Consider the following 115,343-nt stretch of genomic DNA (forward strand, 5'->3'; position numbering starts at 1 on the left):
TGTTTGCAAGATAGATGGTGAGAAGTCTCAAAATACCTATCAAAATTATCAGTTTCCTCCTTTCCAGGTAGTATTCGAAAAATGCCTCCCCCATTATTGTTAATTACTACAATTCGAAAATCAGGTCTGACATATTGGTTCCACAATCCATTACTATCGTAAAAAAAACTAAGGTCTCCCGTAATTAGAACAGTTGGGGCTTTATCATAAAAAGCAGCACCTACCGCCGTCGAGGTACTACCATCGATACCACTTGTTCCTCTATTGCAAAAAATACGGTTCGAAAAATGCATATCAAAAAGTTGAGTGTACCTAACTGTAGAACTATTAGATAGTTGTATCTGATATTCAAACGGAATACTCTCAATCAAAAACTTAAACGCCTTTAAATCAGAAAAAGCGATTTGTTCAAAATATATATATCTTTTCCTTTTATAAGCTTCCTTCTTTTCGTTCCAAAAATGGAAGTACTTACTTTCTATCGGTGTTGTACCCTTTATGAACTGATCAAAGAAATTGTTGACATTTGTTTTAAAATGATGAGACAAGCAGAAAAAGGTATTAAAAGCTTTTATTTCATCAATATGCCAATGGTGTAAAGGTTTATGTTCCCTTAAAAATGCTTTGATTTTTTTTGAAACGACCAGGCCTCCAAATGTTAGAAGAATATCTGGCTTCAATTGCTCAAATAACAATTCTCTTTTTTCTGATTTTTCAATAGGTGCTAAAATACTATCAATGCTTTGGAAAAAATGGGGGTGATGTATATTGGATGTCGTCTCGGTCAAAACTATTACCGAAGAATCAGAAGCCAGAATATCTAAATACATCTGTTCTACTGTATTCGGAGGGTTCACCCCGACAAGCACCATCTTTCTTTCGGAGGAATTCCATTCTTCTAAAAACCCTTCTATGTTTTCTACAGTTAGCGGACTTTCTTCTTTAACCTCAACGGTCAATGCAGTTGTAGTTTCATTTGTCAAGGTATCGTACAAAGGCTCTTCGAAAGGTACATTCACATGAACGGGAAGTTTCACTTGAAGCGCAATATTCAAAGCCTTGTTCAGTTCAGAATCATTATAGGTTTTTACCTCATCTTGTTTCTCATAAATGGATGCGGTACCTAGCCAGTCTGGCATATATTTCTGCACCCGGTTGACCGAATGGCTTACATCTTGTTTTAAATTTGCCGAGTGACCGATATGCCTATGAAAAACATCGTCTTGACGTATGGTTTGCCCATCGCCCACATCTATTTTATAAACTGGGCGGTCTGCAGATATGACCACTAATGGTATACCACTATAAAAGGCTTCCGCGACCGCCGGGTAGTAGTTTAACAGAGCACTACCAGAGGTACAGACCACAGCAACGGGTTCGTTTAGCTGTTGGGCAATACCTAAAGCAAAAAAACCTGCACTACGCTCATCAACGATACTAAAACATGAAAAGTAGGGGTCTTCGGTAAAACCAATGGTCAAAGGTGCATTTCTTGAACCAGGCGAAATAACAATATTCTTTATTTTTTTGGCCTTACAGTGTTGAAGCACCAATTGGGCAGAGGGTATGCTTGAATGTTTCATTAAGCACAAAAATACAACGCCTACATTTCTTGACCCAACACTAGCCGTTACAAAATGTTAAGCATGGTCTTACTTTTAGAAACGGTCTCATCCCACTCATTTTCTGGGTCGGATTCTTTTGTAATTCCGCCACCTACATAAATAAGAACCTCGTTACCCAGTAATTTTAGACATCTAAGATTTACAAATAGGGTCGATTGTTTAGAGATGCTTCGGTAAACTTGATTTTCTTGATTGGCCCTTCGCGAGTTTCTTTTTCTCTCTACCTTAAAATTCAGCTCGCCCAAATACCCGGTATAGAACTCCCTTGCATAGTTCTCGTTTGCCAAAATAAAATCTTCAGAACTTTTTCTGGGAAGCCCGCAAACAGCCGGAGTTGGGTGGAGAGCCTTTAAAACATTGTTCAACCCATCATCATTCAAATTTGCCGATATTTTGGTACGCAAGTGAAGAAGATTTCCTGCTCGAATCGATTCGGTTTCACCTAAAGTCAAATTTGATACTTTACCCTCCAACGCATCGACGATATAATCGGTAACAAATTTCTGTTCTTTTAATTCTTTTTTTTCCCATTTGATATTTTCATTTTCTCGAAATTTTTGGGTTCCGGCCAGCGAAATGGTCGTCATCTTTTTGTTTTCTACCCGCAGTAAAATTTCAGGGGTAGCTCCCATCCAAAGTCCTACCTTTGGGTGATACCATAAATAACAAAAGGCGTTTTCATATTTTCCCAATAGTTTTTTGAACAAATTTAAAGGCTTCGATTCCATAGGTACTCGCAGGCATCTTGATAAGACCACTTTGTCAAAATTTCCTCGTTCAATTTCAGCGAGTCCTTTTTCGACCAATCTAAGATGAAATTCCTTTTTTTCATCAACATTGATAAGTGGTAAAGTGTGCTTTGAATCATAATCTTCGGTGTCGAAAGTTTCTAGTTCAAAAAATTGGTCGGGCCTAAGAAGTAAAGTGGGTTTTTCTTGATCGAAGGGCGCAAATACAAAACCGGTTTCGGTAAAATCTTTAACCGACACCAGATTATCTTCATCTTGAAAAAGAGCTTTCAAGTTTGCTTCTTTGGGTTTGCGATAAACTACAAGAGGAAGCTCATTTGAAAATTGTTCCTCAATATTTTCAAAAAAATCTGTTTGAATCATTTTTGCTTCTGCAATGCTATAGTGGTCAATTTGCAAATGGAAACCAGTTCATCATTTGAGTTCGTGATTTTTATATCCCAAACCTGAGTAGTACGGCCTTTATGCAAAAGAGTAGCCTTGGCAAATACATCGCCATCACGCACACTCTTCACATGATTCGCGGATATTTCTATACCACGAATGGCAAATTTTTGGGCATCAAGAAAAATATAAGAGGCCATACTACCGACACTTTCGGCCAAAGCCACCATGGCCCCACCATGAAGAACACCATCAGGTTGATGTACCTTAGAGTTCACTGGCATTTTTGCAACTAAAAAGTCGGCTCCTACATCGGTATACTCGATTTCCAAAGTTTCCATAAGTGTGTTTTCCGACGACTTGTTACAAACTTTCAGTATTTTTTCTTTGTAGCCCTCCATAAATTATATTTTTGGTAAAATTAAACAATAGCCCATCACTAACCCCCTACTTGATCAGAGATTTTAATATGAACACAACAGAGAAAACTGTAAGTTATGTCAGTACCAATTCTTATTCTACCCTGAACAAGCTAGGCAACAAGACTAAAAATGTTTGGGTCGTTCTACATGGTATCGGTTATCTAAGTCGTTATTTTTTAAAATATTTTGATGATTTACAAAAAGACGAAAACTATATAATTGCTCCACAGGCACCGTCTAAATATTATCTCAACAGTAAATACCGCCACGTCGGGGCGAGCTGGCTAACCAAAGAAGATACAGCAAGAGAAACTAAAAATGTAATTGCGTATCTAGATAGTGTACTACACCAAGAACACATACCTGAAAACTGTAACCTTATTATCTTCGGATTTTCTCAAGGGGTGTCGATCGCATCACGTTGGGTGGCACAAAAAAAGCTTAAATGCAAACAATTGGTTTTATACGCCGGTGGCCTACCAAATGAATTGAGAAAATGCGATTTTGAATTTTTACAGAAGAATAATACGAAGGTAACTCTATTGGTAGGCGATAAAGATGAATTTATCAATGTCGATCGACTCAAGGCCGAAGAGGAAAAAATGAACGAATTATTCGGTGATTCTGTGGAACAGATTATTTTTGAGGGAAAGCATGAAGTAAAAAAAGAACTGATCAATAAGCTTGTAGAATGATAAAAACCTTCACCTTAGAAAACAGCTTCGTTAAGCTCTCTCCACTCACCTTAGAAAATTTTAAAGAGCTTTCTTCCATTGCCTCTCAAGAGAAGTTGGTTCAATATTCTCCTTCAGATATTGAATCGGCCGATTCTTTAAAAAATTATGTGGAAATTGCTCTCGAGCAGCAAACGAATAAAACTAGCATTCCCTTTATCATTTATGACAAGACCAAACAAAGTTTTGCCGGAACTACGAGATACATGAATATTGATTGGCGAAATAAAGTATTGCATATCGGATCAACTTGGATCGGAAGGGAATTTCACGGGAGCGGACTAAATTCGAATATCAAATTTTTGATGTTGAACCATGCATTTGATGTGATGGACTTTGAAAAAGTTGAATTTCGCATCGACGAGCGCAACCTGCGGTCCAGAAAGGCAGTTGAAAAGTTGGGTGGTGTTTTAGAAGGAATTCTTAGAAAAAACGTGTATCTGCTTGATGGCTTCAAAAGAAACACATGTTGTTACGGAATTCTGAAGGAAGAATGGCACCTGACCAAACAAAAAAACTTTCAAAATTATTGAATGAAAAAATCAGTTGCACAGGTCAGTTTACTCGTGAACAATTACGATGAAGCCATTGAGTTTTATACACAAAAACTAGGTTTTAAATTACTCGAAGATACCGAAATTGGTGAAGGTAAAAGGTGGGTTACTGTTGGTTCTGAAGACAAATATGTCTGCAATTTGTTACTTGCCAAGGCAGTTAATCAGGTTCAGCAAAACGCGGTGGGCAATCAGAGTGGCGGTCGCGTATTTCTATTTCTCTATACCGATCGTTTTTGGGAAGATTTCGAAACGATGAAAAGTAAAGGTGTTGAGTTTAATGAAGAACCTCGAGAAGAGCCTTATGGTACCGTTGTGGTCTTTAAAGATTTGTACGGTAACCTTTGGGATATGATTCAACCCAACTAAAACTTTCTGTTGGGATTAAAGGCGGATATATCCATTGACGTTTTCTTTTCATCGATAACTTCAGAAACCAATTTGCCTGTGGCGGGCCCTAAACTCCAGCCCATCATTGCATGACCCGTTGCAAAAGTCAGGTTCTTAAATTTTGATGATTTCCCGATATATGGAAGTCCATCAGGAGAAACAGGTCGTAATCCGGTTTTTGCACTTTCTTTTTCTTCTTGTGTAATCTCTAAATCGGGGTAAAATCTTTTGGCCCCTGCCGCAATTGCTTCCACCCTTTCTTTTCTTATAAAAGCATTATTGCCTGAAAACTCCATAGTACCCGCAAATCTGGTAAAACCGACCATAGGGGTAACGGCCATTTTTGATTCCATCAATATGGCGGGCATATTTATGCCCGTATTCCTTTTTACGTTGATACGATATCCTTTTCCTCCCTGTAACGAAAGTTTCAAATCTAATTGTTTTGCTATTCTACCGCTCCAAGACCCTGCGGCAAGAACAAGCTCGTCTGTTAGATATGAGCCCTTAGAAGTAATAATTTTTTTCACCATCGCATTATTCGTCTCAATATTCAATACTTCTTCATTGATTTTCACCACTACCCCTACGTCTTTTAAGTACTGAAGCATTTTCGGCATAATTTGAGTAGGTGTAGTATGCCAGTCACATTCATAATGAATGGCACCCTCTGCGTTAATTTTGACATTAGGTTCAATACGTTCTAGCTGCTTTTTATCGAGTTCGGAAACCTCAAGCCCCAAATCGTTCGCTTTTCTGGCAACCGCTTTTTCATGGTCATAAGCATTCTTTGTTTTGTATAGCATCAATAGGCCTTTACGCTCCAATTGAAAACTGCCCAAATCGTTAGAAGCTTTAATTTCGGAGAATAATTCTCTGCTCAGCAGATTAATATCCATTATAACCGGTATCGCTTTATCTACCTTGGCATGGGTCGATGATTTATGAAAGTGCCACGCCCACTTGAAAAATTCAGTATCCCAACGGGGTTTCATATAAAACGGACTGGCAGAATTAAACATCATTTTTATGCCCTTGGCAATCATACCGGGCGAAGCCAATGGTACTATATGACTGGGAGTTATATAACCGGCATTAACGAAAGAAGCTCCTGAGGTAATATCCGATTTATCGATTACCGTGACCTGATGTCCTTCTTTTTGTAAATAATAAGCTGAACTCAGTCCGATAATACCACCCCCAATAATTACAATATTCTTGCTCAATATTCTCTATTTTAAATCACTTGAAATCCATAAGCGTACGGGTCGTCATCATCGATGGTGATGGTATTATAACCATATATTTTTGCCCAGCCCTGAATACTTGGGCTTATGGCAATCTGACCACCAATACTCGTTTCTTTCTCTATTTTGCCCACAAATTGAGACCCTATATAACTTTCATGAATAAATTCTTCACCGAGTTTCAATTTACCTTTGGCGTGCCATTGGGCCATTCTAGCAGACGTGCCGGTGCCACAGGGCGATCGATCAATAGCTTTATCACCATAAAACACTGCATTTCTGGCAGTGGCCAAAGGTGATATCGTAGTACCTGTCCATAAAACATGACTAACTCCTTTTATGGTTTTATCTTCCGGATGTACGAATCGCTCAACATATTTTTGGTTGATTTTTTCTCGGATTTCCTGACTGAACTGAATGAGTTTACTGGCCGAAAAATCTTGAACACCTGTAAAATTAGTTTGGGGATCAATAATCGCGTAAAAATTTCCTCCGTAGGAAACATCAAAGACCAACTCACCCAGAGAAGAGCTATTGATCGTGAGTTCAGTAGCCGCCAGATATGATTTTACATTGGTCAGTTTTACCCACTCTACTTTCTCATTAGACATATTATACTCGATTTCTACCAAGCCTGCCGGAGCTTCCATACGAATTTTACCAGGGGTTTTCGGTATAATCAGTCCTTCTTCAACACCAATGGTTATAGACCCTATCGTACCATGACCGCACATAGGTAAACAACCACTGGTCTCGATAAAAAGAATGGCGAAATCGTTCTTAGGATCACTGGGTGGATAAAATATACTACCACTCATCATATCGTGCCCCCGCGGCTCAAACATTAAGCCTTTACGGATCCAATCGAATTCTTTAATAAAATGCTGCCTTTTTTCACTCATACTTAAGCCAATGAGTTCTGGGCCTCCCTTAGCAATTACCCTAACAGGGTTGCCACAGGTATGGGCATCAATGCAGGTGAAAATAGATTTAGCCATTCAAAATGTTTGCTTAAAGAGGCTAACCCACCTTCGAATCGGTATGTTCGCCGTCAAGTATTCTCATTAAACCTAACGGATTATCATCTTTCAACGCATCTGGCAAATATTCTTGCGGCCAATTTTGATACGATACAGGTCTTAACCACCTTTTAATAGACGAAGTGCCTACCGAAGTAAAGCGACTATCTGTACTTGCGGGAAACGGACCACCGTGGTGCATAGAAGGGCATACCTCTACACCTGTAGGTACCCCGTTGAATATAATTCGCCCTACCCTGCTCTGTAATGCATCTATAGTTTGTGAAAAAGATTCAAATTCAGAAGCTTCACCCAAAACTGTACCTGTCAATTGCCCTTCAAGGCGATTGATCACAGCGGTAAGTTCGTTTGCATCATCACATCTAACGACAACAGAAAAAGGGCCAAATACTTCTTCATGAAGTTTTGGGTTCTTCATAAAATCGGCTCCCGCTACCGTGAGTACTTTCTGCTTTCCGTAATTCGGTGCACTATCGGCTTCATAATCGGCAACAACATCTATACCGCCCTGATGAGATAGTTCTTCCTTGCCCTTTTCATAATTACTATGAATATTCGGGTGAAGCATGCATGACGGATCAAGCTTTAAGATTTCACTACCCAACGTTTTTATAAATTGATCTAAAGATTCACTTTTTATACCTAAAATAAGTCCTGGGTTGGTGCAGAATTGACCAGCTCCCAAGGTTATAGAACCTGCATATTTTGTAGCCCAGTCGGTGCCGTTTTCAGATAAAGCTGACGGAAGGGCGACTACTGGGTTGATACTACCCATTTCGGCAAAAACTGGAATAGGCTCTTCACGCTCTGCCGCTAATTTGTAGAGTGCCGTTCCACCTTTTATGCTACCTGTAAAACCAACCCCTTTAATAGCCGGGTGCAGCACCAATTGTTTACCTACTTCTATTCCACTACTGTTCAAATTGGAAAAAACTCCTTCTGGCATACCTGTTCGTTCCGCAGCCTTCACAATAGCGGAAGAAATAAGCTCACCAGTAGCCGCATGCATGGGGTGACTTTTAACAATTACCGGGCAACCTGCCGCCAGGGCACTTGCTGTATCACCGCCGGCAGTGGAAAATGCCAAAGGAAAATTACTCGATCCAAAAACGCCAATCGGGCCAATCGGCAAAAGCATTTTTCGTAAATCAACTTTTGGCAACGGTTCTCTATCAGGTTGTGCGGTATCTATGGTGGCTTCAACCCATGAACCTTCTTTTAAAAGAGTAGCAAAAGCTCGCAGCTGCCCCATTGTTCTTCCTCGTTCCCCTTTGGCCCTACCTTCGGGCAAACCGGATTCTCTGGTATAGGCTTCAATCAGCTCATTACCCAAGGCTTCGATTTCTTCAGCAATAGCAACCAAAAATTCTGCCTTTCGCGCACCAGAATAATTTTTGTACTCAAGAAAAGCTTCTTGAGCTTTTAACGCCGCGGTTTCAATTTCATCTTTTGTAGCTTCATGAAATTGCCAGTCTGTGGCTGTATTCTGTTTTGGATCAAAAGTGGTATATGTCTCTTTTCCTAGAGCCGATAAATCACTTCCTATATAGTTTTTTCCTGTAATCATTTTAAGAGAATTTGAGGTTTATAACTGACTGTTGAAATCTACCATATTTGAAGATAGAAGTCAAGCATTTAAGAGAAGATTATAATCTATGGAAATAATCTAATACATAGCCTTTTTCTCTAAGCCAAGCGGTAAATTAAATTATGCCAAAGCTTTTTTGGTCAGTGTGGTCAAATTCTTATAATCGGGTAATTTCGGTCTAGTGCTAAGTCCCTTTTCGATTACTTGTAAGACTCGCTCCCTTTCGCCCCCCTGTAAGGGCAATCGAGGTTTTCTAACATTTTCTGTACCTATACCGGTCGCTACTTCTGCCAGTTTAATATTTTGAACCAATTGCGGACTAATATCCAATTCTAGCAATGGTAAAAACCATCTGTATATTTCAGTTGCTTCTTTTACGTAACCAGCTTTCGCCAATTCGTAAATCGCTACTGTCTCAGCAGGAAAAGCACATACCAGACCAGCTACCCATCCATCGGCACCGATCAACAAACTTTCTAAAGCCAATGGGTCTACCCCGGTGAGTATCTTCAAGCCATCGCCGAATTCGTTTCGCAACCTACCAATATTGATAATATCACGGGTTGATTCTTTTACCGCACCAATGTTTTTCATCTCTATTAGCTCTTTAAACATATCGACGGTCACCTCGATCTTATAATCAACGGGGTTATTATAAATCATAATGGGCAAATCGGTGCTCTTCGCGATATCTTTAAAATAGGTTATCGTTTCAAAATCGGTAGACTTGTATCTCATAGGAGGCAGCACCATGAGCCCATCAGCACCACTATCTTCAGCCTCTTTCGCCGCGTCGATCGCTTCTTTGGTAGCCTGCTCGGCAATTGTCATTATTACCGGAATTCTACCCCTGGCAATCTTAACAGTTTCTTCTATCAAAAGTATCTTCTCACTGCGGGTTAATGTACTTGCTTCACCCAATGACCCTCCTAAAACAATACCATGAACCCCAGCATCGATTTGGGCCTCGATATTCTTGGTAAACATTTTTAAATCTATCGAGTCGTTATCTGTAAATTTTGTAGTGACAGCTGGCATAACGCCTTTCCATTCAAATTTCATAGAGATTTATTTAATTTTCACTTCTACAAAAATAGATGTAAGTGCAAAAAATAAATTTGTCGATTTTAGCTATTATCGATACTATATTAACCAATATAGTTCCATCAAGTTAGCTTTATGAGAATATAAACAAATTAGGCCGTCTGAATAAATAACACTATTTAGTTTTCTTGAACACCAAATTTGTAAACGCAATTAGAAGTATAGGTTTGCCCTGGGTCTAATCGTGTACTCGGAAAATTAGGTTGGTTCGGTGAATCTGGGTAATGTTGGGTCTCTAAACAGAAAGCCCCTCTGAAAACATACGGTTTACCACTTTTGCCAATGTCGGCTCCGGTCAAAAAGTTGCCGCCATAAAATTGTATACCTGGCTCGTCTGTATATACCTCCATCGTGCGACCACTTTTGGGTTCAATCACCCTTGCTGCCATCACTAGGCCTTCTTCGTTTTTGGGACTCTCATTTAATACAAAGTTGTGATCATAGCCACTCGCATACTTTAACTGTTCGTTCTCAACTTCTAAATCTTCCCCTATTAATTTTGGTTCGGTAAAATCGAACGGCGTACCAGCTACATTTTTAATCTCACCCGTAGGTATTAATCCATTATTCACAGGTGTAAAGCTATCGGCGTTCAACATTAAGATATGGTCGTTGACCGTACCTTCGCCTTCTCCCTTTAAATTAAAAAATGAATGGTGGGTAAGGTTTATGTAGGTAGGCTTATCGGTATTTGCCGTATAGTTAATCTTTAACTCATTGCTATCGGTAAGCGTATAGGTTACTTTTACTTCCAGTTTTCCTGGGTACCCCTCTTCCATATCTGGTGATGTTCTACTGAAAACTATTTCATTATCATTAACCGCATCTACACCCCAAACTACACTTTCAAAACCTTTAATCCCTCCGTGTAAATGGTTTTCATTATTATTTATGGCCAAATCATAGGAATTACCATCGATTTCAAATTCCCCTTTAGCTATTCGATTGCCATACCTTCCGATAGTTGCCCCGTAAAAATTCTTTTTCGCCATATAATTCTTTAAATCGGGAAAACCCAATACCACATCTTCAAAATTGCCATTCTTATCCGGTACGTGCAGAGATATAAGCCGCTGACCATAATTGGTAATCGTCACCTCTATTCCGTTTTTATTCTTTAAGGTGTACAACTTAACCGAATCACCGTCGATTACAGTTTCAAAATTTTTAACATTCAAATGGTCAGAAAGTATGCTTTCTTCAGTTTGAGTTGGGGTTTCTTTCATTTTTTCTTTCTTATTCTGTTTACAATTCGTTAAACAAATACCTACTGCGCAAAAAAATATTGCAATTTTTAAAAATCTCATAAGTTAAAGTATGTTGGGTCGATTTTTGCTTTAGCGGTCAAGATACCAAAAAACGTAAACATCGCACAACATAATTGGTTTTCTTGCAAAGAGTATATTCTATTTGTTTTCGTTATTTTTGAAAAATTTTGACGACACCATTATTAGGTATTTACCGCGTGGTATATTTTTTTGTTTTGCAGCCCTAAATGGTTGCATACCGCTTTGCAAATTGTAAAAAATAAACAATGAAGAAATTGATAATGATGACCATGGGTATGGTTATGGCATGTAATTCTTCTCAGAAAACTATTTCTGAGACAAGTGAAGTTACTTACACCCCTAAAAGTCCCAAGGTTTATGCTGAAACTATAACAGAGGAAGAACTTAAAGAGCATCTTTATATTTATGCTTCTGATGATTTTGAAGGACGTGAAACTGGTAAACCTGGACAAAAGAAAGCAGTCGAATATCTAAGGGAAAAATATAAAACCATGGATATTCCCGCCGCGAAGAAAGATGGTGATTACTTTCAAAATGTACCTTTAGAAGTAAGCCAACTGCCAAAAGGATCATTGACGGTCAATGGAAAAGAGTACCCTTTAGGAACTGATTTTTTAACTTTTTCTAGGGCTCAAGGATCTTATGACCATATAGTTTATGCCGGTTACGGTATCGAATCGGGTAATTATTCTGATTATAATAATCTCGACGTTGAGGGCAAAATCGTGCTGATCAAAGCCGGAGAACCTGTTGACGACAATGGAAACTATAAAATCTCTGGTAGCAGTAAAAAATCAGTTTGGAGCAACATGTCAGAATCAATGGGTAAACGCATGGAACTTGCTACCAGTAAAGGTGCTAAAGGAATGCTGTATTTTGATCAAGCAAATTTTCCACGTTTTAAGAGCAGGTTCGATTGGATGAAGAGCAATGATAGTGGTAGAATGGAGCTTTCAAATGACTCTACAGGTGGTTTTTTCACTTTCTGGATCAATTCAAAACTTGCCAATGCCATATTGCCCAATATAGCTACACAAAAAAAGGGTAAGACATTGACGGTACCTTTGAAAATAGATGTACAAAGCCAAAATAACGGAGTGGTTTCAGAAAATGTAGTGGCCGTAATCGAAGGTTCTGAAAAACCCGAAGAATATGTTGTTATTTCTTCGCACTTAGATCACATTGGTGTATCACCTGATGGTGAAATTAATAATGGTGCCGATGATGATGGGTCTGGTTCAGTAGCACTTTTAGAGATTGCACAAGCCTTCAAGCAGGCAGCCGAAGATGGCCAAGGACCCAAAAGATCTATCGTTTTTTTACATGTTACGGGTGAAGAAAAGGGGTTATTGGGATCAAGGTATTACACTGATATCGAACCAATTTTTCCGCTCAAGCAAACCGTTGCCAATTTAAATATTGATATGATCGGTAGAATTGACCCTAAACGAACCGGTGAGCGAAATTACATTTACCTAATCGGTTCTGATAAATTGAGTACCGACTTGCACGAACTATCTGAAGAGGTCAATACTAAGTTTACCAATATTGAATTAGATTATACTTTCAATGATGAAAATGACCCCAATCGTTTCTACTACCGAAGCGATCACTATAATTTCGCTAAAAATAATATTCCCATTATATTTTACTTTAATGGTACCCATGATGATTATCACAGACCCGGAGATACCCCTGATAAAATAAATTACGACCTACTTGAGAATCGTACCCGACTAATTTTTCATACAGCCTGGGAAGTCGCAAATAGAGAACAACGTGTGATAGTCGATAAAATTTTAGAATAAGCTACTAAAACACAATCAAAAAGCCCCGATTCACTTGAATCGGGGCTTTTTATTTAGACGCAATTACTGTATCATACGGTAAATAAAAAAGTCCTCCCATTTTGGAAGGACTTTCTATCTTTAAGGGTGGAAGACCGGTTTCGAACCGGCGACCTCTTGAACCACAATCAAGCGCTCTAACCAGCTGAGCTACAACCACCATTTCAGAACTTGCGAAAATCAATTTAGCTGCTCGTTAAGAATTACTTTAAAGTACCAAAACAAGCCCTCTATTCACAAGCGGTGGCAAAGGTAATTTTTTTTACACAATCTGTCAAAATAAAACTGTCGTTATTTTAATATCAAATTGTGCATTTTTCATTTTTAAAGACTGAATGTGTTTATGAGCTAAATTTCAAAGAATACCTAAATCATCGACGAAATACACACATCGACCGACAAAACACACAATTTCAAGCGTTTCACAACAATTTTTTAGAAGTACAGGGGTAAGCGATATACATTAGTGATGAAATATGGCCCAATTTATGTATCGCCGAAAACTTTATTTTTTCAATTTAGTACTTATTTCTGAGATACGTCACGTTATCTTGGGAGCTATGCTCCTATTCACGTTTTCAGCATTTTCACAGCAAAACAATAGAGCTGATATTGAAAATAAGATTAAGAAATTAAAAGATAAGCCCGATTTTACTCTCAAAGATTCAGTCTATATCAATTTAATAAATGATTTAGGTAGCGAACAACGTTTTTATAAAGCCGATAGTCTTTTGCTGTTATCTAAACTTGCCTTAAATCTTAGCAAGTCAATTAACTATCAAAAGGGCAAGAGCATATCTTCAATAGGTATTGCTAATTTCTATTCTGATAAGGGAAATCATAGTGAAGCTATAAAATTCTATCAAGAAGCTCTTGATATAAGTAAGTCTGCAAACAACCCTAGATTAGCATTAAGAGCTAAAAATGATCTAGCCGGTGAGTTTTCGTATAAGGGTGACTATGCCAAGGCCTTAACCCACTACTTAGAAGGAATCGATATGGCCAATGCATCTGAGGCCAACCTTATGCTATCGATAATGAACGAAAACGTTGCAAATCTGTATGCAGTTCAAAAAGACTATGAACAAGCTTTAGAATTCTATAAGAAAGTCAAAAAAATAAACGACGAAATAGGTGATGAAATCATTTCAGCCGAAAGCATGAGCAATGTTGCTTCGATCTATGCGGATATGGGTAAGTTAGATTACGCCATGTTCAATGTGAACAGAAGTATTACAGTTTTCGAGAAACATAAAATTATGGATTGGCTCGCCTACGCCTACGAAATTAAAGGGAAAACTTATCTCAAAGAGAATAAAAACAAATGGGCTCTATATTGGTACAATCAAAGTGAAATGCTTCACAAGAAATTGCAAGACCAAAGAGGGAAAATAGACCTATTCAACGGTATGGCGGAAGCTCATTTCGGTTTAGGCTATTTCGCTCTTGCTGAAAAATATGCATTACAGGCACTTGAAATTTCAGACCGTATAAAATTTAAAGAAGGACAACAAAAATGTGCCGTGACCTTATATAAAGTCAGCAAATACAATAAAGACTATGAATCTGCCCTAAAATATCACGAGATATACCAATCAATAACCGACACGCTGTCGAGAACAGAAAATCAAACTAGTCTGAACATGCTAAAAAATAAATTAGAGCATGATAGGCAAAAAATGGCGCTAATCGATGAAAACAAAAAACAACTAGCAACGCAGAGAAACTATATTCATGCGGCTTTGGCCATATTATTGATTTTTATTGCAGTCACCTTTTTAATGAGGCGCAGTGAAAGTATTCAAAAAAGGCTAAATAAAGAATTACATCAAAAAACCGAAGATCTAGAGAAAAGAGAAGTTGAACTAAGAGAAATCAATAGAACAAAAGACCGTTTATTCTCTATTATCGGCCATGACCTGAGGGGTCCTATCGGTGCTTTTCAAAGTCTGCTTAAAATGTTTAAGGAGGGTGAAATTGGGCAGAGCGAATTCATGGAGTTCATTCCGAAATTCAGGCATGACATCGACCATATTTCCTTCACTCTCAACAACTTGTTATCTTGGGGTCAAACTCAAATGAACGGTGCCGTAACTAAGCCCAGTGTAGTGGCATTAGACAGTATTGTAAATGACAATATTCATTTATTGTCTGAAACAGCCGAGAATAAAGGAATTCGTCTTATAAGTCATCTAACTATGAACACCATGGCTTGGTCAGATGAAAACCAAATCGATATTGTTGTTCGCAACCTTATAAGCAACGCCCTTAAGTTTACACCCGAGAATGGTATGGTAACCATTTCGTCACTTGAAAAAAACGATCACTGGCAAATTTCGATTCGTGATACAGGTATAGGTATGGATCAAGAGACAATAAATAAGCTTTTTGCAAAAAACTCAAATGTGACCACCTACGGTACCAATAATGAAAAAGGTACGGGTCTAGGGCTGCCCCTCTGCAAAGAAATGATTGAAAAGAACGAGGGCAAAATATGGGTGAACAGTTTAAAACGAAAAGGCAGTACCTTCCATTTTACCTTGCCTAAATCGAAAGCCAAATCTAAAAAAAGGTACAAAAAAACTGCTTAAATTAAATCGCCCAATGACCGAACCGCAACGTGTCTTTCGGTAGTAAAGCCCTCTGCGAATTCTGTATTGATTAACCTGCCCAAGTCTCTAGCCCTATAATTTACACTATCAATAAAATTCTTACTGCTTATCGGAGTTTCCGGTTCTTCACTATTGGGATCATGAAATTGGGATGTATAGGCCATAATAGCTTTCATTTTTGTTTTCATAAAGCCGGAAACATCGACCACGAAATCAGGATCGATATTTTTCCATTGAATATAGTGATATACCCATTTTGGTCGCCAAGGTTCTTGAAACACATCTTCTTCCTTAAATTTGGTCTCAATCTTGACCAATCCACTTAAAAAAGAAGCATCGCTGACTAAGTTGCTACCTCTACCGTGATCAATATGCCTATCTTCTATCGAATTACAGAGCACAATTTCGGGCCTATATTTTCGAATCATTTTAATGACCTCTATCTGGTGATTTTGGTCGTTCTTGAAAAACCCATCGGCAAACCCCAAATTTTCACGAACTGATACTCCGAGTACTTCTGCCGAAGCCGCAGCCTCTCTAGACCGAATTTCGGCAGAACCCCTAGTGCCCAACTCTCCTTTGGTCAAATCGACAATTCCTACTTTTTTACCGTTGGCAATTTCTTTTGCAATGGTTGCGCCTGCCCCAAGTTCTACATCATCAGGGTGGGCACCGAAAGCCAAAATATCTAATTTCATTCTTTTATTTTCTAGACTACAAATTACAGACGAACCTTAGGTCTGCTATAATTGAAGTTTATACTTTATTTCTATTTTGTTGAGACCATTGCACTCGACCTTACTTTCTGTAATGCTTGCTCGATATCGGCAATCAAATCTTCGGATTCTTCTATTCCTACGGAAAAACGGATCAATCCATCACGAATACCTTGACGCTCTCGCTCATCTGCACTCATTAGGGCATGTGATGTCAAAGTGGGCGATAACATAGTACTTTCCACGCCCGCCAAACTCATTGAGGGTTTTATCAATTGTAGTGCTTTCTGAAATTGTGAAGCATTTAAATTTTTAGTTAGTTCGAAGGATAACATACCACCAAAACCATTCATTTGTGCCTTGGCAAGTTCATGTTCAGCATGACTGGTTAGACCTGGGTAGTATACCGCGGCGATATCGCTATGAGCTTCTAAATACTCTGCCATTTTTTGTGCGTTGTCATTCTGCGCTTTCACACGAATACCCATTGTTTTCATGCTGCGTTCTAACAACCAAACTGTATAATCACTGAGACTGCCACCAAAATTTTTTGCCAAGGCAAAAATTCTTGAGATATGCTCTTCTGATGATGCCACCGCGCCTGCTAGAATATCTGAATGGCCTCCCATGTATTTGGTAGCACTGTGAATCACCACATCGATACCAAAATCAATGGGGTTTTGATTGACCGGACTCGCAAACGTATTATCGATCATAGAAACTAGACCATGTTCTTTACTTAGCTTACCTATGGCATCTAAATCGGTAATCGTCAGCAATGGGTTTGAAGGCGTCTCTATATAGATTACCTTGGTATTCTTTTGAATTTTGGCCTGAAAATTTTCAACCGCCCACCCATCGGTAAAAGAGTACTCTATTCCGTATTTATGAAATTCTTCTGTAATCAAATTATAGGTGCCACCATATAAAGTTTGCTGTAACACGATATGATCTCCTGACTTCAAAAAACTCATCAATGCGGTACTTATCGCAGCCATTCCGCTACCAAAAATAAGTGCCGCTTCAGTATGTTCCAAAGCAGCTATCTTTCTACATAATGCTTCTTGGTTCGGTGTGTTAAAATAGCGGGGATATCGCTTAGCTTCAACATCTTCAAAGGCGTAGGAAGTACTCATATACAAAGGGGATATTGCGCCCTTAAACTGCTTATCTTCCACTTCACCAATATGTGTGCAAATTGTATTTAGACCTTTATTTTTCATTCTTCATTTTTCATTTCTTAATCAGAGTTAAAGGTATTAAAATTATACCTGAACTTTTTTCCAGGCCCCTCTTTTGAACCAAATTATCGAAATAATGGCTAAAAGTACTTCTGCAGAGGTGATAGCTATAAAAACCCCCATCGCACCAAGACCAAGGGTTGTTGAAGCCAAGTAAGCGAATGGTAACTGATACAGCCAGAAAGCAAAAAAATTGATTTTAGTGGGTGTGCCCGTATCCCCGGCGCCATTAAAAGCTTGGGTCACTACCATACCATATGCATAGAATACATAACCCGCGGCAATAATCTGTAGACATAAACCTCCATTTTCAATTACTACAGGGTTATCGTTGAACCAACCGACGATATCATAGGCAAAGAACAAATAAGCCAAAGAAACCAATGCCATAAAATAGGCATTGTACTTGCCCGTAACCCAAACCGATTTTTCCGCTCTTTCCGGTTGGTCAGCACCCAAATTTTGACCGACCAATGTTGCAGCCGCGTTACTCATACCCCATGATGGCATTAGGGTAAAGAGCATAACTCGAATCGCTATCGTATAACCGGCCAATACTTCACTACCAAATTCCGACATCATTCGCATTAAAAATACCCAACTAGATGTACCGATTAAAAATTGAGCTATGCCACCCAACGAAACTTTAAGTAAATTAAACATTACGTTGAGTCTTACGACGATGTCTTTGAACCCAATTTGTATCTTGCTCCATCCAAAGAAAAGAACTGCTAATTGAAATAGAATTGCTGTTCCCCTACCTATATTTGTGGCAATTGCAGCTCCAGTTACCCCGTATTCAGGAATTGGTCCCCATCCGAAGATAAAAATGGGGTCCAATATTATATTGAGTCCGTTAGATAGCACCAACGCCCACATAGCAATAGCGGCATCACCTGCACCTCGAAAAATAGCATTAATCAAAAACAGCAATAAAATGGTAATATTACCCCCTAAGAGCAATTGAGTATATCTGTGGCCCTCCGCTATCAGGTCTGGTTCAGCGCCCATTAAGGCCAAAATTTCTTTGGAATATAGCAGACCGACTATACCTACGACAACCGAAACAAGAACCCCTAGCACTATGGCTTGAACGGCCGATTCTCGTGCTCCCTTGAGGTTCTTTTCCCCTATTCTGCGAGCAACCACCGCGGTCGCGGCCATGCTCAAACCAATTCCTACAGCATAAACTAGGGTAACCACTGATTCTGTTAAGCCAATAGTTGCTACCGCATTTACACTAACTTGGCTGACATAAGCTATATCGACGATGGCGAAAATCGACTCCATCATCATTTCTAAGATCATAGGTATAGAAAGCACAAAAATTGCCTTACGTATGCTACCCGATGTAAACTCGGTGTCTTTGCCCGAGATGGCCAAAACAAAGTATTGATAAATTCTTTTGAAAGTTATTCTATTGTGATTTCTCATGATGTTAAATTATGTGGAAAGAAATTGAAGAAAATGCCAAGAAATTGAGGGTAAACCTCAATTATTTCAAGGGCTTAGGGCCCATGACATCTATATCGAACATAATTCTTATAACTTCATGATGAAGCAAAGATGCGAAAAAAATGAATTCACCATAGCAATAGCGCTCAAAAAAAGTTACACTAATGATCACTTTTTTTCGTTCATATTGTACTTAAACCTACATCATGAACAAGTTTATATCAAGAGTTTGGAAACAAGTATTGACCATATTAACTTTATGTATTGTGCTATCTTGTTCAAAGGACTCAGACGATAATTCTAGCACGAATTCGCATGACGAACCAAAAACCGTCACCGATGAGAATGGTAATGAGCAAGAAATAGATGTATCAGAGAATAAACAATCTGTTGGTGATTCGGCAAACGACCTCTTAAGCCCTGCTAATTTTGACGAGATAGTTTTCGAACTTTTCTATGTGGACGGTTTTGAACCTACCGAAAATACCATCGCAAATTTTGAGGAGTTTCTAGAACAGCGATTGAACAAACCTCAAGGTATAAGCTTAGAGCTTAAGAAAATGGATTCTCCTGGTCAGGAAAGCTACTCTGCCAATGATATCAGGGCAATTGAAGATGATATACGAACCTCATACAATATTGACAATACGATTGCTGTCTTCGGTATTTTTCTCGATGGGGAATACTCTGAAAATACCGAAAATGGTTCTGTATTGGGCATTGCCTATAGAAATACCTCTTTCGCTATTTTCGAAGAAACTATAAAAAGCTTTAGCGGACAAACCTTCGGACCCAGCTTAACCGTTCTAGAAAGCACAGTGTTAAATCATGAATTCGGACATCTATTGGGCATGGTCAATGCCGGAACCCCAATGCAACAAGACCATCAAGATGTGGAACATGGCAGACATTGTACTGAAGACACTTGTCTAATGTACTGGACAGCAGAAACTGGAGAAGGGTTGGTCAATATGCTCAGTGGCGGAACAATCCCTGATTTCGACAGTCAATGTCTGGCCGACTTGCAAGCCAACGGCGGGAAATAAAAAAAACGCCCCAAACAAACAAGGTATCAACCTATTGTTCAGGGCGTCGTTCTTTCAACAACTAGTTTACTTTAGCTCAAGCTCTTGTACATCGGTATTACCCTTGCCCCTAATTGCCTCAAAATCTTTAATCATTTGTTGCAATTTTTCAGGTTGGGAAGCAGCTAAATTGTTCTGCTGTGCCAAATCATCTTTCAGGTTGTATAGTTGGTATTCACTGCCATTACCCAATTCAATATTAACCTGTTTATTGATAGCTACACCTTTGTAAGGGGGGATCATAGCCCAAACTCCTTGCCTAAAGGCGGTTCTTGAAGTAGCTTCAATTACCAGTTCATTTCTGCCTTGTTTGCTTTCGCCCATAAATGCAGACAGAATGTCTTTACTGTCTTCACCCTTTTGATCACTGCCCACTAACTTGGCCAATGAAGTTAATAAATCTACCTGACAAACCATGGCGTCGGAAACACCTGGCTGAATCTTGCCTTTCCAATAGGTCATAAAAGGTACTCGCGTACCCGCTTCAAAAAGGCTGTACTTGCCACCTCGTAAAACTCCTGCCGGGGTATGATTGCCTAATTTTTCTTCGGCATCATCGTAATAACCATCATTTACTACGGGTCCGTTATCACTAGAAAATACAATTAAGGTATTTTCTAAAACGCCCTCTTTCTCAAGGGTTTTTATAAACTCACCAATTACCCAATCTGCTTCCAAAATGACATCTCCTCTTGGCCCCATACCCGATTTACCTTCAAAACGAGGATGTGGGGTTCTAGGTACGTGTGGTTGTTGTAAAGCATAATAAAGAAAGAAAGGTTCCGTCTTATGTGTACTTACATATTCTTGGGCCTTGGCCAAGAAATGATCCGCCATATCGACATCACTCCACTTGGCGGCTTCGCCGCCTTTCATAAATCCAATTCTAGGGATGCCATTCACGATACTATTGTTATGGCCATGATGCCATTTCATAGTGGTCAACTCGGGATTTTCCAATCCTGTTGGTTCCCCTTCAAAATTATTTTTATAATCCACCGAAATAGGGTCATTTGGGTCTAAGCCATCTACATGCCCATCTTTGATATACACCGTAGGCACCCGGTCTTGGGTGGCAGCCAAAATGTAAGAATAGTCAAAGCCGACTTCGTTGGGCCCCGGAGATACACGTTGGTTCCAATCAACATTGCCATTGCCGAGACCTAAATGCCATTTGCCGACAATACCCGTGGCATAACCTTGGGCTTTCAGCATTTTAGGTACCGTCAATTGTTCTGTATCGATAATCAATGGTGCCGTACCCGGTAATATTTTGGCATCTTCATTACGCCAAGGATATCTCCCCGTAAGAATGGCATATCGGCTTGGTGTACAGGTCGCAGAAGTTGCATAGCCATTGGTAAACTTGATTCCTCCTTCCGCTAAGGCATCCATATTTGGGGTGGAAATTTCGGTGGCCCATAGGCACTCATGTCACCGTAGCCTAAATCGTCCATATAAATAAAGACAATGTTGGGTTTTGGTAGGCTTTCTGCTTCGGAAGCCGGTTTCTTTTCTTCAGATTTGCATCCCGTAAGCACTAATGCCAATAGGACTGCTTTTAAAAAATGATTTTTCAAACTAGTCATTTATGGTTTGCTATTGATTGATTACAATTTAATTGGTAGGTGATAAATCTAAAGAAATTAGAGTTAAAACCAACCATTACATCAAAAGAAGACTACAATCACTAGATATTTGTTAGCAACGAATTATTTAGCGAAGTTCACCTTATATCGCCAAAAACTAAGCGCCCCAATCACCAACATACCCAAGGCGATATACCAGATATAATCAGGAGTAATGGCTGCTGAACCACTTTGGCCATAACTATGCAGACCTACCAAATAATAGTTTACACCAAAATAGGTCATCATAATACTACCTATAGAAATAAGGCTCAAGAAATTGAATGTCCATTTACCTCTAAGTCCGGGAACCAATCGGGTGTGGATGACAAATGCATAGACCATAATTGAAATAAGTGCCCAAGTCTCTTTTGGATCCCAACCCCAGTATCGACCCCAACTTTCGTTGGCCCATTGGCCTCCAAGAAAGTTACCGATAGTAAGCATTACAAGACCGACCGTTAAGGCAAGTTCATTAATAATAGTCAGCTCTTGAATATTGAATTCCATACGCTTCCTATTCCTTTTAGTGGTAAGAATCATAAGAAGAAGACTAACAAACCCCAATATGGCACCTACAAACAAAGGACCATAGCTGGCAACAATAACCGCTACATGAACCATTAACCAATAACTATCAAGTACAGGCACCAAATTTCCAATTGCTGGATCCACCCAGTTTTGATGTGCAATCCACAACAGCATACCGGCAACAAATGCCGAAGACGCCAAAGTCATATCACTCTTTTTGGTAAAAAGAAGCCCCATACCCATGGTTGCCCAAGACACGTAGAGGATACTCTCATACGCATTGGTCCAAGGGGCATGACCAGAAATGTACCATCGTAAAATTAAACCGACTGTATGCCAGAGAAACAAAATAATTATCGTTCCCTTAAAGAAATAGTTACCGACCCTCCAGATGGCACGGTCCTTAAAAATTTGAAATATCAATATGAAAAAGAAAAACAGGCCAATTATGGGGTATAGCCTCCATAGTTGGTTGAAAATACCAAGTTTGTTATAAATGACCTCCGTATCAATTTTAGTATCCGAGGGCAAAACTTCGCTACCATGGTTTTTTTGATTTTGTTTAAAAGCTTCGAGCAGCTTGTCGGCATCGGTATAGTCGTTGGTCGTAATCGCCTTCCGTAAGGTCATTAAGTAGTATGGAACCGAGTTTTTGATAAAATTCGAATAGAGGGAATCGTGTACCTGATATTGGCCGCCACGAAATTCTACAGCTGATATCCATTTGTTGTTCTCATCGTTCAATAATGGAAATATCTTAACAATTCTGCCACTTAGCGCCTGGTCTAATACACTTAGCCTAATATTCGCATCTTTATAATCTTGCTCAAATTTATCAGGTATGTTTGTCGCCGTTGCCTCTCGTAAATAAGGCTCCAGTTTATAATTTCCAGTGGCATCAAAAAAATCGGTGGCTTTGGCATACTTCTGACCTTCTGGAACTCCGATTACTTTTCGAATACTATCATTTTTTCCCTTTTTATCAATGGCCAAAAATTCGGCATTGTACCAAGCGGGTGGGTTGAGCATCATAGAAATGAAGACCTGATCAGCGTTCATATCATGAAACTTATCCTTTAAACTCAGTTTACGAAGTAATTCAGAAGAGAAAGTATGAAGGGGTTTCATACGCCCACCCTCATCTTGAACCACTAATTTTCCGAATTTTTCGGCATGTTCTTCAGAAACAATGGTAGTTCGTATCAACGAATCTATCTGTGCCGAAGTGGGCAAGTCGTTCGAGTGGTCATGGCCATCATCGGCAGAATGCTGTGCAGATAAATTTAACACGACCCCCAATAGCAAAACTGTGGTAAGTTTTGCTTTCTTAGATTTTAATTTATCTAATGATTTGCCTAAATCTTTGAAACGGGTTTTCCCAAAAAACATAATTCCCATCAAGCCTATATATAGAAGAAAGTAGCCCAAATAGGTGATCCAAGTACCCCATTTATCGTGATTGACCGATAGAATAGTTCCTTTTTCATCAGGGTGGAAACTTGATTGAAAAAAACGATATCCCTGATGGTCTAAAATATTGTTCATGAAAATGTCATAATCAAACGGTCGTTCATCTTGAACAGTAACCTTACTCATAAAAGAAGAATACCCTTTTTCTGTCCCAGGATACTTTTCCGCAATAAAATCGTTCAATTTTATGCTGAACGGTAACTCATAGACCTTAGAACCATAGCTCAACATAAACTCTAAGCCACCAACACTTAACTTTTCAGAAAACTCAGAGGTGCCTTTACCTCCTAATAACTTCTTCTGAACCGATTCACCATTAGAAGAAATTTCTACGATCAAAGCATCAAGGGTGGCGTCTGTAATTTTCTCCTTCGCAACTTTGACCACTCCGTAAGAACCTTTAACTATGGGGTCAGGAATAACAAATTGCATACCTGCCATTTGATATAGCGAACGCAGTTGAAGCGGCTGAATGCTATCTTTTAGTACCTGGCCTTGAAACTGGTCAGCCATTCGCATAAAGTTGCCCTCAAAAGGAGTCTTTATTTGATAACTATCATCCGTAGAAATAATATTAATAGCGCCTTCGGTCTCTTTATTAAGGCTAAAAAGAACATTATGAATACTGGACACCTGACCGTTTTCTAAGTAATGTTCATGGCGTTGACCGTCACCAGCCTCTACTATTTTGAGATATTCTTTTCCGTTTTCATCGGGAATCAACCCTTCTTCTGCCCCCTCAATAAAATCTACATAAGAAATGGTAAAAGGTTGCCCATTAAAATCGGAGTTCCAAGGTAAATTCGTTTTAATATCTTGGGCTGTTACGATCAAATCTTCCTGTAACGTTTTTCTTTTCGGTTCACCATTAATTTGACCATCTACGAAAGCGGTTAAAAAAGTTTTATCTGAATAGAAAACTTTTTCCGCCTCGCCTTCTCGAATAGGCATCATGCCCTCGTAACTTATGTATCGGGTGACGAACGCGCCAACAATAATCAAAACCCAAGAAAGGTGAAGAACCAATACCGGCCATTTTTCCCACCTTAACAGTCTATATCGTTTAATGTTTCCAACAAAATTTATAACGAAGAACACCATTATGGCTTCGAACCACCATGCGTTATATATCCAAATTCTTGCTGTTTCGGTACTATACTTGCTTTCGATGAAGGTACCGAAGCCCATTGCAACAGCAAATGCCATAAAAAGTATTGCCATCAATCTTGTGGAAAACAGTAAATTTTTGAGCTTTTGCATTATTTGTGGCTGAATTTGGTTTTCAGCAGGCAAAAATACGCCCTTTTTATGATTTGAATAAAAATAGAAAGCGCTAAAGAGGTCTTCGAACTGTTAATTGTTCTTAAAAATCAGCATCAGTAATCTTAAAATTCATTTGTATTTGACTTTTTAAGTTTTCAAGCTCGAGACGTTACTTTTCATAGAACTCTGTACAAAAATATATGCTTAATTTCGCAGCATGCTTAAAGTAAGTGTTATTGGAACCGGCAACGTGGCCAAACATTTGTACAACGCTTTTCTTAACGTTGAAACTGTTGAGATTGTACAAGTGGTCGGTCGAAACAAAAAGGCCCTTTCGAGCTTTGGAATTGAGGAAAAAACGACTTCTGATTTTTCAGAGATTAAGGATGCTGCCGATATTTATCTAATTGCAGTAAGCGATTCCGCCATACCTGCTGTTTCTCAAAAACTGGAAAGCAAATCTGGGCTTGTCGCTCATACATCAGGAGCAAGTTCTATTGAAATGCTTTCTAAACATAAGGCCTACGGTGTTTTTTATCCCCTGCAAACATTTAGTAAAGACCAAGAAATTGATTTTAGAAAGGTACCCGTTTGTATAGAGGGCAGCACCAAATCAAACATGACAAAACTAAAAAGGTTGGGTAGTGAAATTTCCGAGAGCGTTCATAAAGTAGATTCAGAACAACGACAAGCATTGCACCTTTCTGCCGTATTCGTCAATAATTTCACCAATCATTTATTTTATATAGGAAATAAAATCTGTGAGGAAAATCAGCTTCCTTTTGACCTCTTACAGCCTCTTATAGAGGAAACCGTTCAAAAATTAAAAAATACAACCCCTTTTGATGCGCAAACCGGCCCCGCTCGAAGAGGAGACCAAGAAACCTTAAATTCGCATATTGAGCAATTGGGAAATTTGCAAGACAAAGAAATCTATAATTTACTGAGCCAATCGATACAAAGCACCTATGGAAAAAAGTTATAAAGAATATTTAAAGGAAATCGACACTTTTGTTTTTGATGTTGATGGCGTATTTACAGATAGCACCCTCATTATTACTACAGAGGGGGAAATGCTACGAAAAATGAGCGTCAAAGATGGCTATGCCCTTAAGACCGCATTACAAAAAGGGTATCGGGTATGTATCATTTCAGGAGGAACAAATGAAGGGGTGCGCAACAGATTAAAAGCTCTTGGGGTTACCGATATTTATCTTGGCGCCCATCACAAAATGGATGCCCTTGAGGAGTATATGGATATTTATGAGGTTTCCCCAGAGACCATGCTCTACATGGGTGATGACATCCCCGATATACCACCCATGCAAACTGTAGCCTTACCCACATGTCCGCAAAATGCGGTACCCGAAGTAAAAGCCATTTCGAAATACGTGTCCCATAAAAATGGGGGCGAGGGCTGTGTTCGAGATGTTATCGAACAAGTCTTGAAGGTTAAGGGGGATTGGTTGACTAATTTCAGTGCTTCAAACGATTAATAATCATATGTTAAACAATAAGTTAGAAGGCTACACCTTGATACTTGGTTCGGGTTCGCCTAGAAGGCAACAATACTTAAAGGAAATGGGGCTCGAATTCGAGGTTCGCTTGAAGAGTGTTGAAGAAGTGTATCCAAAAAATCTAAAGGCCGGTGAAATTTCAGACTATCTGGCCATTTTAAAAGCATCGGCTTTCAAAGATAGCCTTCTTCCCAAGGAAATACTTATCACCTCAGACACGGTGGTTTGGCACAATGGTAAATCTTTGGCCAAGGCCGCTGATGAGCAAGAGGCTTATGATATGTTGCGAACCATGTCTAACGATTGGCACGAGGTGGTTACCTCTGTAAGTTTTACTACCGTAAACGACCAAAGAACAGTACGCCAGACCACTCAGGTTAAATTCAAAGAGCTTTCTGAAGAAGAAATTAAATATTATATCACCAACTTTCAACCTTTCGATAAGGCCGGTGCATATGGTATACAAGAATGGATAGGACTCATAGGAATTGAAGAAATAAGAGGGTCGTACCCCAATGTGGTCGGTCTGCCCACCCAATTGGTATGTTCGACACTAATGGAAATGGTCGGATAGCCGTTGCCGAAAAATTTAGACGGTTATCAACAAAAGTTAAGCGCAACCTTTATCTCTTAAAAAAATAACCTCATGAGAACTTTATTACTTACAAAGAAGATTGCTTTTTTAGTCTTGATTATTTTTTCGCTTGCTGCCTGTAAAGAACAGGAAAATAGAGAGAAAATAGTTGTTACTGAAAATAATTCAGAATCACAAGAACATCAAAAAAGGCCACTATCAAATAATTTTAAAAAATATTGGTATGCTGGCGATGCTGAAATTACGTCTTATAATCTACAGCAGGCCCGATATGGTGAAACACGGGACGGCAAAGCCGTTCTTATCTACGTGACCGAACCATTTCTTGCACAGAAACAAGTAAAAGCTGACGGGTCGAACCCTGATAATATTCCTGTACTTAAGCTCAACGCTACTAAAAAATATTTGACCGGTATTTACCCCTACTCCATTATGAGTAGTTCATTTTATCCCGTTCATGATAACCAACATGCCATCAAGGTTTCTTTTTCTGCTCAAGAATGGTGTGGGCAAGTTTATGCTCAGCTCAATAATAGAGATAGTTTTCAAGTGATGTCACATTCCTATTTTGAGAGTGAGGCCGACCAAGAACTGGTTCTAGAAAAGAATATCTTGGAAAATGAACTTTGGAACAAAATTAGAATTGATCCACAGAACCTTCCAACGGGCGAATTTAAAGTTATTCCTTCTTTAGAGTATATACGTCTTTCGCACAAAGAATTGAAACCCTACAAAGCTACTTTAACCTTAAACTCCAATGGTGAAATGAGTTCTTATGTAATTGATTATCCTGAACTTCAACGTTCATTGAAAATTACCTTCGTAAACACCTTTCCGTATGAGATAGAAGGTTGGACGGAAACTTTTACAAGTGGTTTTGGGGATAACGCCAAACAATTGACATCTTCAGCAACAAAAATCAACACAATAAAAACCCCTTACTGGAAGCAAAACGGAAATAAGGATTTATCTTTGCGCGATAGTTTAGGATTGTAATTTATGGAAGATTTTATTGGCAGTTACAAACACGAAATTTTAGCCACGGTAATTACCTTGGTCATAATCTTAATTTTAAAATTTGTTAGTGATAAGGCCATTCACAAAATGGGTAAGATTAGCAATATTGTAGAAGCTAGAACCCTACTCATAACGAAATATGCTTCAGGATTGCTAACCCTAATCGGTCTAGTAGCCGTATCATTTATCTGGGGCGTGAACTTCAAAGAAGTAGGCCTCGTTTTTTCTTCTGTTTTTGCGGTTATCGGCGTCGCCCTTTTTGCGAGTTGGTCTATATTGAGTAATATTACGGCAGGGGTTATCTTGTTCTTCTCCTTTCCCTTTAAAATTGGGGATAGGGTCAAAATTCTTGACAAAGATATCGAATCAGAAGAACCTTATTTAATTGAAGATATAAAGGCCTTTCACATAAGTTTGCGTAAGGAAAATGGGGAGTTGTTGGTTTACCCCAATAACCTGATGATGCAAAAAGCGGTCACCCTTATTTATAACCTTGAAAGTACCCCTGACGGTTCTGAAGAAGCTTAAAAGGTTTTGTTTACTCTGAAGATTTTGATTCATCAATTTTTTGTTAAAGAAGTTCTAAAAAAGTCTCTGAGCCCTTTAAACTTTCTATCTTTGGTTGTATACCTCAAACATAATAAATGAGGGGTTACATCAAAAAAACAACCAACACTATGCGTTATCTCTTAGTATTCGTTACCGGAATACTTTTCTCTCAGAATATCGCCTTTTCACAAGCTCCAGTTCAATATTCATCTTCAGAAATTTATCATTCTTTACAGAAGTTAAACTTTCTTGGCACGGCTCTTTATGTAGCTGCACACCCCGATGATGAGAACACTAGGCTCATATCGTACCTATCGAACGAAGTCAAGGCCAGAACGGGCTATTTATCTCTTACCAGAGGTGACGGCGGCCAAAACCTGATTGGCCCTGAATTAAGAGAATTATTAGGTGTTTTGCGTACCCAAGAACTTTTGGCCGCGAGACGAGTAGATGGTGGCGAGCAATTTTTTTCTAGGGCGAACGATTTTGGTTATTCAAAACACCCTGATGAAACCCTAGAAATTTGGAATAAAGACGATGTACTTGGTGATGTTGTTTGGGCCATAAGAAAATTCAAGCCCGATGTGATCATAAATCGTTTCGACCATCGAAGCCCAGGTAGTACACATGGCCACCACACTGCATCAGCTATGTTAAGTGTAGAAGCTTTTGATTTGGCCAACGAAGCAAACTCCTATACCGATCAACTTGAGCATACTGATCTTTGGCAACCCAAAAGAATCTTTTTCAATACTTCTTGGTGGTTCTATGGAAGTGAAGAAAAATTTCGAAAAGCCGATAAATCTAACTTGCTAAACTTAGATATCGGCGTTTATTATCCTATTTTAGGTAGTTCCAACAACGAAATTGCCGCTTTGGCGAGTAGCCAACACCTTTGCCAAGGTTTTGGGCGTTTATCACAGCGTGGCACCGAAAATGAATATATCGAGTTGCTAAAAGGTGACCTGCCTAAAGATAAAAGCAATATTTTCGACGGAATCGATACATCTTGGTCAAGAATCGAAGGCGGCAAAGCTATTGGCGAACTTTTATACCCTATTGAAACCAATTTCAATTTTAAAAACCCGACCGAACACCTACCTGACCTTCTGAAGGCTTACAACCTTTTGCAGAATACTTCCGATGAGCATTGGAAAACATTCAAATCAAAAGAAATCAAAGATTTAATCAGTCAAATTACCGGTCTTTATCTCGAAGCTTCTTCAACTACATCCTCAAGTAATCCGGGAGGTGAAATCAAAATAAATATTGAAGCTGTCAATCGCAGTAAAGCCAACATCGTACTGAAATCGATCAATATCAATCCGACTCAAAACGAACTATCTCCATCAATCACGCTTAGCCCGAATAAAAAAGAAAATTTTGAATTGAGTATTGAACTTCCGAATTCCACCAAATATACCAGCCCATATTGGTTGAAAGAAAAGGGCAGTCTGGGCATGTATCGGGTAGATGACCAAACACTTATCGGAAAACCGGAAACACCGCGTGCGCTTTATGCCCAATTTGAACTGGATTTTGATGGAACCTCTTTAACATTTGTCAAGCCTATTAACTATCGCTTTGCAAAACCTGATAAAGGAGAACTATTTCAACCTTTTGAAGTACTTCCTAAAGCTACGGCAAGTATAGCGGATAAGGTTCTGATTTTTGCCGATGGACAATCAAAAAGAATTCCCGTTACAATTACTGCACACACTAAGAATGTAAAAGGTACAGTTCAACTAAAGCATACCGAGGGGTGGGAGCTTGAGACAAAATCCGAATCTTTCGAAATCAATAAAGAAGGAGACTCTCAAACCATTTATTTTACCCTAGCACCGCCAAAAGACGAAAATCAAGGTAAGATAGAACCCGTTCTTACATTAGATGGCCAGACCGTAAATAATGAACTGGTGACTATCGATTATGGGCATATACCGAAACAAAGTATACTTCTACCTTCTGAGGTCAAAGTAGTTCGATTGAATATTCAGAAAAATGGAGAGCATATTGGCTATATCGTAGGTGCGGGAGATAAAGTACCTGAAAGTCTTAAGCAAATTGGCTACATTGTTCATACCGTTTCACCAGAAGCCATTTCTAAAGGCTCTCTTGATAAATATGATGCAGTGGTAGTGGGTATTCGAGCTTATAACGTAATCGATGAATTGAAGTTTAAACAACGTTATTTATTCGATTACGTAAGTAACGGAGGTAATCTTGTGATTCAATATAATACCGCTGGTCGATGGAGCAAACAGTTTGAAAACATATCTCCGTACCCATTGACCCTTTCTCGTGATCGGGTAACCGATGAAAATTCGGCTGTAGACATTCTTGCGAAAGACCATGCCGTAATCAATAGTCCCAATACGATTTCTACCTCTGATTTTGATGGGTGGGTGCAAGAACGGGGGCTTTACTTCCCCAATCAATGGGCTAAAGAATTTACCCCTATATTGTCGATGAAAGATGCTGGCGAAAGCGCAAAAAGAGGTAGTTTGTTGATTGCACCTTATGGTAGGGGAAATTATATTTATACGGGCCTAAGTTTCTTTAGAGAACTGCCTGCCGGGGTACCGGGAGCTTACAAACTGTTCGCAAATATACTTTCATTAGAAAAGAACGAATTAACTTCACAATCTGATATAAAAGGATAAAATGCTCGATAAATTCAACTGGAAAAAAGAATACACCATTGTTTTAGTATTGAACATTATCTATGTTTTATTCTTTTGCTATTTAATGATATCCTATAAATAATATGGGAATTTTAGATTGGATCATATTATCGGGTACCCTTCTGTTTATCGTAGCCTATGGCGTATGGCGCACTAGGGGCAGTAAAAATGTTAGTGATTATGTAGGTGGTGGCAAAGATGCCAAATGGTGGACAATAGGTCTTTCTGTGATGGCGACACAGGCAAGTGCCATAACTTTTCTTTCGACTCCGGGCCAGGCGTTTCATGACGGTATGGGTTTCGTGCAATTCTATCTAGGTTTGCCTCTAGCCATGATTATTATTTGTCTGGTATTTGTTCCCATCTATCATCGTTTAAAAGTCTATACCGCTTATGAATTTCTTGAAAGCCGCTTTGATTTAAAAACAAGGTCTCTTGCTGCGATACTGTTTTTGCTACAAAGGGGATTGGCGGCAGGTATAACGATTTATGCACCCTCGATAATTCTATCGGCCGTCTTAGGGTGGGATTTGCGAACATTGAATATTATTATCGGGGTATTGGTCATTATTTATACCGTTTCAGGAGGAACCAAAGCGGTAAGTGTCACCCAAAAACAGCAGATGTTCATTATAATGACAGGAATGTTCATCACTTTCTTTTTTATACTAGGCCATCTGCCTGCGGACATTAATCTTAGCAAGGCTCTAAAAATTGCCGGTGCCACCGATAAACTAGATATTCTAGATTTTAGTTTTGATCCTAAAAGCAGATATACCTTTTGGAGCGGAATCACTGGAGGACTCTTTTTAGCCCTAGCATATTTCGGAACTGACCAGAGTCAGGTTCAGCGTTATCTTTCGGGCAAATCGGTTCGGGAAAGTCAACTGGGTTTGGTTTTTAATGGTATTTTTAAAATACCCATGCAATTTTTCATACTTCTTGTAGGTGTCATGGTTTTCGTTTTTTACCAATACAATCCTTCCCCATTAAATTTTAATCCTGCCGCAACTGAAGCGGTAATGGAATCTAATTTGTCAAAAGATTATATTATTCTACAAGAAGGACAGGCAGAACTTGAGGAAGCCAAAAAAATAGCTCAAAATAAGTTTTCAACTGCTCTAGAGCTAAAGGAATACACCGCAGTAGAAGATGCCAAACAGCAAATAATAAACCTTAATATTAAAGACAGTACCAACAGGGCAGCGGCCAAGGCACTTATTAAAGAAGCTGATGATTTAGTCGAAACGAACGATAAGGATTATGTCTTTATTCATTTCATTTTAAATAACCTACCAAAGGGATTAATAGGTCTACTCTTAGCTGTTATACTCTCAGCTGCTATGTCTTCCACGGCATCAGAACTTAATGCTTTGGGTACAATAACCGCTTTAGACCTTTATCGCCGAAATAAGAAAGAGCAACTTCCTGAAAATCATTATGTGACTTCGACAAAGATTTTTACTCTGATCTGGGGGGTGTTGGCAATCATAATTGCCAGTTTCGCCAGCCTTTTTGACAACCTCATTCAACTCGTGAATATTATCGGATCAATATTCTATGGTAATGTTCTAGGTATTTTTCTATTGGCATTCTTCTTTAAGTTTGTCAAAGGCAATGCAGTCTTCTTCGCTGCCATTCTTACGCAGCTGATCATTTTTGTTTTGTTTTACACTTTAATTTTTATACATCCTACAGGTGATGAGAAATTGGGTTACCTTTGGTTGAACTTTATAGGCTCTGCCCTTGTAATCATTATTTCACTTGCTTTTGAAGGGTTTGACCGATTTCTACGCAATTCCCCTGTAAATAATTCCGAATAACAATGATTAAATTATTTATTTCAAAATTAAAGAGCCTTTATTTTTGATTTTCGTTAAAATTGAATTTTACTTTATTATATAATTATCTTTGAAGGTTGTGAACTATATCGATTTCGTCGATTCATACACTAACCAGTTTCAACTTTAAATGACCAAGAAGAAATACACGATAAAGGATATCGCGCAAATGGCGGGTGTTTCAAAGGGCACTGTTGATCGGGTTCTTCATAAGAGAGGTAAAGTCTCAGAAGACGCCCATCATAGGGTAAAAACGATATTAAACCAAATAGACTATCAGCCAAATCCTATAGCCCGTAACTTAAAAAAGAACAAGATTTACCGAATCTGCGTACTTATGCCCGATTGGCGCATAGACCCCTATTGGGAACCTGCAGAACAAGGTATTCAACAAGCTATAGAAGAGTTCAAACCTTTTGGTGTAACAGTTGACAAATTTTTCTACCATCCACATGAAATACAATCCTTTGTTACCAAAGCTAATGACATCTTAAATTCTACACCAGATGTACTTGTGATGGTACCCCTTTTTCAAGAAGAATCTATCAAAATTCTAGAAGAGTGTAGAGAAAAGAATATCAGGGTTGCTTTATTTAACAATCACATCAACACCTTAAACAATGAGATTTTCGTTGGACAGGACCTTTACCAAAGTGGTAAAGTGGCAGCAGGGCTAATCGACAAAGTATCGAGATGTAATGCTAAAATTGTCGTTGCCCATCTTGACAAAGAGGCCCATATGGAGCTCAAAGAAAATGGTTTCAAGTCTTACTTTGAAGAAAAAAAACATTCTCAGATAAACCTGATAAGTCAATCTTTTCACACGGATAACGATGAAAAATTCAACAGCGATGTATCTGCCTTTTTAGAACTGCATCAAGATATATGTGCAATTTTCATCACAAATTCAAAAGCGCATAAGCTTATTGGTCAAATAAAAAGAAGTAATTCTAAAATCACAGTTGTTGGTTATGACTTACTTGAAGAAAATATCGATTGTCTTCGAAAAGGTCAAATTGAGTTTTTAATTCATCAAAAACCAAAAAGACAGGCTTATCTAGGCATTTGTTATTTTGTTGAATATTTTTTATTCGGTAAAGAAGTTCCAACTCGTATGCTCCTTCCCATTGACATTATTACTTCAGAAAATGTGGGCTACTATTTAGACTAAAATAAAAGTAAGAAAAGTCTATTGCGGAATTGCCAGATTAGACATCCGTTTTTTGCTAAGTCAGTGTGTTCGAACACATTTTGGGCTATTTCTACTTGTGTAATTAAAATTTTAGTTTAAATTCACCTAACCTTAAGAAAATGTTAAACTAACTTCTTGCTAAAAATCAACATTATGATTAAAAAACTAATTGTATTTTTTGCGTTTATTCTTGGGACAATCCCATTGCTAGCGCAAAACGAAACTGTAACCGGTACGGTTACCGATGCAACGGATGGGTTTCCCCTTCCCGGTGTAAATGTTTTAGTTCAAGGTACCACAAACGGTACCCAAACAGATTTTGATGGTAACTACTCCATCGAAGCTGCGGAGGGCGATATACTTGTCTTCTCTTATCTAGGTACAAAAAGCCAAAGTGCAACAGTCGGTTCCTCCAAAGTTATTAATGTAGCGATGGAAGAAGATGCCAGTCAACTTGACGAGGTAGTTGTGACGGCACTAGGTATTAAGAGAGAGGAAAAAACTTTGACCTACGCCCAACAAACTGTGAAGTCTGATGAATTGACAAAAACTCGTGATCCGAACTTTATGAATGCACTATCGGGTAAAACGGCTGGTGTCGAAATCAAAAAGAGTAGTTCTGGTGCTGGTGGTTCAACAAAAGTTCTTTTAAGAGGTAGCAAATCATTAGAGGGAGACAGTTCTCCCCTCTTCGTGATCGATGGTGTACCCATTGCTAACAATAGAGGTAGCCAACCCGGCATGTGGGGCGGTACAGATAGTGGCGACGGTCTTTCGGCTATTAACCCTGATGATATTGAAAGTATTAGCGTACTCCGTGGGGCCAATGCTGCTGTTCTTTATGGTAGTCAAGGGGCCAATGGTGTTGTAGTTATTACAACCAAAAGCGGCAAATCAGGTAAGACTACTGTCAATTTCAACAGTAGCTACACTTTCGAGCATTATTTAGAATTACCAGATTTACAATTTAAATATGGTTCTGAAGGCGGAGCGAAAGAAAGTTGGTCAACCAGTGCAGGAAATTATGATGATTCTTATGTGGAGAACTTTTTTCAAACAGGTCATAATTTCAATAATTCCGTTAGCGTAAGTGGTGGTAATGAAAAAACGCAGGCATATTTTTCATATGGCAATATTAGAGCATCTGGTATTACCCCCTCAAACACATATGATAAGCACAATTTTACGTTTAAGCAGTCTACCAAATTATTTAATGACAAGGTAACAGTCACTTCTAACGTAATAATGGCTCAAGAGGAATCAGAAAATAGATTGCCATCAGGTTATTATTTAAACCCCTTAACAGGTCTTTATTTCTTTCCTAGGGACCAAAATTTCAACCAGTACAAAGAAAATTATGAGGTTTTTGACGGAACACGTAATATCATGTCGCAAAACTGGTTTGTTTCGGATCACCATCAATCCAACCCATACTGGATTATCAATAAGCAACCTCTCACTTCCGATACCAAACGTGTTATAGGCAACCTTTCTTTGAAATATGATATATTAGACAACCTTAGCTTACAGGTAAGGGGAAGTGTAGATTATGCCTCTAAACTTAATGAGCAAAGACACGCGGCCACGTCCAACTCTACAAATGTACACGCCAATGGAGCGTGGAATTATAGTAAGACCGAAGATCAATTACATTATACCGATGCTATTTTATCTTATAATACAAATTTAACCGATGACATCACCCTAAATGCTGTACTGGGGGCAAGTTACCAAAAAAGCGAATATGGCACAGGAGTTCGAGTTGGTAGAGATGGTGCTGGTTCTGGCACACTTGGGCTAATTTATCCTAATGAATTTAATTTTCAGAATTTGCCGACAAATGTTCTTGTAGAATCGACTACTAGCGGTACTATAATTAAGGAAGGAGTATTCTTCAATGGCCAATTTGGTTATAAGGACATGTTATTCTTTGATTTTTCAGGAAGAAATGATTGGGCCTCTACCCTAGCATTAACAGGAAATGATTCATATTTCTATCCTGCTCTGGGCTTAACAGCTTTAATTGACCAAATGATAACTCTTCCCGAAGCAATAAGCTTTGCAAAATTACGTGGGTCTTGGACACAGGTCGGAAATGAAGTGCCATGGAATCTTATCGCGCCAAGCAATTCAATAGTAGGCTCTTTAGGTGACTTGCAAAGACAGACCCAAACACCCTTTTTTGATGCCAAACCAGAAATAATTACAAGTTGGGAAATTGGTTTTGATTTACGTTTTCTTCAAAATCGCTTAGGTCTTGATTTCACTTATTATGATATAACTAGTAATGATCAATTCTTAAGAGCTGATCTAAATGAGTCAGATAGCCAAGGTGGGTATACACAAGCTTACATAAACACAGGTGAAATTACTAATAAAGGTCTTGAAATCACCTTAAATACCACTCCTATTCAAAATGAAAACTTAGAATGGAACTCATCTTTAAACTTTACTACCAACAAAAATAAAATAGTTGATATAGGCCCCGATGATTCTAAGTTCTATAATTTGGGAACATCTGAAGGATACTATTCTCGCTTATACGAAGGAGGTTCATATAATGACCTTTATGTTATAATGTTCGATAGAGATGAACAGGGTAGAATCAAATTTCAAAATGGTACACCTGTTAAACTAACCGAGCCGGAATTAGCAGGAAATCTTGATCCGAAATGGAGTTTAGGTTGGAACAATAGTGTTTCTTACAAAAGACTCTCCTTAGGGGTGCTAATAAATGCAAAGTTTGGAGGTAAGGTATTCAGCCAAACAGAATCTTTATTTGACGGCTATGGTGTTTCGCAGAGAACTGCTGATGCCAGAGACGCAGGAGAAGTGATAGTTGATGGGGTAGATATTGATTCTGGCAATGCAGTAACAAGTGTTGATCCTGAAACTTGGTACAATGCTATTGGCAATAGAACGCCTATAGGAGAAAACTATGTTTATGATCGAACCAATATAAAATTAAGTCAGTTTTCTCTGGGTTATAATTTTGATTTATCGAACTCTTCGTTACCGATTAAGGCTGCGAGCCTATCCTTTATAGGAAATAACCTCTTATTTATTTATAAAGACGCACCTTTTGACCCAGAACTAGCTATTAGTACCGGAAGAAGTTCTCAAGGTCTGCATAACTTCAATCTTCCTTCAACGGGAACGTATGGATTTAACCTTAAATTAACTTTTTAAAAAAAAGGCATGAAAAATTATATATATATACTGGTATTTCTACCATATTTATTTGCAAGCTGTACAGATGATTTTGTAGAGGCCAACACTGACCCATTTGACATAACGGATGAGTCTCTTAAACAAGATTTCAATAACGTGGGGTCTTTCTATTCAGGTATGCTATATGAAATTTTTGGTAATCAAATTGACCATAATTTAACAAATGTTTCCTATGCCCAGGCATTAGCCCAACCCACTAGATTTGTTGGTAATGTCAACAATACCACTTATTACATTACATGGAATGGATATTGGGCCAGAGAATATGATAATGTGATGGCACCTGCCAAGCAAGTTATTGGAATTGCCGAGACAGAAAATTACCCCATGTTCGTAGAATGGGCCAATTTAATCAGAATACTTTCAATGTCAAGGTTAACCACATATTACGGGCCTGTACTATATTCACAATACGGTATTGAAGGTACTGCCCAATATGACAGTGAACCCGAATTATACGCAGCGTTTTTTAGTGATTTAGACAGAATTATTTCTACATTCAGTGCAAACACCGATTATGTGGGCTTCAATGCCTTTGACAAAAGTCCATATGGTGGTAATGTAGCAAGCTGGGCCAAATTTGCCAATTCTCTTAGATTAAGGTTGGCGATGAGAATTTCAAAAGCTGACCCAGTGCTAGCTAAGGCACAAGGAGAAAAAGCCCTTGCTGACCCAGCCGGACTTATTGAGACTAATGCCGAAAATATGTTGATTTTTTTAAATGGCAACAAATTTCACCCAGCTCAAATTTGTTTTGAGTGGAATGATACAAGAATGAGTGCTAAAATGGAATCAATACTAGTAGGCTACAAAGATAATAGAATCCACTCCTATTTTGAGCCGGTAGCAGATGCTACCCTAGTTAGTGACCATCCAGATTGGCCCTATAAAGGTATTAGAAATGGCGGGGAGCTGATTGCTAAAGATGATCATACACCTTATTCTACAATCAATGAAGACTTCAATTTTCCAGACAAAGTAACCACAAGAAAGGTCTTGAGTGCAGATGAAGTATTTTTCATTAAAGCAGAGGCCGCACTACGTGGGTGGGCAGGTGCAGGTGATGCTCAAGAAAATTATGAAACTGGTATACAAACCTCCTTCGACTTGTGGGGTGCTCCTGGGGCTTCAGACTACTTATCTGACAACACTAGTATACCTATTGATTATAACGACCCCGTTTATGATGATTTAGAAGATGGTACTGTTAATGACTTCACCAATAATATAACTAATACAGTTGCTTGGGACGAAGCCGCCGACAATGAAACCAAATTAGAGAAAATAATTACTCAAAAATGGATTGCAGCTTTCACCAATGAAATGGAAGCGTGGGTTGATTTTAGGCGTACAGGTTATCCAAAATTAACACCAGTTTACCAAAATAGTAGTAATTCTGATTGGGGAATAGTGCCTGAAGGTGAATTTATTAAGAGAATGCCTTATCCAAATTCTGAGAGAGAGGGAAGTCCTGAAACAATTGCTGATGCAGTATCGAAACTCGGCGGACCAGATGAAATAAACACCCGCTTATGGTGGGACACAGGCGCACCCAATTTTTAATTATTATTTTTAATTGTTTGATAGTAAAACCTGTAGGCTGCCAATCCTACAGGTTTTTTTATAGCATAACCAAGCAACAGGGAGTAGAAGATTTTTTAAGGAAAAATATCTTAAATTATGACTTACCAGATTAAACAATGAGATATGCATACTAAAATTTTTAAAGTTTTACTATTAACGCTATTAATGCACATCTCAACTTCTTGCGAAGATGAAGATAGGAGTAAGATGTTCACTTTGCTTTCCGAGAGCAAAACAAATATTAACTTTAAAAATTTTTTAAAGGAAACCGATGAGTTCAATATCCTAACATATGGTTATATCTATAATGGTGGCGGTGTATCGGTCGGCGATATAAATAATGATGGGCTTCAAGATATTTATTTTACGGGCAGTATGGTCGGCAGCCACCTTTACCTAAACAAAGGTGATTTTACATTTGAAGAAATTGCCAAAGATGCTGGTGTTTTTGCGGAAGGATTATGGAATACGGGCACTACCATGGTCGACATAAACTCCGATGGCTATATAGACATTTACGTATGTAGGTCCGCCGCTAAAAATGATGTCAAGCGAAAGAATTTGCTTTTCATTAATAATGGAGATCTCACCTTTACAGAACGGGCATCAGAATATGGTATTGATGACCCGGGCTATTCCACCCAAGGAACCTTCTTCGATTATGACAAAGATGGTGATTTAGATTTGTATGTTGTAAATCATTCTATTCAAGAATATGCTAGTTTTAGACAAGTTTCGAATAAGCTTAAAGAAAAAAGAAATCCATATTTCGAAGATCATTTTTACATCAATGAAGATGGAAATTTCTTAATATCCAATGATAAGGTTGGGTTGACTTCCAATGTTTTGGGTTTTGGCCTTGGCGCTGCCGTATCGGATGTCAATGATGATGACTGGCCCGATATATATATCTCGAACGATTTTAATGAACAGGATTACCTGTATATTAATAACCAAGACGGTACGTTTACCGAAAGTCTTGAACGATTTATTGGCCACACTTCACACTTCTCAATGGGCTCTGATGTTGCCGATATCAACAATGACGGGTACCCAGAAATAATGACATTGGATATGCTACCTGAGGGTAATTTCAGACAGAAAATGGTTTCTGGGCCAGATAATTATGACAAATTTCAGTTTTTGGTCAAATCAGGCTTCTACCATCAATCTATGAGAAACATGATGCATCTGAATAATAATGGAAAGTCATTTTCTGAAATAGGTCAATTTTCGGGTATATCTAGTACAGACTGGAGCTGGGCACCATTGTTGGCTGATTTTGACAATGATGGTTACAAAGATTTATTTGTTACCAACGGAGTAAAGCGAGACTATACGAATATGGATTTTATGAATTATGCCGTACAACAAAAAATGGAAGAAAATCAGGGAGGGGCAGAAATGGCCGTAAATGATTTACTGAACAATATGCCAGCGATTATAGAAGAGAATTACACCTATCGAAATAATGGTGATTTAACGTTTACAAAAGTAAATGCAGACTGGGGTTTAAATCAAAAAACATTATCAAACGGAGCCGCTTATGCAGATTTAGATAATGATGGTGACCTGGATATAATTGTTAATAATACCGACGAATATGCCTCTATCTACAGAAACAATAGCAACCTGCATTCCGATAATAATTATTTAAAGATTTCTCTTAAAGGAAGCGGAAAAAACACGCATGGCATTGGTTGTAAAATAGAAATAAATATCGGTGAACAAATTCAAGTTCAAGAAATGATGCCTACTCGGGGTTTTCAATCATCTGTAGATTATAACTTACTTTTTGGCCTTGGTACTGCCGATACCATTAATCAACTTATAATTACTTGGCCCGACAATAGCAAACAAATTCTTGAAAACGTATCAGCGAATCAATTACTTATACTGGATCAAAAAAATGCCGGTTCCGTTGAAACATCCAAAGCAAAAAAAAACATTACCTACTTTAGTAATATTTCAAAAGACAGTATAATAAATTTTGCACATCACGAAAATAATTATGTCGATTTTAAACGAGAGCAGTTGCTACCTCACAAACTCTCTACCCAAGGGCCAAAAATTGCAAAGGGAGATGTGAATGGTGATGGTTTAGAAGACATTTATATTTGTGGTGCCAAAGGCCAGAGCGGTGAACTTTATATACAGCAAAAAGGCGGTACATTCGAAATATCGAATTCATCCTTTGATCTAGAAAAAGGTTATGAAGATACCAATGCACTTTTTTTTGATGCCGATAAAGATGAAGATTTAGACCTTTATGTAGTCAGTGGTGGTCATGAATTTAATCTAAGTGATTCTCAATTACAAGACCGAATATACTTTAATGACGGCCGAGGAAGCTTTACCAGAAATAGCGCCAGTTTACCACAAATGCTGGTTAATGGTTCTTGTGCTAAAGCAAGTGATTTTGACAATGATGGTGATTTAGATTTATTTGTCGGTGGAAGATCTGTGCCTGGCCAATATCCCATATCACCAAGAAGTTACCTTCTTGAGAATGATGGTTCGGGTAATTTTAAAGATGTAACCCATTCAGTTGCCGAAAACTTACAATCCATTGGAATGGTAACTGATGCCTTATTTACCGATTTCGACGGAGATGAAGTAGATGACCTTATGGTAGTGGGAGAATTTATGACTGTCCGGAGCTTTACAAATACTGGCGGCAAGTTTATAGAGAACACCAAAAGTTCAGGGTTGCAAGATGAATTTGGTTGGTGGAATACTATTAAACCGGGTGATTTCGATGGTGATGGTGATCTTGATTTCATCGTTGGGAACTTCGGATTGAACTCTCAACTGAAGTCTTCAAAAGAAGAACCTGTAGAATTATATTCAAAAGATTTCGATGGCAATGGTTCACTTGATCCAATTCTAACATCCTTCATCATGGAAGAAAGCTATCCCGTTTTTTCGAAAGATGATCTGGTGGGCCAATTGAGCGGACTCAAAAACAAATACGTGAATTATTCCGATTATGCCAATGCAAAAATTTCTGACATTTTTTCAAAAGACGAACTTTCCGGAATAGATATTCTTAAAGCGACAAACTTTGCGACAAGTTATATAGAGAATTTGGGTAAAGGTAAATTTAAAATTAGTGCGCTACCGACACTTGCCCAATTTGCTCCTGTTCATGGTATTTTGGTCGATGATATAAATAAAGATGGCCACCTAGACATAATTCTTGCTGGAAATTTCTACGGCACCAGGGTCAAATATGGCAGATACGATGCCAATAAGGGTGTTCTACTTTTAGGAAACGGTGATGGCACTTTTAAAAATATCAACACCCTTGAAAGCGGACTGAACATAGACGGTGAAGTTCGCGATATTGAAAAAATCAAGCTGGGTACAAGTAAGAATTTATACCTCTTTGCGAGAAACAATCAATCATTAGTTACATATAAACTTAATGCCTCCTCCGAATAATGAAATTTAGTTTTAGCCTTATTGCACTTCTAATGATTCAGTCAGTGACTTTAAGTCTTTGTGCTCAATCTGCATCCATTTCAGAAGTAATTCAGTCATTGGACACATACGGTTTTGGCAAACCGAACCCCGTGCCCATTTTAACTGAAAATCCTAAAATATTTCCTTATTTCAAGTTTGAAGAATATGAACATCAGGCCAAAAAGCAAGATTGGAAAGTGGTCACTTTAGAAAATGATTTTGTTAAGGTTATGGTGCTACCCGAAATCGGCGGAAAAGTATGGGGAGCAATTGAAAAAAGTACGGGCGAAGAGTTTCTCTATAAAAACGATGTTATCAAATTTCGCAATATAGCGATGAGAGGGCCGTGGACATCTGGTGGAATTGAATTTAACTTTGGTATAATTGGCCACCACCCGAATACCGCAACCTCCGTAGATTATCTAACCAAAGAAAACGACGATGGCAGTGTAAGTTGTATCGTCGGCGCCATAGACCTACCCTCAAATACCATGTGGCAAGTTGAAATTCGCTTAGAAAAAGACAAAGCCTATTTTGAGACCAATGCATCTTGGTATAACGCCTCTCCCCTAACGCAGTCTTATTATAATTGGATGACAGGTGCCGCAGAGGCCAAACAAGATTTAGAATTTTTTATTCCAGGTAATGCCTATGTAGAGCACAACGGCGAGGCACGCTCATGGCCTATTGATAGTGAAAACAGAAACCTATCGTACTACAAAAACAATAATTTCGGTCCGGCAAAATCGTACCATATTGTTGGTGGTTATAATGATTTCTTCGGAGGTTATTATCATGATAGCAGTTTCGGCTTCGGGCAATGGGCTCCATATGAAGAAATGCCAGGTCAAAAATTATGGATTTGGTCATTGTCTCGTTCTGGCGGTATCTGGGAAGATTTATTGACCGATTCCGATGGTCAGTATATTGAATTTCAAGCTGGGCGCCTGTTTGACCAATATTTTCCAGGAGAGGTCAACCCTATCAGTCAGGTGGGTTTTCAAGCATACGCAAGTGATAGATGGAGCGAAATCTGGTTTCCGTACAAACAGATAGGTGGCATGGTAGATGCTTCTCCACATGGGGTTTTAAATGTCGAACATGATGACGGAAAATTAAAGATAGGTATCAATGCCTTGCAAAAACTAAATAATACCCTTAAAATCAAAATCAATGGAAAAAGGGTAGTTGATGAAGTTTTGAGCTTAAATACCATGGAGATATATTCTCGAGTATTGGAGGCGAAATCAACGGACAAAGTAGAAGTCGTGATTGAAGGCACAGAATTGTCGTACTCTTCAAATTTGGAAGTCAATAGACTTAAAAGGCCTTTCGAGCCCGATACCGAAGTGAAAATTTCAAAAACGGAACAACTTCTATTTGACGGTACCGAAGCTATGGAATTTAGAGAGTTTAAAAAAGCAGAAGAACTCTTGAAAGAACTGGTAAGCAATGACCCTTACCATCAATCAGGTTTGGTCAAATTAGCAGAATTGGAGTATCGTAAAACCAACTACGATAAAGCATTGGCCCATGCCAATACGGTATTGAAATTAGACACCTACAACTCTGGTGCGAATTATATAGCAGGTATAGGTTATCGCGCCCAAAATGATACCATCAATGCTCTTGAATCGTTAGGGTGGGCCGCACGAGATATGAAATATCGCTCGGTGGCATATGCACAAATGGCCGAACTCTATCTGGCATCAAAAAATTATTTACGAGCTGATAACTATGCTAAAAAAGCCCTTGACTTCAACACTTACAACCTAAATGCTAGAAAAGTGAAACTGGCTACCGCTAGAAAAGCGGGAAATTCTGAGCTTTTTGAAATTGAATTGGAGAAACTTCGAAAAATTGCCCCCCTCTCCTATTTTGCAAACCTTGAAGAGCAATTTAAATCGTCTAAAAATCTTAATTTCAATGTAGACAATGAATTTCCGGCCGAAACCAATTTAACCCTAGCTCTGGAATACAAAAATCTTGGCTTAGCAGATGAAGCTTTACAAATTTTAAGCTTACAAGCTGAAAACACCAAGAATTCGCTGTGGGGTTCATATTTACAAAGAGCAATAACTGACTTTAATGTCGATGACAGCTTACAAGAAATTGCGAAGAAATCTATCGAACTTGTTTTTCCCTATCGAAGAGAAACACTTACTGTATTAGAATGGGCGGTAGAACAGAATGAAAGTTGGAAGTTCAAATATTATTTGGCACAGAATTATATAGCTGTTGGCCATATTGCCAAGGGCGAAACTATATTAAAAGAAATAGGTTTCAACGCAGACTCAGCAATTTTCTATTTATTTCGTGCCAAAATGTTAGGTAATCGATCCGCTGAGGCAGTTGAAGCCGATTATAAGAAGGCATTAGAACTGAATGCAAACGACTGGAAAGTGTGGGAAGAAAATATCCTCTTCTATCTAGAATCCAAAAAATTCGAACAGGCGTATAGGCTATCTAAAAAAGCTTTCAAAAGATACCCGAACAACTACAATATTGGTCTAGCCCATTCAAAAGCGCTGTTAAACGTGAAAAAGTATCAAGAGGTTATTGATATACTACTCACCATTAATGTTTTACCTTATGAACATGCTAGCGAAAGTCGTAAAATTTATGAACGAGTTCATTTGGCCCTAGCAAAAGAGAAGTTAGAAAAAGAACATTATAAAGAGGCTATTGCTATACTTCACAAATCAAAAGAATGGCCCGAAAATATAGGTGTTGGTAAACCATACAATCCTGATGAGAGAGCACAGAACTACGTATTGGCCCTAGCATCAAATTATATAGGGGAGACTGAGAAAAATCTTTCCGCATTGAACGAAATAATCGATTATACCGAATTACATTCCGAAAGAAATACCCTAAATCATCTTTACGGGCTTCTAGCTTATAAAAAATTGGGAGAAACAGAAAAGTTAAATCAACTTCTGCAAATGTTGAAAACAAGTTCTGATGGGCAATCTAAAGAAACCGATTTGGCTTTAGCTTTATTTGAGAAAAATAATAAAAGGATAGAAGAACTGAAGGCGGTAAGTAAAATACCTCATGATATGATAGAAGTGGCCCAGTGGGCGGTAAAGCAATAAGAAAGGCCCCAAATTGGGGCCTTTTAAATTTTTTAAAGACTATCTTATTTAGCTCCCCATTCTTTTAGGGATTCGGTGTTCATTTTGATGTAGTCATCATTACCCGCCTCTTTCGCCTTAGCGAGTGATTTTTTCGCTGCTTTTACAGCACCTTTTTTGTCACCCGATTTAGACTTGATCAACGCCTGTTGACGCAATTGCCAAAAGGCAGGCTCTTCGGTCATCTCTATAGCTTTGTCCATCCACTCATCGGCTTGGGCTATATCTTTGTCCTCACTGCTATAATAAACTGCAGCTGCGTAGTAATCATTGGCAGTTGGGCTCCCGGCCATAACGGTCTTAATATTTTCCGATACCTTGACATCTGTAGGAAAGGTGATAGGAATTGCCACATAAGCTCTCTCCCACATCAACCCTAAATTCGCGCTATTATTGGTCAAATCATCAAAAGTGATAGTAAAAGTTTCGATATCTACCGGTAATTGATAGGCTTCAACCGTTGTTTTGGCCGCAACTTTACTTTCGTCCCATTTTTGTGGAGTACCTCCACCATCGGCCTCAGTGTAGAAAAATACTTCCCACGACTGTTTTCCAGGTTTTGTATATAGTGCATATGAACCTGCTTTAAGTTCTTGACCATCAATTTTCACATCATCACCAAAAGTTACTTTTGTTCTCGCATTTGCACCGGTACGCCACAATTCATCATATTCTTCAAGACCACCAAAAATGGTTCTACCTCGCATTGAGGGTCTTGAATATTCAACAGTTACATCTGTCAGTCCGACTTTTTGCTCAACTTTTGAAAAAGGGCTGGGTGCCGGCGTATTAATTTGTGCCTCAACTGCCGACGATAGCACTAAGGCCATGATTAAAAGGGATAATTTTTTCATTTGAATTGATTTTATAGTTTCCTCAAAACTACTCAGAAAGTAAAATCAGATTTGTTAATAAATCCTTAAATAAAATAATCACAAAATTATCCTAGTTACTCATAATCAAATGTTTAGTTCAAAAGAATTCAAATCTTGAATTATATAGAGATTAAAGCGAATAGAAATTTAAATTGACCCAAAAGATAAAAATCTTAATTGTTTAAGAAAAATCATATATAGTTAAACAAAAATGATTTTATATTTGTGAAAAGTAGGTATGAAGTTTTATCGTTTGTATTCCAAACAATCGCTTCCGATTTCAAAAAAAGAAGCTTGGGAATTTTTATCGAACCCCAAAAACCTGAAGGTCATCACACCAGACCACATGGGTTTTAATATTCTTTCCGGTGGCGATACACCCATGTTTCCCGGTCAAATAATTCAATACAAAGTTTCACTCTTCCCACTTTATTCTACAAAATGGGTAACTGAAATTACTCATGTTAAAGAAGGCGAATATTTTGTCGATGAGCAACGTTTTGGTCCTTACTCCCTTTGGCACCATAAACACTTTATCAAAGAGATCAATGGTGGTGTAGAGATGGAAGATATAATTGACTACAAATTACCGTTCGGCATTCTAGGTCAAATAGCTCATCCTATATTCGTTGAGAATCAATTGAAACAAATATTCTTTTATCGTGAACAAAAACTGACACAATTATTCGGTACTATGCCTAATCGTGTGAAAGAGTTCAAAATGAGCTCTATATAAAATAAAAAGCAACCATAAAATTATGAAAAAGAATATTCTAGTTATTGGAGGTTCACAAGGCATTGGATTTTCACTAATAAATTTGCTTAAGAATGATTACAATCTCTTCGTAGTTTCAAGAACAGTACAGCAACTATCTACCGATGATATCACGCATATACAATTTGACGTGTTAAATGAAGATTTAGAAACTGAACTGTTACCCGAAAGTTTAGATGGTTTTGTATACTGCCCGGGCAGCATCAATCTCAAGCCTTTCAAGATGATGTCACTTGATACGATTGAAAAAGATATGCAAATTAATTTCTTCGCAATGGTCAGGTTGCTGAAGGGCGTTTTTTCTAAATTATCTAACGGATCTAGTTTGGTTTTCTTTAGTACAGTTGCCGTTGTTAGCGGCATGCCCTATCATACCAGTGTGGCTGCGGCCAAAGGGGCACTTGAAGGTTTCGTCAAATCATTTGCTGCCGAACATGCACCAAAGATAAGGGCAAATGTAATTGCTCCATCTTTGGTAGACACTCCTTTATCAAGTCGTTTACTCAGTAGCGACAAGAAAAGAGCACAAGTGGCAGAACGCCACCCCCTGAAAAAAATTGGTAGCCCAAACGATATAGCCGCCATGGCCAAATTTCTGCTAGGTGAAGAGAGCAAATGGATTACGGGACAGGTAATTGGTGTCGATGGAGGGCTTTCGACCCTGAATATCAATTAAACAAATCAAGATTTCATTCTAAATCTCATTACTTTTCAATAATGAAAGATAAAATTTCTATTTTTTGGTTTCGACGTGACCTAAGACTTGATGATAATGTTGGTTTTCTAGCTTCTCTCAAAGGTGATAATCCGGTAATGCCCATTTTCATTTTTGATACTGAGATTCTCGAGAATCTTCCTGAGAGGGATGCACGTATAACTTTCATACACGACAGCCTACAAGAAATGCGTAAAGAACTTCAAGACAAACATGATAGTTCCATAGCCCTATATCTAGGTACCCCTAAAAGTGTTTTTGAAAATTTAGTGTCAGACTACGAGATAGAGTTCGTTTATACCAATCACGATTATGAACCTTACGCCAAGAAGAGAGACCAAGAAATATCAGATTTTCTAGGTGAAAATGGTATTGAATTCAAAACATTTAAAGACCAAGTAATATTTGAAAAAGATGAAGTGGTGAAAGATGATGGCGACCCTTATATTGTTTATACTCCATATAAAAATAAGTGGAAAGAACATTTTAATGCCGACGAACATTTGAACATTCACTATACCAGTCAATATTTAGGTCATTTAGTAAAAAATACCCGACTACCAAATTTAAGTTTGAGCGATATCGGTTTTAAAAAATCGTCTATTAAAGTACCTGATTATGATGTTACCCCTACCCTAATTAACAATTATGAAGATACCAGAAATTTTCCGGCAATAGAGAGTGGCACCTCCCGCTTAGGACCACATTTAAGGTTCGGAACGGTGTCCGCTAGAAAAATGGTGAAAAAGGCGATTGCCGAAAAGAACGAAGTGTTCTGGAGTGAACTGATTTGGCGTGAATTTTTTATGCAGATACTTTATCACTATCCTAAAACGGTTAACAAGGCTTTCAAGAAAAAGTACGATCGTATAGAGTGGCGAAATAACGAAGCTGAGTTTGAAAAATGGAAGAAAGGTGAAACGGGATTTAAATTAGTGGATGCTGGTATGCGACAATTGAACGAAACTGGGTATATGCACAATAGAGTACGGATGCTAGTGGCCAGTTTTTTATGCAAGCATCTTTTAATCGATTGGCGATGGGGCGAAGCTTATTTTGCCGAAAAACTTTTAGACTATGAGATGAGTAGTAATGTTGGTAACTGGCAATGGGCTGCCGGAAGTGGTGTAGACGCCGCACCTTACTTTCGTATTTTTAACCCTATGACCCAAGTTGATAAATTTGACAAGAATAGAAAATACATTTCTGAGTGGGTTCCAGAACATGATACCGATGACTATTTCGATAAAATGGTCGACCATAAAGAAGCCCGTGAGCGCTGTCTTAAAACATATAAACAAGCAGTGAGTTAATTTCTGTTACGCAAGCTTATCTAGCTAATTGCTGATCCAATCTGTTCTGTTCTGCCAAACGGTATTTTAAAATATTAACGTAGCGTAAGGCATCGCTAATATCATAGTCAGAATATGATTTTGATGCCCACTCCATAGCCTTATTCAAATCACCATTTATTTCGTTGATGATAGCCATGTTATAACAAGCTCTACCGGCAATTTTCATATCTGGGTGGTTAACTTCTTGTTCCCAAAGTTTTGCGGCCCCTTCCCAGTCTCCGGTTTGTGCGCGACGCTGGGCCACTTTAAAATTATCGGTTCCTTTTACAAAGTACAATCTAGTAACTCTCTTGCGCAATGGAATCAAATTTTGACCATAATAACTACCCAAGTTGTTACTTGTCTGTATTACCGCTTCTTTACGACCAATTACCGCCTCAACAGCCTTCATCGGATTAATCCCCTCTCCTACGGTCACAATTTGATTGTTTTCAACATATTCATCTCGTATAAGTTTGAATTGGGGGTCATATATTCTCCATCCGTTCTTAATAGCGGTATTCAAAGTAACTTTGTGCCCGGGAACCGAAGCCTTGATGCCCAAATTATTTGGTATGGTAACCATTTTACTTTCATAGGCCACCTTGGTATCGGTATCATAAAATTCTAGAGATAATAGCACGTCAACACCGAACTCATCACATATTTCTTGTACGTTATTCCAACTAAGCGCAGCAGGCATCAACCCCAAACCCTTTCGCTGAACCATTATACTATCGATTATGGTCACATTATCGAATCTATCAAGTCTTGCCAGTTCATCATATAATCCCGTAATGGCCGATTCCGCTCCCTCTCTATCCAGATGTAACCCCTCAAGTGACAAGAACTTTTCGATTTTATCAAAATTCTTATTGCTTTCAGAGGGTATGCTTCTATTTATGAGTCCGACATTTTTGGCAGATGATGGTACTGTAATACGAGCTGGCTGCAATACACCCATAGTAAGTGTACTGGTCGAACTACAACTGGCCGCCACTAAAATTAAACTGAAAGTATATAATAAACGAACAATATTCTTCATGGTCTAAGTTTGTATGGTTTTTATACCCCTCGCTGGAAGTGGTTGATGTATAACTCATAAACACCTATAAATATTGCCTTTCGGAGCTATTTTAGAACTACCTATACACTTTTGGTTTGATGGGTTTTAATTATCTTCACCACAAATATCTACTATGAAAAAAGCATATGTTCTACTATTATTCTTCACTGTCGTTTCTAAAACTGTCTCATCTCAATCATTTGATTTTAAAATTGACCATTTTGCATTGGTCGTAGATGATTCTGAAGTTAGCGCAGATTTTTATGCCAACATTTTAAGGTTAGAAGAGACTCCACACCCTGACAAAGCCCCGGGATTTCGTTGGTTTATTGTGAGTGGCAGCTCGCAAATACACTTAATCGAAAAAGAATTTGCACCCTTTGAAAAGAACAAATCAATGCACCTATGTTTATCGACCCAAGATTTAGATGGCATGATTTTGCATTTAGAGAATAATGATATTGCTTACTCAGACTGGCCGGGAAAAGAGAACGCTGTAACCCTTCGGTCCGATGGTGTTCGACAGATATATTTACAAGACCCTGATGGGTATTGGATAGAAATCAACACCGCTGAACACTAAAACCTAATTTAGAAAAAATGGACTCGGTAATCAAGCAGATTTATGAATTAGGTTTACCTTGGCAAACCCAAGATCCCTTTCTATTTTGCGTCTATCACTATGACCAATACCCGAAAGGAAAAGAGGATATGTCTCCCGACGCACCATTAATAGGTCGTAACCTAGGAAACGATTTTGTCGGTAAAGATGGCTGGAATATGTACCATGGGCAGACCGTACCTGGTTTTCCTTCACACCCCCATCGTGGTTTTGAAACTATAACTATTGTAAATAAGGGTTTTTGCGATCATTCAGATTCTTTGGGTGCCGCAGGCAGATTCGGGGAAGGTGATGTACAATGGATGACCGCTGGACGCGGAGTTCAGCATTCCGAAATGTTTCCCTTGTTACACACGGATAAAGAAAACACTTTAGAACTTTTTCAAATTTGGCTGAACCTTCCAAAAAAAAGTAAGTTCGTTGACCCTCATTTTAGAATGTTATGGCATGAGGATATTCCCGTTATTAGCAGAAATGGGGTAAAGGTAAAAGTCGTAGCCGGCAGGTATAAAGATACACCCTCACCAGAACCGGCCCCGAATTCATGGGCATCAGAAAATGAAAACGAAGTTTCAATTTTGAACATACGCATTGAGGAGGGTGCAACTTTCTCATTGAATGCCGCACAGGCCGAAACTAACAGAACTGTTTATTTCTATGAGGGAGAAACGATTAGAATTGAGCAAAATAGTATAAAAAGCAATCATGGAATTGATGTAAATGCCAGCCAAGTTTTAGAAATCAAAGCCGAAGGAAAAGAAGCTCATTTACTGATTCTTCAGGGCAAACCCATTGATGAGCCGATTGCGAAATATGGCCCTTTCGTAATGAACAGCGATGAAGAAATTCAAAAGGCGATGGACGAATATAGATTGACGCAGTTCGGTGGATGGCCATGGCCTTACCCTGATAATGTTCATGACAAAAAGAAAGGTCGCTTTGCGAAATATCCTGATGGTAAATTGGTTGAAAAATAAAAATGAACCTTGAGTCGTGGCAGCTAACTTTCGATTTCGCCCTCGTCGTACTTATTTGGTTGGTACAGCTGATTATTTATCCGAGTTTCAAGTATATTCCTAGGCACGACTTATTGAATTGGCATCAAAGCTATGTAAAACGGATGGGAATTATTGTCATACCTCTAATGCTAGGGCAAGTCGCGCTTATTAGCTTACAAGTATTTAAACAAATATCAAGCTATTCTGTTGGGGTGCTTTTACTTGTACTCGTTCAATGGATTATTACCCTCAGGTATTTTGCTCCGATGCATCAGAAAATAAGTTCTAATGCATATTCCGAAGAAAATTTAAACCAATTGGTCAAGAATAATTGGGTCCGTACTCTGGTTTGGACGATTATTTTTCTATGGGGATTACTGAAAGAATCAAGCCTTCTCCCCTTATAATTTGAAAATAAGTTCAGTTATTAAACACGAGTAATTCTCGCCCCAATTGCCCGTAGACGTGTATCGATATCTTCGTAGCCTCGATCTATTTGTTCAATATTGTGAATGGTTGAAGTACCTTTTGCCGAAAGTGCAGCAATCAAAAGAGAAACTCCTGCCCTAATATCGGGTGAAGTCATCGTGGTCGCTTTCAAGGTCGACTTGAAATCATGACCGATTACTGTAGCTCTATGGGGATCGCACAATATTACCTTAGCGCCCATATCTAAAAGCTTATCTACAAAGAATAAACGGCTTTCGAACATCTTTTGGTGTATAAGTACTTCACCTTTAGCTTGGGTAGCAACTACTAAAATTATGCTTAAAAGGTCAGGGGTGAGTCCTGGCCAAGGGGCATCGGCAATAGTTAAAATAGAACCATCGATGTAATTCTGTATTTCGTAACCATCTTTGTGCTTCGGTATAAAGATGTCATCACCTTTACGCTCCAACTGAATACCCAATTTTCTAAAAACTGTAGGAATTTGACCTAAGTCGTCCCAACTGACATTTTTTATGGTCAATTCACTTTTGGTCATAGCTGCAAGTCCGATCCAACTGCCAATCTCAATCATATCGGGCAGCATTGTATGTTCGGTACCTCCCAATTTATCGACGCCCTCGATTTCAAGCAAGTTTGAACCGACACCGGAAATTTTAGCTCCCATGCGGTTGAGCATCTTACAAAGTTGTTGCAAGTACGGCTCACAAGCTGCATTGTAAATCGTGGTCTTACCTTCAGCAAGTACAGCGGCCATTAGAATATTGGCTGTTCCGGTAACTGAAGCCTCATCGAGCAACATATAGGTGCCCTTTAATTTTTTCGCCTCTACCCCATAGAAATATTCTTCTCTATTGTAACGAAATTTTGCACCCAAATTAATGAAACCTTCGAAGTGGGTATCAAGTCTTCTACGACCAATTTTATCGCCTCCGGGCTTAGGTATATAACCTTTACCGAACCTTGCCAATAATGGGCCCACAAGCATAATCGAACCTCTAAGGCCTCTGCCGTCTTGTTTGAATTGTTCCGATTGCAAATAATCTAAATTAACATCATCTGCCTTGAAGGTATAAGAACCTTTTTTCTTCTTCTGAATTTTTACACCCAAGTCTTCAAGAAGGGCAATCAGTTTATTGACATCTACGATGTCTGGTATATTATGTATTGTAATCTCTTCGCCAGTGAGTAGTACTGCACAAAGAATTTGCAAGGCTTCGTTTTTAGCGCCTTGAGGCGTAATCTCACCTGAAAGTTGGTGACCGCCCTCAATTTTAAAGGTGCCCATGTAAGATGCAGGGTATTAGTATCGCTTTTTACCGCGATTATTGTTATTTCTTTGATTTTTCTTGCCCGAATTATTACGTGGCGACTTCGCCACCCTGTTTTTCAAGAATTGGCCACTATCGGTAAGATTTTCTCCCGAAAGATCAATTTGACCATCACTTAATTCATATAAGTGCGCAAATATCGCCTTATCATCTACCGTGTCTTTGTTCCAGTTCAGGTAACACTTTTTCATATGATTGGCAATCGTGTATTCAAGCCCGTCGCGCATATCGCCTTTTTCCCATTTAACGGCAACATCGATCATTCTTTTGATGTTGTTGCCGTAAAATCTATACTTCGGAAAGTTTTGTGGATATTCCAGCGGATCAGGACGCTGTTGAAGCACTTCTTTGCTCGTAATAGGAAAGGGAGATTTTACGTCTAACTTAAAGTCGGACATAATAAATAACTGATCCCATAGTTTGTGCTGAAAATCAGGTACATCTCGTAAGTGTGGCTGAATATTGCCCATCACACTTATAATGGCTTGAGCAACCTTATTTCTTTCTTCATCATCCTCTATCGAGATGGCATAATCGACCATTTTTTGAAAATGACGACCATATTCAGGTATAATGAGCTTTGACCGCTCAGTATTATATTCTAGGTTTTCTACTAAATTCAAATTGAGAAATTTTACTTAAAAATAAAAGGAAGTAATCTTATAACGCCTGCAAATTAAGAAAATTATGGCTGAAAAACTATTTACAAAGATATTACTCCCTCAACTTGCCCAACTTCCTTATACTTAGCTATAACTTCTTCTGGGCTCTTTAAGTTAACAGTTACCGAAACACTGGTGTATTTTCCTTTTTTTGATTGCTTCGATTCAATAACAGCTCCGGTATTATCGAATATTTTATGAATTTGTGCAATCTTTTCAGGCTCGCTTAACACAATAAATTTGTAAAGATAGTTTGATGGCCATTTAGTACTTTCTGCCAATTGTTCACGCAAACGGGTATAAAATTCCTCTGAATTTTTCTGGTCCATAAAGTAGTTTTGTACAAAGGTACTTCTTAAATGCCCGATTTTAAAATCATTACATAATGATTACTTTTGCACCTATAATCTCTATCATTTGAGTGTAAAAAAAGTAGTTGTAACCGGTGGCCCAAGTACAGGCAAAACATCTGTAATCGAATATCTTGAAAAGCAAGGACACTTTTGCGTTCATGAGCTTATTCGTAGTATGACATCCGCAGAAAAAAACGAAGAAAACGCCAATACATTCAAGACCAACCCCATTGTTTCGGTAAAAGACCCAAAAATGTTCAATCAAATGCTTTTAGATGGGCGTATTGAACAATTTCATACCCAAGCGAATTCAGGGGCCGAAGTCATTTTTTATGATCGTGGTATACCCGATGTGCATGCCTATATGAATTGTTTCGGTCAAAGTTATGATAGTGAATTTGCACAGCCTTGTTATAATTATCGATATGACCATATTCTACTAATGCCGCCTTGGAAAGAAATATATGCCGTGGATAATGAAAGGTTCGAAACCTATGAAGAATCTGTCAAGATATTTGAAAGCTTAGAAAAAGCCTATACCCATTTCGGTTATACAGTGAATTTGGTGCCCAAGGGAAATGTCGCGGAACGTGCTAAATTTATTTTGGACCATATAAAGTTAGACTAATGTCGAACGACCCCATCAGCATTTTACGGCAGTACTGGGGCTTTTCTAGTTTTAAGGGGTCTCAAGAAAATATTATCGAGGCCGTACTTAAAAAGCAAGATGTACTGGCACTTTTACCTACTGGAGGCGGAAAATCGGTCTGTTTTCAAGTTCCGGCTATGGCACAAGATGGAATTTGTATCGTAGTATCGCCCCTTATAGCCCTCATTCACGACCAAGTCAACAGCTTGAAAAGTAAAGGCATCAAGGCTATAGCGCTCACAGGCGGTATATCTTTTACCGAGCTCGACAACCTACTAGACAATTGCCTGTACGGAAATTATAAATTTCTCTACCTATCTCCCGAACGCTTACAGCAAGAACTGGTTTTAGAGCGTATTAGGCAAATGAACGTTAACCTTATTGCCATAGATGAGGCCCATTGCATATCGCAATGGGGCCACGATTTTAGACCCGCCTATTTAGATTGTGCAAAATTGCGGAATTACCTCCCGGAAACTCCGATTATCGCTTTGACCGCTACCGCTACCAATAAAGTAGCGTCAGATATCGTTGACAACCTAGAGTTTTCAGAACCGTTAATAGTAAAAGATTCATTTTCAAGGGATAATATTGCCTTCAACGTAATTCAAGTAGAGGATAAAAAATATAAACTAAGGGAACTTTGCCAAAAAACGCAACAGAGTATTATCGTTTATGTGCGTACCCGAAGAATTACACAAGAAATTGCCCAATACTTAAGCTATAATAAATGCAGTGCCGACTTCTTTCATGGTGGCATCACCCAGAAAGAAAAGCAGGCAAAGCTTGAAGCCTGGCTGAACAACAAGGTACAGGTTATGGTGGCCACCAATGCCTTCGGAATGGGTGTCGACAAACCCGACGTTTCACTGGTCGTACATTATCAAATTCCCGATTGTATAGAGAACTATTTTCAAGAAGCTGGTCGTGCTGGCAGAAACGGTCAACGGGCACAGGCAGTATTATTGACCAATAAAATGGATGAAGAGCTCTTAAAAAACCAATTTCTGAGCTCATTACCTGACATTCCGTTTTTAAGAAGATTATACAATAAACTAAATAATTATTTTCAAATAGCTTATGGCGAAGGTGCCGGTCAAAAGTTTCAACTGAATTTTAATGCTTTTATTTCTACGTACGGCCTAAGCTCGTTTTTAAGTTATAATGCACTACGTATATTAGACCAGCATTCGGCAATAGCCCTATCAGAATCATTTTCTAAATTGACTACCATACAATTTATATGTAATAAGGAGCAAATATTTGATTACCTAGAATCCTATAAAAACACGAACACAATCGTACAAACCCTTCTTAGAACATACGGAGGCATTTTCGATTTTGAAACCAAAATAAATACGGTGTTAATCGCAAAAAAGTCGAATACTACCGAAGCAAGGGTACTTCAGGTACTTGAACAGCTTGCAAAAGATGAAATCATCTCATATGAATCGCAACATAATGATTTAGAATTAACTTTTTTGGTACCTCGAGAAGATGACCTTACCATCAATGTATTTGCTAAACAGGTGGGCGAACTCAACCGAACAAAAGTTGAAAAAATAGAAGGTATACTCAAATATATTGATACAACAGATATATGCCGAAGTAAACAGCTCCTGAAATATTTTGGTGAAAAAAAAGCTGAGAACTGCGGTATTTGTGATATTTGTCTTGGCGAGAACCAAGCTAGTTTTAATACGCAAACTATTCAACTACAAATTATTAAGGCATTACAAACAAAGCCTTTAAGTTCAAGAGCATTAATAGCCCATTTAGATTATAAAGAAGAACCTATTCTAAGAACACTAAGAATTCTTCTTGAAAACGAATTAATTAGAATTAATTCTAAAAACGAATATGAGTGCCGCTGAAGGTTAGCAGCATAACTTAATACTAAATTAAATGAAAGATTTACGAATAGTTTTCATGGGTACCCCAGAATTTGCGACAACAATATTAAAAAGACTGGTAGAAGAAAATTATACTATCGCCGGGGTAATAACCGCACCAGATAGACCAGCCGGCCGAGGAAGAAAATTACAAGAATCAGATGTTAAGAAGTATGCCTCTGAACAAGGGCTAAGAGTTTTACAACCCACAAACCTCAAAAGTGAAGAATTTCTTGTTGAATTAAAAAGTCTCGAGGCAAATCTACAGATAGTGGTTGCTTTTCGAATGTTACCTAAAGTAGTTTGGGCAATGCCCGATTATGGCACCTTTAATCTTCATGCATCGCTGCTACCCGATTATCGTGGTGCCGCACCCATAAATTGGGCAATCATTAATGGGGAAACAGAGACTGGCGTTACTACCTTCTTCATAGATGAGAAAATAGATACCGGTGAAATAATACTTCAAGAAAGAACAACTATTGACCCTGAGGATAATGCAGGTGCATTACATGACAAGTTAATGCATCTGGGTGCTGCACTGGTGGTGAAAACGGTGAAACAAATTGCTTTTGGTGATATAAAAACACAAAAACAGGTTACTTCCGAACCTGTAAAAGAAGCCTTTAAAATTCATAAAGACACCTGTAAAATAGATTGGAACCAATCTTTAGAAGCTATTCATAACCATATAAGAGGTCTTAGCCCCTACCCGGCCGCTTGGAGTAATTTCATAAACGGGGAGAACGAGATGTCATTAAAAATATACAAATCTACAATTGAGAAAGATGACCATAACTTTGAGATAGGCCATGTGTTGCACACAAAAAAGGAAATCAAAGTTGCAGTAAAAAATGGTTTTATAAAATTGCTCGAGCTACAACTTCCGGGTAAGAAAAAAATGAAAACTCAAGACGTTCTTAATGGCCTAGAAATCGAGAATTTTGCACGTATGTTGTAAAGCCCCATTATCATTGGGCTGCGAGAGAAGTAAAAAAAGCCCTACTTTATTAACAAACCACCTTAGTTATCAACAAAAACCCTGATTTACCCCTATTTTACTTGCGTTGAAAGCAAATCCGTATAAATTTGTTAGACGATTTAAATTATTATAACAACAATTAATTTAATTACATTATGAACAAAACAGAATTGATCGATGCTATGGCAGCAGATGCCGGCATCACAAAAGCGGCAGCGAAAAAAGCATTGGAATCTTTCTTGGGTAACGTTGAAGGATCTTTGAAGAAAGGTGATCGTGTATCACTAGTTGGTTTCGGTTCTTGGTCTGTTTCTAGAAGAAACGCAAGAGAAGGTAGAAACCCTTCAACTGGAAAAACTATCAAAATCGCAGCTAAGAACGTAGTTAAGTTCAAAGCTGGGTCAGATTTGGCAAATTCAGTAAACTAGTAGTTTACTGATCAGAAATATTACTAAAGCGCTCCTTTGTTTCCTACAATGGAGCGCTTTTTTTGTGATTCTTACCTTGATTTTTATAAGAAATATCTTATTTTAGAGTTAAATAGCCATTTCACTATAGCAATGACCGACGTTAAACCAAAAAAAGGCAAGCTTTTGATTGCAGAACCAGCCTTGACAGGCGATGTTTCTTTCAATAGATCTGTCGTACTATTGGCCGAACATAACGATGAAGGTTCTGTAGGCTTTATTCTTAACAAGCCTTTGGAATACTTTATAAATGATCTGATCAACGAGATTTCCATTCCGTTTCAGGTTTATAATGGGGGGCCTGTTGAGCAAGATAATCTCTATTTCATTCATAGGGTACCCGATTTAATTGCCAATAGCATAGAGATATCAGATGGTATATATTGGGGTGGTGACTTCGAGAAAATAATTGACCTTATCAATCAGAAAACCATTTGTGAAAATGATATTCGTTTCTTTTTAGGTTATTCGGGCTGGTCTTCTTTACAATTGGATCAAGAGCTTTCTTCAAAATCATGGATTGTAGTCAAAAACGACTACGAAAGTGATATTATTAATAAATCTGCAGATGCCTTCTGGAAAGAAAAAATGTTAGAGCTTGGCGGTAATTACCTTTTATGGTCAAATTCGCCGGAAAACCCAAGTTTAAATTAACCCAAACGGGCGGCGGCGTTTAATTTGCCTATCAGACTCTTTGCCACATTATTAACATATTCTTTCTTTCTATATTTACCTATCGGTTGAATACCTATTATACTATTCGTAATGAACAGCTCATCGGCCTTTTGCAGTTCGAAGGGTGAAATAGCAGCTTCTTCAAAAGAGTAACCCTCCAATTTCTTAAGAATCTCAATTAGTTTTTTACGTAAAATACCGTTTAAACAACCATGGTCTAATGGTGGGGTTTTGATATGGTTGCCCTTGACCAAAAAAATGTTTCCGTTAAGTGCTTCTACAACTTGCTTGTCTCCGTTTAAGAGCAGGCAATTTTGATAATCGTTCTCTTTTGCAAAAATGCTTCCTATAACATTAATTATTTTGTTGTTGGTCTTCAGCGTCGAGAGCATATCTTTATTTACATAAAAGTCTTTGTACAGCTCTACTTCATAATCGCCATCATCAATAACGTAAAACGGATTGCTCAATTGAGCTACTTCTATGATATATGAGACATTATTGGTCTCAGGTCTGTAAAGTCCGCCATTGTTGCGAAAAACGGATAATCGTACACGAGCTGACGCGTCTTTCAATTGACTACCCTCTATTGTTTCTAAAATTTTATCCTCAAGAAACTCCATGGTAAAATCCATAGGTATTTCCATTCTTAGAATACGCATAGATGCCATTAAGCGTAGATAGTGATCTTCCCAGAAAAACAGTTTTCCGTTCACCACACGCATTGACTCAAAAAGGGCGTCACCGTAACGCAACCCCCTGTTGTTGTGATCTAAAAAATCTGTTTCTTCATCAAGCAATCGACCATTAAAATTGACCATAAAAAAAGCCTTAAAAAAATTTAAGGCCCAAATATAAGGTTAATGCGTTTAAGAGACTACTTTGATCCCAGAACTTGCTTTAAATCTGAAACTTGGTTTCCCCAAAGCATTTTGGCTTCTTCGACTTCGTCTTCCTCGGCAAAATCGCTAATGAATAGCGAAACATCTTTGGTAATCTCGTCAACGATAATTTTCATTTCAAAAAATGAATCATCATCATTCTCTACCCATGCAAACTTTACAAACTCATCGCTTTTTCTCTTTAACAACTTCGCTTCTTCCTCGGCTCCGTCCCAAATAAAAGTGAACATTTCTCCACGAGAGTTAACGTTATCTGCAAACCACTCAGAAAGACCTGAAGGCGTAGATATATATTGATACAGTAGTTGTGGAGAAGACTGTATTACAAATTCAAGTTCATATTTTATTTTATCATCCATTCTTAACTATTTTCTTGCGGGCAATATATAGATTTCCTTATGATAAAAAAATAAAACCTAAAGAATATTTTTGCTCGAGTTATGTTGATGGACACGAAATTTACTCTTATATTTGCACCCGTTTGAAAAAACGACCTGGCGAGGTAGCTCAGCTGGTTAGAGCGTCGGATTCATAACCCGGAGGCCGAGGGTTCAAGTCCCTCTCTCGCTACTACGATAAATTTTATGCTAAAAACCGGTATTGTGGTAAACAATCCGGTTTTTTTATATCTTAATTTTTAAGTAAGCGCTATTGTACATCTACATTTAATTAAAATACTAAGTTGAACTGTTCTATCTTCTACAGGCTGACCTTCTATTAGTCTGGTCTTTTTCTTTACAATAATCAGAGGAACGTTTAACTTTGAGGTTAAACAGTGGGTATGAAGAATACAATATCTTTTAGGGTCGCCGATTTTATAAAGAACTACCCTCCTTTTAATGAAATCAAACTAAAAGATTTAGAAGAGCTCTCTCAAGAAATAAAAATCATATACAAGGTAAGAGATGCGGTTATTTTTGATGAAGATGAGAAAGCACATGAGTATTTTTATATGGTTCATAAAGGTGCAGTAGCTCTATCTAGAAATGCAGATAATGAGATTGTTGATTTATGTGACGAAGGCGATATTTTTGGGTTACGCCCCTTAATGGCCAATGAAGACTATAAAATCGGGGCTAAAGCATATGAAGAGAGTATATTATATGCCATACCCATCTCTAATTTCAAAGTTTTCACAAAGAGTCGCGAAGGGGTTTCCAATTTTTTAATGGAGAGTTTCGCTTCTAATACCCGAAATCCCTATTCGGTAGGCAGAAAAGGAAAACTTTTTCAAGAATCCCCTGAAATATCGGTAACCCCGCCCACTAATGACCTTTTAGACCTACAGTCCGTCAACTATTCAAAGAAACTAGTTTCTTGTGCGCCCGATGCTACTATTAAGGCTGTAGCTACCAATATGACCAAAAAGAAGGTGGGTGCTATGCTGGTTTTAAAAGATAAACTTCCTAGTGGTATAATTACCGATAAAGATTTGAGAAACAAAATTGCTACGGGAAAATTTCCGATTACGGCACGGGCAAAAGATATTATGAGCTCACCGGTCATTACCTACCCTACTAAAATGACTTTGGCCCAAGCCCAAATGGCCATGATGAAAAGTGGCATTAGCCACTTATGCCTAACTCAGGACGGCACCCCAAATACCGAGGCCATTGGTATCATCTCTAAGCATGATATTATGCTCGAACTGGGCAATAACCCTGCTGTATTGATGAAGGCCATCAACAGGGCCCGCAAACTCAAAAAGATTAAGCGGATAAGACATAGCATTATGAGCCTTTTGAAAGGCTATTTAGCACAGAACATACCCCTTACCCTTATTTCAAAAATCATCACCGAACTTAATGATGCCTGCATAAAAAGGGTTATAAACATTTCCTTAAATAAGATTGATTCAACGCCGCCCGTAAAGTTTGCTTGGCTCGCCTTAGGTAGCCAAGGGCGAAGCGAACAGTTATTACATACCGATCAAGATAATGCACTTATATTTGAAGATGTACCGGAAGATGAGCTAGGAAATACCAAAAAGTATTTTATAGAACTATCAAAAAGAGTCACAAAAGGTCTTCATGAAATCGGGTACGAGTACTGTCCCGCTGAAATGATGGCATCGAACCCGGAGTGGTGTCTTAGCCTAACCGAATGGAAAGAACGAACCCAGCATTGGATTACCAACCCAGGTAAAGACGAAGTACTCTTATCATCTATTTTCTTCGATTACAATCATACCTATGGTAATCAAGATTTGGTTCAGCAATTAACCGCCCATATTTTATCTACCACACAAAAATACCCGATATTTTTCGTACACCTGGCCAGTGGGGCTTTACAAAACCCCTCACCAAGCGGATTTTTCAGGTCATTTCTTGTTGAAGAGGATGGTGCCCACAAAGACTTTTTCGACTTAAAGCGAAGGGCGTTAATGCCTTTGGTCGAAGGTGCTCGTGTCTTGGTACTGTCAAACCAAGTGAAATCGATAAATAACACTGCAGAAAGATTCGAGAAACTGGCTGAAATTGAACCGAACAATCAAGAACTTTTTCTAGCCTGTTCTTATGCGACCAAGGCGCTGTTAAAATTTAGAACCAAACAGGGCTTATTGCATAATGATTCCGGAAGATTTATTTCTTTGGATACTTTAAGTAAAGAAGAAAAAATAAAACTTAAACGAACCTTTAAGACTATTAAAGAGCTTCAAGAACTGCTTAAAATTAGATTTAAAGTGGCTAATTTGGTGGGATGATAAGCTTCTTCAAAAAAAGGAAAAAAAACTATCCTGACTTCTGGGTTCAATACGCTTCAAAATTTGAAACAAAACTGCCTACCGAACTTCAGAAGGTGAGATTCGTGGTGCTTGACACTGAAACCACAGGATTTGATTATGATAACGACCGCATATTATCGATTGGGGCACTGAGTTTACAGAATAACACCATTGCCATAAATCAAAGTTTTGAAGTTTTCCTTGACCAACATTTCTATCATGCCAAGAACATCGAAATTCATGGTATAATGCAAGAGGAAAATAAGGAAAGAATAACCGAAATTGAGGCTTTGATGTTTTTTCTTGAATTTATAGAAGATTCAATTTTGGTAGCCCACCACGCGGGATTTGACATCAAGATGATCAACGAAGCGCTCAAGCGCCACGGCATGCCTAACCTCAAAAACAAAGTGCTTGACACCTCTATATTGTATAAGCGAACCTTGATAAAATCTCCTTTGCTTATACCTCAAGAACAATATACCCTTGACCAACTCGCAGAAAAATTCGACATCTCAACAAAAGATCGCCACACTGCTTTGGGCGATGCGTACATTACTGCCATCGCCTTTATAAAAATTGTAGAAAAATTAAAATCGACCAAAAATTTTTCGGTTAAAAAACTATGGCGCTAATTTCTTCTCCTTTAGATAGTTAAGTACATTTGTTTCTATCCGTTCTTGAATATTCGAAATATCAGCTTTTTCAAAAGATGTGCCGGTAATGTTATCGAAAAGTTCAATATACCTTTCAGATACCGATTCAATATAGTCATCGGTCATTTCAGGTAAGGTCTGCCCTTCTAGACCTTGAAAATCGTTTTGTATCAACCATTGACGGACGAATTCTTTAGACAGTTGTTTCTGTGCCTCTCCCCTATCTTGACGTTCTTGATAGCCATCGGCATAAAAATAACGGGAAGAATCGGGGGTATGAATTTCATCGATGAGCACAATCTTACCTTCTCGGGTCTTACCAAATTCGTATTTGGTATCTACCAAAATCAAGTTTCTTTCAGCAGCTATTTCGGTTCCTCTTTGAAAAAGATCTCTGGTATATTTTTCAAGAATTATATAATCTTCTTCCGAAACTATTCCCTTCTTTAAAATATCCTCCCTAGAAATATCCTCATCGTGATCACCCATTTCTGCTTTAGTGGCAGGAGTAATAATCGGCTCAGGAAATTTGTCATTTTCCTTCATTCCTTCGGGCATCGGCACGCCACATAACATTCGTTTTCCCGCTTTGTACTCCCTAGCGGCATGACCAGACATATACCCCCTTATCACCATTTCTACTTTAAATGGTTCACACGCATGACCGAGGGCTACATTTGGGTCAGGGGTCGCAATCAACCAATTGGGCACAATATCTTCCGTCGCCGCCATCATTTTGGTAGCGATTTGGTTCAATATCTGACCCTTATAGGGTATTCCCTTGGGCATAACCACATCGAATGCAGAAAGACGATCCGTTGCTATCATCAATAAAATATCGTTCGCCAAAGTGTACACCTCACGCACCTTACCTTTGTAAACGCTTTTTTGACCAGGAAAATTAAAATTGGTGTCGATTATGGTTCTGCTCATTACCTAATCTTAATATTTATAAAAATGTAGACTGAAATTAATTTTGATGCTCGATTGTTTTATAAGCGTCGATAACTTTTTTGACCAGTTTATGACGAATAACATCTTTGTCATCTAAATAAACTATAGAAATACCATCGGTATTTTTTAATATCAACAAAGCTTCCTTGAGCCCCGAAATGGTTCGTCGAGGTAAATCGATCTGACCAGGATCACCCGTAACCAAGAATTTTGCATTTTTGCCCATACGTGTCAAGAACATTTTCATCTGTGCATGGGTAGTGTTCTGGGCTTCATCTAAAATTACAAAGGCATTGTCTAACGTACGTCCTCGCATAAAAGCCAATGGAGCAATTTGAATGGTACCGTTCTCTATCAAATGAGCCAATTTTTCAGCGGGAATCATATCGCGCAGACCATCATACAAAGGTTGCATGTAGGGGTCTAATTTTTCTTTAAGATCACCTGGTAAAAAACCAAGATTTTCCCCAGCCTCTACCGCGGGGCGGGTAAGAATTATTCTTTTGACTTGCTTCTCTTTCAAGGCCTTAACGGCCAGAGCAACGCCTGTATAGGTTTTACCCGTTCCTGCGGGACCGATGGCAAAAACCATATCATTCTTCTTAGCGGCATCGACAAGTTTGCGTTGGTTCACCGTTTGTGGCTTAATGAGACGCCCACTGACACCGTGTACGAGTACTTCTCCACTATTGGCCGGAGATTCGTAGTCTGATGATGTTTCGCTAGTCAATACCCGCTCAATAACGTTTTCATCAAGCTTATTATATTTAGTGAAATGGGTGGTTAGCATATCAAAACGCCGGTCGAACTCTTCTAACAGTTCTTCATCGCCATATACTTTTATCTTATTGCCCCTTGCGACAATTTTCAGTTTCGGGAAATATTTCTTTAGGAGGTCTATATTTTGGTTTCCCTGGCCAAAAAACTCTCTTGGGCTTATCTCGGTGAGTTCTAGTATGAGTTCGTTCAAGAAGAAAGGTGTTAAAATTAAAGCCTTGCTATATTTATTTCGCTTGGCTGTTTTTTTGTCCTAATTTTGTTTAACAAACTTAACTAAAATTCAGTTTACCTAACTAAAAACATATCAACATTGCTGCATGGCAATAATTACACTAACTACAGATTTTGGACTTAAAGATCACTTTGTCGGTACCTTGAAGGGAACGATTTACAAAGAACTTCCCGATGTCAAAATTGTTGATATTTCACATAATGTTAGTCCGTTTAACATTCAAGAATGTGCTTACATCTTAGAGAACTCCTACAAAAGTTTTCCCGAAGGTACTATTCACATTGTGGGAGTAGACTCTGAGCCGACCCCTGAAAACCAACATATAATCGTTCATGTAGACGGTCATTATTTTATCAGTGCCAATAATGGAGTTATCGGTTTGATCATATCCGAGAAAAAACCGGAAAAGGTAGTACAGGTAAATATTCCGAATCCGTTGCATGGCTCCTTCCCTGTTATGGATGTGTTCGTTCAAGTAGCCTGCCATATTGCCCGTGGCGGCACTCTAGAGGTAGTAGGAAAACCTTTTGATACGCTGAAAGAACTGCGTGAGTTTACACCTACGGTAAGTGATAATGGTAACAAAATCATTGGCAATGTCATCTACATTGACAATTATGGCAATGTGGTAACCAATATTCACAAAAATTTCTTTGAAGCCTATCGAAAAGGGCGCGATTTTGAGCTGACGGCCAGAAACACCAAAGTGAAAAAAATTCATAATAAATACAGTGATATCATCAATTTTGACCTTGAGAAAGGTCAAAGAAAAGGTGCTGGAGACCTATTGGCCTTATACAATTCTGCCAATTATATAGAACTGGCCATATATAAAAGTGATCTGAATACCGTTGGTGGTGCCTCTACCCTTCTCGGGCTTGATTACCGAGATACGGTGACCATCAATTTTATGTAAGTTTTGAGGTTCCGATTGCAGATTATAAAATGTTATTAAATTTGGTGGTTTATGTTTAAAACCGCTAATACGGTAATCATCTGTTATTTTTGCTGAAACATTGATCTTTGAATAATAGATTACAGAATTAAGAAACCTGCCATGCTCGCCATATTCAAACGCGAAATACAATCATTTTTCACCTCGCCCATTGCTTATTTGGTAATAGGTTTATTTTTGACATTGAACGGCCTTTTCCTGTGGGTCTTTAAAGGGGAGTTCAACATTTTCGATTATGGGTTTGCCGATTTGAGCAATTTCTTTTTGTTGGCCCCTTGGGTGTTTCTCTTTTTGATACCTGCCATTACCATGAAAAGCTTTTCAGAAGAAAGAAAGCTGGGTACCTTAGAGCTCTTGTTCATAAAACCGATATCAGTTTCAAAAACCGTATTGGGTAAATTTTTGGGCACCTTGACCTTAGGTATAATCGCCTTGCTACCAACTATCATTTATATTTATGCAGTTTCTCAACTCGGCACTACTGTGGGCAATCTCGATTTAGGCCCGGTAATGGGCTCTTATTTCGGTACCGTTTTATTAATGTCTTGTTACACCTCAATAGGTATTTTTGCATCCACATTATCAGACAATCAAATTGTTGCCTTTATTACCGGTGTGATACTCTGCTTTATCATATTCTATGGTTTTGAAGGTATATCGACCCTAATGACCGATGGTGAAACTTCCTTAGCAATCAAAAGTCTAGGCATGAAACAGCATTTCGACAGTATTTCTTTAGGGGTTCTAGATACTAGAGATTTAATATACTTTATCTCCGTTACGGCATTTTTTCTATTTCTAACGCTTTTGCAGTTAAAAAACATGAACCGTTAATGAAGAAATTCTTTGCTCCCATAGTAATCGCCCTAGCTGCCTTGCTCGCCATAAACATTCTCGCCAACTTCGTATATGCCCGTTTCGATCTTACGGAAAATGGGAGGTTTACTCTTTCAAGCCAAGCTAAAACCATAGCAGCAGAATTTGAAAAACCTGTTATTATCGATGTGCTTCTTGATGGAAATCTACCTCCTGAGTTTGCTAAACTCAAAAAGGAAACCGATCAACTTCTCGAAGAGTTCGCCTCAGAAAATAACAATTTTAAATTCAATTTTGTCAACCCTCTTGAAGATGCATCACAAACGGAAAGCGTAATGGCTGAATTGCAAGGCCTAGGTTTACGCACCGCTCAAATAACCGTTGAAGAAAATGGTAAGATGTCACAGGAAATCGTTTTTCCTTGGGCCTTGGTGAACTATGATAATAAAACGGTCAAAGTACCCCTATTAAAAAACAAACTGGGCGCTACCTCAGAAGAACGGGTCAATAATTCGGTACAGCAATTGGAGTATGCCTTTACGGATGCTTTTGCAAAAATCAATATCAAAGAAAAAAAACAAATAGCGGTAATTAAGGGTAATGGCGAGTTAGATGATATTTATCTAGCTGATTTTTTGACCAGTATTCGTGAATATTACAATATTGGGGCAATAACATTGGATTCCGTAGTGACAAATCCGCAGAAAACATTGGATCAATTGAAAGGTTATGATCTCGCGATAATCGCTAAACCGACCGAAGCCTTCACCGATGAGGAAAAATATGTAATGGACCAATATATCGTTAACGGTGGAAAATCGGTCTGGCTTATCGACCAGGTGAATATGGAGTTGGATAGCCTTTTAAACGAACAAGGCAATGCCGTTGCGCTACCCTCAAATTTAAATTTGACCGATTTTTTCTTCCGATATGGTGTTAGATTGAACGCTGATCTGGTGAACGATATGTATTTTACCCAAATCGTACTTGCTTCCGGTGAAGGTAACGACTCCCAATACAATCCTGTACCCTGGTATTATCATCCGATGGTTTTCTCCAAAAGCGACCATCCGATAGTAAACAATTTAGAGGCCGTTCGTTTTCAATTTGCCAATTCGATAGACACCTTGGCAAATTCTTACAAAAAAGAAATTCTATTGAGCAGTTCTCCGCTATCTCGTTTAGAGGGCACGCCCAAACAAATTGACCTTGGCATTATCAATACACCTCCTGTAAAGGAAGAATATAATAATGGTAACAAACCACTTGCCGTACTGATTTCGGGCAAGTTCGGCTCTGCATTTAAAAATCGAATAAAACCTTTAAAATTACAAGGGGCCAAAGAGGATGGTGAAGAAAACCAAATGCTCGTTATTTCAGATGGCGACCTCATCAAAAATCAGATTAAAAATGGTCGCCCTCTAGAGCTAGGTTATGATAAATGGACGAATAATTACTACGGCAACAAAGAATTTTTATTGAATAGCATCAATTACTTGCTCGATGATAACGGACTTATAAACATTCGAAACAAAAAAGTAGCTATTCCTTTCTTGGATTCTAAAAAGATTACAGAACAAAAAACCAAGTGGCAACTACTGAATATTGGGCTTCCAGTGGCATTGACCCTACTTTTCGGGCTTGTGTTCAACTACTATAGAAAGCGAAAATATGGCCAGTAGATGTTAATAAGTTTGTTTCGGTAAAAAGCACAATTCAAATATCTTTGTTTGTCTTGTAATTTGAGGTATTTCATATACTTTTAGAGACAAAAGAGAACAATATATCCCACAAAATTGAAATAACAGTCTTCCTATGAAATTCATAGTATCGAGCACCTATCTCTTAAAGCAGCTGCAGGTCTTGGGCGGTGTCATCAACAATAGTAACACCTTGCCTATTTTAGATAATTTCTTGTTCGACCTGAAGCAAGACAAACTTACGGTTTCCGCTTCTGACCTAGAAACTACTATGAGCTCTGTGCTCAATGTTGATTCCGATAATGAAGGTACCATTGCAGTGCCCGCCAAGTTGTTATTGGAAACTCTAAAGACTTTTCCAGAGCAACCCCTGACGTTTGTTGTTGAAGACAACAACACCGTCGAAATTAGTTCGAACCACGGTAAATATGCCTTGGCATATGCTGATGGGGCCGAGTTTCCAAAAGCTGTTGAACTTGCTAGCCCAAGTTCTACTACCCTGATGGGCGATATCTTGGCAACGGCAATCGACAAAACTATTTTTGCCGCCGGTAATGATGATCTGCGACCAGTAATGAGCGGAGTGTTCTTTCAGTTTTCTACGGAAAGTCTAACCTTCGTAGCGACTGATGCACATAAGTTGGTAAAATACCAGCGCAGCGATGTTACGGCATCTCAGGTAGCAGAGTTTATCATGCCCAAGAAACCTTTGACTTTACTGAAGGGCATTTTAGCCGGGAGTGAATCTGATGTGCTTATAGAATATAACGACAGTAACGCAAAATTCAGTTTTGAGAATACAGAATTGATTTGCCGCCTTATAGATGGAAAATACCCTAATTACGAAGCTGTTATTCCGAAAGAAAACCCCAATCAGCTTTCCATCTCTAGAACCCAATTTTTGAGTTCAGTTAAGCGTGTGGCCATATTCTCAAATAAGACCACCCACCAAATACGGTTGAAAATTGCAGGTGCAGAACTCAATATCTCAGCCGAGGATATTGACTACAGTAACAAAGCGGAAGAACGACTAACCTGTTCTTATCAAGGTGATGATATGCAAATAGGGTTTAATAGCCGTTTCTTGACCGAAATGTTGAACAATTTGAATTCAGATGATGTATCACTTGAAATGAGCCTGCCCAATAGAGCAGGTATCTTAACCCCAATCGATGGATTGGATGAAGGTGAAAATGTGACCATGTTGGTTATGCCCGTTATGCTGAACAGCTAATCGGAAAATACTCATATCAAAAAAGCCTTGATGTTTATAATATCAAGGCTTTTTTTATGCTCTACGATTGATGGTTACGATAAAAAACGAATCGTCATGAAATAACTGGGCGATTCTCCATTACTAGCTTTTACAGCATTCACGATAGGCAAGATAAAAGCAATTATTCCGATACATATTAAGCTAAGAATACCCAAGCCTAGTAAAAGAATTGCCGGTATGCTCAATATCGTAAATAGCAACATACTCAACTGAAAATTGACAATCGCTTTTCCATGCTCATCCATACCTGCTACAGAATCTTTTGTAGTCAACCAAATAACCAGTGGAACCAAAAGACCACCGAAGCCTGTAACATACGTTAGCAATTGCGACAGGTGCGTCAAGACCAATAATTGATTATTTGTTTCTAATGTTTTGTTTTGATTGATGATTTCCATTTTTTGATTGTTTTAAGATGTACAACTATATGACGAGTAAATACTGAAAATGTTACAATTATCATCTTGAACCATTTGCCTACACAGAGATATCGGTGAGAAAGCACTGTTTTTTTGGCCTTATAGCAATGTACTTAAAGCAACGGAGCCCAAAGTCTACTGAACGACTCTTTCAGCTTTCTGCGGATGCCTCTATCTTTCCACCGTTCTAGCTCAACCTCTTCACAGTCGTCTAAATCATTAATGAAGATGTCGGCCATTTCTTGATTAATTCTCTCGTTGTATATCATAGCATTGACTTCAAAGTTCAACGAGAAACTTCGATAGTCAAGATTAGCTGTACCTACTGATGAAAACATATTGTCTACAATCATGGTCTTCGCATGTATAAAACCTTTGCAATACCTGTATAATTTTATGCCAGATTCCAAACACTGCTCTATATAGGAATCAGAGGCGTACTGGGCAGCCCAAGAATCAGATTCATAAGGAAGTATTACCCGCACATCTATTCCGCTTCGTGCTGCTGTCGTCAGAGCTGTGAGAATAGCATCATTAGGCATAAAATATGGCGTAGTAAGATAAATACGATTATTTGCAGAAGACATGGCGCAAAATATAGCTTCCATGATATTCGCCCAATCGGTATCTGGTCCGCTAGCTGCTATTTGAATAGCTACCGGTTCTTGTGATTCAGGCTTTGTTTTAGGGAATAAATGTTCATCAATTCGCAATTCGTTTTTAGAAGCAAAATTCCAACTTAACAAAAACGAAGATTGCAAGGCACCTACTGAACCACCTTTCAGCTTCAGGTGTGTATCTCTCCAGTATCGTTCGTTTTTATATGAGTTGTCATATTTTTGATCAAGGTTGATTCCGCCAACATAGCCGATGCATCCATCAATCACTACAATCTTACGATGATCTCTATAGTTAAGCTTACTAGTCGAATTGGAGAATAGCACTGGCATAAAGGGATAATGTTCTACCCCAGCAGCATTCATTTTTCTTTTGTATTTTCTTGAGATATCACTGCCCACATCATCGTAGATCAATCTAACACTTACACCCTCCCCAGCCTTTTCACAAAGAATATCAATAAGTTCTGCTCCCAGCTTATCATCAAAAAGCACAAAATATTCTATATGAATATGTTTTTTTGCGGATTTTAAATCTTTTCTAAGCTTTTCGAACTTGCTCTCACCATTTATTAATATCTCAACATCATTATCGAAAGTAAGCACAGCTTTCTCATTGTTCTTCAACAATTTATATATCTTGAAAATACCGTTTCCAAAAGTTTCTTCGAAATCTTCACGTTCTTCTTGGTCTAGTTTGAAATCTTTACGCCAGGCCCTAATTCTGTCATTATCTAAAAGGTATTTTTTTTCGAATATTTTAGATTTCCGGTAATCTTGTCCAAAAAAATAATAGACTACTAAACCAAGAACTGGCAAAACAGCTAAGGCGAAGAGAAAAGAAAGGGTTTTGACTGGATTTTTATTCTTGAGAAGAATAAAAACGCATAGGCCGAGTACCAAGATGTAATTGACCCCTAAAATGATGAGCCAAACATTGTCTTTAAAGAAGTTTACAAATGAATTCATCTAAGTAACCGAAAATAATCAGCTATGTGACCTTTGGTTATAAAGATGCGCAAATTTTAGATCAAATAATACCCTAATCGAATTTTTAAAGCCCCAACAAATAAAGTAAGTTTACTTTGCGCCCTTATAATACCCTTTATAAGGTATTTCGACCGTATACTTCTTGCGAGAACTATTATTCAAATGTGCTTCTCTTAACCAAGGATTATGACGCTTTAAAATTTTGTAGTTGATCTCATATTGCTGTGCGAAATCGGCAAAACTTAATACGGGCTCTTCTATATCGACCTTAAAAGTAGGCACAGCTTTATACTTGTCTTCTTCTTCAATGTCAAAACCATATTTTTCAGGATGGCTTAAAATTTCTTTAATGGCCATTATTCTAAAAACGTATCTACCGGTTTCTTGACCTAATAGCAAATCGTAATAGTCATCGACCTGTTGAATTCCCAAATATTTGCTTATTGCCCCGGCCCCAGCATTATAAGATGCAGCTGTCAACGTCCAGTTTCCATATTTTTTTTTGTACTTGTTGAGATAGGCACAGGCCACCTCGGTAGCTTTCTCTAAATGATACCTTTCATCAACGTTACTGTTGACCTCTAGCCCATATTCACGCCCCGTAGCCTTCATAATTTGCCAGAAACCTGTAGCCCCCGCATGAGACACTACGTTCTGCAATCCACTTTCAGCGACAGCTAGGTATTTAAAATCATCGGGCACCCCATTTTTAGCTAAAATAGGTTCGATTATCGGAAAATATTTATTCGCTCTTTTAATCAAAAGAACAGCATTTGACTGCCAATATGTATTTACCAAAAACTCCCGGTCGATACGTTCCATGATTTCCGGGTCATCTTGAGGCACTACTTCTCCTGCAAAATTAAGGTCTTCAGGAATGTCAATTGCAGAAATACGGTAACCGTCGGCAACATTCTTATCGACATCGTTCTCTACCACATCTTGAGCATCGGTATTCTTTTCATTATCAGTGTTGCTCTGTACTGCAAATATTAAGGTGCTAACAACAAAAAACACCCCCAGTAGCATCAAAATATTCTTAAAAATCTTCATTTCTTTATATTGATTGTTTATCAAAGTTACTATTACAACTCGCTTATCGCAAAATAATTGTGGGTAAGTTCTCATTAAACCATTTCGCCCTATGAATAATCATGGTATGTGTGCCATTTTTTACGGTAATACAATCTTTTATATTTTCTATTGGGAAAACGGAATCTCTTTCACCATGAATATGAACTATTTCTGCAGGACATTTGCCCGACCGCCAATTTACGATTTGATCAATCGACCAGTCAATATAATTCTTATCTCTTATTGATAGATATTCTTCATATAATGAGAGTCTTTTGTTAACAGACTCCCCAAAGGCGTATTTAGCTAAAATTTCTATGTTATTGACTAGACCTGTGGGCAATAACCGATGAACTTTAGTGCGTTTTGCAAAGAGCATTCGCCGTGGCAGCTCCATCTCACTCTTTACACTAGAGACCACGATAAGTTTTCGTACAGGCCTATGTTTGGCCATCTCTTGTATCAGCATGCCCCCAAACGAAACACCCAGCAGAATAGGGTTTGAATGTTTTATTCTACTGTTCATTTTTTTCGCATAAGCTTCAAGGCTCATATTTCTTTCAGGTATATACCAATCTAAAAGATGAATTTCAAAAGTATCTTCAGGTAAGACAATATTTTTGAAAATAGAAGGATTGGCCGCCATACCTGGCATAAAATAAACATGTACTTTATTATCGAGCATAGGTATTAACCAAGGGATTATTAGGAATTTAACAAATTTTTCACTACTTTTGTTGCTGACTTTGGGGGATTTCCATCGTTTACTTAACAAGAGCAAAAGTATAGAAAATTACGATTGGGGAACATCGTGATTTTTTTGTCTTATGCAACTACAAAAAATCAAACTATATGAATGAAGTAGAAATTAAGGACAACAGTTTCTTGCGTCAATTTGAAACCCAAGTTGAAGGTAAATTGGCTAAAATCGAATACTCTTCGCAAGAAAGAAAAGTGTTTTTAACCAAACTGGTAATTCCAGAAGGCGTTACTACAGAAGGATTTAAAGAAGATTTTATCAAATCCGTTCTTCATCACATTCAGGAGCAAAACCAAAGAGTTGTTCCTACAAGCCCACAAATCGCCGGATTCTTACGTAAAAACAGGCAATATAAAGAGATGTTGCCCGTAGGTATTAGAATCTAAAAGTATTTTCAAGTATTAGTTTGAAAACTAAATCCCACTCGTAAAGTGGGATTTTTTTTGTTTTAGACTTAAACAGTATTTAATTTAAATATGACTTAGGCGGTCAAAAGTGCTTTTTCAAAATTAAAACGCACCATACCACTCTCATCAATATCGGTAAGTTTCACTTGATGTAATGTATTTACCAATTTTGGATTCCACGGGGCCATTACCTTAACATAATTTTCGGTAAAACCATGTATATACCCCTCTTTATTCTCGCCTTCAAAGAGAACTGTACGGGTACTACCTAATTGACTTTCATAGAAAGCTCGACGCTTTTTAACAGACAAGCCCCTAAGCATTTTACTTCTCTTACTTCTCACATTTTTTGGTACTACGCCGCTCATGGTAGCTGCAGGAGTGTTTTCTCTTTCTGAATAGGTGAATACATGCAAATAAGAAATATCCAAATCGTTAAGAAAATGATAGGTCTCTAAAAAATGTTCATCAGTCTCACCAGGAAACCCAACAATTACATCTACCCCAATACAAGCATGGGGCATCACTTCTTTTATTTGACGAACCCTATCTACATAAAGATCGCTCATATACCTACGTCTCATTTTTTTCAACACTGCATCACTACCACTTTGTAGGGGAATATGAAAATGAGGCACGAAAGAATCACTTTTAGCAACAAAATTGATAGTTTCATTCTTAAGTAAATTGGGCTCTATAGAAGATATACGCAAACGATGAATACCATCTACATCATCTAAAGCCCTGACCAAGTCTAAAAATGTATGCTCATGCTTTTTATTACCGAACTCTCCTTTTCCGTAATCTCCAATATTCACTCCGGTAAGTACAATTTCCTTTATGCCTTGCGACGAGATTTCCGCAGCATTGTCAAGTACGTTCTGTAAAGTATCGCTTCTCGAAATTCCGCGGGCCAAAGGTATAGTGCAGTAGGTACATTTATAATCACACCCATCTTGTACTTTTAAGAAAGCCCTGGTGCGATCACCTATAGCATAACTACCCACATAAAAATCGGCATCTTCAATTTCACAGGAGTGAACCTCACCAAAATCGTTCTTCGAAAGATCGTTGACATAGTCGGTAATCTTAAATTTTTCAGTCGCTCCAAGTACCAGATCGACACCATTGACCGCAGCCAGTTCTTCAGGTTTGAGCTGAGCGTAACAACCAATTGCAGCAATAAAAGCTTCAGGATTGATTTTTTGGGCCTGTTTTACAATGGTTTTAAATCTTTTATCTGCATTTTCAGTAACAGAACAAGTATTTATCACATACATATCGGCAGACTCGGAGAAATCGACACGCTCAAAACCTTCCTCTTGAAAACCTCTCGCTATCGTAGAAGTTTCAGAGAAGTTAAGTTTACAACCTAACGTGTGAAAAGCAACTTTTTTCTTCATATTCACCTTCTACATTTTCGGGGTGCAAATATACAAACTTAGAAATAGTTAAGGGCAAACATTATGGGTCTCAAATTATTAACGAATTAAAAACTAAACCTAGTGTTTAATATTCTTCAAATATTTTATATTTGACCATCTCCCCCCGAAATTAAAAATTCTTCCCCCTCCAGATAGACTTAAATTATTAACCATATAGTCAATATTGTGATATACACATTGGAGAGTACCCTGAATTACCGTATACTTTTAATTTTTTTTACTGCTCTTATAACTTCGAACCAGACACATTCGCAAGAGGCCGGTTTACAAAAAAAAATTGCTATTGTTCAAGAGCTTTTAAACTCTGTAGAGGCCAATAAGTTAACTTTCAATCAAGACCTAAAAACTATATCACCCGGTTATTATGACTACAGGGTCGTAGAGGTTAATGGTAAAGGGCAAGAAGAAGAAACTATTTATTCCTTTGCTCTGTCAGACATCAATAAGAATGGTGTCAGGTCTTATACCAAAAAAGACGTAATATTAGTCGAACTTACGGTCTCCGGGAAACAAAAGTTGATTAAGAAATCTACAGATGGTGGAAGCAAAATTTCATACCAGTCTACTTTTGTTATGTACGGACTTAATGCGGATAACGGGCGTGATCTTGAAAATGCTCTTGAAGATGCCATACCTGATGCCGAAGTTTTAGAAAAAGATAGGCTTTCACTTACTGGTTTTGAAGACCATCTCAATTGGTTAAAAGATAATGTAGGCAATGTTAATCTACCTAAAGAAGAAGTAGGCCAAGAAATAAATACACAACCCGAAAGACCTGATTTCATTGTATTGGAACAGAACTTAGGGTCAAAAAAGAAGCGTTTTGAATTTAACCTTTCGGTTCTCAACCCCAATTCTGTCAACTATAAAATATCTGGTGAGGAATTTTTGATCGAAGTCGGTACCAAAAAAGGGGTTGCAGGTATTAAACATTTTGAAAATGATGAACTGCAAGGGTATACCGACCAAGTATTATTTTACGCAAACTCTCTGGCCAATGGAAAAAGTTTGCATCGAGTACTAAGGGGTGTAGTGCCCTTAGCTGAAAGTAAATTCGATGAAACCGAACCCGATTTTTCAAAAATTTCGTTGGCACTCGACTATATCAATTCTAAAACAGGGCATGTAGAATCAGATGGCATGACCACCGCTCAAAACTTAGTTTTAACAGACCATATGGCCACTTTGATTTCTAAAGAAAACGAAGGCGATAAAAATGAAGAGCACGAATATCTATTCAATCTAACCGATATAAATAAAAACGGAATTTCAATCAAAGAAAAAAGAACACGATTGTTTCTTGTATTGAATACTAACAAGGGCAAAGCTTTTATAAGCCATAGACTAAACGGTGAAATCGAAAACTTTGAGAAAGAGTTGCTAATCTACTTTGATTCGTATGAAGATGCCCTAAGAGGTAAAATAGCCCTTCAAGCTTTAATAGACAATTTTGAGGATAATGAGTCGAAGAATGAGAACCTTTCGGCCATAGACTTGAACGGTGCTTTATCTCTACTTAAAAAGGAGGTAAATCAAATTACTGGAACCGATCATCAAATCGAACAACATATAGAACTATTGGAAAGTGAGGAAAGTAGTTTCAAGTTTACTAAAATTGAATCCAATTCAAAGAAAAGCACTGAAGTTGTTTATGAGTTCAGCATTAAAGACTTGAACAAGCAACTTTTAGAAGTTGAAGTTTCAGGAAAAAGGGCATGGGCCGAAATCGGAACAAAATCAGCAGAAAAAGTAGTCAAAGTCTATGAAGATGGCGAAGTTCAAAACTATGTAAACCATATTGAGATTGAGACTCCAACCATTGAGAATGCCAAAAATATAGTGTTGATTTTTAAAAGGCTCGCAGAATCAATTGATTGACCTCCGGTAAAAGTAGTTTATCTCAACTTTATTTAATAATTACGCCATTTTTTTGTCAGCTCGAAAACATGTTCTAAGATTTTGGCATCATCTTCGCCAAATTCGACATTTCTTCTAGCCATCATAACTTTGGCCGCATCGAAGGCCTTTGAAGTTGAATAGGTTGTGAAGCCTGAAGCCCCACCCCAACTAAAACTAGGTACAAAGTTTCTAGGAAAGCCAGGAACGTAAATATTACAATTGACACCGATGACGGTACCCGTATTGAACATGGTATTGATGGCTGTTTTGCTGTGATCGCCCATCATGAGTCCGCAAAATTGTAATCCGGTCTGCTCAAAACTTTCCGAAGCATAATTCCACAATCGCACTTTGGCATAGTTGTTCTTTAGATTCGAATTATTAGAATCGGCACCTATATTACACCATTCCCCTAGTACGGCATTACCTAAATAGCCCTCATGCCCTTTACTCGAATAGCCAAAAATTACCGAATTGCTAATTTCTCCACAAACTTTGCTGTAGGGCCCTACAGTGGTTGCTCCGTAAATTTTGGCTCCCATTTTTACTACGGCATTATCGCAAAGGGCAAAAGCTCCTCGTATTAGATTGCCTTCCCAGATTTGGGAATCTTTACCCAAATAAATTGGCCCTTCAGAAGCGTTTAGAATACTATGTTCAACTATTGCACCCTCTTCAGCGAATATATTCTCAGGGTGTATTAGTGTGTTAGTTTCTGATATAGAAGCGCTCTCTCTGTCTTCGGTAAGAAAATCAAAATCAGCCTGCAGTGCTTCTGCATTTTTCGAGAAAATATCCCAAGTATTGACTATCCGAAGCACGTCGTCTTCGAATTCAATTTGCCTATAGGTCGAAAAATCTATTTCTTCCTGAGTTTCTTTGGTATGAAAAGCTATAACTTCTTCCCCTTGAAATATGGCCTCATTCGCTTTTAGTTCAGAAATCAATTCAACGAGTTTATAATTTGGTAGAAATGAAGAATTGATCAGAACATTTTCCTCCATTTCGACCATGGGAAATTTCTCTGAAAGATAATCTTCGGTAATTGTGGTCGTGGTAGTACCTAAATACTTCTCCCATTTTTCGCGAATGGTCAAAATACCTATACGTATATCTGCCACAGGACGTGTGAAAGTAAAAGGCAAAAGATTCTCTCTTACCGTTCCGTCAAAAAGTATATAGTTCATTGGTCAGTCTATTTAAAGTAAAATTACATAATCTATAGACGACAACTATTTATAATTATTGTAAGTGCTTAAAAAAGTATTGTGAAAACCGACAACTACTGTATGAACTAAAATTTAACAAAAAAAACGCCTTCGAGTACTCGAAGGCGTTTGAATATTATACAAACTGATTATTTTGTATCAGCTTCCTTATCGGCATCTGCCTTAACAGCAGGCTTCTTTTTAAATTTATCGTACTTGTTCTTGAACTTATCGATACGACCGGCAGTATCCAACAATTTAGATTTTCCTGTGTAAAAAGGATGTGAAGTTCTTGAAATTTCCAATTTTACCAATGGGTATTCAACTCCATCAACTTCTAGAGTTTCCTTAGTATTAGCGGTTGATTTAGTCAAAAACACTTCGTCATTTGACATATCTTTAAAGGCAACCAACCTGTAATTTTCTGGGTGTATATCTTTTTTCATTATTCTAAAATTTTACGCACCCATTCCGACAGGCACTCATTTTAAGGCTGCAAATTTAGTTATTTTTCCGTAAATCGCAATTTTAATTCTAAAAAAAGAATCCTAAAAATACATATCTTTAAATGTAACAAATTGTAAATATCGACCACTTATATCATAACAACTTAAATCACACTAAAATGGAGGAAAATCAACCCAACACGGGGAAATTCGCTTTCACCTATGGACTATTAGGTGGCGGAGTGGGCATTATATTTGGTATAATGCTATTTACGATGGATATGCAGTATGAGCGGGGATTTGCCGTACAAGCGATTAACATAGTCATATTGGCAACCGTCATCGTATTAGGTATTTTTCAATACAAAAAAGCCAATCACACCTATCTTACGATTTCAGAAGCGCTCAAAGTTGGGGCAGGTATAGCATTGATCGCTGGTCTTTTAGGCCTGCTATATTTCTTTATTTTTTCTAATTATGTCGAACCTGATTACATGGATAATATGTATGAATTGGGCAAACAAGAAGCAATGGAAAAAAACCCTAAATTAACAGAAGAGCAAATAGACCAAGGTATCGAGATGCAAAAATCTTTTGCATGGATATCTTATCCGATCATTTTAATTTTTAATATCATAATCGGTCTGGTGGTCGGGGTTATAACCGGTTTGATCTTAAAGAAACAAAAACCCGCGTATTGATTGCAAAATTGTATTTTTGGGCTGACCTATAGAACTAGTGAATGGATCTGTCCATAATAATACCCCTTCTCAACGAAGAGGAATCTCTGATCGAATTACATGATTGGATTGTTGAAGTAATGAACTCCAACAGTTACTCTTATGAAATAATTTTCATAGACGACGGCAGCACCGACGATTCTTGGAATATTATCGAACGCCTCTCTTCTCAGAACAAGTTGGTAAAAGGACTTCGCTTTGTTAAGAATTTCGGTAAATCGCAGGCGCTTCATGCGGGGTTCAAAGCAGCGGGCGGAGAAGTGGTTATTACCATGGATGCCGATTTGCAAGATAACCCGGAAGAGATCCCTGAACTATATCGATTGATCAAGGAAGATAAATTCGATTTGATTTCCGGTTGGAAAAAGAAAAGATACGATTCGGTTATATCTAAAAATATGCCCTCCAAATTATTTAACTGGGCGGCGCGAAAAACCTCGGGCGTAAAACTGCACGACTTCAATTGCGGCCTTAAGGCTTTTGACCAAAAAGTAATCAAAAGCATCGAGGTGTCGGGTGAAATGCACCGTTATATACCCGTTCTGGCCAAAAATGCTGGGTATGGAAATATTGGTGAAAAGATTGTGCAGCACCAAGCCCGTAAATATGGTCACACCAAATTCGGTATGGAAAGATTTATAAACGGTTTTTTAGATTTACTGACCATTTGGTTCGTTTCAAAATTCGGACGGCAGCCGATGCACCTTTTCGGCGCTTTGGGCGTTCTCATGTTCATTATTGGTTTTGGCTTCGCGCTCTATTTGGGTATCGATAAGCTATTTATCAATCCATATGGGCGGCTTATTACCGATAGACCTCAGTTTTTTATCTCATTAACCGCAATGATTATAGGTACCCAATTGTTTTTAGCAGGTTTTTTGGGCGAAATTTTGATAAGATCTCGAAAAAATGAGGCTCGTTATACCGTTTCCGAAGAAATCAATTTAGAGGCTTCCAAAAAGCAATATTCTTCTTAAATTTAGAGACTAAAAATTACTACCCTATAACTATGGATGCTATTCTGAACACCGCCAAAACTTGGTTGACCGATTTTTTTGACCCCGCAGTAAAAAAAGAAATTCAAGATCTGATCGCTAACGATACCGACGAGCTAAAAGATCGTTTCTATAAGAATATGGAGTTCGGCACCGGTGGTATGAGAGGTGTTATGGGTGTGGGCACCAATAGAATCAATAAATATACTTTGGGAAAAAGTACCCAAGGGCTCGGTAATTACCTGAAAAAGGTGTACGATGGTGAAGATATAAAAGTGGTTATAGCTTATGATTGTCGCCATAATAGTGATACCCTCGCCAGAACCGTAGCAGAAGTTTTATCCGCTAATGGCATCAATGTGTATTTGTTCTCAAGTTTAAGAACAACCCCTGAGCTTTCGTTTGCGGTTAGACATTTGAACTGTCATGCGGGCATCGTGCTTACGGCGTCGCACAATCCGCCCGAATACAATGGTTATAAAGTTTACTGGACGGATGGCGGACAAATCGTTCCTCCTCAGGATGGTGAGATAATCTCTGAAATCAATTCGCTTTCGTACGAGGATATCAATTTCAAGGCGAACGAAGGGTTAATAAAACTTATAGATAAAGAAGTGGACGAAGCTTTCTTTGAGGCTTCGGTTGCCAATGGAAATTTTAATGCGGAAGGTAAAGATGCCTTTAAAATTGTTTTCACATCACTTCACGGCACTTCTATAACAGCTATACCAGAGGTCTTAAAGCGCGCAGGTTATGAAAATGTAACCATAATTGAAGAACAGGCTGAACCAGACGGAAACTTTCCGACGGTGAAATCACCAAACCCAGAAGAGTCGGAAGCTCTTTCTATGGCCGTTAAAAAAGCGGAAGAAATTGGTGCCGATATGGTTGTGGGTACAGACCCTGACAGTGACCGTTTGGGCATTGCCGTACGTAATCTTGATGGTGAAATGGAAATCGTAAATGGCAATCAGGCTATGATATTGATGACCAAATTTTTATTGGAACAACATAAGAACAAAGGTTTTAAAGGAAACGAGTTTGTTGCAACCACTATTGTTTCGACCCCAATGATGGAGGCTATGGCCAAGGCCTATGGTGTTGAATTTAAAACCGCACTGACCGGTTTCAAGTGGATCGGCAAGATGATCAAAGACTTTCCTGAATCTGAATTTGTGGGCGGTGGTGAAGAAAGTTTCGGCTATATGGTCGGTGACTTCGTACGCGATAAAGATGCGGTAACCTCTACCCTACTCGCTTGCGAAATTGCTTCTCAGGCGAAAGCCAATGGCAGCTCATTTTATAAAGATTTGATTCAATGTTATGTTGATTATGGTTTTTATAAAGAGAAATTGATTTCCATTACCAAGAAGGGAATGAGCGGAGCCGAAGAAATCAAGCAAATGCTAAAAGACTTTAAAGAAAATCCGGTATCATCCGTTGCAGGCTCAAAAGTCAAATGGATTGAAGATTATAATACTTCGACAGCAAAAAATGTACTGACAGGCGAGAAAAAAACCATTGACATTCCCAAATCGAACGTTCTGATTTATGAAACTGAAGATGGCACTAGAATAGCCGCAAGACCAAGTGGAACGGAGCCTAAGGTAAAGTTTTACATCAGTACAAACACAAAATTGGAAAAAGCAGAAGACTTTAAAAAGGTATCCGCTGAACTCGACGAAAAAATCCAGACGATTCTGGGCGAACTTAACCTCGGTTAATGGAGTATTTTAAAAAGATTCTTCGGTTTGCAAAACCTTATAAATTATTTGCATTTCTAAACATTTTATCGAATATATTTTATGCCTTGTTCTCAACATTAGCAATGATTTCATTGTTTCCTATGTTGGCGGTACTTTTTAAACAAACAGAGCCAGTCTACGAAAAGCCAGTTTGGAACGGACTTTCCCAAGGCAAAGATTACGTGATGGAGTATCTTAATTTTTTCGTAACGGAAAGAAGTCAAGATAATAATACAGGGGATGCCTTGATGCTTATGGTTGTGCTTGTCATCACTATGTTTTTTTTAAAAAATGTATTTGGTTATCTAGCCATGTATTTTATTACGTTTCTTCGGAATGGAGTTCTCAAGGATTTGAGAAATGAACTTTACCAAAAAACAGTAGACCTTCCTATTTCCTATTATTCTGAAAAAAGAAAAGGAGATACAATTGCTAGAATAACATCTGATGTTCTCGAAATTCAACATTCTTTTCTATCTATCTTAGAACTCATCGTGAGAGAACCTTTGACTATTGTTTTCACCATAATAGCAATGGTTTCAATCAGTCCCAAACTAACATTGTTCGTTTTTCTATTTCTTCCAATTTCCGGTTTTTTAATTTCGTTGATAGGAAAATCATTAAAAAGAAAATCAGATAAAGTACAGAGCGAACAGGGGCATTTCTTATCAATTTTAGAAGAGACATTGGGAGGCCTAAGAGTTATCAAGGCTTTTAATGCCGAGTCTCAATTCGCTAAAAACTTTCAGAATTCTACGAAACGCTTTTATAATTTTTCGAATAGTCTATTGAATAGACAAAACCTAGCTTCTCCGACTAGTGAATTTTTTGGAATCGCGGCTATTGGAGTCATACTTTGGTATGGCGGTCAAATGGTTCTTGTAGAAAAAACTCTTCAGCCCGAATTATTTATCACCTATATGGGTTTGGCATATCAAATCCTGACGCCTGCTAAAGCAATCAGCAAAGCATCTTATGGTGTCAAAAAAGGGAATGCTGCTGCAGAACGTGTTTTAGAAATATTGGAGACAGAAAACCCTATTGTCGATAAAGTAGATGCAAGAGTAAAATCAAGTTTTGACAATGGTATTATATTGGAGAATATTTCATTTAAGTACGAAGATGAATTTGTACTCAAAGACTTCAATTTAACGGTACCTAAAGGAGAGACGGTCGCCTTGGTCGGGCAGTCAGGTAGTGGTAAAAGTACAATAGCCAACCTTGTCACCCGATTTTACGATGTCAATGAAGGCGCTATCAAAATCGATGGAATAGACATAAAAGATATTACCAAGAATTCATTACGCGGCCTGCTGGGCTTAGTAACACAAGATTCCATCTTATTCAATGATACAGTGGCCAAAAATATAACCTTGGGTAAAGAAAATGCTACCGAAGAAGAAATTGTGGAAGCTGCTAAAATAGCTAACGCCCATGAATTCATTTCACAATTGCCAAATGGTTATCAAACCAATATCGGCGATAGTGGGAATAAATTAAGTGGCGGACAAAAGCAACGACTTTCTATAGCCAGGGCTGTTCTAAAGAACCCTCCAATAATGGTGCTTGATGAAGCCACTTCGGCCTTAGATACCGAAAGTGAACGATTGGTACAAGACGCACTTGAAAAAATGATGAGAAATCGTACCTCTATCGTTATTGCCCACCGCCTTTCTACGATTCAAAATGCCCATAAAATAGTAGTTCTTCAAAAAGGAGAAATTGTAGAGCAAGGTACCCATGACGAATTACTGACCAAAAATGGAGCCTATAAGAAGTTAGTGGCCATGCAATCTCTTGGATAACATTCGCTAAGTCTCAAAAAAAATCATATCTATATTAAACCTTTCCCTATTTTAAAGGTCTTATAATTAAACCTAAAGCCTGAATATTGGTTGCAGAGGAAAACTTAGTGCAGCAATTAAAACAAAACGATAGCCAAGCTAGCGCTTTTGAGGTACTCGTATCGACCTACAAAGAGCCTCTTTATTGGCATATTCGTAGAATTGTATTAAACCATGACGATACCGATGATGTATTGCAGAACACCTTTATAAAGGTTTACAAAAACATAAAGAGTTTTAAAGGCGATAGTAAGTTATACACCTGGTTGTACCGAATTGCTACCAATGAGGCCTTAACTTTTTTAAAAAGAAAAGCAAGACAAAACAGTCTCAGCGACGGCGAAACACAGGAACGTTTGGTGCAAAATTTACAGGCCGATGTGTATTTTGAAGGAGACGAAATTCAACTTAGACTTCAAGAGGCAATCGCCACGCTTCCAGAAAAGCAAAAGCTGGTTTTTAACATGAAGTATTTTCAGGAAATGAAATATGAAGAAATTTCCGAAATACTAGAAACCACTGTGGGCGGGCTAAAGGCGTCCTACCATTTGGCAGTAAAAAAAATAGAAGCATTTTTAAAGGAAGACTAAACCTTTAAATCGTTTGAACGTCAAACAATAGCTATGAACAAACAAAACAATAAAAACCCATTTAAAACTCCTGATAATTATTTCGAGAGTTTTGACAGTAGGCTTAAAGAAAGACTTTCTCAAGGAATATCATCCATTCCCAAAGAAGAAGGGTTTGTGGTTCCTGATGGGTATTTCGATACTGTTCATGATGCTATTTCAAAAAGGCTAGATTCCCAAGATAGCAATGTAATTCAACTAAATCCCTATAAAAAATACTATTACTGGGCAGCTACCGTAGCAGCTATACTCATAGTGGCCTTAGTACTTAACCTAACATCATCTGCTGAACCTACTTTTGAGAGTTTGGCCGATTCAGATATAGACAACTACTTTGAAAATAACGATATCGATTTAAGCACTTATGAAATTGCTGAAGTGCTCCCTTTAGACCAATTACAAGTATATGACATTATGGAAAACCGTTTCGTTGAAGAGCAGATGGTTGATTATTTGAATGAAAATATTGAAGATTTTGACGCATTAAACCTTGATTACGATGAATAATCTAAAGAACTATTTACTGACCGCTTTTTTAATGGTCACCGCCATATTCTACGGGCAAGAAAAACATAAGAAAGATAAAATCAAGGCTCTAAAAGTAGCTTTTATTACAGAGCGGTTAGACCTTTCTAGTAAAGATGCACAGGCATTCTGGCCTTTGTACAATAAATATGAAGAAGATAGAGACGTATTACGTAACAAAGAACATAGCGAGGTTCGTTCTAAAATAAAAGATGTGGGTAGTCTTTCGGAAAGAGAGGCAAATGCCGTACTGAACAAATATCTTAGTTTTGAGGAAGAAGAAGAAGAAATCGAGCGCGATTATCTAAAAGCAGTAACTAAAGTAATTGGTGCAAAAAAGACATTATTATTGCTTAGGTCGGAAGATGAGTTCAAAAAACAATTGATCAAGCAATACCGTGAAAGGCACGGTAATAGGTAAAATATCTTTTTCAACATATAAAAAAGAGGCTTTTCAGCCTCTTTTTTTGGTTTAAACTGCTCAGATAAGGATATTTATAAAAGCTACTACATATTACTGGGGCGAGATAAAAGATTCAAACTGAAAATGGTCTAAGTTTTATTTAAAAACTAACTTGGAAATTCTGTTTTTTCCAGCAGCATAGGCCACGGAGTCATTCTTGAATCGAATCGTATAAAAGGGTTCTTTAGAAAGTTCTGTCCAGGTGTTACCTTGATCTGAAGAATAAGATATCCCAGTGAATCCTAAGGCCAATAGCTCCTTTCCTTCGGAATTGGGCACAAATTGCACACAACTTTTATAAGTTGGGTCTTGACCATCTGCAATCAAGTGCCAATTACTACCCCCGTCATTTGTAATGGCCTTATTGCCTGTATTACCTTCGGGTGCGGTATAATCTCCGCCAAAGGCGACACCTATATTTTCGTCATAAAAATCAATGGAATAAATACCTTGTGTCGGTTCTTTGCTAACTATCGGCGTAGTTTGTATATCCCAAGACTTTCCTTTATCCGAAGAAAAATAAATACGTCCCGCTGTAGTGGCTACCCACGTTTTATTTCCTTTGATTTCTATATTCGTGTTACTGGCTGCAAAAGCTCCTTCTCCCTCTATGGCAGCAGGCAAATTTGAACAAGGTAACTTTTGCCATGTTAAACCGCCATCTCTAGTAATTATCATACTTAAACACCCGTTCATACTGTCACCAACCGCGATTCCCTCTTTGTCGTTCCAAAATGTCATGGCATCGTAAAAAACAGTCTCGTCTTCCTCTTTATATACCAACTCCATTTGCCCACGGCTACCGGTTTTATACAAAAGGGCAGGGTTGGCGATAGAAAGCATAAAAAAATCAGTTGATGTATGTGCCACAGCTCGAAAATGAGGTGTTATCGTATCGTATTTCTTGACATTTGTTCTCACTTTCCCTGAGGTCAGGTCAATACTGCCGAATGTGCCTTTATCGGCAGCAAAAGCAAGACTGCCCCCCATGATTTCAATAGCCCTAATACTTAGTGAATCTTCATAAACAGTCTCAATATTTACGCTGCTAAAAGATTGTCTTTGTTGAATTTCCGCACAAGAAAATGACAAAACAAGTAAAAGAAGAACGAGAAGATGGCGCATGGGTATAAAGTTTCTCAAAAATAGAGGGATTCGAACCGAATACAATACCTTTGCACCCATCTTTTTTAGAAGCCATATTTTATGAAACTACATCGAAACCTTGTCTTTGCCGTTATCGACGCCCTTAATCTCATCTTCAATGAAAGAGAATATGCCGATAAAGTAGTTCAAAAAGTACTGAAATTCGATAAACGCTGGGGGTCGCGCGACCGAGGTTTTATTGCCGAGACCACTTATGAAATGGTGCGCTATAAAAGATTATATGCAGAGATTGCCGAGGTAAAAGAACCTTTTAGCAGGCCAGACCTCTTTCGTATGTGGGCGGTTTGGGCAGTTTTAAAAGGAATAAAGCTACCGGATTGGAAACAGATCGAACCGACGCCCGAACGTCGGATCAAAGGTAAATTCGATGAGCTTTCAAAAATCAGAAAATATCGAGAAGCGGTTCCCGATTGGATAGATGAGTTATGTGCAAAAGCCTTGGGTGAAAAACTATGGACGGAAGAACTCGCTGCTTTGAATCAGCAGGCTGAAGTTATCTTAAGAACCAACACGTTACAGACTACTAAAGAAAAACTACGGAAAATATTATTGGATGAAGGTATTGTAACCGAGCCGATAAAAGGATACCCCTTGGCGCTACGCTTGCCCGAACGCGCAAATGTTTTTGTGACCGACGCATTTAAAAAAGGACTTTTTGAAGTTCAGGACGCTTCTTCTCAATTGGTTTCTGAACTACTGGATGTAAAACCAGGTCAACGTGTAGTTGACACCTGTGCCGGTGCCGGTGGAAAATCATTGCACTTGGCATCGCTAATGGAAAACAAGGGGCAATTAATCAGTATGGATATCTACATCAGTAAATTGAAAGAGCTGAAGCGTAGAGCACGCAGAAACGGTGCCCATAATATTGAGACGCGTGAAATCGACTCAACAAAAGTGTTTAAGAAATTATACGGAACAGCCGACAGAGTGCTCATTGATGCACCTTGTACCGGGCTCGGGGTAATTAGAAGAAACCCCGATACCAAATGGAAGCTACAACCTGATTTTCTCGAGAAAATCACCAAAACCCAACAAGAAATACTGCGCAGCTATAGTAAAATTGTTAAACAGAGAGGAAAAATGGTTTATGCCACCTGCTCTATACTACCACAGGAAAACGGCGATCAGGTAAAATCATTTTTAACTTCGGAAGAAGGTAAAGATTTTTCTCTGGTCAAAGAAAAAAATATTTTTTCTTCCAAAAGCGGGTTTGATGGTTTTTATATGGCGTTATTGCAGAAGAAGTAATCAACAATTACTATTGAAATCTGTTAACTTTTATTGAAAATTGATTGGGTGAAAAGCTGTAAATTTGTGCTTTCTTAAACCCATCAATTCAGATAATCAATGATCTTTTTTTTCGGTGATGCCAGTACCAAAGTCTTTGCTGTTCAAACCACAGGCGAACTTTCTCAAGAAGATACAAATAAACTTATATGGTTGTTCGGCAACCAACCTCAACTAAATACGGCGTCTCTTGACGCCTTTTTTGTTGGCCCGAGAGCTGCCATGATTACTCCTTGGAGCACAAACGCCACAGAAATAACCCAAAATATGGGTGTTTCGGGTATTCTTCGAATTGAAGAATTTCAATCGGTTTCAGAAGATTTTACTGATTTTGACCCCATGCTATCCCAAAAATTCAACGGCCTTGGTCAAACTATATTCAATATTGACGTTACCCCCGAACCCATATTAAAAATCGAAAATATTGGGGCTTACAATGAAAAGGAAGGCCTTGCTTTAAGTGATGAAGAGGTTGACTATCTGAATAACCTATCGGAAAAAATGGGCCGTAAGCTGACCGATTCTGAAGTATTCGGATTCAGTCAGGTAAATTCGGAACATTGCCGCCATAAAATTTTTAATGGTACGTTCGTAATCGACGGCCAAGAAATGCCGAGCTCACTTTTCAAGTTGATCAAAAAGACATCAGAGAAAAACCCTAACGACATTGTTTCGGCCTATAAAGATAATGTGGCTTTTGTCAAGGGGCCTAAAGCTATACAATTTGCACCAAAAACTGCCGATAAACCCGATTTTTACGAAGAAAAGGAATTTGAATCAGTCATTTCGTTAAAGGCTGAAACCCACAATTTTCCTACTACGGTAGAACCTTTTAATGGTGCAGCAACCGGATCGGGCGGAGAAATACGAGACCGACTTGCAGGTGGTAAAGGATCTTTACCTTTGGCCGGCACAGCGGTATATATGACTTCCTATTCCCGTTTAGAACAAGACCGCCCTTGGGAGCAGGCAATGCCAGAACGTGAATGGTTATATCAAACCCCTATCGACATTTTAATCAAAGCTTCGAACGGCGCTTCCGATTTCGGAAACAAGTTCGGGCAGCCTCTTATTGCTGGCTCTGTGTTAACTTTTGAGCATGATGAGAAGAATGAGGGGACAGGCGATAAGGCCAGAAGGCTTGGGTACGACAAAGTCATTATGCAAGCTGGCGGTATTGGTTATGGTAAGGCGGAGCAAGCATTAAAAGATACTCCGGAAGAAGGTGATAAAATAGTGATACTTGGTGGTGATAACTACCGCATCGGCATGGGCGGTGCAGCGGTTTCGAGTGCAGACACGGGTGAGTTCAGTTCTTCGATAGAATTGAATGCCATTCAACGTTCAAACCCTGAAATGCAAAAGAGAGCGGCCAATGCCGTGAGAGGTATGGTCGAAAGTGAAGAAAACCCAATTGTTTCGATTCACGACCACGGTGCAGGCGGCCACTTGAATTGTCTTTCTGAACTGGTAGAGGATACCGGTGGAAAAATAGATTTAGATCAACTACCCGTTGGTGACCCCACCTTATCCGCCAAAGAAATTATCGGTAATGAATCTCAAGAACGTATGGGGCTCGTAATCGGTGAAAAGAACATCGACTTACTTCATCGTATCGCAGACCGTGAGCGTTCGCCAATGTACGAAGTGGGCGATGTTACCGGTGATGACCGTTTTACTTTCGAATCAAAGACCACTGGTGAAAAGCCTATGGATGTGAACCTTTCGGATATTTTCGGAAGTTCGCCTAAAACCACAATGGCCGACAATAGTGTTAAACGTAGCTATCAAGCACCTGAATATTCTTTGGAGTTCTTTCAAGACTATTTGGATCAAGTACTACAATTAGAAGCTGTAGCCTGTAAAGATTGGTTAACGAACAAAGTCGACCGTTGTGTAGGCGGGCGTGTAGCAAAACAGCAATGTGCAGGCCCTTTACAATTGCCGTTGAACAATTGTGCGGTTATGGCCTTGGATTTTAAAGGGAAGGAAGGAATTGCTACCAGTATTGGCCACTCCCCTATTTCAGGATTGATCGATCCCGCTGCCGGAAGTAAAAACAGTATCGCCGAAGCCCTGACCAATATCGTTTGGGCTCCTTTAAAAGAGGGCCTAAAATCTATATCTCTTTCCGCAAATTGGATGTGGCCCTGCAAGAACGAAGGTGAAGACGCTCGACTTTATGAGGCGGTTCAAGCAGTCTCCGATTTTTCGATTGAGTTGGGTATCAATGTACCGACGGGAAAGGATTCCCTATCGATGAAACAGAAGTATAAAGATGGGGATGTTATTTCACCAGGCACCGTAATTATCTCAGCGGCAGGTAACTGTAATGATATAACCAAAGTTGTTGAACCTGTTCTTCAAAAGGATGGTGGTTCAATCTATTACATCAATTTATCAAAAGATAATTATAAACTGGGGGGCTCTTCTTTCTCGCAAGTACGAAATACTATCGGTAACGAAGCCCCGACCATTGTAGACGCACTATACTTCAAAAAAGTGTTCAACTCGATTCAACAATTGATACGCGAAGATAAAATAGTTGCGGGTCATGATATTGCCTCTGGTGGATTGATTACCACATTATTGGAGCTCTGCTTTGCCGATACCGATTTGGGAGCGAACTTGAACTTATCTGAATTGAATGAATCAGACACCATTAAATTGCTCTTTTCAGAAAATGCCGGTATTGTTTTTCAGGCAAAAAACAACAGTATAGAAAACCATCTATCAGAACAAAACATCGATTTCAAAAAAATAGGTGAGGTGGTTTTTGATAGTACGTTGACCATCAAAAACAATGGAATGGAGATGGGGCTCAATATCGAGTCTTTGCGAGACACTTGGTACAAAACTTCTTATTTGTTAGACAATAAGCAAACTGTTAAGGATTTAGCTAAAGAGAGGTTCGATAATTACAAGACTCAAGCCTTATCTTATAGTTTTCCGGCAAATCCAAAAATTGATTTAAAGAACTTCAAAGTCAATGTTACCTCTCGACCCAAGGCCGCTATTCTTAGGGAAAAAGGTAGTAATTCTGAGCGGGAAATGGCCAATGCCATGTATTTAGCAGGTTTTGATGTAAAGGATGTTCATATGACCGACCTTATATCCGGTAGAGAAACGCTAGAAGATATTCAATTTATCGGTGCCGTTGGCGGATTCTCAAATTCAGATGTACTAGGAAGCGCCAAAGGTTGGGCAGGTGCCATTAAATATAATGAGAAAGCGAACACCGCAATAAAGAACTTTTTTGCTCGGCCGAACACTCTTTCCGTAGGTATCTGTAACGGATGCCAATTGTTCATGGAACTTGACCTAATTAATCCGGAGCATGAGAGCCATGGGCGAATGACCTATAATGAATCAAACAAACATGAGAGCAATTTTACTTCGGTAAAAATACAAGAGAACAATTCAATCATGCTTTCGAGCTTGGCAGGTACTACCCTTGGTGTTTGGATTTCCCATGGGGAAGGTAAATTTAGTTTACCACTTGCTGAGGAAAGCTATGATATTGTTGCAAAATATGGGTACGAAGGTTATCCCTCCAATCCGAATGGCAGTGATTTCAATACAGCAATGCTCTGTGATAAAACAGGGCGCCATTTAGTAACTATGCCCCATATCGAACGCTCTATATTTCCTTGGAACTGGGCCCATTACCCAAAAGATAGAGACGATAAGGTTTCCCCTTGGGTAGAGGCCTTTACCAATGCCAGGGAATGGGTGGAGAAAGTCAACAACCATAATTCATGATGGAAATAAAACTATTGAAAAGAGGCTAGTTTTTAAACTAGCCTCTTTTTATAACTACTGCTTAACATTCAATTAATTAAATCACACCCCGCAGAAACGAAGTCCATTCTTCTTTCATTAAGTGTTCCGCTTGAAAAAGAAACACCGATTGAAATACCCATACCCCAATGAACACTTGGCTTATGGGCGACACCAAATTTCTTGAACCAATTGTCACCTGATAAATTGAGATTATTATGTGCCGCTATTTTGGTATACCCATCATAAATATGAACATGATTCACCACTGCTTTAGCAGAAAATGTTCTAAACCTTAAAATAGCACAAACTACTTTCAATCGTTTTTGATCTTTTATTACCGGCGTCGGTAGAGCAAAATGAAACCAATTGGTAGTATTGGCCTTTCCATATAAATAGGTGTAAAAGCCCGCTCTTGTTATTCTGTCTAAACGTTCGGGAAATTCCACCTGTATACTTGTTCCGTGAATCCAAGAGGCGTTCTCTATGGCGTATCCTCCATAAATTGTTCTGATTCCAGCAATATCATCGGCGTGTAAATACCGCTTAGGACCAGGATATGTAGGGAACATCAAAGACCCATTGACATTAGAGTGTCGTAACCCTAGAGAATGACCAAATTCATGGGCAGCCACAGTTACCAAATCTACCTTACCGTTACCTGTAGGTATATTTATTGTCCAAGATTCATCTCCATCAAAATGTGCATCACCAGCAAGAGAACCTGAATTAGGCGGTGGGTAATAAGCATGAGCCAGAACACCTCCTTGCCCATCAAAGGCAGAACCATCACCATGGGTACCTGAAACGAACTTGATTCTAATATCGGCACTTGCACTGTTATTGATCCTTCTGAAACTTAACGGGGTTTCTGCTGCCCACATTGCAAAAGCCTGGGCAATCGCTTCGTGTATCTTGCTCTGAGTAAGCCCATTATCAGTCGTATAATTGTCGAAACCATAAGTCAGGCTGTTGGTAGACCATTTGTTGCCATGAGTCGAAAATTCAGCCAAATCTGGCATACCGCAGCGTTTTTGGTCTAGTTCAGCTAGCGTTTCTTTGTCTAGTTTACCGGTTACATCGAGACCGTGAAACTCTTGATACTTCTTTAAGGCGGTCACGGTCGCCTCATCCATTTTACCTGGTTCGACAAATGAGGTTTTTAAACTTTCAAGAGCCGCCTCCTCAGGTTGGGGCGGTCTATTTTGCTCAGCTCCGAAAGCCGCATCATTAGGATTCAAATACCCGAAAAGTTCTAAATGTTTTTGAAGTTCTTTTACATCTGTGGGTTTTTGTGGAATAAATTCAGCTTTTTTGAGTTTTTTCGATTGCTTTTGCTCTGCTACTTCACTCATAAGTAATGTTTTTAGTTGTTAATAAATAACCTTATACTTTCTAGTCGTGCTAGAAGAAAAACTTGTTCACCCCCTATTCTAGGTGGTGGCAAGGATGGATCCTTAGATAATAATCCAGTGAAAATCACCTTAGCGCCTGGCTTGAGCTCAGCGGGAATCATGGAGGCTTCGGGCACAATACAAGTGTATTGCGAATCAATTGTATTCTCTTGATGGAAAGAGATGGCGAATTTTCCTATGTCTTTTATGAAATCTAAAACCCCGATTTGGTTCTCTATTCTTGTTTGTTGCATAATCATATTTATGTCTATATCATTGGCACTTTCGGAAACTTTTTTATGTGAAGTACAACTACTTCCAATTGCTATTAAGAGCAGTGAAAACTGAAATAATTTCATAACTTAAAGCAATATATAGTCAAGAACAACTCGCTATATTGAGAGAACAGTGTGTAAAATTGAATAGTAGATTGGCTTATTCCGTCGTGGTGGAACTGAAGTAATATAATAAGCTCAAATCACTACTAATAGTTATATAAAACTAGTAACGATAATGAAGAAATAATAGTTAATTATTACACTTAGTGAGAATTTATGTATACTTTGTAAGAAATATTTTATAATCGACAAATCCAACCCAATAAAACTTTCTAAATCAATTCATTAGTCAAGTTATATTTAAACTTGAACTTCTTCATTTAGATGAGATAGGATATAATTAACATTAAAATATATGGAAATTCGACAAGCTAAAACAGAAGACGTTCGAGAGATTGTACGTATGATAGCCAATGATAAATTGGGCAGCGTACGAGAAGATTTTCAAGAGCCGCTTCCTCAGAAATATTATCAAGCGTTTGAAAATATTGATAATGATCCCAATCAGTTTTTAATGGTCATGGAAAATGATAAGAAAAAGGTTGTGGCCACACTTCAACTAAGTTTTATACAATATTTGACCTATCAAGGCGGCATACGCGCGCAAGTTGAAGCGGTGCGTGTTCATGAGAATTATCGCAGCAAAGGCTTAGGTAAAAAATTTTCGATTGGGCAATCGAGTTTGCAAAAAATAAAGGGAGCCACTTAATTCAATTGACCACGGATAAAAAACGACCCGAAGCGCTTGAGTTTTACAAACAATTAGGCTTTATGGCAAGTCATGAGGGAATGAAACTACACTTTAAGCACCCCGTGTAGTTTCTTCCCTCGCTAATAAAACTTGATTGTGGCCCCCTCTCCTATTTAATCATAAGTTTACTGCTCCAAATTTTATCATTAGAGCTCGTTAACTTATAAAGGTACAGTCCAGGGGAAAGGCTATGCTTTTTAACAGTAATTTTGTTTTGACCCTTTTGCGTATCGCCCTGCATTTCGTGCGACATTATTTTTTTTCCAGAAAGGTCGAAGAGTTCGAATGTATAAGAACCCTCTGCCTCTTCAAAGAAATACAAATCAGCCTCTGCTTCAACAGGGTTAGGGTAAAGTAAAGATTTATTGGTGTCTTCGAGAACAAATAGCTGTTCTTTCTCTTTGTTATTGAAATTTACATTTGATAGTACTAATTCCTTTTCCTCTTCCGTCCCAGTCTCAGAGACTAGGTTGAAATTAATTACCTTTAGACTTGAGAAATCAGCCGATCCACCAGAGCCTTCAAAGTCGGTATCGGACAGTACAAAGGTTTCACTATTGGCCGCAAGATTTACGTGGGCAGTAAAAATAGCCCCATCACCTTTCGTAAGCTTCACTTCCAATAAACCGCTACCTGCGGCATCAAATGCTAGTTTTGAATAATTTGAAAGGTCTACTGGCGTGAATCGAGGGCTTAGTGCTCTATATACTCCTATATAATTGGAAGTATTTCCTTTTAACTTTATATTTCTCTCGATGGGGTAACCTTCTTCCATATAGGGTTGTGCCGTTTCGGTAACCTCGTAGATATCAACACTGGTTCCCGCCGTAGAACTGTCAAGACCCCATGGAGCATCAGCAACGAAAAGGTCATCTGGCGTACCTCCCTTAGAGTTATTTACTCTAAATCCGAAGTCGAAAATACTGCCGGTCTCAAGTGATACCGAATCAAGATAACCATCGATTGGCGCTACGAAAGACATGCTTTCGGTATCCATAGTTTCCGTTTTCTTGATGCCACCGTCAAGATTCAGCTGATCAGACCGATTATTGTTTACCAAATTCAAGGTTACTTTACCTTTTGCATATTTTGCCGATTTAACAAAAACAGGGGGCGGCGTTGAACCCATATAATCTGCTATCGAAGTGTTTGCCTCTAAAAGGTTCAATATTTCATCTGCCAAAGCCAGTAAATCATCTACCGTATTCGACCAAATTTGAAAGTTGTAGTAGGCAGTGTTATCAGCGTAAGCATCAATATTCCAATGTGATTCAATTATAAAATTGTTATTGGCATTTAATCGAGCAGAAAATGTTAGTGCGAATTCGGTATTGCCATCGGGCTGTTTTATGATTGACTTGATAAAGTCTTTTTCACGCAATTGAATATTGCTGACCGATAGAAGCTGCGCACCTAGGAACCGGTCGCAAATAAATTTACTGTGTTCATATACCTTTTCTTCCGTTTTGATAACCATTAGCGCTCCTATATTATCAGAACCCTTTAGATAATCAACAGAGTAAATATCTGAAGCATTGGTCAAATCTAATAGGTCAGCAGGTGATGATTCAATTGTACTCGTTTCACCGACAATACCTAAAGGCACTAAATCAGCTAACGGAATCGAAGCTGCGGAATACTTGCCACTCTTGCCATAGTTAAGTCCTTTCTTTAACTTCTTAGCAGCGCTCTTATCGAAGGTATAATTGGTTTTTGCCCTATCGTAATTTCTTTTGCTGATCAAAGATGACAAACGGTCATTACTCTCAAGTCCACCACTATTGGCACCAGAAGTCAATGTAATTTCTGGACAAGCGGCAACCCCTGAACAAGCGGGATCATCACAATCCACCAGTCCATCACCATCGTCATCGATACCATTCAAGCAATCTTCCTGTGGCACAGGTGCAGTTGGGCATCGAGCTCCGTCATTAAGAGACGAAGCAGGGCCGAATGCAAAAATGTTCGAATCGATCAAACCACCTATTGCTATGTCGTGAACATTTTTAATCTTATAAACGGATCCAGTTTGGTTGGCAGATACATAAAAATTTCCATCTACATCAAAATATACTGCACCGAAGGTATAATTAAGTCCCGATAAAATAGGTACAACGCCTAAAACCTCGACCCCACCTGTTACGGCATCGATTCGATACAGAATATTGGTGCCTCTTTCAACAGTGTAGAGCTTATTATCTTTAGCATTAAAAGCCCAATCATGTATACTGATGTTCTGGCTCAATGTTTGAGAACCTACATACTTTAGGTAATTGTTCGATTCTGGGTTCAAATCAATACTATAATAAGTCGATGAACCAGACCTTATATAGTATATACCATCTATCGAAATATCACCAACATATTTATTACCACTATCTGGCAGTTCAGGTATATTGTAAACATCTGTAGAGTAATCTTTGCCAATTCTGATGATTGACTTGGATGGACTTGACAAATAACCCCAAATATATCCATCAGATGAATTGTAGGCAGCAGCATTAATATTGCCCGGCGCTACATTTTCTGAAACCAAATAAGAGCTTCCGGATGCCAGATCTAACGCATAAATATCATTATATTGAAACAAATATGCATTAAAATCACAATCGAAAGGTTCTGATTGACCGATAGCTGATGTATTCACCATTAATAAAAGCATTAAAGCTGTAAAAAACTTTAATGAATATTTAAAAGGGTATTTTTTTTCCATAATTTCTGCGATTTGGGATAATAATTACACAGCAAACATACAACATTAGTCATGTGAATTTTCTTACAAATAACTAAACTGCATACATAACACGTTCAATAGCAATTTATTGTAGACGAGTAGTTAAAATTATCGGCGGATACTCAAACTGCTACAATTAAGAAATTTGCAATGTTTGTGATTATATTTTATCAATCCAATTTTAAAAACTGGTACTGATTCACTATTTTGCAACGGGTTACTAAAATCCTACTATGACAGAAATCACTCGACTTTTTGACTTTCCATATTACCAATTGAAGAATTTTAATTTGGAGAAATCTTTGGTTACAAAGGTTAATGGAAACTGGATTGCTACCTCAACGCAGGAATACGTAGATAAAGCTAACGCTATCAGCCGTGCTTTACTTCGAATGGGGGTAAAAACCAATGACAAAATCGCGGTTATTTCGATGACCAATCGAACAGAATGGAACGTCATGGATATCGGAATCTTACAACTAGGTGCGCAAAATGTGCCTATATACCCGACGATTTCCGAAGAAGATTATGCTTACGTTCTTAATCACTCTGGGTCTCATTATTGTTTTGTCTCTTGCGAAGAAGTATACAACAAGGTAATGTCGATTAAAGACCAAGTTCCTCTTCTGAAAGAGGTCTATTCTTTTGACGAGCTTTCCTCATGCAAGAATTGGAGCGAAGTTTTAGACCTTGGTGCCGATATCTCGAATCAAAAAGAAGTCGAAACATTGAAAAATAATGTCAAGGCATCTGATTTGGCCACTTTAATCTATACTTCAGGTACTACCGGAAGACCAAAAGGGGTTATGCTTTCTCATGAAAATTTGGTAAGCAACGCTTTAGAGAGCTCTAAACGCTTTCCTATTGTCGATGGAAAAACAAAATCACTTAGTTTTCTTCCTTTATGTCATGTGTATGAACGCATGCTTATTTACCTATATCAATTTAGGGGGGTAACCATTTACTATGCTGAATCTCTAGATAAAATCAGTGAAAACCTTAAAGAAACCGGCCCAAATGTGATGACCGCTGTTCCACGCTTGCTTGAAAAAGTATATGACAAAATTTTAGCGAAAGGTAGCGAGCTTACCGGTATAAAGAAGAAATTGTTCTTTTGGGCCATTGACATAGGTCTTGCATATGAGCCTTATGGAAAAAACGGATGGTGGTACGAGCAAAAGCTTGCCCTGGCCCGTAAGCTTATTTTCAGTAAATGGAAAGAAGGTCTTGGCGGAAACTTGAGCCTTATCGCTTCTGGCAGTGCTGCTTTGCAACCACGATTGGCCCGCATTTTTAATGCTGCGGAATTTGGTCTTATGGAGGGCTATGGCCTTACCGAAACCTCGCCGGTAATTTCGGTAAACGATATGCGTGACGGAGGTTTTAGAATTGGTACGGTCGGTATTCCAATAGATAGAACCGAGGTGAAAATTGCTGAAGACGGAGAAATTTGTATCAAAGGTCCTCAGGTGATGATGGGCTATTATAACGACCCCGAAAAAACCGGTGAAGTATTAATCGATGGCTATTTTCATACAGGTGACATAGGTGAAATAGATCAAGATGGTTTTTTAAAAATAACAGATCGTAAAAAGGAAATGTTCAAAACCTCGGGTGGTAAATACGTTGCTCCCCAACTCTTGGAGAACCGTTTTAAACAATCTCGCTTTATTGAGCAGATTATGGTGGTCGGTGAAGGTGAGAAAATGCCCGCTGCCATCATTCAGCCTGATTTTGAATACTTGAACGAATGGGCTAAACAACAGAATATTACCATACCTGAAAATTCTGATATCGTGCTCAACGAAAAAGTATTGCAGCAATATCAAAAAGAGGTTGATGAGGCCAATGAAAAATTTGCCAAATGGGAAAAAGTAAAACAGTTCAGACTTACGCCCGATGTTTGGAGCATAAGTGACGGACACCTTACCCCTACCATGAAATTGAGAAGAAAGATTGTGAAAGAAAAATATATCGAGCTTTACAACGATATCTACGGTTACTAGATAAAAAATTATAACAGCTATTGAGCCCAACCATTTGCATACCAGATTTTAACACTAACCTTCTCGATGCCTAAAGAGATTAAACCAGTGCTATGAACTAATCATTTTTTTGATTATTTATTATGCATGCATAATAAATTTTCTTATATTTGGAATACCTAACTCCAACCGATGAAAGAGATTACGATTGACTATGCACTTCGTGCAACATGGCAGGCCGTTGCAAGAATGTATAACGAAGAGGCTAAAAAGTTCGGTTCTACCATGGCGGTCGGGTTTACCTTGTTGAGCATTGATCCGAAAACAGGTACACCCTCAACATCGTTAGGCCCTAAAATGGGTATGGAGGCCACAAGTCTCTCCCGTATTTTAAAAAGAATGGAAGAGCAGGGTTTAATCGAAAGAAAACCTAACCCAAATGATGGGCGCGGAGTTTTGATTCACCTAACGGATTTCGGCCTTGAAAAACGAACAGATTCAAAGAATGTGGTACTGCGTTTTAATGAGACGATACGTTCAAAGGTTTCCGAAGAAAATTTAGAGGGTTTCTTTACCGTAATGGGCTCGATAAACGAAATGATTTCAGAAAAGAACATTCAAACCAGTGATAATGCGATCAACGGTCAGAAAACAAATTGACCACTTAACCTATAAATAATATTGAACAGTGAACAAGCACATTAATAAAGTCGCGGTTATAGGATCCGGAATTATGGGAAGCGGTATCGCCTGCCATTTTGCCAATATAGGAGTCGAAGTTCTTCTCCTAGATATCGTTCCAAGAGAATTGAACGAAAAGGAAAAGAAGAAAGGGTTGACCCTAGATGATAAAGTGGTTCGCAATCGCTTAGTGAACGAATCTTTAACAGCGGCCCTGAAATCTAAGCCCTCGCCTATCTATCATCAAAAATTCGCGTCGCGAATTACATCGGGCAATCTTGAAGATGATATCGCTAAGGTATCAGAGGTAGACTGGATCATCGAAGTAGTAGTCGAACGATTAGATATTAAAAAGAAGGTGTTTGAAAATCTTGAAAAACATCGTACTCCGGGTACATTAATAACATCTAACACGTCAGGTATACCCATAAAGTTTATGTCTGAAGGTCGAAGTGATGATTTTCAGAAACATTTCTGTGGTACGCACTTCTTTAACCCTGCGAGATACTTAAAACTCTTTGAGATTATTCCAGGTCCTAAAACATCTCCCGAGGTTCTTGACTTCTTAAATAGTTACGGGGAGAAATTCTTAGGTAAGACATCGGTTGTTGCCAAAGATACTCCCGCTTTTATCGGAAACCGAATTGGCATATTCAGCATTCAGAGTCTTTTTCATATGGTAAAAGATATGGGCATGACGGTAGAAGAGGTTGACAAACTAACTGGGCCGGTTATCGGCAGGCCAAAGTCTGCCACTTTTAGAACCGTAGATGTTGTAGGTCTAGACACATTAGTGCATGTAGCCAATGGAATTTACGAAAATTGTAAAAGCGACGAGCGCCACGAAATTTTTAAGCTACCCAACTTCATCGATACCATGATGGAAAACAAATGGTTGGGAAGTAAAACAGGCCAAGGCTTTTACAAAAAAACCAAGGGTAAAGATGGAAAGACCGAGATTCTGACCTTGGATTTAGATACTATGGACTATCGGTCAAAGAAAAGTGCCAAGTTTGCAACTTTAGAGCTGACTAAAACGATAGATAAGGTAATCGACCGTTTTAGCGTTTTGACAGGTGGCAAAGACAAGGCAGGAGAGTTTTACAGAAAGAGCTTTGGTCAACTCTTTGCTTATGTCTCACATAGGATTCCTGAAATTTCAGATGAACTCTACAAAATAGATGATGCCATGAAAGCCGGTTTCGGCTGGGAACACGGCCCTTTTCAAATCTGGGATGCCGTTGGGCTCGATAAAGGTTTAGAATTTATAAAGAATGAAAGCCAAGCGGCTGCAGCATGGGTCGAAGAAATGAAAGCAGCGGGAATTGATTCCTTTTATTCCGTAAAAGATGGCGCTACTTATTTCTACGACATTTCAAAGAAGGCCATGCAAAAAGTGCCTGGTCAAGATGCATTCATTATTCTTGATAATATCAGAGAATCGAAAGAGGTTTTCAAAAACAATGGTGTTGTTGTAGAAGATTTAGGTGATGGCATTTTGAATGTCGAATTTCAGTCTAAAATGAACACCATTGGTGGTGATGTATTATCGGGCTTGAACAAAGCCCTCGACATGGCAGAAAAAGATTACCAAGGCTTAGTGGTAGGTAATCAGGCAGCCAACTTTTCAGTAGGTGCGAATATCGGAATGATATTTATGATGGCCGTTGAACAAGAGTACGATGAATTGAACATGGCTATCAAAATGTTTCAAGATACGATGATGCGTATGCGCTATTCTTCTATTCCGACGGTATCAGCTCCTCATGGGATGACGCTAGGTGGAGGCTGTGAACTTTCCTTACATGCCGATAAAGTTGTGGCAGCTGCCGAGACCTATATCGGCTTGGTCGAATTTGGTGTAGGAGTGATTCCTGGTGGTGGAGGCTCAAAAGAGTTTGCAGTTCGTGCCCAAGACACCTTCAAGAAAAACGATGTCGAGTTAAATGTTTTGCAGGAATATTTCTTGACGATCGGTATGGCAAAAGTATCTACTTCGGCCTACGAAGCTTATGACTTGGGAATTCTTCAAAAAGGCAAAGATATTGTGGTAGTGAACAAAGACCGGCAAATCGCCACAGCGAAAGCACACGCTAAATTGATGGCAGAATCGGGCTATACCCAACCAGTGAAGCGAAAAGATATTAAAGTGCTTGGAAAGCAAGCATTGGGTATGTTTTTGGTCGGTACCGATTCGATGGAGGCAAGCCACTATATTAGTGAACATGATAAAAAAATCGCTAATAAACTTGCCTATGTAATGGCAGGTGGTGACTTGTCAGAGCCGACGATGGTCGATGAACAATACCTTCTTGATTTAGAACGAGAAGCATTTTTATCTCTATGTACAGAAAGAAAGACGTTGGAAAGGATACAACATATGTTGAAAACAGGAAAACCACTTAGAAATTAAAAAAATGAGAACAGCATATATAGTAAAAGGATATAGAACTGCAGTCGGAAAATCGGGTAAAGGAGGATTTCGCTTTAAAAGAGCAGATGAACTTGCAGCTGAAACCATTCAATATTTAATGGGCAAGTTACCTGATTTTGACAGAAAAAGAATTGATGATGTTATTGTAGGTAACGCCATGCCCGAAGGGTCACAAGGTCTTAACATGGGAAGGTTAATTTCTCTCATGGGCCTAGATATTGTAGATGTTCCCGGTGTTACCGTAAACCGTTTTTGTTCATCGGGACTAGAAACAATCGGTATCGCTACTGCCAAAATACAATCAGGAATGGCCGATTGTATTATCGCTGGAGGCGTTGAAAGTATGAGCTCCGTTCCCATGACAGGTTTTAAGACCGAATTGAATTATGACCTCGTCAAATCGGGTCACGAAGATTACTATTGGGGAATGGGAAACACTGCTGAAGCTGTGGCCCAAGAATTTAAAGTTTCACGAACAGACCAAGATGAGTTTGCGTTCAACTCACATCAAAAAGCTTTAAAAGCACAAGCTGAAGATAGATTTCAAGACCAAATCGTACCTATTGAAGTTGAGCAAACTTATGTAAATGAAGGTAAGAAAGAAACAAAAAAATATACGGTCACCAAAGATGAAGGGCCACGTGCCGATACTTCCCTTGAAGTGCTTGGTAAATTAAGACCTGTTTTTGCGGCAAATGGAAGTGTAACCGCAGGAAATTCATCGCAGACAAGTGATGGTGCCGCATTTGTTATGGTGATGAGTGAAGAAATGGTCAAAGAACTGAACTTAGAACCAGAAGCGAGATTGGTCAGTTATGCCGCTGCCGGTGTCGAGCCTCGTATAATGGGTATAGGCCCCGTTAAGGCAGTTCCAAAGGCATTGAATCAGGCCGGTCTCAAGCAGAGCGACATTGAACTTATTGAATTGAATGAAGCATTCGCTTCACAATCAATAGCCGTCATTCGTGAACTTGGCTTGAATGGTGATATTGTTAACGTGAACGGGGGTGCAATCGCTTTGGGCCATCCGCTCGGCTGTACAGGGGGTAAACTCTCCGTTCAACTGTTCGATGAAATGCGAAAACGTAACCTGCAAGGCAAGCATGGTCTTGTTACTATGTGTGTGGGTACCGGGCAAGGTGCAGCTGGCATTTTCGAGTTTTTGAAATAGTCTTATTTACTATCAAAAATTGAATGATTTTATAGTAACTAGGCTACATACAGATTTTCTTAATACTTAAACTAACAACAACATGAGTACTGAAACAATACAAAAAGATAACCTGTTGAGAGGAGGGCAATTCTTGGTCAAGGAGACTAAGTGCGAAGATATTTTCACCTTAGAAGACCTTAATGAAGAACAACGCATGATGCGTGAGAGCACGAAAGAATTTGTTGACCGTGAACTTTGGGCCCATTGGGAACGTTTTGAGAAAAAAGATTATGCCTATACAGAAGAATGTATGCGTAAAGCCGGTGAGTTGGGCCTTTTAAGCGTCGCCGTACCGGAAGCTTACGGTGGTATGGGAATGGGTTTTGTTTCTACCATGTTGGTCTGTGATTATATTTCCGGGGCTACTGGTTCGTTCAGTACCGCCTTTGGGGCTCACACCGGTATCGGAACCATGCCAATTACCCTGTACGGTACGGAAGAGCAAAAGCTCAAATATGTGCCAAAATTAGCTTCCGGTGAATGGTTCGGTGCCTATTGTTTAACAGAACCAGGGGCCGGATCTGATGCGAATTCAGGTAAAACTAAGGCTGTTTTATCCGAAGATGGAAAATACTACAGTATTACCGGGCAGAAAATGTGGATTTCAAATGCCGGATTTTGCAACCTGTTTATTGTATTTGCTCGAATAGAAGATGATAAGAATATTACAGGGTTCATCGTTGAAAATGACCCTAAAAATGGAATAAGTTTAGGAGAGGAAGAAAAGAAATTAGGCATACACTCCTCCTCTACTCGCCAAGTTTTCTTTAATGAGACCAAAGTGCCAGTTGAGAATATGCTTTCAGAGAGAGGCAATGGTTTCAAAATCGCCATGAATGCTCTTAATGTGGGTAGAATTAAGTTGGCTGCCGCTTGTCTTGAAGCACAGCGACGAGTTGTAACCGAAGGTGTCAAGTATGCCAATGAAAGAGTTCAGTTTAAAACCCCGATTATAAATTTTGGGGCCATTAAAGCAAAAATTGCGGATATGGCCGTAAATGCTTACGCTGGTGAATCGGCTTGTTACCGAGCTGCGAAAAATATAGAGGATAGAATCGAGATTCGTCAATCGGAAGGAAACTCACATCAAGAAGCTGAATTAAAGGGTGTCGAAGAATACGCTATCGAATGTTCAATTTTGAAAGTAGCGGTTTCTGAAGATGTACAGCAAACCACCGATGAAGGTGTTCAAATTTATGGAGGTATGGGCTTCAGTGCCGATGCACCGATGGAAAAGGCTTGGCGTGACGCGCGTATCGCCCGAATATATGAAGGAACCAATGAAATCAATAGAATGCTGGCCGTAGGAATGTTGGTCAAAAAGGCTATGAAAGGTCATGTAGACCTATTGGGCCCGGCGACTGCCGTCGCTGATGAACTTATGGGCATACCTTCTTTCGATACTCCGGATTTTTCTGAACTTTTTTCAGAGGAAAAGGATTTGCTTTCCAGATTGAAAAAGGTCTTTCTTATGGTAGCCGGAAGCGCTGTTCAAAAATTCGGTCCCGAATTGGAGAACCATCAACAGTTGATGTTGGCCGCATCCGATATTCTTATTGAAGTGTATATGGCAGAAAGTACCATTTTAAGAACGGAAAAAAATGCAAAACGTTTTGGCGAAGAGGCACAAGCGACTCAAATCGCCATGGCAAAACTCTACTTATACAATGCTACCGAAACCGTTATTAGAAAAGGAAAAGAGGCAATTATCTCTTTTGCTGAAGGAGACGAGCAGAGAATGATGCTTATGGGGCTTAAAAGGTTCACTAAATATACGAACAACCCCAATGTGGTTGCCCTACGAACCCAGATAGCAGATAAGGTTTCATCTGACAACACCTATTCGTTTGACTAATTCAAATATGTGTTTCTTGTGCTTAGGCATATAAAAACCGCCCAATGGGCGGTTTTTTCATTTATCACTTTTACTAAAATAAACTACTACTCTCGCATAGACTCCAATATTTTCTCTTCGCTATGTTTCTTAGAAAAATTAATGGCACATTCTATTAAGGCCAAGTGAGAATATGCTTGTGGAAAGTTTCCTAATAGCCTTTTGCTTTCAAAATCGATATCTTCACTGAATAAGCCTAGGTGATTGCTGTAACTTAACAATCTATCGAAATATTCCATAGCTTTTTCCTCCTGCCCTATCTTAAACAGGCTATTTACAAACCAGAAGGTGCAAACGGTGAAAGAAGAAGAGGGCAATCCAAAATCATCTTCATTTTTGTATCGGTATAAAAGGCCGTCATTACTAAGTTCTTTTTCAATCGCCTCAACTGTACTTATGAACTTTTCGTGCTTTGCATCGATACAACCATAAGATTCCATCAATAATACCGAAGCATCTAAGTGTTTTGAACCATATGATTGTGTAAAAGCCTGAACCTCGTCGTTCCAAGCATTTTCATAAATATCTGCCCATATTTCATCACGCAGGGGCTTCCACTTATCAATTTTATGGTGCTTATTGAAAATTTTGGCCACCTTGATTGCACGGTCTATGGCCGTCCAACAAAGTACCTTTGAAAAGGTAAAATGTTTATCTTCAGAACGGAACTCCCAAATACCTTTATCGGCTTCCTTCCAATGCTTTTCAACAATCCAAACAATACCTTTGGTAATCGTCCAGATTTCCTCCCCGTTTTCAATATCTGTGCTGAATTTATCCAATTGTTCATAAATAACATCCATCAGAATACCGTAGATATCGTTTTGGCGCTGTACGTATGCCGCATTACCAACCCGAACGGGTTTTGAACCTTTATAGCCACTTAAATGGTCTAAGGTTTCTTCCGTAAGATTTTTTTCTTTGTTGATGCCGTACATGATCTGCAGTTTCTCATCCTTATCAGGAATTAGATCAATGATAAACTGCAAATAACGCCGGGCTACATTTTTATGCCCCAATTCAGAAACAACTTTTACCACCATCGAGGCGTCGCGAATCCAACAGAAACGATAGTCCCAATTTCTTACTTCACCTATAGTCTCGGGTAAAGAGGTGGTCGCCGCAGCCAATACAGCCCCAGATTTATCGTAACTCAAAAGTTTCAAGGTTATAGCACTTCTACTAATCTCTGCATTGTATTTTCTATAGGTCGGTGTATGGTTGCTCCAATTTAACCAATACACTTTCGTACGTTCCATCTCCAAATACATTTTCTCGGTATTTGGTTGAAATATTTTCTCATTATAACCCATAAGAAAATAACCGTCTTCGCAAACCTCTATTTCTCGGCCTTCTACTACTGCATTCTTATTGAACGAGGTATATAAAAAAACCGTGTCAAATTTTTCGGCATGGGTAAGACTTGCAACAAAATTATGTTTCACATATGTTTTGGTCTCACCTAAGGCATATTCTAATTTGGGGTTATAGTCTACCACGAATTTTGGTCTGCCCGATATCAATTTAATATATCTGACAATTTCAGGTGGGGCATGATAGCCCCCTTCGATATTGTGATAGCGAGGCATAAAGTCATACACCTCAAATGCATTCTCCCCATCGGAAAAGGTAGTCAGCAACAATGCTGTATGCTCTATATATTGCTGGTTCACTTCATAATTGTCGTTAACGGTGAAGCTAAAGCTGCCTCCAATTTCTTCGTCAAGTAATTTTGCGAAAACCGATGAAGAATCGAATTCGGGCAAACAGCACCAGTCTATACTACCAGTTTTTGAGATGAGAGCTGCACTTCTACAATTCCCTATAATTCCATAGTCTAAATTATCCATTCAATAAAATTATTGATTCATACGGGCACCGAATTGTTATTGCCCTTCTTTTTCCCGAAATTTAGAGAAATAAAGTTCAAATCAACACAAAAATTCCAATTTATGGGCAAAACTATAATAATCTCAAATAGACTCCCCGTTCAGTTACAAATTAGCAACGGAAATATAACTGCAATACCAAGTGTTGGCGGATTGGCCACCGGCATGAAATCGGTTCATTCAGGGGGTGATAGTCTTTGGATAGGTTGGAGCGGACTTACAGATGAAGAAATACCGGAAGAACTTTCACCTAAAATCGATGAAGCCCTCAGTGAACATGGTTCTTCGAAAGTAAACTTGACATCGAAAGAAATCGATGGGTTCTACTACGGTTTTAGTAACCGCACAGTTTGGCCATTATTCCATTACTTTTTAGAGTATTCAGAATTTGAGCTGAATAATTGGGATATTTATAAACAAGTCAACCAGAAATTCGCAGATGCCATATTAGAGGCAGCCGATGATGATGACACCATATGGGTTCATGACTATCAATTGATGCTGGTTCCGCAAATGGTTCGGGAAAAAAAGCCTGATATTTCAATCGGCTTCTTCTTACATATACCTTTTCCCTCATTTGAAATATTCAGAACCTTGCCTTGGCGTGAACAAATACTTGAAGGCTTGCTCGGTGCCGATCTCATCGGGTTTCACACCTATGATTATGAAAGACACTTTTTAAGTTCGGCGAGAAGATTGTTGGGCCTTGAGGTGAGCTTTAACGATATTCATCTTGACGACAGGGTTATCAAAGTAGATTCCTTTCCGATGGGTATTGATTACAAAAAATTTAATGAGGCAGCTAAAAAGAACGAGAGCACCACGCCTAATGATCAATCAGAACTACAACAGAGACTCTATAAGCATAAAAGTGCAGATCCAGAAGCGAAATTTTTTCTTTCTATCGATAGGCTTGATTATACTAAGGGTATTGCCAAAAGACTCAATGCATTTGAATACTTTTTAAATAAGTACCCCGAATATAAAGAAAAGGTCAGACTGATAATTTTAGCTGTACCATCAAGATCAAATGTACCCCAATATCAATTGCTAAAACGGGAAATTGACGAATTGGTAGGTCGCATAAATGGTGAGTTCTCTACCGTAAGCTGGACGCCGATTTGGTATTTTTATCGATCGATGCCCTTTGAGAACCTCATCGATCTCTATACCACCTGTGATATAGCTTGGCTTACCCCCATACGAGATGGTATGAACTTGGTTGCAAAAGAATATATCGCCACACGAACAGACCAAACCGGTGTCTTAATCTTAAGTGAGATGGCAGGTTCGGCCAATGAAATGAACGAGGCACTTTTAATTAACCCGAATAATTTCGAACAAACTGCCGACGCCCTTCGAGAGGCGATAACAATGCCCAAAGAAGAACAGCAAGAGAGAAACGCCGTTTTACAGAAGCGATTGGCGCGTTATAATGTCGAGAAATGGGCCAATGATTTTATGGATTCATTACTCAATCAAAAAGGAAAAGACTTTAGCCATGTAGCTAGAAAGTTATCTGTTGATTTGATGAACACCATAGTTGATGACTACAAGGTATCGAATAAGCGTCTATTGTTCATTGACTATGACGGTACGCTGGCAGGTTTTCACAAAGACCCCCAAAAAGCCTCACCCGATGAAGAACTGTATAAGCTTTTAGATAGCATCTCATCGCAAGAAAATACTGAAATGTTCTTAATCAGCGGTCGCGATAAAGAAACCTTTACCAAATGGTTTTTGCCAAAAAAATATAATATGATCGTTGAACATGGAGTTTGGATTTCAAGAGGAGGTGAAGAATTTAAAATGTTGGAAAAAGTCAAAAAAGACTGGATGGAAAAAATACTACCTGTACTTGAGTCATTTGTAGATAGAACACCCGGAAGTTTCATTGAAGAAAAGAACTATTCTCTAGCTTGGCATTATAGAAATACAGACCCCGATTTCGGACAGAAAAGGGCTACCGAGCTAAATACCGTGTTGACCAGTTTGATTGGCACTGATGATTTAAGCGTTCTTAATGGTAACAAAGTAATGGAAATAAAGAGTAGCAATGTAAATAAGGGCCGTGCTGCCATGCGTATGTATGCCGAACAGAACTACGACTTCGTATTTGCCATTGGTGATGATTGGACGGATGAATTTATGTTCATGGAGCTGCCAAAAGACTCGATTACCGTTAAGGTCGGCAGACAGAAGACGAATGCAAGGTATTATGTTGAAAGCGTGAAAAACGTAAGAGCTTTACTTGACCGTTTTATATATTGAATGAAATAAACCCTAAAACGGAACTTTTAACGGAAGAACAATTTTAATTAACGAGGGCCACATTTATCGGTCCTCGTTTTTTTGATTTATATATGATAAGCTCCTTTTTATTCTAAATCGATACATTAAATCAAGTAATGTACTGTACTGTAATGGGCGACATAATTGACGACAAAGTAAAACAGGAAACCTATGATAGTTGCAGTTCATAGTTGAATAAGTAGTAAAATTGCAGTAGAAATCCATTCTGAACCAACCCGATTGAAGCCCAAAAAGCATATACTACCCATAATTATAATTGCCCAATTTGCTTGTACATCGGTATGGTTTGCCGGCAATTCGATAGTAAATGAATTAGCCCAAGTTACAGGTTTCGGTAGTGAACTAATCGGTTACATTCTTTCTTCTGTACAATTCGGTTTCATTTTGGGCACACTAACTTTTGCACTTTTGACGATTGCCGACCGATTCTCTCCTTCAAAAGTATTTTTGGTCTGTGCAATTCTTGCCTCTGGGTGTAATATACTATTACTTGCGGGAGGTATTTCAAAAATAGGTCTTCTAGCCGCACGTTTTGGTACGGGATTTTTCTTGGCCGGTATTTATCCGATAGGCATGAAAATAGCGGCAGACTATTATGAAAAAGGATTGGGTTTGGCACTAGGGTATTTAGTGGGTGCCCTAGTTTTCGGAAAATCGCTTCCATACTTCATAAAGAGTCTACAATGGGGCAATTATGAGTCGGTAGTACAAGCTACCTCAATTTTTACAATATTGGGTGGGTTACTACTATGGTTGACCGTACCTGATGGACCATATAGAAAAAAAGGTAAAAAGTTAAGACTAAAAGCGGGGCCCGAACTTTTTAAAATTATCAATTTCAGAAAAGCTGCTTTTGGCTATTTCGGCCATATGTGGGAACTGTATGCCTTTTGGGGATTCTTGCCTTTTGCTATTATAACTTTTAATCGTATTTCTGGTGAAACACTCTATGTACCGTTTTACACTTCACTTTTAATTGCCGCAGGAGGCCTGGGTTGTATTATAGGGGGTTATTTTTCAATAACACATAGTAGCAAAAAAGTGGCATTTTTAACCCTTCTAATCTCGGGCTTGTGTTGTATGTTCTCTCCCATTTTTTACCATCTTCCCGCCTATCTTTTCTTGACACTTTTCGCCTTGTGGGGTTTTATGGTGGCAGCTGATTCCCCACAATTTTCAAGTATGGTAGCATCGGCTGTTCCTGTGGACTTAAGAGGCACCGCGCTAACTTTGGTCAATTGTTTAGGTTACATTATAAGTATTTTGAGTATCGAATTGATATCGCTACTCTCGAAGACTTTTCGTGCCGAGTATGTATTTGTTATTTTAGCTATCGGGCCCATATTCGGCTTGATACATCTTCGCAATCACAAATAAATTATGAGAAATGACAAAAAAATTAGTTTTATTTAATCTATTTTCTCTCTGCTTAACATCAATCTTTTCACAGTCTGATAAAGACATTTATAAAATTATCGATGACCTATCGGCCAATCGTATTGAGGCGGATATTACAACTCTGGCCAATTTTGGAACTCGGCATACCTTAAGTGATACTATTTCTGATACTAGGGGTATTGGCGCTGCTCGACGATGGATTAAAACAGAATTCGAAAAAATATCAAGTGATTGTAGTTATTGCTTGAAAGTTTTCTATCAAAAAAATTTGGTAAAAAAAGGTGATAACAACCGAATTACGAAAGATGTATACATCGTGAATGTAGCTGCTGTAAAGAAAGGAACCAAATACCCGAATCGTTATATTATAATGAGTGGTGATATTGATTCTAGGGTCAGTGACCCGAACAATTTTACTGCTGATGCGCCTGGAGCGAATGACAACGCAAGTGGAATGGCCGGTACCCTAGAAGCCGCAAGAGTGCTTTCTAAATACGATTTTGAAAACAGTATTGTTTTTGTTGGTCTTTCAGGAGAAGAGCAAGGACTCTATGGTGGTAAGGGGTTTGCGGCCTATGCTAAAGAAATGGGGTGGGAAATCATCGGCATTTTTAACAATGACATGATCGGCAACATCAAGGGTGTTGACGGCATCATCAGTAATACTGATTTCAGAATATTTTCTGAACCTGTACCCGTTACAGAAACCGAAGAAGAGCGTAGGGCAAGACGTTACTATGGTAGTGAAGTAGATGGTATTTCTCGACAACTGGCTCGCTATGTACATAGAACAACTAATACCTATATGCCTGAAATGAATCCGATGCTAATCTATCGCCTTGACCGTTTTGGTCGTGGCGGGCACCATCGCCCATTCAATGATACCGGTTTTGCAGGTATTCGTATAATGGAAGCCCACGAAAACTACACACAACAGCACCAAGATGTTAGAACCGAAAATGGAATCGAATATGGCGATAAAATCAAATATGTCAATTTTGAATATGCTAGAAAATTAACGGCAGTGAATGCTATAAATTTGGCTTCATTGGCTTGGTCACCCCCTGCTCCAAGCGAGGTGAAGATAGGAGGAATCGTAGAAGCATCCGCTAAATTTGAGTGGAGTCCGGTGACAGGTGCTACTGGTTACAAAATTTATTGGAGGGATACTACTTCCCCTACTTGGGACTATAGTCGCTTCGTAGGTGATGTAACCGAGCATACTTTAAAAGGAATAGTGCTCGATAATTTTTTCTTCGGAGTGTCCGCAGTAGGAAAAAATGGTTTTGAGAGTCCTGTGGTTTTTCCGAATTCCATCATTCGCTAAATAATAGTTTTGAAATTGACCCTAAATTAGTAGACTCCCACACTAGTTCAGTGTGTTTCAAAAAAATTCTAACTATGAACAATAAAATAGCAACATTTATAATTGCATCATTATGCATGTATTCTTACTCACAAGAATATACAGAACAAGATACCTTGCGTGGTAGTATCACTCCCGAACGAGAATGGTGGAATTTGAACTACTACGATTTATATGTAGATGTAAATGCTGACGACAAATTCATCTCAGGTAGTAATACCATTCGCTATGAGGTTTTAAAACCCCTTCAAGTTCTTCAAATAGACTTACAGCCTCCAATGACTATCGACAAGGTTACACAAGAAGGAAAAACTCTCGATGTTGAACATAATGGTAATGCACATTTTATCCAATTAAAGAAACCTCAAAAAAGAGGTCAGTATAATCAGTTGACCGTTCAATTTTCCGGCCACCCTAAAGAGGCGGTTCGCGCACCTTGGGACGGTGGATTTTCTTGGAAAAAAGACTCGAACGGCAAAAACTTTATCGCTACATCAAACCAAGGCCTAGGTGCCAGCGTGTGGTGGCCCAATAAAGACCATATGTACGATGAAGTTGACAGTATGTCTATACGTATTAAGTCGCCACGCGGCCTTATGGATGTATCTAACGGAAAACTTATAAAGACCGATGAAGAAACCAATACCTATCATTGGTTTGTAGCCAACCCTATCAATAACTATGGAGTAAATATAAACATCGGCGACTATGCCCATTTTAGCGAGAAATATGCGGGCGAAAAAGGATCTTTAGACATGGACTATTTTGTTCTCTCTTACAACTTGGAAAAGGCAAAAGAACATTTTAAAGATGCTGCAAGAATGATGGAGGCTTTTGAATATTGGTTCGGTCCCTACCCTTTCTACGAAGACGGTTTTAAATTGGTTGAAGTGCCCTATTTGGGTATGGAACATCAGAGTTCGGTCACCTATGGAAATAAATACTTGAAAGGTTATTTGGGCAGAGATTTATCCGGAACAGGATGGGGGCTAAAATTTGACTTCATTATTATTCATGAAGCAGGCCATGAATGGTTTGCAAACAACATAACATACAAAGACATGGCCGATATGTGGATTCATGAAAGCTTTACTGCCTACTCAGAAAATCTTTTTCTTGATTACCACTATGGTAAAGAAGCCGCTGCAGATTATGTAATCGGTACCAGAAATAACATTTTAAACGATGAGCCCATAATAGGCACATATAACGTAAACGCTCAGGGTTCAAAAGATATGTATTATAAAGGTGCCAATATGCTTCATACGATTCGTCAGTTGATAGATGATGACGATAAATGGAGAGAAATATTGCGTGGTCTAAACAAAACCTTCTATCACCAAACGGTAACGACGAAACAGATAGAGAACTACATTTCAAAGCAATCGAATATTGACCTATCTAAAATCTTTGACCAGTACCTTCGAACATCTCAAATACCTGTCTTTGAATATAAACTATCGAACGGCAATTTAAAATACAGGTATGTTGATATTGTTGTTGGCTTTAAAATGCCATTATCTATTTCTATCGATGATAACGATTTTATGGTTACCCCCTCTCAAGAATGGAAAACAAAGCAAATCAAAGATTCGATAACGGGAACATTGAAGGTGGACAGAAACTACTATGTGAACGTACGTAAATTGTAACTCAAAGAGTTAAGTTTGTTCCCCAAAATAATAAGTAGAAAAAGAGGCCGATGATTACATCGGCCTCCGTAGTTATAATTGAATTGAGTTATGTCAATCTATTTTCCTGAAAATTTTATTGACGTAACGGCCATCTGACCGGGAGACTCACCATCATTGGGTTTATAGACCACATAAAGTTTATCCGCTTTCACATCTGTTGATTCACTCAGGTCGATTTTAATTGCGCCTCC

At 38.6% G+C, this 115,343-nt stretch carries 91 protein-coding genes, 2 tRNA genes and 1 pseudogene (2 of these 94 running past the window's edge); 58 read left to right on the plus strand and 36 right to left on the minus strand.

Annotation, left to right across the window (positions count from 1 at the left end):
* The 3 genes in view from menD to IV512_RS10395 are tightly spaced (at most 47 nt apart) and all read right to left on the minus strand, a layout consistent with a single transcriptional unit that may run on beyond the window.
* Positions 1-1,583: the 5' portion of a 2-succinyl-5-enolpyruvyl-6-hydroxy-3-cyclohexene-1-carboxylic-acid synthase gene (gene menD / locus IV512_RS10385; RefSeq protein ID WP_209403089.1), read on the minus strand. 172 nt of this gene lie to the left of the window's left edge; the window shows 1,583 of its 1,755 coding nt (coding positions 1-1,583); it begins with the start codon at positions 1,581-1,583; its stop codon lies off the left edge, out of view.
* 47 nt (positions 1,584-1,630) lie between these two features.
* Entirely contained in the window at positions 1,631-2,737 is a 1,107-nt protein-coding gene (locus IV512_RS10390) for a chorismate-binding protein (protein ID WP_209403091.1), read from the minus strand.
* Positions 2,734-3,159: a PaaI family thioesterase gene (locus tag IV512_RS10395; RefSeq protein WP_209403093.1), complete on the minus strand. Its 426-nt coding sequence runs from the start codon at positions 3,157-3,159 to the stop codon at positions 2,734-2,736. Before IV512_RS10395 ends, IV512_RS10390 begins: the two co-directional genes overlap by 4 nt.
* 68 nt (positions 3,160-3,227) lie before the next feature.
* On the opposite strand from IV512_RS10395, the gene IV512_RS10400 reads away from it, so the two are divergent.
* From IV512_RS10400 to IV512_RS10410, 3 genes are read left to right on the plus strand one after another with little or no spacing between them, the layout of a single operon-like run.
* Positions 3,228-3,875, plus strand: coding sequence for an alpha/beta hydrolase (locus IV512_RS10400; protein ID WP_209403095.1), 648 nt, complete (start codon positions 3,228-3,230; stop codon positions 3,873-3,875).
* Positions 3,872-4,447, plus strand: coding sequence for a GNAT family N-acetyltransferase (locus IV512_RS10405; protein WP_209403097.1), 576 nt, complete (start codon positions 3,872-3,874; stop codon positions 4,445-4,447). Before IV512_RS10400 ends, IV512_RS10405 begins: the two co-directional genes overlap by 4 nt.
* The gene (locus tag IV512_RS10410; protein WP_209403099.1) at positions 4,448-4,837 is read left to right on the plus strand and encodes a VOC family protein; all 390 of its coding nucleotides are present in this window, start codon (positions 4,448-4,450) and stop codon (positions 4,835-4,837) included. It abuts the gene before it with no gap.
* Here IV512_RS10410 and IV512_RS10415 read toward each other — a convergent pair.
* The 5 genes from IV512_RS10415 to IV512_RS10435 all read right to left on the minus strand — a co-directional run bounded on the left by IV512_RS10415 (position 4,834) and on the right by IV512_RS10435 (position 11,063).
* Positions 4,834-6,084 carry an FAD-binding oxidoreductase gene (locus tag IV512_RS10415; protein WP_209403101.1) on the minus strand — a complete coding sequence of 417 codons (1,251 nt, stop codon included), beginning with the start codon at positions 6,082-6,084 and terminating at the stop codon, positions 4,834-4,836. The two genes, IV512_RS10410 and IV512_RS10415, sit on opposite strands and share 4 nt — an antisense overlap.
* An 11-nt stretch (positions 6,085-6,095) precedes the next feature.
* The gene (locus IV512_RS10420; RefSeq protein WP_209403103.1) at positions 6,096-7,103 is read right to left on the minus strand and encodes a 4-hydroxyproline epimerase; all 1,008 of its coding nucleotides are present in this window, start codon (positions 7,101-7,103) and stop codon (positions 6,096-6,098) included.
* 22 nt (positions 7,104-7,125) lie between these two features.
* The gene (locus tag IV512_RS10425) at positions 7,126-8,712 is read right to left on the minus strand and encodes an aldehyde dehydrogenase (NADP(+)) (protein WP_209403104.1); all 1,587 of its coding nucleotides are present in this window, start codon (positions 8,710-8,712) and stop codon (positions 7,126-7,128) included.
* Positions 8,713-8,853: 141 nt separating this feature from the next.
* Positions 8,854-9,795: a dihydrodipicolinate synthase family protein gene (locus IV512_RS10430; protein ID WP_209403106.1), complete on the minus strand. Its 942-nt coding sequence runs from the start codon at positions 9,793-9,795 to the stop codon at positions 8,854-8,856.
* 161 nt (positions 9,796-9,956) lie between these two features.
* Positions 9,957-11,063: an aldose epimerase family protein gene (locus IV512_RS10435; RefSeq protein WP_245224727.1), complete on the minus strand. Its 1,107-nt coding sequence runs from the start codon at positions 11,061-11,063 to the stop codon at positions 9,957-9,959.
* 308 nt (positions 11,064-11,371) lie between these two features.
* Here IV512_RS10435 and IV512_RS10440 point away from each other — a divergent pair, with 308 nt between their 5' ends.
* Complete coding sequence (locus IV512_RS10440; RefSeq protein ID WP_209403110.1) at positions 11,372-12,934, plus strand: M28 family metallopeptidase; 1,563 nt, start codon at positions 11,372-11,374, stop codon at positions 12,932-12,934.
* A gap of 124 nt (positions 12,935-13,058) precedes the next feature.
* Here the strand turns inward: IV512_RS10440 and IV512_RS10445 are convergent.
* A tRNA-His gene (locus tag IV512_RS10445) sits at positions 13,059-13,134 on the minus strand.
* 399 nt (positions 13,135-13,533) lie between these two features.
* Between IV512_RS10445 and IV512_RS10450 the strand changes: the two genes are divergently transcribed.
* Positions 13,534-15,564, plus strand: a complete 2,031-nt coding sequence (locus tag IV512_RS10450; protein WP_209403112.1) for a tetratricopeptide repeat-containing sensor histidine kinase — start codon at positions 13,534-13,536, stop codon at positions 15,562-15,564.
* Here the strand turns inward: IV512_RS10450 and bshB1 are convergent.
* From bshB1 to IV512_RS10465, 3 genes are all read right to left on the minus strand, one after another.
* Entirely contained in the window at positions 15,561-16,283 is a 723-nt protein-coding gene (gene bshB1, locus IV512_RS10455; RefSeq protein WP_209403114.1) for a bacillithiol biosynthesis deacetylase BshB1, read from the minus strand. The two genes, IV512_RS10450 and bshB1, sit on opposite strands and share 4 nt — an antisense overlap.
* 71 nt (positions 16,284-16,354) lie before the next feature.
* Complete coding sequence (locus IV512_RS10460) at positions 16,355-17,524, minus strand: PLP-dependent aspartate aminotransferase family protein (protein ID WP_209403116.1); 1,170 nt, start codon at positions 17,522-17,524, stop codon at positions 16,355-16,357.
* A gap of 42 nt (positions 17,525-17,566) precedes the next feature.
* The gene (locus tag IV512_RS10465) at positions 17,567-18,976 is read right to left on the minus strand and encodes an MATE family efflux transporter (RefSeq protein WP_209403118.1); all 1,410 of its coding nucleotides are present in this window, start codon (positions 18,974-18,976) and stop codon (positions 17,567-17,569) included.
* Positions 18,977-19,203: 227 nt separating this feature from the next.
* Here IV512_RS10465 and IV512_RS10470 point away from each other — a divergent pair, with 227 nt between their 5' ends.
* A complete protein-coding gene (locus IV512_RS10470) occupies positions 19,204-20,043 on the plus strand; it encodes a membrane metalloprotease (protein ID WP_245224728.1) in 840 nt (279 codons plus the stop codon).
* A 66-nt stretch (positions 20,044-20,109) separates the two neighbouring features.
* Here the strand turns inward: IV512_RS10470 and IV512_RS10475 are convergent.
* Both IV512_RS10475 and ccsA read right to left on the minus strand, forming a co-directional pair.
* A pseudogene (locus IV512_RS10475) lies at positions 20,110-21,671 on the minus strand (arylsulfatase).
* Positions 21,672-21,794: 123 nt separating this feature from the next.
* Positions 21,795-24,971, minus strand: coding sequence for a cytochrome c biogenesis protein CcsA (ccsA, locus tag IV512_RS10480; protein ID WP_245224736.1), 3,177 nt, complete (start codon positions 24,969-24,971; stop codon positions 21,795-21,797).
* Positions 24,972-25,191: 220 nt separating this feature from the next.
* Here ccsA and IV512_RS10485 point away from each other — a divergent pair, with 220 nt between their 5' ends.
* From IV512_RS10485 to IV512_RS10540, 12 genes are all read left to right on the plus strand, one after another.
* The gene (locus tag IV512_RS10485) at positions 25,192-25,959 is read left to right on the plus strand and encodes a Rossmann-like and DUF2520 domain-containing protein (protein WP_209403120.1); all 768 of its coding nucleotides are present in this window, start codon (positions 25,192-25,194) and stop codon (positions 25,957-25,959) included.
* Positions 25,943-26,470 carry an HAD family hydrolase gene (locus IV512_RS10490; protein WP_100871863.1) on the plus strand — a complete coding sequence of 176 codons (528 nt, stop codon included), beginning with the start codon at positions 25,943-25,945 and terminating at the stop codon, positions 26,468-26,470. The genes IV512_RS10485 and IV512_RS10490 overlap by 17 nt, the downstream gene beginning before the upstream one ends.
* A 7-nt stretch (positions 26,471-26,477) precedes the next feature.
* Positions 26,478-27,065 (plus strand): Maf family nucleotide pyrophosphatase, encoded by a 588-nt coding sequence (locus IV512_RS10495; RefSeq protein ID WP_209403123.1) that lies wholly within the window; start codon positions 26,478-26,480, stop codon positions 27,063-27,065.
* 72 nt (positions 27,066-27,137) lie between these two features.
* The gene (locus tag IV512_RS10500; protein WP_209403125.1) at positions 27,138-28,082 is read left to right on the plus strand and encodes a septum formation inhibitor Maf; all 945 of its coding nucleotides are present in this window, start codon (positions 27,138-27,140) and stop codon (positions 28,080-28,082) included.
* 3 nt (positions 28,083-28,085) lie between these two features.
* Complete coding sequence (locus IV512_RS10505; RefSeq protein WP_100871860.1) at positions 28,086-28,631, plus strand: mechanosensitive ion channel domain-containing protein; 546 nt, start codon at positions 28,086-28,088, stop codon at positions 28,629-28,631.
* A 149-nt stretch (positions 28,632-28,780) separates the two neighbouring features.
* Positions 28,781-31,315, plus strand: a complete 2,535-nt coding sequence (locus tag IV512_RS10510) for a PIG-L family deacetylase (RefSeq protein WP_209403127.1) — start codon at positions 28,781-28,783, stop codon at positions 31,313-31,315.
* 104 nt (positions 31,316-31,419) lie between these two features.
* The gene (locus IV512_RS10515; RefSeq protein ID WP_209403129.1) at positions 31,420-33,159 is read left to right on the plus strand and encodes a sodium:solute symporter; all 1,740 of its coding nucleotides are present in this window, start codon (positions 31,420-31,422) and stop codon (positions 33,157-33,159) included.
* A 148-nt stretch (positions 33,160-33,307) separates the two neighbouring features.
* Positions 33,308-34,348 carry a LacI family DNA-binding transcriptional regulator gene (locus IV512_RS10520; RefSeq protein ID WP_209403131.1) on the plus strand — a complete coding sequence of 347 codons (1,041 nt, stop codon included), beginning with the start codon at positions 33,308-33,310 and terminating at the stop codon, positions 34,346-34,348.
* Positions 34,349-34,522: 174 nt separating this feature from the next.
* Positions 34,523-37,558, plus strand: coding sequence for a SusC/RagA family TonB-linked outer membrane protein (locus IV512_RS10525; RefSeq protein ID WP_209403133.1), 3,036 nt, complete (start codon positions 34,523-34,525; stop codon positions 37,556-37,558).
* Positions 37,559-37,567: 9 nt separating this feature from the next.
* Positions 37,568-39,163: a SusD/RagB family nutrient-binding outer membrane lipoprotein gene (locus IV512_RS10530; RefSeq protein WP_209403135.1), complete on the plus strand. Its 1,596-nt coding sequence runs from the start codon at positions 37,568-37,570 to the stop codon at positions 39,161-39,163.
* Positions 39,164-39,307: 144 nt separating this feature from the next.
* Positions 39,308-42,628 (plus strand): VCBS repeat-containing protein, encoded by a 3,321-nt coding sequence (locus IV512_RS10535; protein ID WP_209403137.1) that lies wholly within the window; start codon positions 39,308-39,310, stop codon positions 42,626-42,628.
* A gap of 32 nt (positions 42,629-42,660) precedes the next feature.
* The gene (locus tag IV512_RS10540) at positions 42,661-45,747 is read left to right on the plus strand and encodes a DUF5107 domain-containing protein (RefSeq protein WP_209403139.1); all 3,087 of its coding nucleotides are present in this window, start codon (positions 42,661-42,663) and stop codon (positions 45,745-45,747) included.
* Between the two features lie 44 nt (positions 45,748-45,791).
* Here the strand turns inward: IV512_RS10540 and IV512_RS10545 are convergent, their stop codons facing one another.
* Complete coding sequence (locus IV512_RS10545; RefSeq protein WP_209403140.1) at positions 45,792-46,640, minus strand: DUF2911 domain-containing protein; 849 nt, start codon at positions 46,638-46,640, stop codon at positions 45,792-45,794.
* 259 nt (positions 46,641-46,899) lie between these two features.
* Here IV512_RS10545 and IV512_RS10550 point away from each other — a divergent pair, with 259 nt between their 5' ends.
* Genes IV512_RS10550 through IV512_RS10560 form a run of 3 tightly spaced genes read left to right on the plus strand, consistent with a single transcriptional unit; the run spans position 46,900 to position 49,464 of the window.
* Positions 46,900-47,397 carry an SRPBCC family protein gene (locus IV512_RS10550; protein WP_209403142.1) on the plus strand — a complete coding sequence of 166 codons (498 nt, stop codon included), beginning with the start codon at positions 46,900-46,902 and terminating at the stop codon, positions 47,395-47,397.
* Positions 47,398-47,419: 22 nt separating this feature from the next.
* Positions 47,420-48,112, plus strand: coding sequence for an SDR family NAD(P)-dependent oxidoreductase (locus IV512_RS10555; RefSeq protein ID WP_209403144.1), 693 nt, complete (start codon positions 47,420-47,422; stop codon positions 48,110-48,112).
* Between the two features lie 41 nt (positions 48,113-48,153).
* Positions 48,154-49,464 carry a deoxyribodipyrimidine photo-lyase gene (locus tag IV512_RS10560; RefSeq protein ID WP_209403146.1) on the plus strand — a complete coding sequence of 437 codons (1,311 nt, stop codon included), beginning with the start codon at positions 48,154-48,156 and terminating at the stop codon, positions 49,462-49,464.
* Positions 49,465-49,480: 16 nt separating this feature from the next.
* On the opposite strand, the gene IV512_RS10565 is transcribed toward IV512_RS10560, so the two are convergent.
* Positions 49,481-50,530, minus strand: a complete 1,050-nt coding sequence (locus tag IV512_RS10565; RefSeq protein WP_209403148.1) for a DUF6340 family protein — start codon at positions 50,528-50,530, stop codon at positions 49,481-49,483.
* Between the two features lie 154 nt (positions 50,531-50,684).
* Here IV512_RS10565 and IV512_RS10570 point away from each other — a divergent pair, with 154 nt between their 5' ends.
* Genes IV512_RS10570 through IV512_RS10580 form a run of 3 tightly spaced genes read left to right on the plus strand, consistent with a single transcriptional unit; the run spans position 50,685 to position 52,578 of the window.
* Positions 50,685-51,134, plus strand: coding sequence for a VOC family protein (locus IV512_RS10570; protein WP_209403150.1), 450 nt, complete (start codon positions 50,685-50,687; stop codon positions 51,132-51,134).
* A 17-nt stretch (positions 51,135-51,151) separates the two neighbouring features.
* Positions 51,152-52,150 (plus strand): pirin family protein, encoded by a 999-nt coding sequence (locus IV512_RS10575; RefSeq protein ID WP_209403152.1) that lies wholly within the window; start codon positions 51,152-51,154, stop codon positions 52,148-52,150.
* Positions 52,151-52,152: 2 nt separating this feature from the next.
* Positions 52,153-52,578: a hypothetical protein gene (locus tag IV512_RS10580; protein ID WP_209403154.1), complete on the plus strand. Its 426-nt coding sequence runs from the start codon at positions 52,153-52,155 to the stop codon at positions 52,576-52,578.
* A 20-nt stretch (positions 52,579-52,598) separates the two neighbouring features.
* On the opposite strand, the gene murA is transcribed toward IV512_RS10580, so the two are convergent.
* The 3 genes from murA to IV512_RS10595 form a co-directional block, all read right to left on the minus strand.
* Positions 52,599-53,906 (minus strand): UDP-N-acetylglucosamine 1-carboxyvinyltransferase, encoded by a 1,308-nt coding sequence (gene murA / locus IV512_RS10585; protein WP_209403156.1) that lies wholly within the window; start codon positions 53,904-53,906, stop codon positions 52,599-52,601.
* Positions 53,907-53,921: 15 nt separating this feature from the next.
* Entirely contained in the window at positions 53,922-54,572 is a 651-nt protein-coding gene (locus tag IV512_RS10590) for a DUF4290 domain-containing protein (protein ID WP_100871844.1), read from the minus strand.
* Between the two features lie 80 nt (positions 54,573-54,652).
* Entirely contained in the window at positions 54,653-54,940 is a 288-nt protein-coding gene (locus tag IV512_RS10595) for a DUF493 family protein (RefSeq protein WP_100871843.1), read from the minus strand.
* Between the two features lie 88 nt (positions 54,941-55,028).
* Between IV512_RS10595 and IV512_RS10600 the strand changes: the two genes are divergently transcribed.
* The 5 genes from IV512_RS10600 to IV512_RS10620 all read left to right on the plus strand — a co-directional run bounded on the left by IV512_RS10600 (position 55,029) and on the right by IV512_RS10620 (position 59,608).
* Positions 55,029-55,592 (plus strand): AAA family ATPase, encoded by a 564-nt coding sequence (locus IV512_RS10600; protein WP_209403158.1) that lies wholly within the window; start codon positions 55,029-55,031, stop codon positions 55,590-55,592.
* Complete coding sequence (locus tag IV512_RS10605; protein ID WP_209403160.1) at positions 55,592-57,487, plus strand: ATP-dependent DNA helicase RecQ; 1,896 nt, start codon at positions 55,592-55,594, stop codon at positions 57,485-57,487. The genes IV512_RS10600 and IV512_RS10605 overlap by 1 nt, the downstream gene beginning before the upstream one ends.
* 31 nt (positions 57,488-57,518) lie before the next feature.
* A complete protein-coding gene (gene fmt / locus IV512_RS10610; RefSeq protein WP_209403162.1) occupies positions 57,519-58,466 on the plus strand; it encodes a methionyl-tRNA formyltransferase in 948 nt (315 codons plus the stop codon).
* A 176-nt stretch (positions 58,467-58,642) separates the two neighbouring features.
* A complete protein-coding gene (locus IV512_RS10615) occupies positions 58,643-58,915 on the plus strand; it encodes an HU family DNA-binding protein (RefSeq protein ID WP_100871839.1) in 273 nt (90 codons plus the stop codon).
* A 132-nt stretch (positions 58,916-59,047) separates the two neighbouring features.
* Complete coding sequence (locus IV512_RS10620; RefSeq protein ID WP_209403164.1) at positions 59,048-59,608, plus strand: YqgE/AlgH family protein; 561 nt, start codon at positions 59,048-59,050, stop codon at positions 59,606-59,608.
* Here the strand turns inward: IV512_RS10620 and IV512_RS10625 are convergent.
* Positions 59,605-60,450: an aminotransferase class IV gene (locus IV512_RS10625; protein WP_209403166.1), complete on the minus strand. Its 846-nt coding sequence runs from the start codon at positions 60,448-60,450 to the stop codon at positions 59,605-59,607. The two genes, IV512_RS10620 and IV512_RS10625, sit on opposite strands and share 4 nt — an antisense overlap.
* Positions 60,451-60,506: 56 nt before the next feature.
* Positions 60,507-60,890, minus strand: coding sequence for an START-like domain-containing protein (locus IV512_RS10630; RefSeq protein WP_209403168.1), 384 nt, complete (start codon positions 60,888-60,890; stop codon positions 60,507-60,509).
* A gap of 137 nt (positions 60,891-61,027) precedes the next feature.
* On the opposite strand from IV512_RS10630, the gene IV512_RS10635 reads away from it, so the two are divergent.
* From IV512_RS10635 to IV512_RS10645, 3 genes are all read left to right on the plus strand, one after another.
* Positions 61,028-61,101: transfer RNA gene (locus IV512_RS10635), tRNA-Met, on the plus strand.
* 211 nt (positions 61,102-61,312) lie between these two features.
* Entirely contained in the window at positions 61,313-63,235 is a 1,923-nt protein-coding gene (locus IV512_RS10640) for a DUF294 nucleotidyltransferase-like domain-containing protein (RefSeq protein WP_209403170.1), read from the plus strand.
* Complete coding sequence (locus IV512_RS10645) at positions 63,232-63,891, plus strand: PolC-type DNA polymerase III (RefSeq protein ID WP_209403172.1); 660 nt, start codon at positions 63,232-63,234, stop codon at positions 63,889-63,891. Before IV512_RS10640 ends, IV512_RS10645 begins: the two co-directional genes overlap by 4 nt.
* On the opposite strand, the gene IV512_RS10650 is transcribed toward IV512_RS10645, so the two are convergent.
* Positions 63,880-64,845 carry a phosphoribosylaminoimidazolesuccinocarboxamide synthase gene (locus tag IV512_RS10650; RefSeq protein WP_209403174.1) on the minus strand — a complete coding sequence of 322 codons (966 nt, stop codon included), beginning with the start codon at positions 64,843-64,845 and terminating at the stop codon, positions 63,880-63,882. The genes IV512_RS10645 and IV512_RS10650 overlap by 12 nt on opposite strands.
* 37 nt (positions 64,846-64,882) lie before the next feature.
* Positions 64,883-65,836, minus strand: coding sequence for a PhoH family protein (locus tag IV512_RS10655; RefSeq protein WP_209403175.1), 954 nt, complete (start codon positions 65,834-65,836; stop codon positions 64,883-64,885).
* Positions 65,837-65,963: 127 nt separating this feature from the next.
* On the opposite strand from IV512_RS10655, the gene IV512_RS10660 reads away from it, so the two are divergent.
* From IV512_RS10660 to dnaN, 4 genes are all read left to right on the plus strand, one after another.
* A complete protein-coding gene (locus IV512_RS10660) occupies positions 65,964-66,794 on the plus strand; it encodes an S-adenosyl-l-methionine hydroxide adenosyltransferase family protein (RefSeq protein ID WP_209403177.1) in 831 nt (276 codons plus the stop codon).
* A gap of 141 nt (positions 66,795-66,935) precedes the next feature.
* Complete coding sequence (gene gldF, locus IV512_RS10665; RefSeq protein ID WP_209403179.1) at positions 66,936-67,667, plus strand: gliding motility-associated ABC transporter permease subunit GldF; 732 nt, start codon at positions 66,936-66,938, stop codon at positions 67,665-67,667.
* Positions 67,667-69,331: a gliding motility-associated ABC transporter substrate-binding protein GldG gene (gene gldG, locus IV512_RS10670; protein ID WP_209403181.1), complete on the plus strand. Its 1,665-nt coding sequence runs from the start codon at positions 67,667-67,669 to the stop codon at positions 69,329-69,331. Before gldF ends, gldG begins: the two co-directional genes overlap by 1 nt.
* A gap of 133 nt (positions 69,332-69,464) precedes the next feature.
* Positions 69,465-70,583 (plus strand): DNA polymerase III subunit beta, encoded by a 1,119-nt coding sequence (gene dnaN / locus IV512_RS10675; RefSeq protein WP_100871829.1) that lies wholly within the window; start codon positions 69,465-69,467, stop codon positions 70,581-70,583.
* Between the two features lie 74 nt (positions 70,584-70,657).
* Here dnaN and IV512_RS10680 read toward each other — a convergent pair whose 3' ends face one another.
* From IV512_RS10680 to IV512_RS10695, 4 genes are all read right to left on the minus strand, one after another.
* Complete coding sequence (locus IV512_RS10680) at positions 70,658-71,023, minus strand: DUF4870 domain-containing protein (protein WP_209403183.1); 366 nt, start codon at positions 71,021-71,023, stop codon at positions 70,658-70,660.
* Positions 71,024-71,157: 134 nt separating this feature from the next.
* Positions 71,158-72,630: a cardiolipin synthase gene (cls, locus tag IV512_RS10685; RefSeq protein WP_209403185.1), complete on the minus strand. Its 1,473-nt coding sequence runs from the start codon at positions 72,628-72,630 to the stop codon at positions 71,158-71,160.
* Positions 72,631-72,741: 111 nt separating this feature from the next.
* Positions 72,742-73,704: a lytic transglycosylase domain-containing protein gene (locus tag IV512_RS10690; RefSeq protein ID WP_209403187.1), complete on the minus strand. Its 963-nt coding sequence runs from the start codon at positions 73,702-73,704 to the stop codon at positions 72,742-72,744.
* Positions 73,705-73,747: 43 nt separating this feature from the next.
* Positions 73,748-74,410, minus strand: a complete 663-nt coding sequence (locus tag IV512_RS10695; protein ID WP_209403189.1) for an alpha/beta fold hydrolase — start codon at positions 74,408-74,410, stop codon at positions 73,748-73,750.
* 167 nt (positions 74,411-74,577) lie between these two features.
* On the opposite strand from IV512_RS10695, the gene IV512_RS10700 reads away from it, so the two are divergent.
* The gene (locus tag IV512_RS10700; RefSeq protein ID WP_100871825.1) at positions 74,578-74,871 is read left to right on the plus strand and encodes a GNAT family N-acetyltransferase; all 294 of its coding nucleotides are present in this window, start codon (positions 74,578-74,580) and stop codon (positions 74,869-74,871) included.
* Positions 74,872-74,966: 95 nt separating this feature from the next.
* Here IV512_RS10700 and mtaB read toward each other — a convergent pair whose 3' ends face one another.
* Positions 74,967-76,295 carry a tRNA (N(6)-L-threonylcarbamoyladenosine(37)-C(2))-methylthiotransferase MtaB gene (gene mtaB / locus IV512_RS10705; RefSeq protein ID WP_209403191.1) on the minus strand — a complete coding sequence of 443 codons (1,329 nt, stop codon included), beginning with the start codon at positions 76,293-76,295 and terminating at the stop codon, positions 74,967-74,969.
* A gap of 207 nt (positions 76,296-76,502) precedes the next feature.
* On the opposite strand from mtaB, the gene IV512_RS10710 reads away from it, so the two are divergent.
* Positions 76,503-78,215 carry a hypothetical protein gene (locus tag IV512_RS10710; protein ID WP_209403192.1) on the plus strand — a complete coding sequence of 571 codons (1,713 nt, stop codon included), beginning with the start codon at positions 76,503-76,505 and terminating at the stop codon, positions 78,213-78,215.
* Between the two features lie 32 nt (positions 78,216-78,247).
* Here IV512_RS10710 and IV512_RS10715 read toward each other — a convergent pair whose 3' ends face one another.
* A complete protein-coding gene (locus IV512_RS10715; RefSeq protein WP_209403194.1) occupies positions 78,248-79,423 on the minus strand; it encodes a GlmU family protein in 1,176 nt (391 codons plus the stop codon).
* Between the two features lie 170 nt (positions 79,424-79,593).
* Complete coding sequence (locus tag IV512_RS10720) at positions 79,594-79,890, minus strand: type B 50S ribosomal protein L31 (protein WP_209403196.1); 297 nt, start codon at positions 79,888-79,890, stop codon at positions 79,594-79,596.
* Between the two features lie 179 nt (positions 79,891-80,069).
* On the opposite strand from IV512_RS10720, the gene IV512_RS10725 reads away from it, so the two are divergent.
* From IV512_RS10725 to IV512_RS10755, 7 genes are all read left to right on the plus strand, one after another.
* Entirely contained in the window at positions 80,070-80,591 is a 522-nt protein-coding gene (locus tag IV512_RS10725) for a DUF4199 domain-containing protein (RefSeq protein WP_209403198.1), read from the plus strand.
* Positions 80,592-80,632: 41 nt separating this feature from the next.
* Positions 80,633-81,607 (plus strand): glycosyltransferase family 2 protein, encoded by a 975-nt coding sequence (locus tag IV512_RS10730; protein ID WP_209403200.1) that lies wholly within the window; start codon positions 80,633-80,635, stop codon positions 81,605-81,607.
* Between the two features lie 32 nt (positions 81,608-81,639).
* Complete coding sequence (locus tag IV512_RS10735) at positions 81,640-83,349, plus strand: phospho-sugar mutase (protein WP_209403202.1); 1,710 nt, start codon at positions 81,640-81,642, stop codon at positions 83,347-83,349.
* Positions 83,349-85,175 carry an ABC transporter ATP-binding protein gene (locus IV512_RS10740; RefSeq protein ID WP_209403204.1) on the plus strand — a complete coding sequence of 609 codons (1,827 nt, stop codon included), beginning with the start codon at positions 83,349-83,351 and terminating at the stop codon, positions 85,173-85,175. The genes IV512_RS10735 and IV512_RS10740 overlap by 1 nt, the downstream gene beginning before the upstream one ends.
* An 86-nt stretch (positions 85,176-85,261) precedes the next feature.
* Positions 85,262-85,804, plus strand: a complete 543-nt coding sequence (locus IV512_RS10745; RefSeq protein WP_100871816.1) for an RNA polymerase sigma factor — start codon at positions 85,262-85,264, stop codon at positions 85,802-85,804.
* Between the two features lie 33 nt (positions 85,805-85,837).
* Positions 85,838-86,350 carry a hypothetical protein gene (locus tag IV512_RS10750; RefSeq protein ID WP_209403206.1) on the plus strand — a complete coding sequence of 171 codons (513 nt, stop codon included), beginning with the start codon at positions 85,838-85,840 and terminating at the stop codon, positions 86,348-86,350.
* Positions 86,343-86,789, plus strand: a complete 447-nt coding sequence (locus IV512_RS10755) for a hypothetical protein (RefSeq protein ID WP_209403208.1) — start codon at positions 86,343-86,345, stop codon at positions 86,787-86,789. The genes IV512_RS10750 and IV512_RS10755 overlap by 8 nt, the downstream gene beginning before the upstream one ends.
* A 138-nt stretch (positions 86,790-86,927) precedes the next feature.
* On the opposite strand, the gene IV512_RS10760 is transcribed toward IV512_RS10755, so the two are convergent.
* Positions 86,928-87,956, minus strand: a complete 1,029-nt coding sequence (locus IV512_RS10760) for an oxidoreductase (RefSeq protein WP_209403210.1) — start codon at positions 87,954-87,956, stop codon at positions 86,928-86,930.
* 81 nt (positions 87,957-88,037) lie between these two features.
* Here IV512_RS10760 and IV512_RS10765 point away from each other — a divergent pair, with 81 nt between their 5' ends.
* Positions 88,038-89,249, plus strand: a complete 1,212-nt coding sequence (locus IV512_RS10765) for an RsmB/NOP family class I SAM-dependent RNA methyltransferase (protein ID WP_209403212.1) — start codon at positions 88,038-88,040, stop codon at positions 89,247-89,249.
* Between the two features lie 99 nt (positions 89,250-89,348).
* Positions 89,349-93,050, plus strand: a complete 3,702-nt coding sequence (gene purL, locus IV512_RS10770) for a phosphoribosylformylglycinamidine synthase (protein WP_209403214.1) — start codon at positions 89,349-89,351, stop codon at positions 93,048-93,050.
* A 68-nt stretch (positions 93,051-93,118) separates the two neighbouring features.
* Here the strand turns inward: purL and IV512_RS10775 are convergent, their stop codons facing one another.
* Positions 93,119-94,423 (minus strand): DUF6623 family protein, encoded by a 1,305-nt coding sequence (locus IV512_RS10775; protein ID WP_209403216.1) that lies wholly within the window; start codon positions 94,421-94,423, stop codon positions 93,119-93,121.
* 11 nt (positions 94,424-94,434) lie between these two features.
* On the minus strand, positions 94,435-94,821 hold the full coding sequence (locus IV512_RS10780; RefSeq protein ID WP_209403218.1) for a hypothetical protein: 387 nt from the start codon (positions 94,819-94,821) through the stop codon (positions 94,435-94,437).
* A gap of 334 nt (positions 94,822-95,155) precedes the next feature.
* Between IV512_RS10780 and IV512_RS10785 the strand changes: the two genes are divergently transcribed.
* Both IV512_RS10785 and IV512_RS20030 read left to right on the plus strand, forming a co-directional pair.
* The gene (locus IV512_RS10785) at positions 95,156-95,509 is read left to right on the plus strand and encodes a GNAT family N-acetyltransferase (RefSeq protein ID WP_245224739.1); all 354 of its coding nucleotides are present in this window, start codon (positions 95,156-95,158) and stop codon (positions 95,507-95,509) included.
* Between the two features lie 5 nt (positions 95,510-95,514).
* Positions 95,515-95,619 (plus strand): hypothetical protein, encoded by a 105-nt coding sequence (locus tag IV512_RS20030; RefSeq protein WP_371743286.1) that lies wholly within the window; start codon positions 95,515-95,517, stop codon positions 95,617-95,619.
* Between the two features lie 41 nt (positions 95,620-95,660).
* Here IV512_RS20030 and IV512_RS10790 read toward each other — a convergent pair whose 3' ends face one another.
* The gene (locus tag IV512_RS10790; RefSeq protein WP_245224741.1) at positions 95,661-98,264 is read right to left on the minus strand and encodes a T9SS type A sorting domain-containing protein; all 2,604 of its coding nucleotides are present in this window, start codon (positions 98,262-98,264) and stop codon (positions 95,661-95,663) included.
* A gap of 254 nt (positions 98,265-98,518) precedes the next feature.
* On the opposite strand from IV512_RS10790, the gene IV512_RS10795 reads away from it, so the two are divergent.
* The 5 genes from IV512_RS10795 (at position 98,519) to IV512_RS10815 (ending at position 106,453) form a co-directional block, all read left to right on the plus strand.
* Complete coding sequence (locus IV512_RS10795) at positions 98,519-100,291, plus strand: long-chain fatty acid--CoA ligase (RefSeq protein WP_209403220.1); 1,773 nt, start codon at positions 98,519-98,521, stop codon at positions 100,289-100,291.
* 171 nt (positions 100,292-100,462) lie between these two features.
* Entirely contained in the window at positions 100,463-100,930 is a 468-nt protein-coding gene (locus tag IV512_RS10800; RefSeq protein ID WP_209403222.1) for a MarR family winged helix-turn-helix transcriptional regulator, read from the plus strand.
* Between the two features lie 28 nt (positions 100,931-100,958).
* The gene (locus IV512_RS10805; RefSeq protein WP_209403224.1) at positions 100,959-103,364 is read left to right on the plus strand and encodes a 3-hydroxyacyl-CoA dehydrogenase/enoyl-CoA hydratase family protein; all 2,406 of its coding nucleotides are present in this window, start codon (positions 100,959-100,961) and stop codon (positions 103,362-103,364) included.
* A 4-nt stretch (positions 103,365-103,368) separates the two neighbouring features.
* The gene (locus IV512_RS10810; protein WP_209403226.1) at positions 103,369-104,556 is read left to right on the plus strand and encodes an acetyl-CoA C-acyltransferase; all 1,188 of its coding nucleotides are present in this window, start codon (positions 103,369-103,371) and stop codon (positions 104,554-104,556) included.
* 82 nt (positions 104,557-104,638) lie between these two features.
* Positions 104,639-106,453, plus strand: a complete 1,815-nt coding sequence (locus IV512_RS10815) for an acyl-CoA dehydrogenase family protein (protein WP_209403228.1) — start codon at positions 104,639-104,641, stop codon at positions 106,451-106,453.
* Positions 106,454-106,539: 86 nt separating this feature from the next.
* On the opposite strand, the gene IV512_RS10820 is transcribed toward IV512_RS10815, so the two are convergent.
* Positions 106,540-108,342, minus strand: a complete 1,803-nt coding sequence (locus IV512_RS10820) for a glycoside hydrolase family 15 protein (RefSeq protein ID WP_209403230.1) — start codon at positions 108,340-108,342, stop codon at positions 106,540-106,542.
* Positions 108,343-108,444: 102 nt separating this feature from the next.
* Between IV512_RS10820 and IV512_RS10825 the strand changes: the two genes are divergently transcribed.
* The 4 genes from IV512_RS10825 (at position 108,445) to IV512_RS10840 (ending at position 115,110) form a co-directional block, all read left to right on the plus strand.
* Complete coding sequence (locus IV512_RS10825; protein WP_209403232.1) at positions 108,445-110,652, plus strand: bifunctional alpha,alpha-trehalose-phosphate synthase (UDP-forming)/trehalose-phosphatase; 2,208 nt, start codon at positions 108,445-108,447, stop codon at positions 110,650-110,652.
* Positions 110,653-110,913: 261 nt separating this feature from the next.
* On the plus strand, positions 110,914-112,071 hold the full coding sequence (locus IV512_RS10830) for a nitrate/nitrite transporter (protein WP_209403235.1): 1,158 nt from the start codon (positions 110,914-110,916) through the stop codon (positions 112,069-112,071).
* 10 nt (positions 112,072-112,081) lie between these two features.
* Positions 112,082-113,419 (plus strand): M28 family metallopeptidase, encoded by a 1,338-nt coding sequence (locus tag IV512_RS10835; protein ID WP_209403237.1) that lies wholly within the window; start codon positions 112,082-112,084, stop codon positions 113,417-113,419.
* Positions 113,420-113,493: 74 nt separating this feature from the next.
* Positions 113,494-115,110 (plus strand): M1 family metallopeptidase, encoded by a 1,617-nt coding sequence (locus tag IV512_RS10840; RefSeq protein WP_209403239.1) that lies wholly within the window; start codon positions 113,494-113,496, stop codon positions 115,108-115,110.
* Positions 115,111-115,208: 98 nt separating this feature from the next.
* On the opposite strand, the gene IV512_RS10845 is transcribed toward IV512_RS10840, so the two are convergent.
* Positions 115,209-115,343, minus strand: the end of a protein-coding gene (locus IV512_RS10845; RefSeq protein WP_209403240.1) for a ThuA domain-containing protein. The gene runs 3,270 nt beyond the window's last position; only the last 135 of its 3,405 coding nucleotides appear in the window; the start codon falls outside the window, past its right edge — the gene reads right to left on this strand; its stop codon occupies positions 115,209-115,211.

It is taken from the genome of Pseudozobellia sp. WGM2 (assembly GCF_017810075.1).
Taxonomy (GTDB): Bacteria; Bacteroidota; Bacteroidia; order Flavobacteriales; family Flavobacteriaceae; genus JADNYK01.

Bases quoted from the DNA above. Each gene is read 5' to 3' on its own strand.
- IV512_RS10815 (WP_209403228.1), top strand. From the start codon at position 104,639: ATGAGTACTGAAACAATACAAAAAGATAACCTGTTGAGAGGAGGGCAA.
- IV512_RS10825 (WP_209403232.1), top strand. From the start codon at position 108,445: ATGGGCAAAACTATAATAATCTCAAATAGACTCCCCGTTCAGTTACAA.
- IV512_RS10420 (WP_209403103.1), bottom strand. From the start codon at position 7,103: ATGGCTAAATCTATTTTCACCTGCATTGATGCCCATACCTGTGGCAAC.
- IV512_RS10725 (WP_209403198.1), top strand. From the start codon at position 80,070: ATGGAGGAAAATCAACCCAACACGGGGAAATTCGCTTTCACCTATGGA.
- IV512_RS10650 (WP_209403174.1), bottom strand. From the start codon at position 64,845: ATGAGCAGAACCATAATCGACACCAATTTTAATTTTCCTGGTCAAAAA.
- IV512_RS10645 (WP_209403172.1), top strand. From the start codon at position 63,232: ATGATAAGCTTCTTCAAAAAAAGGAAAAAAAACTATCCTGACTTCTGG.
- IV512_RS10525 (WP_209403133.1), top strand. From the start codon at position 34,523: ATGATTAAAAAACTAATTGTATTTTTTGCGTTTATTCTTGGGACAATC.
- IV512_RS10775 (WP_209403216.1), bottom strand. From the start codon at position 94,423: ATGAGTGAAGTAGCAGAGCAAAAGCAATCGAAAAAACTCAAAAAAGCT.
- IV512_RS10630 (WP_209403168.1), bottom strand. From the start codon at position 60,890: ATGGATGATAAAATAAAATATGAACTTGAATTTGTAATACAGTCTTCT.
- IV512_RS10790 (WP_245224741.1), bottom strand. From the start codon at position 98,264: ATGGAAAAAAAATACCCTTTTAAATATTCATTAAAGTTTTTTACAGCT.
- IV512_RS10680 (WP_209403183.1), bottom strand. From the start codon at position 71,023: ATGGAAATCATCAATCAAAACAAAACATTAGAAACAAATAATCAATTA.
- IV512_RS10575 (WP_209403152.1), top strand. From the start codon at position 51,152: ATGGACTCGGTAATCAAGCAGATTTATGAATTAGGTTTACCTTGGCAA.
- IV512_RS10450 (WP_209403112.1), top strand. From the start codon at position 13,534: ATGCTCCTATTCACGTTTTCAGCATTTTCACAGCAAAACAATAGAGCT.
- IV512_RS10695 (WP_209403189.1), bottom strand. From the start codon at position 74,410: ATGCTCGATAATAAAGTACATGTTTATTTTATGCCAGGTATGGCGGCC.
- IV512_RS10535 (WP_209403137.1), top strand. From the start codon at position 39,308: ATGCATACTAAAATTTTTAAAGTTTTACTATTAACGCTATTAATGCAC.
- IV512_RS10570 (WP_209403150.1), top strand. From the start codon at position 50,685: ATGAAAAAAGCATATGTTCTACTATTATTCTTCACTGTCGTTTCTAAA.
- IV512_RS10545 (WP_209403140.1), bottom strand. From the start codon at position 46,640: ATGAAAAAATTATCCCTTTTAATCATGGCCTTAGTGCTATCGTCGGCA.
- IV512_RS10715 (WP_209403194.1), bottom strand. From the start codon at position 79,423: ATGAACTATATACTTTTTGACGGAACGGTAAGAGAGAATCTTTTGCCT.
- IV512_RS10760 (WP_209403210.1), bottom strand. From the start codon at position 87,956: ATGCGCCATCTTCTCGTTCTTCTTTTACTTGTTTTGTCATTTTCTTGT.
- IV512_RS10410 (WP_209403099.1), top strand. From the start codon at position 4,448: ATGAAAAAATCAGTTGCACAGGTCAGTTTACTCGTGAACAATTACGAT.
- IV512_RS10810 (WP_209403226.1), top strand. From the start codon at position 103,369: ATGAGAACAGCATATATAGTAAAAGGATATAGAACTGCAGTCGGAAAA.
- IV512_RS10840 (WP_209403239.1), top strand. From the start codon at position 113,494: ATGAACAATAAAATAGCAACATTTATAATTGCATCATTATGCATGTAT.
- IV512_RS10495 (WP_209403123.1), top strand. From the start codon at position 26,478: ATGTTAAACAATAAGTTAGAAGGCTACACCTTGATACTTGGTTCGGGT.
- ccsA (WP_245224736.1), bottom strand. From the start codon at position 24,971: ATGCAAAAGCTCAAAAATTTACTGTTTTCCACAAGATTGATGGCAATA.
- IV512_RS10560 (WP_209403146.1), top strand. From the start codon at position 48,154: ATGAAAGATAAAATTTCTATTTTTTGGTTTCGACGTGACCTAAGACTT.
- IV512_RS10755 (WP_209403208.1), top strand. From the start codon at position 86,343: ATGAATAATCTAAAGAACTATTTACTGACCGCTTTTTTAATGGTCACC.
- murA (WP_209403156.1), bottom strand. From the start codon at position 53,906: ATGGGCACCTTTAAAATTGAGGGCGGTCACCAACTTTCAGGTGAGATT.
- IV512_RS10485 (WP_209403120.1), top strand. From the start codon at position 25,192: ATGCTTAAAGTAAGTGTTATTGGAACCGGCAACGTGGCCAAACATTTG.
- IV512_RS10395 (WP_209403093.1), bottom strand. From the start codon at position 3,159: ATGGAGGGCTACAAAGAAAAAATACTGAAAGTTTGTAACAAGTCGTCG.
- IV512_RS10620 (WP_209403164.1), top strand. From the start codon at position 59,048: ATGACCGACGTTAAACCAAAAAAAGGCAAGCTTTTGATTGCAGAACCA.
- IV512_RS10780 (WP_209403218.1), bottom strand. From the start codon at position 94,821: ATGAAATTATTTCAGTTTTCACTGCTCTTAATAGCAATTGGAAGTAGT.
- IV512_RS10520 (WP_209403131.1), top strand. From the start codon at position 33,308: ATGACCAAGAAGAAATACACGATAAAGGATATCGCGCAAATGGCGGGT.
- purL (WP_209403214.1), top strand. From the start codon at position 89,349: ATGATCTTTTTTTTCGGTGATGCCAGTACCAAAGTCTTTGCTGTTCAA.
- IV512_RS10700 (WP_100871825.1), top strand. From the start codon at position 74,578: ATGAATGAAGTAGAAATTAAGGACAACAGTTTCTTGCGTCAATTTGAA.
- IV512_RS10440 (WP_209403110.1), top strand. From the start codon at position 11,372: ATGAAGAAATTGATAATGATGACCATGGGTATGGTTATGGCATGTAAT.
- IV512_RS10690 (WP_209403187.1), bottom strand. From the start codon at position 73,704: ATGAAGATTTTTAAGAATATTTTGATGCTACTGGGGGTGTTTTTTGTT.
- IV512_RS10550 (WP_209403142.1), top strand. From the start codon at position 46,900: ATGAAGTTTTATCGTTTGTATTCCAAACAATCGCTTCCGATTTCAAAA.
- IV512_RS10490 (WP_100871863.1), top strand. From the start codon at position 25,943: ATGGAAAAAAGTTATAAAGAATATTTAAAGGAAATCGACACTTTTGTT.
- IV512_RS10405 (WP_209403097.1), top strand. From the start codon at position 3,872: ATGATAAAAACCTTCACCTTAGAAAACAGCTTCGTTAAGCTCTCTCCA.
- cls (WP_209403185.1), bottom strand. From the start codon at position 72,630: ATGAATTCATTTGTAAACTTCTTTAAAGACAATGTTTGGCTCATCATT.
- fmt (WP_209403162.1), top strand. From the start codon at position 57,519: ATGAAAGATTTACGAATAGTTTTCATGGGTACCCCAGAATTTGCGACA.
- gldF (WP_209403179.1), top strand. From the start codon at position 66,936: ATGCTCGCCATATTCAAACGCGAAATACAATCATTTTTCACCTCGCCC.
- IV512_RS10465 (WP_209403118.1), bottom strand. From the start codon at position 18,976: ATGAGAAATCACAATAGAATAACTTTCAAAAGAATTTATCAATACTTT.
- IV512_RS10785 (WP_245224739.1), top strand. From the start codon at position 95,156: ATGGAAATTCGACAAGCTAAAACAGAAGACGTTCGAGAGATTGTACGT.
- IV512_RS10565 (WP_209403148.1), bottom strand. From the start codon at position 50,530: ATGAAGAATATTGTTCGTTTATTATATACTTTCAGTTTAATTTTAGTG.
- IV512_RS10835 (WP_209403237.1), top strand. From the start codon at position 112,082: ATGACAAAAAAATTAGTTTTATTTAATCTATTTTCTCTCTGCTTAACA.
- IV512_RS10515 (WP_209403129.1), top strand. From the start codon at position 31,420: ATGGGAATTTTAGATTGGATCATATTATCGGGTACCCTTCTGTTTATC.
- mtaB (WP_209403191.1), bottom strand. From the start codon at position 76,295: ATGAAGAAAAAAGTTGCTTTTCACACGTTAGGTTGTAAACTTAACTTC.
- IV512_RS10720 (WP_209403196.1), bottom strand. From the start codon at position 79,890: ATGAAAAAAGATATACACCCAGAAAATTACAGGTTGGTTGCCTTTAAA.
- IV512_RS10435 (WP_245224727.1), bottom strand. From the start codon at position 11,063: ATGAAAGAAACCCCAACTCAAACTGAAGAAAGCATACTTTCTGACCAT.
- IV512_RS10795 (WP_209403220.1), top strand. From the start codon at position 98,519: ATGACAGAAATCACTCGACTTTTTGACTTTCCATATTACCAATTGAAG.
- IV512_RS10625 (WP_209403166.1), bottom strand. From the start codon at position 60,450: ATGGTCAATTTTAATGGTCGATTGCTTGATGAAGAAACAGATTTTTTA.
- IV512_RS10500 (WP_209403125.1), top strand. From the start codon at position 27,138: ATGAGAACTTTATTACTTACAAAGAAGATTGCTTTTTTAGTCTTGATT.
- IV512_RS10470 (WP_245224728.1), top strand. From the start codon at position 19,204: ATGAACAAGTTTATATCAAGAGTTTGGAAACAAGTATTGACCATATTA.
- dnaN (WP_100871829.1), top strand. From the start codon at position 69,465: ATGAAATTCATAGTATCGAGCACCTATCTCTTAAAGCAGCTGCAGGTC.
- IV512_RS10390 (WP_209403091.1), bottom strand. From the start codon at position 2,737: ATGATTCAAACAGATTTTTTTGAAAATATTGAGGAACAATTTTCAAAT.
- IV512_RS10615 (WP_100871839.1), top strand. From the start codon at position 58,643: ATGAACAAAACAGAATTGATCGATGCTATGGCAGCAGATGCCGGCATC.
- IV512_RS10800 (WP_209403222.1), top strand. From the start codon at position 100,463: ATGAAAGAGATTACGATTGACTATGCACTTCGTGCAACATGGCAGGCC.
- IV512_RS10750 (WP_209403206.1), top strand. From the start codon at position 85,838: ATGAACAAACAAAACAATAAAAACCCATTTAAAACTCCTGATAATTAT.
- IV512_RS10425 (WP_209403104.1), bottom strand. From the start codon at position 8,712: ATGATTACAGGAAAAAACTATATAGGAAGTGATTTATCGGCTCTAGGA.
- IV512_RS10640 (WP_209403170.1), top strand. From the start codon at position 61,313: ATGAAGAATACAATATCTTTTAGGGTCGCCGATTTTATAAAGAACTAC.
- IV512_RS10820 (WP_209403230.1), bottom strand. From the start codon at position 108,342: ATGGATAATTTAGACTATGGAATTATAGGGAATTGTAGAAGTGCAGCT.
- gldG (WP_209403181.1), top strand. From the start codon at position 67,667: ATGAAGAAATTCTTTGCTCCCATAGTAATCGCCCTAGCTGCCTTGCTC.
- IV512_RS10505 (WP_100871860.1), top strand. From the start codon at position 28,086: ATGGAAGATTTTATTGGCAGTTACAAACACGAAATTTTAGCCACGGTA.
- IV512_RS10660 (WP_209403177.1), top strand. From the start codon at position 65,964: ATGGCAATAATTACACTAACTACAGATTTTGGACTTAAAGATCACTTT.
- IV512_RS10430 (WP_209403106.1), bottom strand. From the start codon at position 9,795: ATGAAATTTGAATGGAAAGGCGTTATGCCAGCTGTCACTACAAAATTT.
- IV512_RS10510 (WP_209403127.1), top strand. From the start codon at position 28,781: ATGCGTTATCTCTTAGTATTCGTTACCGGAATACTTTTCTCTCAGAAT.
- IV512_RS10595 (WP_100871843.1), bottom strand. From the start codon at position 54,940: ATGGACCAGAAAAATTCAGAGGAATTTTATACCCGTTTGCGTGAACAA.
- IV512_RS10765 (WP_209403212.1), top strand. From the start codon at position 88,038: ATGAAACTACATCGAAACCTTGTCTTTGCCGTTATCGACGCCCTTAAT.
- bshB1 (WP_209403114.1), bottom strand. From the start codon at position 16,283: ATGAAATTAGATATTTTGGCTTTCGGTGCCCACCCTGATGATGTAGAA.
- IV512_RS10605 (WP_209403160.1), top strand. From the start codon at position 55,592: ATGTCGAACGACCCCATCAGCATTTTACGGCAGTACTGGGGCTTTTCT.
- IV512_RS10460 (WP_209403116.1), bottom strand. From the start codon at position 17,524: ATGAAAAATAAAGGTCTAAATACAATTTGCACACATATTGGTGAAGTG.
- IV512_RS10730 (WP_209403200.1), top strand. From the start codon at position 80,633: ATGGATCTGTCCATAATAATACCCCTTCTCAACGAAGAGGAATCTCTG.
- IV512_RS10740 (WP_209403204.1), top strand. From the start codon at position 83,349: ATGGAGTATTTTAAAAAGATTCTTCGGTTTGCAAAACCTTATAAATTA.
- IV512_RS10540 (WP_209403139.1), top strand. From the start codon at position 42,661: ATGATTCAGTCAGTGACTTTAAGTCTTTGTGCTCAATCTGCATCCATT.
- IV512_RS10530 (WP_209403135.1), top strand. From the start codon at position 37,568: ATGAAAAATTATATATATATACTGGTATTTCTACCATATTTATTTGCA.
- IV512_RS10580 (WP_209403154.1), top strand. From the start codon at position 52,153: ATGAACCTTGAGTCGTGGCAGCTAACTTTCGATTTCGCCCTCGTCGTA.
- IV512_RS10735 (WP_209403202.1), top strand. From the start codon at position 81,640: ATGGATGCTATTCTGAACACCGCCAAAACTTGGTTGACCGATTTTTTT.
- IV512_RS10400 (WP_209403095.1), top strand. From the start codon at position 3,228: ATGAACACAACAGAGAAAACTGTAAGTTATGTCAGTACCAATTCTTAT.
- IV512_RS10555 (WP_209403144.1), top strand. From the start codon at position 47,420: ATGAAAAAGAATATTCTAGTTATTGGAGGTTCACAAGGCATTGGATTT.